The sequence below is a fragment of the Shewanella cutis genome (assembly GCF_022410515.1).
In the GTDB taxonomy this organism is placed as follows: Bacteria; Pseudomonadota; Gammaproteobacteria; order Enterobacterales; family Shewanellaceae; genus Shewanella; species Shewanella cutis.
Genome location: NZ_JACSDI010000002.1, coordinates 230,685 through 346,027, shown reverse-complemented (window position 1 = coordinate 346,027; position 115,343 = coordinate 230,685). Strand labels below are relative to the sequence as shown.

Genomic DNA, 115,343 nt, shown 5'->3' with positions numbered 1-115,343 from the left:
AATACAATGTGTTAAGCCGTATTTTGTTACTAAGGTTTATGATGCTAAGTATAAACGTTGCGACAAATTATCCACTTTTAACAAAAAAGGGGCGTTGCAAGAGAAAATCCGGACTTTAGTCCTAAAAAGTTTTCGTGTTTGAGCACTACTATCTGCATATTACCACATGAGGATAGAACTATGACGGCTCATATTAATGCACAACCCACTGATTTTGCTGAAACTGTTATTATGCCAGGCGATCCACTGCGGGCGAAATATATCGCTGAAACCTATCTTACAGATGCCGTAGAAGTGACTAACGTTCGCAATATGCTGGGTTACACAGGCTATTACCAAGGGCAACGCATTTCGGTGATGGGCCATGGCATGGGTATTTCATCGATGGTGCTTTATGGCCATGAGTTAATTAATTTTTTTGGCGTGAAACGCATTATTCGTATCGGTAGTTTAGGGGCGACCCAACAGCATGTCGAAATGCGCGATGTGATTTTAGCTCAAGCCGCAGGCACCGATTCCCCGACGAATGCTAAACGCAGCAGTGGCTACCATATGGCGACCTCAGCCACCTTTTCCTTACTGCATAAAGCCTACACCAAAGCCAATGAAAAAGGCATTAGCGTGAAAGTTGGCAACGTATTTAGTGGCGATCTTTATTATGATCCTGACGAAGATATGATCCCAGCGCTTGAGCGTTTCGGGGTATTAGGTATTGATATGGAAGTAGCTGGACTTTATGGCTTAGCACACCAACAGGGAATTGAATCGTTAGCCATTCTGACGGTATCAGACCACTGTTTAACGGGTGAAGAAACCACGGCGCAAGAGCGGCAGCTATCTTTCAATAATATGATTGAACTCGCCTTAGAAACCGCACTTAATTAGGGTTAAGGCTATCCTTTGTACCCTTAGCATTTCACTGATGGAATGACAATATGAATAATAAAATCACCTTAACCGCGATTAGTTTTCTCGCTAACTTTATTATGGCGGGTTTTGCAACTCAATTTGGGATGCTGATTGAACCCATAGCGGATAAATTTGCAGCAAACGTGAATGACGTTGCCTCCATATTCTCCTTGCTTAATGGTGGCGCATTGGCGGGAACAATTGCCGCATTTTTCTTTATTGAAAAATTGGGTATCAAAAGAATTACGCTGATAAGTTACAGTCTAGTGGCATTGTGTGCTCTGGCGTTACATCTCACCCTTTCTCTACAAGTCGTGATGGTCGCCATGACGTTAATTGGTTTTTGTGGCGGTGTAGGCTTATGTATTGCGGGTACGATAGTGGTATCTGTGTGGCAAGAGAAATTACAAAGCACCATGCTCGTCGTGCAAGATGCCACATTTAATATTGCGGGAGTTATTTTCCCTTTAATCACTACTTACGCACTCACAAGTTCATTGTCTTGGAGTTACAGTTACTTAGCCGTAGGTTTAGTCGCGTTAGGAACCGTGATTATTACCTTGTTCACTAATTTTTCGCTATGTGAGCAATCATCGAATACGGAAGATAAGCAACAATCTGAATGGAATTTCGGCATTATTAGCGGTGGCATTGGGTTATTTTTAGGCATGCTAGCGCTCTACACGTTTTTAACCTGGGCCCCTTTATTTGTTAAGCAAAAATTTGATATTCCATTTGAAGAAGCGGGTAATATTATTACTCAATATTGGTCTGCTGCACTGATTGGTGCGTTAATTTCGACGCTGATTGTGACTCGGGTAAAAATTCACCATTTCTTAGTTGGGATTATCGGCCTTGCTATGGTCATCACCTTTATGATTGTGACGACCGATAAGCTTAATTGGATCGGTTATTTAACCTATGGTTATGGCTTTGTGTGCGCAGCTCTTTACAACGCATTTATTGCTTATGGCGTGTCTTTTGTGAAAAAAGCCAGCAGTAAAAATGTGTCCTATATTCTGATCAGTGGTAGCACGGGCGCGATGTTTAGTCCCGCCATTAGCTCATTCTTTGAACGCATTATTGGATTGCAGACGGTGATGTATGTTATTCCGCTACTTTATGTAGCGATATTTATCATGTTGATTGTTTCAGGTCGAATAAAACCCGCTGCGGCCTAAAGTTCATTTGCGACGTTAATTGATTTGGCCCACTCTTGCGAATAAATAACCTCGCGAGTGGGCTTTTTTAATTCGGTTATATCGCAGCTTCAACAAATTGTTTAAGTGCATCGAGATCTTTAATCCTAATCCCTTCTTTGTTTCGTTCAATCAGGCCACGTTCTTCAAGCAGTTGTAGTGCTCTTCGGTAGACGCGATCGGTTGTACCGAATCGCTCCGCCTCTAAATAGCGTTTACTAAAGCCATCGACGGGTAAATCATTTAAATATTCGTGGTAAATATCGTATGCCACGTTATAGCTGATGGGATACAGCAGGCGCCGGGTAAAAATATCGACGGTGTCTTGGTAGTCAATGGCAATGGCACTGGCGAAAAATAACGCTAGCTGTGGATGTTGCCCAAGGGAGTGCTGCAGTTTTTCGGCACTAATGACCATAATTTCTAATGGCTCATTGGCAATAATATCCAACTGACAGTGATACTGAGTAAAAAACTCCATTTCACCAAAAAGTTGCGAATCACAATCGATAGTCCCTAATTGAAAGCATCGGCCATTTCTGGCGGTATGGCCAAGTGATACGCGCCCTTGTTTTACCAACACCAATGAGGTTATGGCTTCACCTTGTGTCATGAGGTGAGCGCCTTTTTTAAGCATTTTAACTTCGCTGATACAGCTGAGTATCACCGCTTCAATAAGGGGATAGTCTTGCTCCCATCGCTGGCTATAACGTCCTTTAGCTAACGGTTTTAGCTGCATTGAGTATTATCCTCTTATCCTATGTGCAATGGCGGCCTTCTATAACATTATCGTGATAAGCGGTCAAATGGGCCAAAGGAGTTGACTGGCGATTTTAGGCATTTGGGCTGCGGCGTTTTGCATAAGACTTTTAACATTCTTTAGAAAGACAAGGTTTTAGTGACATTTAAGGGTATCGCCAGCACAAGTGTGTCTACTTTATTATTTTCGTCATGTATACTAAGCGCCGCCAAGGGGTGTTTGCCAAAATTCGGCAGACTGAGATGTCATCAGACGAACCCTTAGAACCTGATCCGGCTAATACCGGCGTAGGAATGGGCCAATCAACAGCACACTTCTGAATCGCTTATTCGTTGCCGGATCTCAAACATGTATTTGAGGTCCTATGTCTAACAAAAAGTCTAACAACCAATCTTCAATCTTCACGATATCGTTAACTCGTGCACCATTAGCGCTGGCCGTCTCTGCGGCGTTAAGTGCGTCGGCATGGGCGCAAACCGATGCTATCGACAAGCCTGATCCCAATAATGATATGGAAATCATGGTGGTTACGGCGGATTTTCGCAGTGCCAGTTTAGAAAAAATGCCTTCAAGCATTACCGTTATTGATGCCCAGCAAATTCAAGATGAAAACGCCCAGCACTTTGAAGATGTGATGAACTCCATCGCCAACTTTAACTGGTCAGGTGGTAGTTCACGCCCCAAGTATTTCCAGATCCGTGGCGTGGGTGAGCAAGAGCAATATCAAGGCGCGCCTAACTCATCGGTAGGCTATATTGTTGATGATATTGATTTATCCGGTATCGGCATGGTGTCGAGCATGTACGATCTGCAGCAGGTTGAAGTGTTACGCGGTCCGCAAGGGACGCGTTATGGCGCCAATGCATTAGCGGGCTTAATTTACCTTAAGAGTAATGACCCAACCGATGTGTTTGAACATGGCGCCGAGGTTTCTTTAGGAAATGACGATTTGCAAACCTTCAGTGGCTTTAGCTCTGGCCCCTTGAGCGATTCGGGCAAATTGTTGTACCGCGTGGCACTGCAGCAACATCAGCAAAACGGTTATCGCGATAATCTGTATTTAAATAAAGAAGATACTAATGGCCGTGATGAATTTACCGGCCGCGCGAAATTGCGTTGGTATGCCACCGATGATCTGCAACTCGATTTAACCCTGCTGCATGCCGATTTTGATAACGGTTATGATGTGTGGAGTTTAACCAACGACCCTACAAACACCCTATCTGATCAACCGGGTGTCGATAGCCAGCGCACCACGGGCGCAGGTTTTAAAGCGACTTATTCGGGGGCTGAGCAGTTTGAGTTGACCTCGCTAACATCATTTGCCAATACCGATCATCATTATAGTTACGATGGTGATTGGGCCAATTCTGAGTATTGGGCATCGAAGCAATGTGATATTTATGATGCGGATTGGAATTCAATCGGAAAGTTACCTTGTGTTTATGATGCAACATGGTCAAAAGTGGGGCAGAGAAAAACCTTTACACAAGAATTACGTCTTACTTCAAGTGATGCTGGAAGAATATTTAACGAGTCTACAGATTGGTTAATTGGCGTTTATTTTTCGAGTTTGCAGGAAGATAACAGTCTGATCGACTATGCCAAATATAGTAATGGTGGTTTGAACCCCAGTTTTAATGAAAGAACTAAATATTTAGACTCAACATATGATGCGCAAAATTACGCAATATTTGGTCAACTCGATATTGATATGAGTAATGATTATTTATTGTCACTTGGACTGAGGTTAGAGAATCGCTCGAGTGATTATAGCGATACAAATCTGGATAATTTTTCACCATCAGAAACAATGTGGGGTGGTCATCTTGCTTTAAGTAAAGCACTTAATGAACAGCATAATGCTTACATTCGAGTTGCTAGAGGATATAAAGCGGGTGGTTTTAATATGACACTTCCTGCTGATTTCAGTGATAAAAAGGAGTTTAATACTGAAACTTTATATAACTATGAATTAGGTCTTAAATCCGCATGGTTATCAGGAGCGTTAAGTACAAATGTTGCTCTTTTTTATATGGATAGACAAGACCAACAAGTATCTGCATCTAAACAAAATCCTGAAGATTTAAGTGAGTTTATTCTTTTTATCGATAATGCCGGAAGTTCAAAAAACTATGGCTTAGAGATTGATGCTAATTGGTATATCGACAGTAATTGGCATTTATATTCTAGCGTTGGTTATTTAAATACCGCCTATGGTGATTATCAATACGAGGTGGCTGAAGACCAGTTTGTAGATTTAACGGGGCGCGATCTGGCCCATTCACCGCACTTAACCTATAGCCTAGGCGGTACCTACCGTGCGAACTCGGGTTGGTTTGCCAACGTCAATATGAGTGGTAAGAGTGAGTTTTACTACTCAGACAGCAACGACTCGCGCTCCGAGCCATATACTGTTGTGAATGCGCGTTTAGGTTATGAGGCAAGTGCGTGGTCGGCGTATTTATGGGGCCGCAACCTATTTGATGAAGAATATGGCGTTCGTGGCTTCTATTTTGGTAATGAGCCCGATAATGGCTGGGCGGAAAAACAATATATCCGTTACGGCGACCCACGCCAAATTGGGGTAACACTGAACGTTAAGTTTATGTAGTACCCAAGCTAGCCGCGCTGTGGAGAGAGACTTGAGGCTTCATGCTATACCGTTTCACGGTGCGGTTATTTTTATGATAAGTATTTGAAATAAGGATTGAAGATGAAACTGTCCGCCGAAATTAGCATGTATCCTTTTAATGAAAACTACCTCGATCCAATTAAATGGTTTATTCATCGTTTGGACAGTTATCCAACGATTGAGCGCGTGACTAATGCAATGGCAACCCAAGTGTGCGGCGACTATTCGGATGTGATGTCGATGCTGGCCACCGAAATGCAAGCCGCCCATGAGAAGTGGGGCAAAGCCGTGTTTGTATGTAAGTTTATTGGTGGTGAGCTAAATTTAGCCCACAGCGAGTAACGCCCTGAGTCAACTTGAGCCCAATGATGTTTTTAGTAAAGCGCGATGTTTTTAGCTAAAGCATGTTTTTTTTCGCTAAAGCGAAGTGGTTCAAGCAAGCGATATAGAATGGGAGTAAGGCAATGACAGATTTATGGTTAACGCTAGTCAATAGTGTTAATGCGGCCCTAGGGGAAGTCCATGTGATGACCGCATGGGAAGCCTTAGCCGTTGTATTGGCTATGGCCTATTTGCTATTGGCCATGAAGGCAAGCGTATGGTGCTGGGCAGCGGCATTTACCAGTACGGCTATTTACACTGTGTTGTTTTGGAAAGTGGCATTGCTGATGGAGTCGATGCTGAATATCTATTATATGGGCATGGCACTTTATGGCTATTGGCTTTGGACTCAAGGTGGCGATAAACATCAAGGCGTTAAGGTGACCACTTGGCCGCTGAAAACCCATTTAAAGTTGATTGCAGCTACGGCGCTAGTTTCCCTTGGTATTGGTCATGGTATGGCGACCTTTACTCAAGCTTCTTTTCCCTATCTCGATGCTGCGACCACCTGCTTTGCGGTGATGACCACCTATTTAGTCGCTAAAAAGGTGTTGGAGAACTGGCTATATTGGGTGGTTATCGATCTGGTGTCGATTTATCTTTACTTGAGTAAAGGCCTCATGCTGACATCATTATTATTTGTGCTTTATGTGGGGTTAGCCGTTGTGGGCTATTTCCTATGGCGCACCGCACTGGCCGAGAGTCGTCTCAATCTTAATGGCGAACGTGCCGCTAAGTTACTTGGTTAAGTGATGACAAATACCGATATGGGCCAACTGCCAACACCTAAGATCTTAACTGCAACATCAGTGGTAAGCCGTTAATGCAGCCGTTATCTGCTGAGGTGTTTGCAAGGCTGGTTCCGATATTACGCCAAGCAGGGCTTAGCCATATCACGCAAATCCACGAGTTGGCGGGTGGATTAAGCAATCATAACTATCTTATCGAAACTCCTACAGCGCAATACGTGTTACGCCTTAATGCCGAAGCTGCTGACCGATTTTGTTCTCGAGAGCAGGAGTTGTTTTATTGGCGTAATCTCGCTAAGGCAAAGCTTGCGCCTGAGCTGATATGGACAAGTTGCGATCATCGTTACTATCTAAGTGTGTTTATTGAATCACAGGACATCGCCAGTCGAGTTAACGTTTCACTGATGCCGGGTGTGTTAGGTGATGGAGCTGATTTTTATCATGCAGTTAACTGGAATGACTTGGAATATCAATGCAGTGCGGCCGAATTCACCGATGGAGAACTGTGGGTGCAAAGGTGGTTGCAAGCGCATGTACTGGAGCTTGAGTGTGCATTACACCAATCTTCCACGCCTCAGTCTTTTGCCGCACAGTTAACGCCGCTCGCCTTACTTGAATCTCAGTGCCCAAATCGCGTGCATTCCTTATTACTGCAATTATTACAACGGTTACGTTTACAATCGGTTGGGCCTTATCACATCAGTGTGACCGAGCAGTGGCAGCAATATCATCAACAGTTATTAGCCTTTGCTGCAACCGATAAAGGCAACGCTTGGCTGACGCGGCTGGATTCATTACAGGGCTTACAACCGCAAATTCACCGCTGGACAAAAGCGTTAGCGGATTGTTTGGTGGCGGCGCAATTTTGCCATCGAGACTTAAATCCACATAATCTGCTGCTAAATGATAACCAGTTGTATTGTATCGACTTTGAATACGCCACAGCCTCACATCCTTTATGTGAGCTGGCAGTTGTGCTGGCGACCCATAGGTTAACGCCAGCACAGCGGCATATTTTAGTGCGGCAATATCTTGTCGATCATCCTGGCCTCACATCCTCGGCGATAACGGCAGTTCCTGCCGCGATTGACATGTATTGGGTGTTTGCACTTTACTGGGCGCTACTGATGGCGGCGCAAACCGATGCTGACTGTCAGCAGGAGTATCTTGTTTGGTTTGATAGCTTTTGGGCGCTGGTAAGCCAAGACGCTTAAACACAGTCTTTAAACCACTAAACTTAACCAAAGATGCTTAAACCAACAAACCTTAGGAAGATACTTTAGCGACAAACATCAGAACTTGAATGGTGTTCAGAACTATGTTGCTGGCGCAACTTTTTGTTAACTTGGGTGTCGTAGGATGACAAAGAGTGAAAGGATGCGAATTGATGAAAAAAACCATGTTGCTGTTGGTATTGCTGTTAGGATTATCCGCCTGTTCGACTAAGTTCAGTTATCATTTTCTGGACTGGGCCATCGGCTGGGAATTAGATGACTATGTCACTTTAGATAAAACCCAGCAAAAGAGTATGGATAGGCTTATCGAAAAGTTTGTGCTTTGGCATCAATCTGAAGAGCTTACTCACTATGTTGCACAGTTAACGGAAGTTGAACATCTTATTCAAACCAATACCTTAACTCCAGAGCTGTGGGTTGAGCATGTGACTATCGCCAAACGGCATTGGTTTAGATTATTTGAGTTCGCCCTGCCCGAAATGTTGCCCATCATTGCCTCATTAACGGATGTTCAGGTAAAGCAAATTCTGGCTCAGTTACGCAAAGACGAGCAGGCGTTAATTAAGGAGTTTGCAGGTAAAACCCCTGAGCAGCTTCAGCAGGATGCTGATGATAATCTGATAGAGCAATTCGATGAATGGCTTGGTAGTGTCAGTGATGAGCAAAAACAGCTTATCCATCAATATAATCAACAGCGGCTATCTACCTTGGATATGTGGCTCGACTATCGCCATGAATGGCTCCGCCAGTTTGAGATTGCCCTTGGCCAGCGTGCCGATACTCCGTTGTTGACCGAGCGTTTAACCTTACTGATGATCCAGCCAGATGAGCTTAAATCTGAAAAACATCGTGCTTTTTTAAGACAAAATACTGAAGGATTTGGCGCATTATTGCTGACCATCAATGCCAGTTTGTCACCTAAACAGTCCAAACATTTTTATAAAAAGCTGAATAAGCTTATCCAAGATCTAAGGGAGTTAAATCAAGAGGGCGTCGAAAAGGCGGCTATGGCTGTGAAAGATTAATCCAGGTTATAAGGTCTATTGGGCAACGTCATTTTGTTGAAGAGATTTCCCCATGTCTTTCGTTACTTTTTACCAAAAATCACTCAATGTTAGCCGTCTGTTTGATGGACTAGCGCCCTTAGCCCTTAGACTTTATCTTGCGCCCGTACTGATGCAGGCGGGGTATAACAAACTTGCCCACTTTGACGACACGGTTGCTTGGTTTGCTAACCCCGATTGGGGGCTAGGAATGCCAATGCCCACATTAATGGCGGCGCTGGCGGCGGGCACTGAGTTTTTTGGGGCGATTTTGTTATTACTCGGATTAGCCACGCGACTGATTTCTATCCCGCTGATGATCACTATGCTGGTGGCCGCTATTACCGTGCATTGGCCGAATGGTTGGCTGGCGATTGCCGATGGCAGTTCATGGCTTGCTAATGATCGCGTACTGGAAGCGGGTGAAAAACTCGCTCAAGCCAAATCTCTGCTGCAGGAGTATGGCAATTACGATTGGCTAACCAGTTCAGGTAACTTGGTTGTATTGAATAACGGAATTGAGTTTGCAGTGACTTATTTTATTATGCTCTTGGCGTTATTGAGTCTAGGGGGAGGGCGTTACACTAGCCTTGATTATATTATCGCTCAACGTTACGGTGTAAAGTAGACTTAAACTGCGGTACTGACTTCAGTATTCAATCCCACCTTAACGTGGGATTTGTTATTTCCCTTTACGTACAATTTGTTATGCTTTAGTCAATTTAAACGCACTCATTGATAAGAACAGGGATAATCACTTGGACGCTATCGAACTTTTACTCACTCGCCAATCCACCCCAAGATTAACTTCTCCTGCGCCTAACGAGCGCGAACTAAAAATCATCTTAGATGCGGCGATACGGGTACCGGATCATGGCGCGTTAGCACCCTGGGAGTTCATTATTGCGACTGGCCAAGGGTTAGAAAGCTTAGCGGATATTTATGTTAATGCCGCCAAAGCCAGTGGTGCTGATGAAGATTTTATCAACAAAGCCAAAGGGATGCCGATGCGAGCTCCTATGGTGATTACGGTTGTGGCTAAAACGCAGCAACATCCTAAAGTGCCAGTGCTCGAGCAGCAAATTGCTGCGGGTTGTGCCACTATGGCCATGCAGCAGGCCGCATTTGCTTTAGGATTAGGCGCGGTATGGCGCACGGGGGATTTTGCCTTTGATGCCAATGTGAATGCGGCATTAGGCTTAGCTCCTGAGGATCAAATTGTGGGCTTTTTATATGTAGGCACCCCTGCAGTTGCTGCCCCAATTAAACCTCAAAAAGACGGCAGCCAGTACGCGCGTTATTTATAACGACCGTATATCATCCTTTTAATGGGAGCGCTTAGTATGCAAGTTGCCCAAACCCTAAGATTAATCCTTCGGCAGTTAACCCCTGAGGATGCTTCATTTATTTTGGTGTTACTTAATACCCAAGGTTTTATCGATAATATTGGCGATAAGGGGGTGCGCACGCTGCAGGATGCCAAGGATTATATCGCCAATGGTCCAGCCATCAGCTATCGCGAGCATGGTTTTGGGTTATTTGCCGTAGTACTGGCCGAAAATGGTTTTCCGATTGGGATCTGCGGGTTAATTAAGAGGCCAACACTGGCGGATGTGGATTTAGGCTATGCCTTTTTGCCCCAGTATTGGGGTAAGGGTTACGCCTTTGAGGCTGCTGCAGCATCCCTTGAGCTTGGTAAAACCCTTGGCATTGAGCGCATTGTGGCCATTGTGAGCCCGCATAACCAAGCCTCGAAAGCTTTACTGAGTAAATTAGGAATGAAGTTTGAGACCCAGTTGCAGCTCACGCCTAATGATGCTTCAGTTGAATTATTTGGCCAATAAACGCCTATTTATCAAATAAATAAGCCCCAAATTTGGGGCTTATTGTTACTGCACAAAACCTGTTTGTCTGTTAATTCATGAGCGATTTCAGTTTATCGTTGGAAGGGATAAACGCTGCCTAACTTCATGATTTGGGTCAGTTCATCTAATGCAGTGCGCGATTCGATAACTAATTGTGGATCTGCTAAATCTTCAGTCGACAATCGGTCGCGGTAGTGCTTTTCAACCCAAGTATTCAAGCGAGTAAATAAGGCATCGGTGAGCAGCGTGTGTTGGTTTACTGCAGCAACTTCGCGTTCATTCATTGCGACTCGTAAACGTAAGCAAGCAGGTCCTCCGCCATTTTGCATGCTTTGTTTAACATCGAAATACAGCACTTGTTTGATGGGGGTACTTAAGCTGAGTAGTTCATTTAAATAGGCGTAAACTGCTGGATTTTCTTGGCAGTCTGTCGGCGCAATAATCGCCATTTCCCCTGAGGGAAGGGTGATGATTTGGGTATTAAACAGGTAACTCTTTACCGCATCGTTTATCGAGACTTTTGCCGTTGGGACTTCAATAAAATACAACTCGGTATCCAGTTTGCGTTTTATTTCATCTAATTTTGCCTGCGTATTTAAAAACGCTTGCTCGTGGTAAAACAGCACGTTTTGGTTACCTACGGCAATGACATCATTATGGAATACGCCTTGATCAATCACATCAGGATTTTGCTGAATAAAGACGCAGTTTTCCGCTTCTAGCTGATGTAATCTGGCAATTGCCATTGAGGCTTCGAGGGTTTGTCTTGCTGGAAATTTCAGTGGCTTAGGTGCATGAGGATTTGTTGCCTCTTGCCCATAAACGAAGAGCTCTACTCCAGCATGGCCGTATTCTTGGCATAGACGTGTATGGTTGGCAGCGCCCTCATCTCCGAAGCTATTATGCTCAGGTAAATGATTATGGTGATGAAAATAGTGGGGATCATTGAAAGTTGCTGTTAAGATGCGCCCCGTTGTGATGGGCTCGATGCTGCGATGCAATTTATCGACCAGATTGGCGGGCGTAAAATGCAGTTTACCGTCACGGGTGTCAGCACTGGGCGATACGGTTGCCGCATTGGCCGTCCACATGCTAGAAGCACTGCAACAGGCATTGAGTAGTGCAGGTGCGGTTTTGGCGGCTTGTCGTAAGACCTCGGCATCGCTCCCTGAAAAACCAATTCGGCGCAGTGTGTTAAGATCGGGGCGTTCTTGCGGCGCTAATATGCCTTGGATCATCCCTAAATCAGCGAGTGCTTTGGCTTTTTGCAAACCTTGTTTGGCGGCGGCTTTAGGGTTGGAAACTAAAGCGGCGTTGTTGAGAGAGGCCACATTGCCAAAAGACAAACCGGCATAATTGTGGGTTGGCCCAACGAGTCCGTCGAAATTCGCTTCAAAGTGCTTCATTGCTTATCCTTGTGATAGGGAAGGTTATTATTTGTTCACATGGTCCCTGAGGGAACCCAGTATACTGAAGGTTTTTGTGGGCACAAGCGCACGCTTTTGTGCTCAAAGCGACTTTTTCGCGATAAATGCATAACTATTTCTTGCTTGCTGGCAAATAATGAAATATTAGTTTTTAATTACGCAATATTATTTTTTTACATTTTTTCAACTTTGATTAAAAAGTGACTCGCTGGTACATATAAAAGAGGGATTAGCTTGAAACTCTCAGTGCAACCCTCTATATATGGAGCCAATTTCCACCTTCTTGAGATTTTTTGGCGCAAATCAAACTATGGGTAAATCGCTAGTTATTGTCGAATCACCGGCCAAAGCTAAGACCATTAATAAATATCTTGGCAAAGAATTCATCGTTAAATCGAGCGTGGGTCATATCCGTGATCTACCTACATCTTCCATATCTGACGGCACTGAAAAAGTGAAATCCGCTGCCGAAGTGAAGAAGATGTCGCCAGAAGAAAAAGCGCGATACAAAAAGGTGAAAGACCATCAAGCGCTGGTATCGCGTATGGGCGTTAACCCTGAAAAGGGCTGGGCGGCTAAATATCAAATCCTACCGGGTAAAGAGAAAGTCGTTAAAGAGCTACAAGCTTTAGCCGATTCTGCTGACCAAATTTATCTCGCAACGGACTTAGACCGTGAAGGGGAAGCAATCGCCTGGCATTTACAAGAGGTGATTGGCGGCGATCCTTCACGGTATCAGCGCGTGGTGTTTAACGAGATCACCAAATCAGCGATTCAAGAAGCCTTTAGCAAGCCTGCGTCCCTCGACACCAATATGGTCAATGCTCAGCAAGCACGGCGCTTTTTAGACCGTGTGGTGGGCTTTATGGTGTCGCCTTTGTTGTGGAAAAAGGTCGCCCGCGGTTTATCAGCTGGCCGAGTGCAATCAGTTGCGGTGCGCTTAGTGGTTGAACGCGAAAGTGAAATCAAAGCCTTTGTGCCAGAAGAGTTTTGGGATGTGCATGCCCAGCTTAATACCCCTAGCAGCGAAGCGCTGCGCATGGAGGTGGTTAAGTATTTAGACTCAGCCTTTGAGCCCACAAATGAGCAGCAGGCGTTAGCCGCGGTGCAAGCTTTATCTTCGGCAAGCTTTAAAGTGATTGCCCGTGAAGATAAAGCGACTCAAAGTAAACCTTCGGCTCCTTTTATTACCTCAACTTTGCAGCAAGCGGCCAGTACCCGTTTAGGCTTTGGGGTGAAGAAAACCATGATGATGGCTCAGCGTTTATACGAAGCAGGTCACATCACGTATATGCGTACTGATTCGACTAACCTAAGCCAAGAAGCCTTAGACAGCGTACGTGAGATGATCGGCAAAGAATACGGCGCCAAGTATTTACCTGCCGAGCCAATCCGCTACGGCTCTAAGGAAGGCGCTCAAGAGGCGCACGAAGCGATCCGCCCATCGAACGTAAAAGTAGAAGCCGCGGCATTAACCGATATGGAACGCGATGCCCAGCGCCTATACGAACTGATTTGGCGTCAATTTGTCTCATGCCAGATGACTCCCGCCCTATACGATGCCACTAAATTGACCGTAAAAGCAGCTGACTACGAGCTTAAAGCAACGGGTCGAATTTTGCGTTTTGACGGTTGGACGCGCGTTCAGACCGCAATCAAAAAGAAAAACGAAGAAGATAATACGCTACCCGCGGTGAATGAAGGCGACGTATTATCCCTCGTTGAACTCGAGCCGAAACAGCATTTTACCAAGCCGCCAGCGCGATACAGTGAAGCGTCATTGGTTAAAGAATTAGAAAAACGCGGTATTGGTCGTCCATCAACTTACGCCACCATTATTTCGACGATCCAAGAACGTGGCTACGTGAAAGTGGAAAATCGCCGCTTTTATGCCGAAAAAATGGGTGAAATTGTCAGTGAACGCTTAGTCAATAGTTTTGCCGAGTTGATGAGTTATGACTTCACCGCCAGTATGGAGCAGACCCTTGACGATGTCGCCAAAGGTGAGCTTGATTGGAAAAACGTCCTTGATGGTTTCTATGCGGATTTCACTAAACAGTTAGAGAAAGCGGAACTTGCACCAGAAGAAGGCGGTATGCGCCTTAATCAAATGGTGATGACCAATATTAAATGTCCGTCTTGTGGGCGTCCAATGGGGATCCGTACTGGCACGACAGGGGTATTCCTTGGTTGTTCTGGCTATGAGCTACCGCCAAAAGAGCGCTGCAAAACCACCATGAACTTAACGCCAGGCATTGAAGCGATAAGCGACAGCGAAGATGCTGAAACCGATGCGTTACGTGCGAAGCACCGCTGTGGCATATGTGGCACTGCGATGGACAGTTACCTTCTTGACGAGAAACGCAAACTGCATGTTTGTGGTAATAATCCAGTTTGTGAAGGTTATGAGGTCGAGGAAGGACAATTTAAGATTAAAGGTTATGAAGGACCGTTAATCGAATGTGACCGTTGTGGCCATGATATGGAACTCAAAAACGGTCGTTTCGGCAAGTATTTCGGTTGTACAAACGAAGAATGTAAGAATACCCGTAAATTACTGAAAAACGGTGAAGCTGCGCCACCAAAAGAAGATCCTATTTATCTGCCAGAGCTGAAATGCAGTAAATCGGATGCGCATTTTGTGCTGCGTGATGGTGCCGCAGGGATTTTCTTAGCGGCGAGTACGTTCCCTAAATCAAGGGAAACCCGTGCGCCATTGGTTGAAGAGTTAGTGAAATATCGTGAACTCTTATGGCCTAAGTATCAGTATCTTGCCGATGCGCCTATCGCCGATGATGATGGTAATAAGGCGGCGGTGAAGTTTAGCCGTAAGACCAAAGAGCAATATGTGGCGACCGAGGTTGACGGTAAAGCCACGGGTTGGTCGGCCCATTATGTCAATGGTAAGTGGGTAAGCGAATCGTCAGCTAAAAAAGCGAAGAAATAAGCTTGCTCTAAAGGCATGTTTGCAAGATGAAATATGCCCTAAGCCGTTTCGATCAGATTGACGAACAATAAAAAAAGCCAAGTCACAGACTTGGCTTTTGTGTTTATTAAAGATTGATCACCATTTCTTTTTCGGTTGAAACAGCATATCGATATCATCTTCTTCATTCTTGGGTTTGGGCGCACTGGGTGCAGTGAGTTTTTGCGCACCCATAATTTCATCTAACAGCATTTTGGCTTCATCAACTTTACGGGCAATGAAAGGGTCATTAGGCGTCTGTGCTTTAATTGCATGCAAAGTAGCTAATGCCTTAGTTACCATTTGTTTTGAGGAGCCATATTGCTTCATAAAGCTTGCAGCACGGGCGCGTGACAACATAGAGTCAACGTTAATTCTAAGTTGTAAACTATCGATACGGTTCTCTTCTTGACCAAATATGGCCGGGTCGACTCTACCCTTATTATGCTCAGCGCGCAAAATGGCTTTTAATTTTTTTAACGTTTGAACCAACACTAAAATTTGTTTGTCATTATCAGGCAACCTAAAATTCTCAATAGGAGGCACTTGGGGTGGGTTAGCTTGCAATGTATCAATTTGATTTTTGATATCGGCAAGCCGGCGTTGAAAATCCGCTTGTTGTTGACTCGTACTCAATGTCGTTGCCATTTCTAAAGCATCGAGTACGCGACGGTAGAGCACTAACATGATATGTGTGCTACACGGTATCATCCCCGTATTAGATAAAACAGTTTCAGTTTCATCAAGAATTGCACGTTGACGGGCAAATTCGACCCGACGCTCTGCCTCTGCACGTTCTTTTTGTTGTTGTATTACGTTAATTCCGATAACAAGCAGTAATAGTGCACCGATGAGGATCAGAACCAAGGTGAAAGTCATAGCTGTTCCATTATTTATCCAATTGAGCTAATGCTACAATAAATCAATAAACTAGCATAGTTATCTTAGCCTAGGTTATCATTTCTGTCGTATGAAACTTAAGACTTGTGCGCTATATTCCTATTTGCTTTAATTTTCACTATATACTATAACGATTGCTTATAGCTGATACTGAGTGGTGCTATTTTCACCAATCTATTTCAGCCTGTTTGAGACAAGGAAAGAAGATGAAACTGCAACAGCTCAGGTATATTGCTGAGGTCGTAAAGCATAACCTTAACGTATCGGCCACAGCGGAAAATTTATACACATCGCAACCTGGGATCAGTAAGCAAGTTCGCATGTTGGAAGATGAATTAGGCATTCAAATTTTTGGTCGCAGCGGTAAACACCTAACCCATGTGACGCCTGCAGGACAACAGGTGATTAATATCGCCAACGACATCTTAGGTAAAGTTGAAAGCATTAAAAAAGTGTCCGAGGAATATACAAAACCTGATCAAGGTGAATTGAATATTGCGACAACGGATACCCAAGCTCGCTATGCTTTACCTAACATTATTCGCCAATTTATCGACCGTTATCCAAAAGTTAACCTACACATGCACCAAGGCACGCCATCGCAGATCAGTGAGCAGGCGGCCCGTGGTGATGCTGATTTTGCCATCGCTACTGAAGCGATGCATTTGTATTCAGATTTAATTATGTTGCCTTGTTATCATTGGAATCGCTCAGTCGTTGTGCCTAAAGATCACCCCTTAGCGACACGAACTCATATTAGCATTGAAGATTTAGCTCGTTTCCCATTAGTGACTTATGTGTTTGGGTTTGATCGCGCCTCAGAAATTGAAAAAGCGTTTAATCGCGCAAACCTAGAGCCGAGAGTCGTGTTTAGTGCCACCAGTGCCGATGTGCTAAAAACCTATGTACGTTTAGGTTTAGGGGTAGGGGTGATTGCTTCTATGGCGATTGACCCTAACATTGATAAAGACTTAGTCGCCATCGATGCTGGTCATTTGTTTGCCCATAGTACAACCAAAATTGGTTTTAGAAAAGGCAGCTTTTTACGTAGTTATATGTATGATTTTATTCAGCATTTTGCACCGCATTTAACTCGGGATGTGGTCGAAAAGGCCGTCGCATTGCGTGATCAACAATTAATTGATGAAATGTTTGCTGATAAGAACCTACCAATGCGCTGATTAAGGTCATTATCTTGTTGAAATCAATAAAAATGCCGCAATCTATGCGGCATTTTTATTGTGTTGAGATTTGAAATGAAACTAGGGCGTGTTGACGTTTCAGGGGTATTTTTGCAGCCAAATGCTGCCCGAAGGGTTCTTCTGGCAAGCCCTTGCTCTTACTTTCTGTCATAAGAGTCGCTCGTCATTTGAGTAGAATAACGACACATCATTCCTCGTTTCGCGAGCACGTGCTTACCAGAACGAACAAAATCCAATCTCGAAACGTCAACACGCCCTAATGACTACAACAAATCCACCTTATCCATTTCAAGCTGCCCTAAAGCGATAACAGCTTGAGTGCGATTGCGAACACCTAGCTTTCTAAAAATGGCTGTTGCATGGGCTTTAATGGTCGCTTCGGAGACGCCCAAGTCATAAGCGATTTGTTTATTGAGCAAGCCCTCGGCAAACATTTGTAGCACTTTATATTGCTGCGGCGTCAAATCTGAGAGCTTACTGGCCATCTTATCAGTGCTGTCATCTTCGATAGGTATAATATCAGCGCCTTTGGGTAGCCAAATATCCCCGTATAATACGGCGGTTAGGGCTTCTTTTAAGGTTTCCATCGACGCCGATTTAGGAATAAAACCGCTACCGCCATAGTGAATCGCACGGCTAATAGTGTTGATATCCTCGTGGGCAGAAATCACGATAACAGGCAGATCTGGGTAATGGGAGCGCAGGTGGATGAGCGTTGAATAGCCGTGTGAGCCGGGCATTTGCAGATCCAAGAGCACTAAGTCGTAACTCACTGTTGGTGAGTCTAATACCGATTGCAACGCATCTGCACTGTCGGCTTCGAACCACTGAGTGTACTCAAAGGCACTATTAAGGGCTTGACGTAGTGCATTTCGAAACAATGGATGGTCGTCGGCAATAATAATATTTAAGTTTTCTAGCTTCATGGCTTTTTTGATTATGTTCGTGGCACGTGAAGATTAAACTCAATGTAACAGAAAAGTAATCGATGTTCCTATCGCTTTATGCAAGAAGAAGGACAAAATTTTTATATGTTTCTGGTTGTTATACTTTTGCCTAGCTAAAATCAGCCAACAAAGTAGCCCTAAAACCTTGCTGTTAAAGGGCTGGAGTGCGTTATCTTGGTTGGCTAAATCTTATTCACCAGTCCATACCTGTGTGGGATGGCGTTGTTCGTCAACCGCAACAAAGGTGAACACACCACGAATGGCATGTTCTCGGTGATCTTGATACATGTCTTCGACAAAAATATTCACTTCGACTTTTAACGATGTATTACCGACGTGGATAACGCGGGCGATGAGTTCGGCCAACGTCCCGGCTGGGATCGGTTTTTTAAAGTCGATTCTATCTGAGCTGACAGTGACTAAGGTTTTACGGCAAAAACGAGTAGCTGCAATAAAGGCCGTTTCATCCATCCACGCTAAGGCTTCACCACCAAATAAGGTATTGTGGTGATTGGTAATGGAAGGAAATACGGCTTTAATCACCCGCGCTTCGGACTGATTTATCCGCTGTTCGATGGCATCTGAAAAAGTTGGGCGAGTAGAGTCAAGCGAATGTGGCATACGGCAACCTGAGGTTATGCATTTTTAAAGAGGCGCAATTATAGTGAGTTTTCAATTTGAATGATAGAAAACGCCTATACCATCACGTTTTAAGGCTAAACGAATAGTAAAAAGGCTTCCTTTGGAAGCCTTTACAAATCTAAATCTATTTTGGACTTATTTGCCAAGGAGTTCGCGTCTATCGCGTGAGGCGCTGGCAAGATCTCGCAGTAATTTTTCTGAGTCGTCCCAATGTAAGCAGGCATCCGTGATGCTTTGGCCGTAACATAGGGGTTGACCTTCAATCACCTTTTGGTTGCCTTCTTGTAAGAAACTTTCGGCCATGATGCCGGCAATGGCCGTACTACCAGCACGCATTTGTGCCATGATATTTTCAGCAACGACCAGTTGTTTTAGATGATTTTTTTCACTGTTACCGTGGCTAAAATCAACCACCACTCGCGGTGTAACGTTGACAGACTCAAGTTTTAATCTTGCTTGTTCAATATCTTGCTCAAAGTAATTGGGTTTTTTACCGCCACGTAAAATGATGTGCCCGTAAGGATTACCATGGGTGCGATAGACAGACATGGCGCCGTCTTTATCCGGTGAGTAGAAGATATGCGGCACTTTTGCGGCACGTACCGCATCAACGGCAATATTAATATTACCATCGGTTCCGTTTTTAAAGCCCACGGGGCAGGAAAGTGCAGAGGCCATTTCACGGTGCACTTGGCTTTCGGTGGTGCGAGCACCAATCGCGCCCCAGGTGATTAAATCGGCAATATATTGCCCGTTCACCATATCTAAAAATTCAGTAGCTATGGGCAGTTTAAGCTCAGTGATTTGCTGTAGAAGTTGACGTGCAATACGTAATCCTTTGTTAGGCTCAAAACTACCATCCAGATCGGGATCGGAAATTAACCCTTTCCAACCCACAATCGTGCGCGGCTTTTCAAAATACACTCGCATTAAAATACAGAGGTCGTCCTTTAACTCTTGATGTAGCACTGCTAAGCGGCGGGCGTAATCGAGGGCGGCTTGCGTATCGTGGATAGAGCAAGGGCCAATGATCACCAACAGGCGTTGGTCTTCGCCCATAATGATGGCTTCAACTTCACGACGTTGCTGAACGAGGTAGTCGGCTGCATCTTGGGTTAACGGGTACTCAGATGCCAGTTGTGCAGGTGAGATGACTTTAGCTAATAAGGAAGTGCGTAATTCGTCTGTTTTAATGGTCATTCAAAATACCGAGCTTGCATGCGGCGCTTTTCGCCAGATTGCCTCGGATTATAACGAATCGAGCAGCGTTGCACAGTGCCAATTGTGTTAATTGTCGGCAACTGTGCGATGAATTTGATTTAAGTTAGACTCATTTAACCTAAATATACAGTCAATCGATTGCGCTGTTCGAAATCGTCCTTCTTCAGAACATATGACGTTCTAACCCTGTCATATCCAAAATCTTCGTGGCGATTTCTTCCACCGAGTGATTGGTGGTATCGATATAGGGGATACGCTCACGCTTGAACATCATCTCGACTTCTTTTACCTCTAAACGGCATTGTTTTAATGAAGAATAGCGGCTGTTTTCCATCCGGCTTTGACGGATCTCATGCAGTCGTACGGGATCGATGGTTAACCCAAACAACTTCTTCTTATTACGTTTTAAGGCTTCAGGCAGTTTGAGGTTATCCATATCATCTTCGGTGAAGGGATAGTTTGCTGCTTTAATTCCAAACTGCATGGATAAATAAAGGCTAGAGGGGGTTTTGCCGCAACGAGATACACCCAGCAGGATTAAATCCGCCTGATCCATATGTTTCATGGTCTGGCCGTCATCGTTATCCATTGCAAAATTAATGGCATCAATACGTGCTTCATAGCCTTGATTGGCTTTTCCGTGGGTGCGGTGTAACACAGGCGATGCACTTACGCCTAAATGTTGTTCAAGTGGAGCGACGAAAGTATTTAAAAAATCGTAATCGAGACCTTCACTCGAATAAATAATGTCGCGAATTTCAGGTTTTACGATGGAATGGAACACTAACGGCCGTTCGCCTGTTGTAATAAAACAATCATTAATTTGGCGTTTCACATTCTCAGCTTTTGCCAATGTTTCAACAAATGGAATGGTAAGTGACTCAAATTCTAATGGAAATTGCGAGAGAACTGCATGCCCAAAAACCTCAGCAGTGATTGCTGTCCCGTCGGAGATGTAAAATACCTTTGGTGCCATACTGACCTCTTGTAGTAATAAAATTACAAATAAAATTATAGATTTACGCGTCTTCTGCAGGAGTGTAAAATGCCGCTGCCCTCGTGTGAAGGGGCCACTGAAATAAACTTGCGGAGATAGAACTGTGCAGCAATACGTACTCTGGTATCAGGAATTAGGCATGGGTGACGTCAACTTAGTTGGCGGTAAAAATGCTTCTCTTGGCGAGATGATCAGCAATCTGGCCAATGCCGGTGTTCAAGTACCTGGCGGATTTGCGACGACTTCTTATGCGTTCAATGAGTTCCTTGAACAAAGTGGAGTAAACCAGAAGATTTATGACATTTTAGCCACACTGGATGTAGATGATGTCAATGCACTGGCAAAAGTAGGTGCACAGATCAGACAATGGGTGATTGACACTCCATTCCAACCAGCATTAGAGCAGGCCATTCGTGAAGCTTACGATAAACTTGCCGCTGAAACGAGTGATGCATCATTTGCGGTGCGTTCTTCTGCTACCGCTGAAGATATGCCTGATGCGTCTTTTGCTGGCCAGCAAGAAACCTTCCTAAACGTGAAAGGATTTGACTCAGTACTCGTGGCGATTAAACACGTGTTTGCGTCACTCTTCAACGACCGTGCAATTTCATACCGTGTTCACCAAGGTTATGAGCACCACGGTGTTGCCCTGTCTGCCGGCGTACAACGCATGGTTCGCTCAGACAAAGCAGCATCAGGTGTGATGTTCACCATGGATACTGAATCAGGCAACAACGATGTGGTGTTTATTACTTCATCTTTTGGTCTGGGTGAAATGGTCGTACAAGGTGCAGTAAACCCTGACGAATTCTATGTTCACAAACCTATTTTATCTCAAGGCCACAAAGCCGTTGTTCGCCGTAATATCGGTAGCAAGCTCATCCAGATGGTGTATTCCGATGATGCTGCTCACGGCAAACAAGTTAAAATTGAAGACGTTGCTGCTGACAAACGTCGTCAATTTTCCATCAATGATGCGGAAGTGATGGAACTGGCTAAACAAGCTATGGTTATCGAAAAACACTACGGTCGTCCAATGGATATCGAGTGGGCAAAAGACGGTAACGATGGCAAACTTTATATCGTTCAAGCGCGTCCTGAAACGGTTCGTAGCCGTGAAGACGTACAATTAATTGAACGTTATCACTTAAAGAGCCGTGGCGCAGTGATCTCTGAAGGTCGTGCAATCGGTCATAAAGTTGGCTCAGGTGTGGCTAAGGTATTAACTTCAATCGCTGACATGGATCAAATCCAACCAGGTGATGTGTTAGTGACCGACATGACTGACCCAGATTGGGAACCTATCATGAAGCGCGCCAGCGCCATCGTGACTAACCGTGGCGGTCGTACCTGTCACGCGGCGATTATTGCCCGTGAATTAGGTGTACCAGCGGTAGTTGGTTGTGGCGACGTGACTGATCGTATCAAAAATGGTCAGTTAGTGACTGTTTCTTGCGCCGAAGGTGACACTGGTTACATCTACGAAGGTAAGCAAGAGTTCGAAGTAGTGTCTAACCGCGTTGACGCATTGCCTGCATTACCGATGAAAATCATGATGAACGTGGGTAACCCAGATCGCGCCTTCGACTTTGCTCGTTTACCAAACGAAGGTGTGGGTCTAGCGCGTTTAGAGTTCATCATCAACCGCATGATCGGTATTCACCCGAAAGCGTTGCTTGAATTCAACCAACAGGACGCTGCCTTGCAGGAAGAAATCAACGAGATGATCGCAGGTTACGACTCTCCAGTTGAGTTCTATATTGCCCGCTTAGTAGAAGGTATCGCCTCAATTGGTTCAGCTTTCTATCCGAAGAAAGTGATCGTACGTATGTCAGACTTCAAGTCTAACGAATACGCAAACTTAGTCGGTGGTGACCGTTACGAGCCAGAAGAAGAAAACCCAATGCTCGGCTTCCGTGGTGCAAGCCGTTACATCTCTGAATCATTCCGCGATTGTTTCGCGTTAGAATGTGAAGCGATTAAGCGTGTGCGTAACGAAATGGGTCTGAAAAACGTTGAAGTGATGATCCCATTCGTTCGTACCGTGAAAGAAGCCGAGCAAGTGATTGAACTGCTGAAAGAGCAGGGCTTAGAGCGTGGTAAAGATGGTCTGCGCGTCATCATGATGTGTGAAGTACCGTCAAACGCGCTGTTAGCCGATCAATTCCTTGAGCACTTCGATGGTTTCTCTATCGGCTCAAACGACTTAACTCAGCTCTCACTCGGTCTTGACCGTGACTCAGGCATCATCAGCCACCTGTTCGATGAGCGTAATGAAGCCGTTAAGATCCTGCTGTCTATGGCCATTAAAGCGGCTAAGGCGAAGGGCGCTTACATCGGTATCTGTGGTCAAGGACCTTCAGATCACGCCGATTTTGCCGCCTGGTTAGTTGAACAAGGCATCGATACCGTATCGTTAAACCCTGATACAGTGATTGATACTTGGTTATATTTAGCCGAAGCGCACGCTTGATCTCGGTTGTAATTTTATAAAGGTGTTAAAAAAGCCGCTTTTTAGCGGCTTTTTTTTGTTTATAATGGGCCGCATAACAATAATTGACTGAAGCCGCTCATGTTACCTCTGTTATCACACCAACAAACCCTAGAACCTGTGTATCTGGCTTATCTTGATGCTTTAGAACAAAGCGCCTACGCCGGTGATATCGATAAACGCTACAGTGCGCGCTTAGTGCAAGCCACGGATAACTCCGTCTATCAATTTTTACCCCAAGCGGTACTTTATCCCAAGCATCAAAAGGATATTGAGATAGCGCTTAAGCTTGCTGCGAAAGCAGAGTTTGCTGGTGTCACTTTTAGTGCCAGAGGCGGCGGTACGGGCACCAATGGCCAATCGCTGACTCACGGCCTGATCCTCGATGTGTCTCGCTACATGAATCGCGTATTGGAAGTGAACCCTGAGCAGGGGTGGGTACGCGTCGAGGCGGGTGTGGTTAAAGATGCGCTAAACGATGCGCTGCGTCCCCACGGTTATTTTTTCAGCCCAGATTTATCAACCTCAAACCGCGCCACCATTGGCGGCATGATTAATACCGATGCCTCGGGCGCGGGATCCTTAGTTTACGGTAAAACCTCTGATCACGTGTTGGCGCTACGCAGTGTCTTGATTGATGGCAGTGTGTTAGATACTCACCCCCTCGATGCGGGTCTGTTATGTAACCCCGATAACGTGAGCGATAATCCGCTCGGGCAAAAACTGATTTCGGCGATTGCCGAAGTGTGCCGCGAGAAGCGTGCGCTGATCGAACAACAATTCCCGAAGCTCAATCGTTTTTTAACCGGATATGACTTAAAGAATGTCTGGAATACGGGCTTAACCCAGTTCGATCTCTCGCGGATTTTGACAGGTTCCGAGGGGACGCTTGCCGTCGTTACCGAGGCCAAACTTAATATCACTCCCTTGCCGACTGAACGGGCGATGGTGAACATAAAGTACGATTCGTTTCAATCGGCACTGCGTCATGCGCCATCGTTAGTGGCGGCGCGGGCCACTGTGGTCGAAACCGTGGACTCAAAAGTGCTTAACCTTGCCCGCGAGGACATTGTTTGGCATTCGGTTTCTGACCTTATTCAAGAAGTGCCGGGTAAAGTGATCGATGGCCTCAATATGGTCGAGTTTGCTGGCGATGCCGGTGAGGTGAGCGAAAAGCTTGCGGCACTCGAAGCCGTGCTGACCGAACAAATCAGTCGTGGTGAGTGTGGTGTGCTCGGTTATCAAGTTACTCAAGATAAGGCTAGCATTGAGAAAATCTACGGCATGCGTAAAAAAGCCGTGGGCCTACTCGGTGCCACCAAGGGACGTCGCAAACCCATTGCATTTGCCGAAGATACCGCAGTGCCGCCCGAAATGCTCGCCGATTATATTATGGAGTTCCGTGCGCTACTCGATAGCCACAATTTGCAATACGGCATGTTTGGCCATGTGGATGCGGGCGTGTTGCACGTAAGGCCTGCGCTGGATATGTGCGATGTCGAAGATGAAAAACTGCTAAGAGTGATTTCTGATCAAGTCGCGGCGCTGACACTCAAATATGGCGGCCTGATGTGGGGCGAGCACGGTAAGGGGGTGCGCGGCGAATATGGTCCATCGGTATTTGGTGACGAGCTTTATGGTGTACTGCAAGACATTAAAGGCCTATTTGACCCTGATAATAGGCTCAACCCCGGCAAGTTAGTGGCGCCCAAGCAAGCGGGTGGCCTGTGTTTTGATGTGGACAGTACCAAGCGCGGCAAGTTTGACCGGCAAATTCCGGTTGAAGTGCGCGATGCCTATCCCGATGTGATGAACTGTAACGGTAACGGTCTGTGCTTTAACTACAGCAGTTTCTCTCCAATGTGTCCGTCATTTAAAGTGACGGGGGACAGAGTTCAGTCGCCCAAAGGTCGCGCCGGCTTAATGCGTGAGTGGCTGCGTTTGCTCGAATCCGAAGGCGTCGATGTTAATGTGCTGGCCAAAGCTAAACCCTTAGGTATTTTGCAGCGCATGCAAAATACCATCAATGCGAAGCGCGATTACGACTATTCCCACGAAGTGATGGAATCACTGAAGGGATGTTTGGCCTGTAAAGCTTGCTCGAGCCAATGTCCGGTGAAAGTGGATGTGCCTAAATTTAGGGCGCAATTCTTTAATATTTACTATCAACGCTATCTGCGTCCCGCCAAAGATTATCTGGTTGCGGGTATTGAAGACAGTTTGCCTATCATGGCAGCTGCGCCAAAACTCACTAATTTTGCCTCGCAAAATCCGCTCAGTCAGTGGGTAATCAAACAGGCTATTGGTTATGTAGATGCGCCAGCGTTATCTGTGCCGACCTTAAAACAACGACTCGATGGCCACGCGAGCCGTGGCTATGATTTGGCGGCATTGCAAGCAATACCGGTGGCTGAGCGTTCAAAATTTGTGTTAGTAGTACAAGATCCCTTTAACAGTTTCTACGATGCGGGATTGGTATATTGCTTTATCCAATTGATTGAAACCTTAGGTCTAAAACCCGTGTTATTGCCCTTTAAGCCCAACGGTAAACCTACTCATATCAAAGGCTTTTTGGATAAATTTGCCAAAACGGCGCAGTCGAGTGCGGATTTCTTAAATCAAGTGCATAAGTTAGACATGCCGATGGTTGGGATCGATCCCGCTTTAGTGCTCTGCTATCGCGATGAGTATAAAGAGGTTTTAGGTGCTAACCGTGGTTCATTTGAGGTGAAATTAGCCAACGAATGGTTACTTGGCATCTTGCACAATATTCCGGCAAAGGTCATGCAAGATAAGCAATTTACTTGGTTTAGTCATTGTACTGAATCTACTGCTAAACCAAATACGGCCAATGAGTGGACCAAAATCTTCACTCACTTTGGCGCTAAATTGACGGCGGTGAATTTAGGCTGCTGTGGTATGGCGGGTACTTACGGCCATGAAGCCGAAAACCTTGAACGGTCTAAGGCTTTGTTTGATATGTCGTGGAAAGACACTTTAAGCAAGATAGATGCGTCGCAAGTGTTAGTTTCGGGCTACTCATGCCGCAGCCAAGTAAAGCGGTTTGCTGGTTATAAGCCAAAACATCCATTAGAGGCTTTATTGGAGCTCGTTAATTCTTAACGCAATTTTGTATTAGGGATTGGATAATCCCTAAGGCAATGCCACACTAAACCAGTCGTCAGACTGGTTTTTAATTTGAAGAGGCTCTATGGAAAAGCTTACTGAGAATGTCATCGATGTGTTACAGCAATACACCGGCAAGCCAAAGCCGGATGACGTCGTCTCACGGCCAACGGAGCTGTGTAGTGAAGTTGCGCTATTTCGTATCCAGCTTTCTGGTGAATGGTTATATCAGGACAATCCATTACCGACTAAGTTTGCCAAGTTGTTTGCCAGTATTTTACATTGTATCGATGGCGAGCATTTTCTGATCACACCTGTTGAAAAAGTACGTATTGAGGTAGTTGATATGCCACTGGTGATTGTCGGTTATCTAAAGCATGCACAAGCGCCAATGTTAACCTTGAAAACCAGTATTGGCACCGAACATCACCTTACCGATTTCAATCTGCTCAAACTAACCGACTTTGGCATTTATCTGCCTTTAGAGCGCGGATTATGGGGAAAATTAAACCGTGCTTGCTACTACCATTTTGTGAATGAATTCAATCTAACCGATGATAATGGCCTCAATGCTTAGCGATTTTGATTGCAATTAGTTAGGGGCTGAAGGGTGTGTTGACGTTTCAGGGTTATTTTTGCAGCTATTTGGCTAGCGTTTATGCAAGGCAAAGTCCGTACTGTGTCGTTATTCTACATAAACGGACGATAACGCCGCAGAAACGTCAACCAAACGCTGCCCGAAGGGTTCGTTTGGCAAGCATTTGCTCTTTGTCACTCGTCATTTGAGTAGAATAACGACACATCATTCCTCGTTTCGCGAGCACGAGCTTGCCAGAACGAACAAAATTTAATCTCGAAACATCAACACGCCCTAGTTTATTACAGGTTAAGTGATAGTATTGAAACAGACCTTAACCAATATTTCTCTGGCAGTGGTCAGTGTTGATGGGGCTAAATGTTGTTTTCGGAGGTGTTGTTTGAACCGCTATGAAAGCTTAGGCTATCTTGTTTCCCATTTAAATATTGAGCTACAAAATGAGCTCGATTTGCATTTGAAACGCTATGAGCTTGACATTAAGTTGTGGCCAGTGTTATTTGCGCTTTGGCAGGAAGAGGGGATTACTCAGACCGAGCTGTCTAAACGCTGTGATGTGGCTAACTATACTATGACGCGACTGCTGGATCAGTTGCAGGTGCAGGGGTTGATTACTCGTCATCAGGAACTCGATAACCGCCGTGCATTTCAGATTTTTCTGACCGATGAGGCCAAAGCGTTGGAGCAGGACCTCATCCGAGAGGCCGAGCGAGTCAATGAAAAGTTTCTTGCTAATCTGAGTGAGGAAGAACGAATAAATTTCATTAAGCTTTTGAATAAAATAAATAAGCTTTCAGATTAGTCGATAATACCTTCGGCTAGTTTTGCTATTTACAAAGGGAGTAGCATAAAAATTAACACTAAGCTTGACCCCAGCAACAACCCTTGCTGAAGTAATCGCTGCCGCTGCATTAAGCTATTTTTTCCCTGCTTTAGACTCGTTAATAACTGATCGCGTCTGTAGATACGGCAGGTTAACTCATTGGTGAATGGATCAATAAACAGCTTAAAGAGACACTGTCCACCATCTTTCAATTTGATCAGATGTTCACTTTGATGGCCAAAATTGAGTTTACGCGAAACCATTTCACCATTGATATAGACTCTCTCTAAACCAGACCAATCACTTGCTTGTAATTCAAGTGAGTCTTTCCCCAGCTCATATTTGAAACTGACCATAGTGGCACCTTCTCTGTGACTGACGAGTTGTTAATTCAAGCAGAGGGATATCGACTTTTCCACTACAGAAACGTGAATTTTACGTGGCGTTTTATTATCTGGTTGGTATTGAGAGGAATTTATTTTTTACAGTATGCAAGAAGTGGAACTCATAGAGTAAGCGGACAACAAACCGTTGTCCGCCACAAATGCCGTGTTAGGCTTTGGCCGCTTGGTAAATGGCACGGGCCATTTCGTCAGCTACTGCACCTGTAGTGCGGTTTTCAGCATCAGCCTTAGCAAAAATCTTCAGCAGCGTGTTGTAGATTTCTCTGACCTTAGCTTCTGATTTTGCTGCGTCATAATCTTTTTCAAATGACACGTTGATAATGCCGCCTGCGTTAATCACATAATCTGGCGCATACAGAATGCCCATTTCTTTTAACTGCTCGCCATGGCGAACTTCGGCTAATTGGTTGTTGGCGCAACCCGCAACAACCTTAGCTTTAAGCTGTGGCAGCGTGACATCATTTAAGGTCGCACCTAGTGCGCATGGGGCGTACACATCAACGTCTTGGGAGTAGATATCCTGTGGTGCAACAACGGTAGCACCAAAGTCGGTAGCCACTCTATCAAGTGATGCCTGATGAATATCGGTAACAATCAGCTGTGCACCTTCTTCATGCAAATGTTTACACAGATAGTAACCCACATGACCAACCCCTTGAACGGCGATTTTAAGGCCCTTTAAGCTGTCTAAATCGAGTTTATGCTTAACAGCAGCCTTGATCCCTAAATAGGTGCCTAGTGCTGTAAATGGCGATGGATCGCCACTCTTGCCTTCAAGCCCTGCCATGTAAGGCGTTTCTTGATGGGCAATCATGATATCAGCTGTCGTGGTGCCGACGTCTTCTGCGGAATAGTAACGTCCACCTAGACTATTGATAAAACGGCCAAAGGCACGAAAGAGGGCTTCGCGGTCTGGACGCTTAGGATCGGCAATAATCACTGACTTACCACCACCCATGGTTAAACCTGCGAGCGCGTTTTTGTAAGTCATACCGCGGGAGAGGCGTAATACGTCTGTCAGGGCTTCGTCATCGGATTGGTAGTTCCACATCCGGCATCCACCCACAGCAGGGCCTAAATTGGTATTATGGATGGCAATAATGGCTTTTAAGCCACTTTCTTTATCATGACAGAATACGACCTGTTCATGCTCATCAAAGGATACATGATTAAATACAGCCACGTGAAATTCTCCGCTATACACAATAAAACGTCGATAGAATGACTTCCCATCGACCGCTCGTTATATTTATTGCAGAACCATAGCATTTAGCGATACTCTCAACCATGCATAAAGACCGAATAAATTGATTATTTGTGGCAATCTAGCTTTCCACTTTACGTAAACGTAAGGTTTTGAGTGTGAAACCAGTTTCAACTGGTGAAGTTTTCAGACATTAGTATGATTCGCGTGCTGTCCCAAGAATGAGAGCCGCGCTATAACAATAAGATAGGACGGAAGTATGACTGAACAAGCTGTCGATCAAGCTCAACCAACAATCACTCCTGAAGAAATGGAGAAATTGCGCCAAGAGTGGGTCAGAACACAATTCCAAAAAGCAAACCGTTTTTTAGCGGAAAAAGGGGTGATCCCAAGTAAGGTCTTAGCCGATGAAAGCCGTTACCTCGCACCTTATTTAGCGATTTGGAAAATGGAATCTAAACGTCCTACGACCAAAACCTATTGGGTGATGTCAGGCGATTTACCATCGGATCTTGTGGATGTCAAAGTGGCGAAAACGGCGCGTGATGCGGTTCGTCATTTCTCGATGATGTGGCAAATGCAGGCTGAAAATTTGATCCGTTCAGGCGCCACCAGACGCGATGCAACCCAGGCAAAATTTGCCCAGTTATTAGTCTCCCGTGCAGAGAGCTTATATCGTATGCACAATGATGAAAAACTGTGGAATAGCTAGACTTAGCCTTGTGTTAAGTCATAAAACCAAAGGCACTCAATCGAGTGCCTTTGTTGTTAAGTCAGTCTAAATCGTCGTGTTTTACGCTGAGCTTACCGTCGATTTCATTCAATATCGACTTAAGGATTACGCTTCTTCATCACTTAAATAGTATAAACCTTGATTAATCAGTTCCAGCAATAGCTGTTGTACTTCATCATGTTCGCATAACGCCAAAGCTGTTTCGCAATCAAAGCTGACATGATCACTTAACTGTGCAAGCACGGTTTCTGGCGTATTAGGGAGATTATAGATTTCGCCATTGATGAATAAGCGCGAGTGAGCGTCATTCTCTAAACGTAGTACTTTTAAACCGCCAATGCGATTCACGCCAGCGCCTTGTTCAAAGGCATCTTGCAGATCGTCAATACTATAGGCTTCTTCACCCTCACAAATATCTAATTCGAATCGGTTTTGGCTTAGCAGTTTACCTAACACTACCTGATAACTCGCAGGATCTTGGGCTAGTTGACTTAATAGCGACATAATGCCGAGTTGATGATCTTGGCTGATAATGCCTGGATTTGCTGGCTCGGATGCGGAGGTAAAACGCTGTTGACCCAAATTTTTGTCGAGTAAATAGTCGGCCACTTCGCTGACTAATTCTTGCTGACTGGGTGCGCGGTAACCAATTGAATAGCTCAAGGCTAAGGTTAAGGTTTCACCGCAGTGTGGGAATCCTGGCGGAATATAAAGCATATCGCCTTTCTCTAACACCATATCAATGATGGGGTCAAAGTCTTCAACCAGAGGTGAATTAGGATTACCACCACGACGTTGTTGTGGGGTGTTGTCACCTACGGTCCAGCGGCGCTGACCTTCGCCTTGAATAATAAACACATCGTAGTTGTCGATATGGGGACCGACACCGCCACTTGGAGTGGCAAATGACACCATCAAATCATCGAATCGCCAATCGGGGAGAAAACGAAAGGCCTCAACGAGGGGTTGTGAGTCGGGATACCAATGGTTAACCGCTTGCACCAATAATTGCCAGTGGGTTTCACCGTAATTGTCGTAATCCTCAAAGGGGCCTTGGATCACTTCCCAGTTATCTTTTTGGGTAACGACGATGCGCGAAGTGATTTCTTCTTCGCAGGCAAGGCCGGCCAGCTCATCGGCACTGATTGGATCTTCAAAGTGAGGAAAAGCGCCTTTGATGACCACAGGTTTTTGTTGCCAGTAATCCTTGAGGAACTGGGCAATATCGAGATTGAGTTTATACATAGTGTCAAAAAAGGCGACTACATCGAATGTAACCGCCTTAATCCTTATTTGTGGCTAGATAATAAGCTAAGCATGTCAGCTTAGCGTTAAACGAAGCGTTAGCCGTAAACTGAACTTTAGTTAAGTTCGTCAACGAATGCTTTTGCACGGCCAATATAGTTGGCTGGCGTCATCTTCTTCAGCTCAGCCTTCACGTCTTCTGGCAGGGCTAAACCGTCGATAAATACCGCTAATTGCTGGGCATCGATGCGCTTACCGCGAGTTAATTCTTTTAACTTCTCGTATGGCTTTTCAATGCCATAGCGGCGCATAACGGTTTGTACTGGCTCGGCTAAGACTTCCCAGTTTTGGTCGAGTTCGGCACGTAAATGTTCTTCATTCACCTGTAACTTGCTAATACCTTTCAAGGTGGCTTGGTAGGCGATCAACGAGTGGGCAATACCCACGCCTAAGTTACGCAGTACAGTAGAATCGGTTAAGTCGCGTTGCCATCTTGAAACGGGCAGTTTAGCGGCTAAATGTTGCATCAGCGCATTGGCAATACCTAAGTTGCCCTCTGAGTTTTCAAAGTCGATAGGGTTCACTTTGTGTGGCATGGTTGATGAGCCAATTTCACCGGCAATGGTACGTTGCTTAAAGTGGCCTAAGGCAATATAACCCCAAACATCACGGTCGAAATCGAGCAGAATAGTGTTGAAACGCGCAATCGCATCGAAGAGCTCAGCAATGTAATCATGCGGTTCGATTTGAGTAGTATATGCGTTCCAGTGCAGGCCTAAGCTCGTCACAAAACGTTCAGACAGTGCATGCCAGTTCACTTCTGGGTATGCTGATATGTGCGCGTTGTAGTTACCCACGGCGCCGTTAATTTTCCCCATGATTTCAACGGCTGCGATTTGCTTGATTTGGCGCTCCAAACGCACTGCTACGTTAGCCATCTCTTTACCTAAGGTAGAAGGCGAGGCTGGCTGACCGTGGGTACGTGACATCAAAGGTACTGAGCGGTATTCAACGGCTAGTTTTTTGATGGCGCTAAGCAGTTCATTGCAATAAGGCAGTACCACTTGCTCGCGGGCTTCAGTTAACATTAAGCCATGGCTTAGGTTGTTGATATCTTCAGAAGTACAGGCGAAGTGAACAAATTCACCGACAGCGGCGAGTTCCGCGTTGTCTGCGATTTTTTCTTTGATGAAGTATTCAACCGCTTTTACGTCGTGGTTGGTGGTGCTTTCAATGGCTTTCACGCGTAGTGCATCTTGCTCACTGAAATTGTCTTTAATGGCATCGAGAAGCGCGATCGCTGACTCGCTTAATGGCGGCACTTCAGTGATTTCAGGGCAATCGGCGAGTAACTTTAACCAGTTGATTTCAACTTGAACACGGTACTTAGTAAGACCGAACTCGCTGAAAATCCCTCGCAATGACGCTGTTTTACTACCGTAACGGCCGTCTACCGGAGAGATAGCAGTTAGTGCGGAAAGATCCATGTGAAGCTCCTTGATGAAAACTTATTTTATTATAGGGTAAGACTTTTCTTCGCTGTGTCTAAGATGGCTTTGCGGGCAAAGACTAAGTGTCGACGTTTGCCGCCCAGTTGTCGCCATAACACTGCGCTGCGCATGGCTGCGAGCAGCAAGGCGCGAATTTTTTGTTGCACTATTGGACGTTGTAAGCACAGCGGATTGCCTGAGATCTGAATCTTAGGTCCAAGATTACTGATAATATCGCTATAAATACTGGCCAGATTGGCAATCACTTGTTCGTCAGTGATCGCAAAATGATGTAACTGACGATTCACCTGATTAATGCGCTCGGCAAGCATGGATAAGCCACTGTTTGAACGCGCAAGTTTACGTTCAAGGGCTAAAATGCCCACCAAATAACGGGTAATTTCCACATCTTTTTGACTGCTATCCCCCAGTTGGTTTAAAACCAACTGATAGCCCTTGTACAGGGCAACCTTATCTTGGTAGACATCGGCGGGGGTTTCAGGATCGGTCACTAAAATGGTGTGTAAACTGGCTGCCAGCTCATCGGTGTCACTTTCACCGTGACGGGCTAAATACTGAACTTGCGTAATGGCCTGCAGTATTCCTGCAAAGGCCATTGTGCGATTATGGAGCTGTTCGTTCACGGTTTATCCTCGGATCAGTTGATCGATAATCCCGCCACCGAGGCATACTTCGCCATCGTAAAAGACGGCTGACTGCCCGGGCGTTACAGCAGCAACGGGCTCATCAAACACGACTTTGAGCGTATTCTCATCAAGATAGGTGAGGGTGCAGGGGATATCCTGCTGACGATAACGGGTTTTCACCACAATCTGGCTGCCATTGATAGGGCCTTTACGATCGACCCAGTGCAGTTGATTGACTAACATGCCATTGGACATCAAGCGCGGGTGGTGGCCACCTTGGCCAACAACAAGCACGTTACGTTTGAGATCTTTATCCACCACGTACCATGGGTCGTCGTTGCTATTTTTCATGCCGCCAATCCCCAGACCTTTACGTTGGCCTAAGGTGTGGTACATCAAACCTTGGTGCGTGCCAATCACTTCACCTTCGGCGGTTTCAATATTGCCGGGCTGTGCGGGTAGGTAATTACCTAAAAATTCAGTAAATTTTCGCTCACCGATAAAGCAAATACCGGTGCTGTCTTTCTTATCATGGGTAATTAATCCCATTTGTTTGGCGATCTCACGCACTTCGTGTTTTTCGAGTTCACCCACCGGAAACAGACTGCGCGCCACTTGTTCATGGCTTAAGGTGTATAGGAAGTAGCTTTGATCTTTATTGTTGTCGACACCGCGCAGCATTTGCGTCGTGCCATCGGCATTATCGCGGCGGCGCACATAGTGACCCATGGCGATGTAGTCGGCATCGAGAATATCGTCGGCAAACTCTAAAAAAGCCTTAAATTTGATTTCTTTGTTGCACATGATATCGGGATTTGGGGTACGCCCCGCTTTGTATTCGGCAAGGAAATACTCAAATACATTGTCCCAATATTCGGCGGCAAAGTTGACCGTGTGCAGTTTGATCCCAAGCTTATCGCACACGGCTTGAGCATCCTTTAAATCTTCAGCGGCCGCGCAATACTCGTCGTTGTCATCTTCTTCCCAGTTCTTCATGAAAAGGCCTTCAACCTGATAGCCTTGCTGCATAAGCAAATAGGCTGAAACGGATGAATCAACACCGCCGGACATGCCGACAATGACTTTTTTTCCTGTATGAGTGGGTTCGATTGATGTCATAGATCCTAAAAACCATTGAGTATATGTGTTAGCGAGTCGTGGCTTGAACCATCGTCATTCGCGCATGACTCACTTTTAAATCTGCGTTTATTTAGCTGCGTAGTTAGGGCAGGCTTATCGGTGATTCGTTTAGCATCTGAGTTACATCAGCCCAACATCATTAAGTACCAGATGTATGATGCAAAAATACCCCAAATTTTTAACCCAAAAGCGCAGTTAAATGCCTTATCGAATCGCGCATTTACGCGGGGGCGTATTCTATCACGCCTTGTTGCTTGGGGCTATCTTTGACATCCCTACAGACGCTGACTATTGAGTAATTCGAGCGAATGAATTTGCCCTTGTTGCAACTGTTTGCGGTAATCGTTGAGGCAATCGAGCACTAATGGACTGCGCAGTTGATGAGCTTTAGCTGCGATCTGCTCAAAGCTCAACCAATGGGCGGCATAAATATCCGCATCCTGTGGCTTAGGTGTGAGTAGCGTATCTACTTGCACCAAAAAGGTAAAACGCACAAATGCGAGGTCCTGATTGGCGCTAAATTGATAAATCCCGACCAATCCCTGTGGCTTGAGTTGAAGGCCTGTTTCCTCAAGGACTTCGCGCTCACAGGCTTGGATAAGACTTTCATTCGCTTCCAAATGTCCTGCTGGTTGATTAAAACGCTGCTCACCATCAATCCACTCTTCCAATAATAGATACTTATCCTCGGTAGGGGCATGGATAATACAAGCAACTGTTACATTGGGTTTATATCTTGCTTTTACTGTCACAGTGATTACCTTTGAGTGACTTGATTAGGATATTGGATTGCTTGTTGGCGCAAGACTATTCGGTCTTTTGAGCCACCAGTATGCATTTATGCTCACCTGTCGCTAAATCATCTAGACTCCATTGGCCTATTTTATAGCGAATAAGTCTTAAGGTCGGAAAACCAATATGGGCCGTCATCCGCCGAACTTGGCGATTGCGTCCTTCGTGGATTTGAATTTCCAGCCAAGTGGTTGGGATGTTTTTTCGCTCACGGATTGGTGGATTACGCGGCCACACATTCGGCGTCGCCATGATGCTGACCTTAGCGGGGAGTGTCATACCATCTTTTAATTCAACCCCTTGGCGCAATTTTGCTAAATCCGCATCCGTAGGTTCTCCCTCGACTTGCACCCAATAGGTTTTAAAGGTTTTCTTTTTCGGCTCAGTCAGTTTGGCCTGAAGTTGACCATCGTTGGTGAGGAGTAGCAAGCCTTCACTGTCGCGATCCAATCGTCCTGCGGCGTACACTCCCGGAATAGGGATGTAATCCTTTAAGGTTTTACGGCCTTGCTCATCGGTAAATTGACACAGAACATCGAAGGGCTTGTTAAATAAGACGATGATAGGCGCAGCTTGAGGCTTGACGCGTGAGGCCGATGAGTATTTTTGAAGTCGTGTTTTGGCACTATTCTGTTGTGACCCTGTATCGCGCAGCGAACTTACCTTGGCAGATTTGGCGAAGGAGCTTGGTTTATTTCCTTTACTGCGGTTATCTGCCCTATGCTGCGGGTGCGTGGTGGATGCGTTCTGGCCGCGAGTGCGAGGCGTTGCTTGAGATGTTAGCGGGTTATTTTTGTTCATGCTGTAACTAATTGTTGTTCATACCGTGGCGAATAGTCGCTTAAGACAGTCTAGTCATTTTACGTCGTCGCCGATGATATGCGACTGAACCTATCCGTTAGCAGACGTCAGAAAGAAGACGTGTTATTTATCTGCACACAGTGTACTTGGCATTCGCCGTTAGTGGAATTTGAATATTATTGTGAATGCTCTATGATGTCGGCCTGAAAATGTGATCTACGCCTAAATGTTTGTTAGGTATTAATGAGTCGATTTACCCACGTTGGCGAACGCAAAGAGGATGTTGCAGCGGGTTTATAGGTTTATAGGGGCGTTTACGATTGCCTCGATAGAGAATTCCTTCGTGCCAATGTTTGTTCGTCATGATATAAAATTATTATAAAAATACTAAATTTTACAATAATGTAGGATGTAACATGAAAGATAACTCACCAACAATTATTTATACCGAAACCGATGAAGCGCCAGCACTGGCAACGCTTTCTCTGTTACCTATCATCAAGACCTTTACCAATGTGGCGGGTGTGGCGGTTGAAACCCGTGACATTTCTTTATCAGGCCGTGTGATTGCTAACTTCCCAGAAAAACTGACTGACGCGCAAAAGATTGGCGATCACTTAGCTGAGCTTGGCGATCTAGCGAATCAACCAGAAGCTAATATCATCAAGCTGCCTAATATCAGTGCGTCAATCCCACAGTTAAAAGCTTGTATTTTAGAGCTGCAACAGAAAGGTTATGACATTCCAAACTATCCTGACGAGCCAAAAACTGACGAAGAAAAGTCAATTAAAGCGCGTTACGACAAGATCAAGGGCAGTGCGGTAAACCCAGTCCTGCGTGAAGGTAACTCTGATCGCCGCGCGCCGCTATCAGTGAAAAACTTCGCGAAAAAGAACCCACACTCTATGGGTAAATGGGTGAAAGACTCTAAGTCACACGTTGCTCATATGAGCGAAGGTGATTTTTACGGTAGCGAGCAGTCAGTGACTTTGGCTAACGCAGACACGGTTAACATCGTTCTGGCACAAAAAGACGGTCAAGAAGTCGTCCTTAAATCAGGTCTGAAACTGCTCGCGGGTGAAATCATCGATGCGTCAGTGATGAGCAAAAAAGCCTTAGTCAGCTTCTTTGAGCGTGAAATTGCCAATGCCAAGGCTGAAAACGTGTTGTTATCGCTGCACCTTAAAGCCACCATGATGAAAGTATCCGATCCCATCATGTTTGGCCATGCCGTGAAAGTGTTCTTCAAACCGGTATTTGATAAACATGCAGCATTATTTGCTGAATTAGGCGTTGATGTGAACAACGGTTTTGGCGATGTATATGCGAAAATCGCCAGCTTACCTGCCGATGTACGTAGCCAAATTGAAGCCGATATCGCGGCGGTCTACGCTGAGCGTCCTGCGCTGGCGATGGTGGATTCTGACAAAGGCATCACCAACTTACACGTCCCAAGCGACATTATTATCGATGCTTCTATGCCAGCGGCTATTCGTTCATCTGGCCAAATGTGGGGTCCAGATGGCAAGTTGCACGATACTAAAGCGCTGATCCCAGACCGTTGCTACGCAGGTGTGTATCAAGAAACCATCGCGTTCTGTAAAGAGCACGGTGCCTTTGATCCAAGCACTATGGGCAGTGTGCCAAACGTAGGTCTGATGGCGCAAAAAGCCGAAGAATACGGTAGCCACGATAAAACCTTCGAAATTCCAGCCGATGGCGTAGTTAACGTGATTGATGCCAGTGGCAAAGTGTTAATGAGCCACAACGTTGAAGCGGGCGATATTTGGAGAATGTGCCAAGTTAAAGACGCGCCTATCCGTGACTGGGTCAAACTTGCCGTTCGCCGCGCACGTTTAAGCAATACTCCAGCAGTATTCTGGTTAGATGCAAATCGTGCCCACGATGCGCAATTGATTGTTAAAGTGAAGCAATATCTGCCTGAGCATGATACCAGCGGTTTAGACATCAGCATTATGTCGCCAGAAGAAGCAACACGTTTCTCTTTAGCGCGCATCAAAGAAGGTAAAGACACCATTTCAGTTACTGGTAACGTACTGCGTGACTATTTGACTGACTTGTTCCCAATCCTTGAGCTGGGTACCAGTGCCAAAATGTTATCTATTGTGCCATTAATGAATGGTGGCGGTCTGTTCGAAACGGGTGCGGGTGGCAGTGCGCCTAAACACGTACAACAGGTTGAAAAAGAAGGTCACTTACGTTGGGATTCACTCGGTGAATTCTTGGCATTAGCCGCCTCTTTAGAGCATTTAAGCCAAACAGTGGGTAACCCTAAAGCGCAAGTACTGGCAGATACCTTAGATCAAGCTATTGGTCAGTTCTTAGATAGCAACAAGTCGCCATCAAGAAGAGTCGGTGAATTGGATAATCGTGGTAGCCATTTCTATCTGGCGATGTACTGGGCACAAGCATTAGCCGCTCAAACCAAAGACGAGCAGTTACAAGCTCACTTTATTCCATTAGCGCACGCTTTAAGCGCCAATGAGCAAGTGATTGTGGCTGAACTCAACAATGCGCAAGGTGCACCAGTGGATTTAGGCGGTTACTATCGTTTAGACGCCGCAAAAGCTGAAAAAGCCATGCGCCCAAGCGAGACACTGAACAAGCTATTACTTGCTTAAGCAGCATTGATACTTGTAAAGGCCTGCATTGCAGGCCTTTTTACTGCACTAAATTTAGGAGTAAGTTGTAAATTAACCAGAGCGAGTTAACGTTTCGAGATGAAAATGTATTCGCTCCGGTACACCTATGCTCACAAAATGAGACATGACGTGTAGTTATTCTACTCAAATTAAAAAGGCAGGGATTAATCCCTGCCTTTTAGATCATTGGCCTCACCATACATTATTTTGTTGGTGAAATGGCTGAAGCATGCATTCCTTTTGGACCTTGTTCTACTTCAAATTGAACCGGTTGGCCTGCTTTTAGAGTTCTATAGCCTTCCATTTCAATGGTAGAATAGTGTGCAAAAACGTCCTCGCCACCTTGATCAGGGCAAATAAACCCGAATCCTTTGGCGTTGTTGAACCATTTAACAGTTCCGCTTGCCATACTTCCACTTCCTTCTGTTGTCTACTTACCAGTAAGATAGTAAAACCTGTATAGACGGGAGTGTTTCACCGTCTGAGCTACAGAATGTAAGGAGTAAAAGCGGAAGTCAAGCTAAAATTAACAAAGAGGTAACAACTGATTAATTTGAAGATAGCAATTGGAAGAGGACAACACGAGAGGCTAGTATTAAAAAATGGGTAAGACAGGAAACATAGAGCACGTTGAAGAACGTGTGGAATCAGAGTTAATGCCACCTTCGATGTATAAGGTGATCCTCAATAATGACGATTACACGCCAATGGATTTTGTGATTGAAGTACTGCAAATCTTCTTTCGCAAGAATGAGCAGGAAGCCACCGATATCATGTTGACGATTCATCACCAAGGAAAGGGGATCTGCGGTATTTTTCCATTCGGCATCGCAGAAACTAAGGTGATACAAGTAAATCAATTTGCAAGACAAAACCAACATCCGTTACTGTGTTCGTTAGAGAAGGCTTAACCGCGCTTACTCTGTTGTCAGTTGTTAATTTTGGGGGTGCTTATGCTGAACAAAGATCTGGAAGTCACCTTAAATCTGGCGTTTCAGCAAGCCAGAGAGGCACGTCACGAGTATATGACGGTTGAACATCTGTTATTGGCTCTGATAGACAACCCTGCGGCTCAAGACGCGCTAATCGCCTGTGGAGCGAATTTAGATAAACTGAGAGATGAAGTAGCAAGCTTTATCCAACAAACCACCCCAATCATTGCGGATATGGATGATGATAAAGAAACCCAACCAACGCTCGGGTTTCAGCGGGTACTGCAACGCGCCGTTTTCCATGTGCAGTCCTCGGGCCGCAATGAAGTCACTGGTGCTAATGTGCTGGTGGCCATTTTTAGTGAGCAGGAATCCCAAGCTGTTTATCTGCTGCGTCGCAGCGATATCAGCCGTTTAGATGTGGTGAATTATATTTCCCATGGTTTTTCAAAAAATGAGGACAGCGACGCCCATCAAGACCAAGAACGCATCGAAGATCAAACCGAAGCGAACGAAGAACGCAGCATGTTGTCGCAGTTTGCCAGTAATTTAAACCAACTTGCAAAACAAGGGGTGATAGATCCGCTGATTGGTCGTGATCAAGAAATCGAACGCGCCATCCAAACTTTATGTCGTCGCCGTAAAAATAATCCATTGTTGGTGGGTGAAGCGGGCGTGGGTAAAACTGCGATTGCTGAAGGTTTGGCCTATCGAATCGTTAATCATCAAGTGCCAGAAGTGATGGCGCAGGCGACAGTGTATTCCCTCGATTTAGGCTCCTTGCTCGCAGGCACCAAATACCGTGGCGATTTTGAAAAACGTTTCAAGAGTCTGCTTAAGGAACTCAGCGCCGATAAACACGCCATTTTATTTATCGATGAAATTCATACCATTATTGGTGCAGGCGCCGCATCGGGTGGGGTGATGGATGCCTCTAACCTGCTAAAGCCGTTATTATCAAGCGGTAATTTGCGTTGCATGGGCTCAACCACGTTCCAAGAATATCAGAGTATTTTTGAGAAAGATCGTGCACTGGCGCGCCGTTTCCAAAAGGTCGATATTAATGAACCTTCAGTGGCTGAAACCACTAAAATTCTGATGGGTTTAAAGTCTAAATACGAAGAATATCATGGCGTGCGTTACACCCAAGCGGCGATTAACAGCGCGGCAGAGTTGTCGGCAAAACACATTAATGACCGGCATTTACCCGATAAAGCCATCGATGTGATCGATGAGGCGGGTGCGCGCATGGCTATGTTGCCACAGAGCAAGCGCAAAAAGACCATAGGTCAGGCCGAGATTGAAACCATAGTAGCGAAGATTGCTCGGATCCCTGAAAAATCAGTCTCCGCCAGCGACAAAGATTTACTGCGTAACCTTGAGCGCAATCTGAAGATGGTGGTCTTTGGTCAAGACAAGGCGATTGAATCCTTAAGCTCGGCGATTCGATTATCGCGCAGTGGTTTAGGTACAGATAAAAAACCTGTTGGTAGTTTTTTGTTTGCAGGCCCAACTGGGGTAGGTAAGACAGAAGTGACCAATCAGTTAGCTAGTTGCCTAGGAATGAAGCTGGTGCGTTTCGATATGTCGGAGTACATGGAAAGTCATACGGTTTCTCGTTTGATTGGGGCTCCTCCTGGATACGTAGGATACGACCAAGGTGGTTTACTCACCGATGCTGTAATTAAAAATCCCCATTGCGTGGTGTTGCTCGATGAAATCGAAAAGGCTCACCCCGATGTCTACAACCTGTTACTGCAAGTCATGGATCATGGCACCTTAACCGATAACAACGGTCGCAAGGCGGATTTTAGGCATGTCACCTTAGTGATGACAACAAACGCAGGGGTTCAGGAAACGATCCGTAAGTCTATTGGCTTTACTCAGCAGGATCATACCCAAGATGCCTTATCGGAAATCAATCGGGTATTCTCGCCAGAGTTTCGCAACCGCTTAGATTCCATCATTTGGTTCAACCATTTAGATATGACCATCATTGCCAAAGTGGTGGATAAATTCTTGGTGGAATTACAAGCACAACTTGATGCGAAACATGTGTTACTTGAAGTCAGTGATGAGGCCAGAACCCTACTCGCCGAGAAAGGCTATGATAAGAGCATGGGCGCACGGCCAATGGCCCGCGTGGTGACAGAGCTTATTAAACGTCCATTAGCGGATGCTATTCTCTTCGGTGAACTGGAACATGGCGGTGTTGCTCATGTTGATGCCAAAGACGGTGAAATCGTGATCCACACCGAACGCCACGAGAAAAGTACCACTAAGGCTTAATCTCTCGCGAAAACCCAATAAAAATGGCCGCAATTGCAGCCATTTTTTCTCTTTCGCCAACAAAAAAACCCGGCCTTGCCGGGTTTTTCAACTAAAGGGGAATATTAGCGTGCGCGGAAGACAATACGACCTTTGGTCAGATCATAAGGGGTCAGCTGAACTGTGACTTTGTCACCAGTTAGGATCCGGATGTAGTTTTTGCGCATTTTGCCAGAAATGTGGGCTATCACCACATGACCATTTTCAAGCTCTACGCGAAACATTGTGTTTGGCAAGGTTTCAAGGATAGTGCCTTGCATTTCAATGTTATCTTCTTTCGCCATTAATTGTTTATCCCATTAGCTTTCGAATATAAAAAACCGGCGTATCATGCCGCAAATTCATCTTGCTGTAAAGGGGAACTACCTAGCAAACTTGGGAATAATCCCAGCCTTGAGGAGTTAAAATCTGGTAAGGGCGGTATAAGCGCTTGTAAGACATTTTGCGATTGGCATCTATTTGATATCCGAGATAAAGGAATGCTTTACCCTGTAATTTCGCCAATCTGCACTGGAGTAAGATCAACAAAACACCTAGGGAACGTCGTTCTTCATCGGGGTCAAAATAACTGTAAATGGCCGAAAGGCTATTTGGCAGAGTGTCGGTAACAGCAACAGCTACAAGTCGATTACCATCATAGACTTCAATAAACGTGGGTGGCAGCCAATGGCAGAATAAAAATTGCTCATATTGGGCTTTGCTCGGCGGATACATGGGGCCATCAAAGTGCCGCTCGCGAATGTATTTATCATATAAAGCATATTGTGTTTCGGTATGTTCAGTGGTGATACGCCAAGTTAAATCGCGGTTATGGGCTAAGGTGCGTTTTTGCCGTTTCGAAGGCATAAATTCTTGGATGGGGACTCTAATTGGTTGACAGGCGCTGCAACGAGGGCAGCGGGGTTTATAAATGGCACTTCCACTGCGCCGAAAGCCGATGGCTAATAGGCGTTCAAATAAAATGGGGTCGAGTGTATCTTCTTGGATCACTAATAATTGTTCTTGCTGTCCATCGAGGTAACTGCAGGGGAACACTTGGCTGATCCCGATAGCGATCGGGGTGTTATTGGCGTTAGAGTTCAAGGGAGACCTCGCTCGGTATCCAAGCCGCTGGGATGACTACTTCATCCCTAAATTGGGTTAAAAGCTGAATAAAATCAACACGCTTAAGCGCCTTGGCACCTAGGCTTTCGAGGTGGGGATTCATTACTTGTGCATCGATAAGTTTAAAGTTCATCTTGATTAAATGTTGTTGTAAAACAGCCATAGCGGCTTTAGAAGCATTGGTTTTGCGGTGGAACATGGATTCGCCACAAAATACTTGGCCGATGGCAATGCCATAAAGACCGCCAATTAAACGCTCGCCGTGCCAGACTTCGACGGAATGGGCATGACCATTATGGTGCAGCTCGCGGTAAGCCATTTGTATTTCATGGGTTATCCAAGTTCCTGCTTGTTTAGGCCTTGGCTGTGCACAACCCACCATCACGTCGGTAAAGGCATGATTAATCGTAAAGCGCCAAGGCTGTTTTTTTATATATTTACGTAGGCTGGTACTGATATTAACTTGCCCAGGAATGAAAATGGCGCGGGGATCGGGTGACCACCACAAAATAGGATCTTCTGCGTTAAACCAAGGAAAAATCCCATGATAATAAGCGGTCAATAAACGCTCTGGGCGTAGGTCACCTCCTATCGCCAGTAAGCCGTTAGGATCGGTTAAGGCGAGTTCGGGTGAAGGAAAAGCTTCAAACTCGTGATTCAGAAAAGACAGTGACTTCACAATTGCGTATGATTCAGTAATAAACCCTTCTATTAAGTTAGCGGAAATTCGGATATGTGGAAACCTACACTAGCAAGCTTTATGTTGATTTGTGCTTTTGTGATATCTCCAGTACAGGCGGGGTACGATCGCAATCAGGCCGTACCAGTTGAGAAAGTGCTTTATGGAGATATTAATTCAGTGCGAAATATCACCGAAACACAATTGATTGAAGACCGAAATCAAGGCTGGAAAACTTTTGGTGGTGCCTTGGCTGGTGGTGTTATCGGCCATCAGTTCGGTGGTGGCTCAGGCCAAGATATCGCGACAGTATTGGGCGCCTTAATTGGTGCGGGCGTTGGCAATCGTTACGGTAGTGGTACGACGGTTCAAACACTCAAACTGGTGGAGTTGATGATCACGCAGGAAGATGGCAGTCAAGTCATGGTGATCCAAGATTATGATCCCGGCATGATATTTAATGCGGGAGATAGGGTACGGGTAGTGTACTTGCAAGGTGGTGTGCGCATTGATTTAGCGATGTAATCAAACCTAACTGCCAAAAGAATCAACAAAGTAAGACGTTAAACGGTGATGGAATGACACGGACAGAACTAACCCAATATTTAGCCGATTTTTTGCGAGTATCGGCTTTCAAAGATTACGCCCCCAATGGGTTGCAGGTTGAAGGCAAGGCTGAGATCCGCACCATAGTGACAGGGGTCACCGCCTGCCAAGCATTAATTGATGAAGCGATTCGCCTGAAAGCGGATGCAATTTTGGTGCACCATGGGTTCTTTTGGAAGAGTGAGCCTGAAGTGATCACCGGCATGAAGCAGCGGCGGATCAAAGCGCTGCTCGCCCACGATATCAATCTTTTTGGTTATCACTTACCTTTAGATGCCCACCCAATGTTAGGCAACAATGCGACCTTAGGCCGTAAACTGGGCATTTTAGATGCCGAAGCAGTAGAAGATGTGGCGCAAGGATTAGTGTGGCGAGGAAAGCTTGATTTGCCGATGAGTGCCAGCGAGTTTGCAGCGATGTTAGCTGATGTGCTTGGCAGAGACCCATTGCATATTGGTGAAAGTTCAGATGAAATCCAATACTTAGCTTGGTGTACTGGCGGTGCGCAGGATTATATCGATGTTGCAGCAAGCCTTGGTGTGGATGCGTTTATCAGCGGTGAAGTGTCAGAGCGTACCTTCCACAGCGCGGTGGAGCAGGGGATACATTATTACGGCGCGGGTCACCATGCCACTGAGCGTTTTGGTATTGAGGCGCTAGGACGACATCTCGCTCGCGAATTTAATTTAGTGCACCATTTTGTGGATATCACTAACCCTGTGTGACACGCCTTGTTTAGTACATAGAGTTCGACTCAAACGGTGCGTTATCCTCAATAAAACTCATCAGTAAAGGCGAGCTAAGCTCGCCTTTATGTTTTGATGTAATCCTAGCCCTGTTATTTTCAGGTTGCATGACCACAGGGTCTTGCTGGATCAGGCAAGGTTTTTTAACAAGTCAATTCTTTCGAGAACAACGAGGCTCAAGGTGGGCTCAGTCCTCCTCATTTTTACCCGCCTTAGATTAATCCATAAATTGTCAGGATAAAAATACCTAAGGTGCAAGTGAACAGTGAGCAAACGGTGGTCAAGGCGATAATATTGGCTGCAAGCGTGGCGTTTCCTCCCATGGTCCGCGCCATCACGTAACTGGCAGCCGCTGTAGGCGCCGCACTCATTAAAAAGACTAAGGCGAGTTCGACCCCACGATAGCCAAGTATCAAGGCGCCTAAGGTGATAAACAGTGGAGCAAAGATAAGTTTTAAGGCGGTCGAAAACCAAGTTGAATACTTTTCATGCTTAAGCGAGCCAATATCGAGTGAGCCGCCGGTGCAGAGCAGTGCTAATGGGAGCGTCATATTGGCAAAGTATTGTCCGGCATCGAGGACCATTTTAGGTACGGGGATCGCCAGCAGATAAAACAGCATGCCAAGGATAATGGCAATGATCAGCGGATTTTTTGTGATGGTTTTTATGATCACCGTAAAAGCGTGGCGGCTTGATTCCTCACCCTTAGAACTTAAGCAAATCACGGCTTGAATATTATAGAGCAGCGTCATAGACGCCACATAAACTGCGGCTAAGGCAACGCCCGATTCGCCATAGGCATTAGACACATAGGCTAAGCCGATAATGGCTGTATTGGCCCTAAATCCCCCTTGGATAATAACGCCTTGATCCCTTGGCGCAGGGAACAGTCGTTTTGTCGCGTAGGTGTAAAGCATAAAAAACAGCAGATTAGCCAATAGACCATAGCCTATTAACGGTGCACTGGCGGCAAGATCATGGTGGGAATTAATAATGCTTAAAAACAACAACGCAGGCAGTGTGACATTAAAAACCAGTTTGGAGGCGACATCAATAAAGTGCTCGTCAATTACTTGAGTGCGTTTAAGCAAGACGCCTAGGGCTAACATTAAACAGATGGGGCCGGTTATCGAGGCAGAAAACAACAACTGCTCAATGATATTGCCCATAACGTCTCCTTGATGATTTCACCGTGTGTTATTGCTTAGCCATAGCCGCGATAGTGTCGCACTGTCAGTCACTTGTCGAGGCTACCTCAGGTTACGCTCCCTGATTAAGCGCAAAGGGATGTGTATACCAATAAATAAGGCCGCATCAATGCGGCCTTATTTAGATTTTGCGGTGATTACTTCACCCGCATACCAGGTTGTGCACCTTCATGGGGTTCTAAAATCCACAAATCGCTACCACCAGGGCCTGCGGCTAGTACCATGCCTTCTGACATGCCAAAACGCATTTTGCGCGGTGCAAGGTTGGCGACCATTACGGTTAGCTTGCCTTCGAGATCTTCAGGCGAGTAGGCCGATTTGATCCCCGCAAATACCTGACGGGTTTCGCCGCCGATATCGAGTTGCAGTTTTAACAGTTTGTCGGCTTCGGCCACATGCTCAGCTTTGACGATACGCGCAATTCGCAGATCGATTTTAGCGAAATCTTCATAGTTGATCGTGTCGCTAATCGGATCGGTCGCTAATGGGCCTTTAGGTGCTTCCGGCTCAGTTGTGGCTTGCAGGTTTTCCTTAGAGTCGGCCACCATAGCTTCAACTTTGTCTAACTCAACACGTTGCATCATGGCTTTGAATGGCGCAATTTCGTGGCCGGCCATATCTTGGCTCAAGGCATCCCAAGTTAGGGTTTGCTGGAAGAAGGCTTCAACGTCTTGTGCTAAGCGTGGCAATACAGGCTTTAAGTAAGTCACCAAAATGCGGAACAGGTTCAAGGCGATTGAACATACTTGGTGGGCCGCTTCCTGCTGATCATCTTGCTTAACTAACTGCCAAGGCGCAGCATCGGCGACAAAACCATTGGCGATGTCCGCTAGTGCCATGATTTCACGCATCGCTTTACCGTATTCACGGGTCTCATAAAACTCAGCGATTTGCTCTTGCTTGGCTAAAAACGCCTCAGTTAGCGTGGTATCAGCAATCTTCGCGAGCTTGCCATCGAAGCGCTTAGTGATAAAACCTGCGGTGCGCGAGGCTAAGTTTACTAGCTTACCGACCAGATCTGAGTTTACGCGCTGGGCGAAGTCTTCAAGATTGAGGTCTAAATCGTCGATACGGCTACTGAGTTTAGCCGCGTAGTAGTAACGTAAGTATTCAGGATCTAAGTGATCTAAGTAAGTGCGAGCCTTAATAAAGGTGCCCTTAGATTTAGACATCTTAGCGCCATTGACTGTCACATAGCCGTGGGCGTAAACGCTGTTTGGCTGGCGATAACCCGATCCATAAAGCATTGCTGGCCAGAACAGGCTGTGGAAGTAGACAATGTCCTTACCGATAAAGTGGTAAACCTCGGCTTTAGAATCCTTCGCCCAAAATTCATCGAAGCTTAGCTCAGGGCGTTTGTCACAAAGATTTTTGAATGAACCCATGTAACCGATAGGCGCATCTAACCACACGTAGAAGTATTTGCCCGGTGCATCAGGGATTTCAAAGCCAAAGTAAGGTGCGTCACGGGTGATATCCCACTGCTGCAGGCCTTGCTCAAACCATTCGTCGAGTTTGTTGGCCATTTCGGTTTGCAGTGCACCGGAGCGAGTCCACTCTTTTAGCATGTCTTCGAAGGCGGGGAGATCGAAGAAGAAGTGCTCAGTGTCTTTCATCACAGGCGTCGCGCCAGAGACGGCCGATTTTGGGTTAATCAGCTCAGTTGGGCTGTAGGTCGCGCCGCAGGCATCACAGTTATCGCCATATTGATCGGGCGATTTACACTTAGGGCAGGTGCCTTTTACGAAGCGGTCCGGCAAGAACATCGACTTTTCAGGGTCAAATAGCTGAGAAATGCTCTTGCTTTTGATATAGCCGTTTGCGCGCAGTTTTAAGTAAATATCACTTGCCAGCACGCGGTTTTCGTCACTGTGGGTGCTGTGATAATTATCGAAGGCGATATTAAAATCGGCGAAATCCTGCTGATGCTCTTTGTTGACTTGAGCAATCATCTCTTCTGGCGCCATGCCTAATTGCTGTGCTTTAAGCATGATCGGTGTGCCGTGGGCGTCATCGGCACAAATATAGTGGCACTCATGTCCACGAAGCTTTTGATAACGCGACCAGATATCCGTCTGGATGTATTCCAGCATATGACCTAAATGAATCGGTCCGTTCGCATAGGGAAGTGCGCTGGTCACGAGAATTTTACGTTGTGAAGTTGCCATCTTGTCTCAAATATCGTGGTGGGCCAAAAATAATGGTTGAGATACTAACCGATTACAGGATGATTTTCATCAAAACCTGAGTCAATTGGGTTAAAACTGCGCTAATGTTTTTGTCATTATCTGGTACACTTGGGCAAATTTATTGGTGGGGGTAATGCTTTTGTCTTCAACTCAAACTGATTATCGTCTGAGTGACGATCTTCTCGGGCCAGTTCTGGCCATTCTCGATGCATATATCGACCCGTATTTAGCTAAAGGGTTAGTGAGCGCAGGATGCGTGAATAAATTAGCGATAGAAGGTAAGCGGTTACAGCTTGGCTTAGTCTATCCATATCCTTGTATGACCCAGTATCGCGATACTGTAATGGCGCTGACCAACAAGTTAGCTGTACTCGATGCTATCGATGAAGTCGAATGTGAAATCGATTTCCAACCTAAGGTGTATTCGGCTATTGCCTCTATCGCACCGATTGCCAATGTGAAGCAAGTGATTGCGGTCGCATCCGGTAAAGGCGGTGTGGGTAAATCGACCACTGCGGTTAACCTTGCTTTAGCACTGGCCGCTGAGGGCGCGCAGGTCGGGATTTTAGATGCCGATATTTATGGCCCGTCTGTTCCCTTAATGTTGGGTATCCCCAATTTCAGACCCGTTTCCCCCGATGGCAAACATATGACCGCAGCCAGTGCCCATGGCATTGCTGCCCAATCGATAGGGTTTATGTTAAGTGGTGATGAAGCGGCTGTGTGGCGTGGTCCGATGGCGGCGGGCGCGCTTGCGCAGCTCTTGAATGAAACCCAATGGCCAGAGCTAGATTATTTAGTCGTCGATATGCCACCGGGCACTGGGGATATTCAATTAACCCTGTCGCAAAAAGTGCCAGTGAGCGGCGCGGTGATTGTCACCACTCCGCAGGATATCGCGCTGGCCGATGCCAAAAAAGGCATCACTATGTTCCAGAAAGTGAACATTCCAGTGCTGGGGATCGTTGAGAATATGAGTTTCCATTTATGCCCAGAATGTGGTCATAAAGAGCACCCCTTTGGTACGCACGGTGGCAGTAAAATGGCTGAGCGTTACCAAGTACCACTATTAGGCGCCTTGCCGCTGCATATCAATATCCGTGAAGCCATGGATGTCGGTGCACCGACAGTGGTAGCCGACCCCGACAGTGAGGTCGCGGCGCTTTACCGGGAAATCGCCCGTAAAGTGGGCGCCGAATTGGCCCTCAAACAGAGCCAAAAAACAGTTTCTATTAGCGTATCAGATGACGAGTAAGGTTTAAGGGTATGAATTCTCAGCAGTGTGTCATTATTGCAATTGCTGGCGCGTCAGCATCGGGCAAGAGTTTAATTGCCAAGACGATTTTTGACGAACTTCGCCGCGATTTAGGCACAGATCAGATTGGGGTAATTAACGAAGACGCGTACTATCGCGATCAGAGTCATTTATCCATGGATGAGCGGGTGTTAACAAACTACGACCATCCCAAAGCGTTAGACCATCAGCTGCTATGCACGCACTTGCAGTTGCTAAAGTCTGGCGAAGCTGTTGATATCCCTTGCTATAGCTATACCGAACATACGCGTATGGCCGAAACCGTGAAAATGACCCCTAAAAAAGTGATCATTTTAGAGGGCATCCTGCTGTTAACTGATCCTAAATTACGTGAATTGATGGACGCCAGCGTGTTTATGGATACACCGTTGGACATTTGTTTCCTGCGCCGTTTAACCCGCGACGTGGCAGAACGTGGCCGTACGATGGAATCGGTGATTTCACAGTACAAGAAAACTGTCCGTCCTATGTTCCTGCAATTTATTGAACCTTCAAAACAATACGCTGATATTATCGTGCCCCGCGGCGGCAAAAACCGTATCGCGACCGATATTTTGAAGACTCGTATCCAACATCTACTGGCAAAATAACGACCAATACTTAGGGAGTAAAAGGCAAGATGCGCTTAACCGATATCGAAATTGAACAGGCCCTTGATAACGGCACAATTGTGATTGAACCTCGCCCAAACAACGATGCAATATCAGGTGTGAGTGTTGATGTGCGATTAGGGGGGCAATTTCGCGTCTTTAAAGATCATACCGCGCCTTTTATCGATCTCAGTGGTCCAAGTGGCGAAGTCCAGGCTGCACTGGATCGGGTGATGAGTGAAATCATCGAAATTCCCGACGGCGAAGCCTTCTTCCTGCATCCTGGAGAGCTGGCCTTAGCCGTGACCTATGAGAGCGTGACGCTGCCTGCTGATATTGTCGGTTGGCTCGATGGCCGCTCCTCTCTGGCGCGTTTAGGCTTGATGGTACACGTGACCGCGCATCGTATTGATCCGGGCTGGCAGGGTAAAATTGTGCTCGAGTTTTATAACAGTGGTAAGTTGCCCTTAGCACTGCGCCCACGGATGACAATTGGTGCGTTAAACTTTGAACGTTTAAGTGGCCCAGTTGCGCGTCCGTACAACAAGCGCAAAAATGCCAAGTATAAAGATCAGCAGGATGCGGTTGCCAGCCGTATCAGCCAGGACTAATACCCTTGATTTGGGTTAATGGGGTATTACACGCAAGCATTGCCCCAACGGATAGGGGGCTTGCCTATGGTGATGGCCTCTTTGCCACGATGCGAAGTAGTAAGCGTGGCATTTTATTTTTTCAGCAGCACCAAGCACGTTTAGAGGCTGGTGCAGCAAGGCTTGGGTTTGACTGGCAAATGAGTTCAGCCCTTGCCGAGCAGCTCGATACACTCGCCGCGCAGTATCCACAGCACTGTATTAAATTGATGGTTACACGTGGGGTTGGGGGCCGAGGCTATGCGCCTCCTGAGCAGGCTAATGTCACGGAAGTCGTTTCTGTTCATCCCATTCCTGTCCATTATGCTGCGTGGCAGCACCAGGGTATTCGTCTTAAAACCTCTGCCGTACAATTGGGGCATCAACCCTTATTGGCGGGGATAAAACACCTTAATCGCCTTGAGCAAGTGCTGATTAAATCAGCCCCTTTACCGCAGGGGTATGATGATTGGCTTGTACTCGATTGTATGGGTAAGGTGATTGAGTCCTCTATGGCAAATATCTTTTTTTTCAAAGGCAATCAAGTGATTACCCCATCGTTGGAACGCTGTGGCGTTGCTGGTGTGATGCGCGAGCAAGTTATGTTAGCCTTACTTGCACGGCAGATGAATATCGATTGTTTGCCGTTTGGCGCCGAGCGTTTAGTGGAGTTTGACTCGGCATTTATCACTAACAGTGTCTTAGGCGTAGTAGATGTACTCGCGATCGATTCGCACAGCTTCAAGCCTTCTCCTTTGACCGAAGATCTTAGACAAACACTTTCACTCTCACTATGAAAAAACTCATTCTGATCGCAAGCTCTACCTTATTGGCCTTGCTGACCTTAGCTTGCTTAGTTGGTTATTGGGGTTACCGTACGATTATTGATTACAGTCAAACGCCTCTAGTCTTAACCGAAGCCAAAGAATTAACCATTGCCCGTGGTACGAGTGTGCACCAGTTGGCACAGCAGCTAGAAACCGATGGCGTGATCCAAGATAAATGGAAACTCAAATGGCTGCTCAAATTACGCCCTGAGCTGGCTAAGATCCGCACTGGTCTTTATGAGATGACCCCTTCGCAGACGCTTGCCGATCTACTCAATGACTTAGTCAATGGTAAGGTGAAAATCTTTAGCGTGACCCTCGTTGAAGGCAAAACCATTGCGGAGTGGGAACAACAACTCGCAAACGCGCCCCATTTACAATTAACCCCAGAGGTTTTCAGTGCCGTATTGATGGATCAGGGGGATGATTCGGCGTTACCGGAAGGCAAGTTTTTCCCTGATACTTATCACTACACCGCAGACAGTGATGCCAGGGAATTGCTTACCCAAAGTTACAAAATGATGGAGCAGGAGCTCGCCAAAGCGTGGGCGGAGCGAGTGCCTGGTTTACCACTAAAATCGCGTTATCAGATGCTGATCTTGGCTTCGATTGTTGAAAAGGAAACCGGCCAAGCTTTTGAGCGCGATCAAATCGCTGGCGTCTTTATCAATAGACTGAATCTTGGGATGAAGTTGCAAACCGATCCCACGGTGATTTACGGTATGGGAGATAGATTTAAAGGCAATATCACTCGTAAGGATTTAGTCGAAGATACGCCGTTTAATACCTACCGAATTTTCGGTTTACCACCCACGCCGATTGCGGCTCCGAGCAAGGCCTCATTGCAGGCGGTGTCTAAACCTGCCAAGGTCAGTTATTTGTATTTTGTGTCGCGTAACGACGGCACCCATGTGTTTTCAACCACCTTGGAAGAGCATAACCGCGCCGTGGATATTTATCAGAGAAAGAAAAAATGACCCAAGCATCCGCCAAATTCATCGTAGTTGAAGGACTGGAAGGCGCTGGCAAATCGAGTGCGATTGCCCTTATTCGTGATTTTATTGAAAAACACACAGGGCTCGCACCCGTATGCACCCGCGAGCCGGGCGGGACGCCGCTGGCCGAGCGCATTCGTGATTTAGTGAAAATTGCCGACCCAAGCGATCCCTTATGTGACGAGTCCGAATGTTTACTTATCTATGCCGCCAGAGCGCAACTGGTTGCTAATGTGATCAAACCTGCTTTAGCCCAAGGAAACTGGGTACTTGGAGATAGGCACAATCTATCATCCCTTGCATATCAAGGCGGTGGACGCGGCTTAATGCCTTTAGTGGAGGCCGTAAGTAACGCAACACTAAAAGGGTTTAAACCCGATTTAACACTCTATCTTGACCTTGACCCTAAACTTGGGCTGCAACGTGCGGCAAAGCGGGGTGAACTTGATAGAATTGAGCAACAAGCCATTGATTTTTTTGAGCGGGCACGCGCAACTTACCTCAAACTTGCCAGTGAAGATGAGTGTATCGTAGTGATTGATGCCAGCCAAACGATGGCCGAAGTGCATAAAGATATTCTGGCCGTGTTACAGGCGATGGCATGGTAGAGCACAGTGGATTTGATGTGTTAAGCCTGCCTTGGCTCGATGTGCCAAGACAGGCGTTTTTAACCCAGCTACAAACCCAAAAAGTCCCCCATGCGCAGTTAGTGGGTATCGATTCCGCCTATGGTGGGGAACTCTTGAGTGTGTTCATGGCGCGCGCTGCCATGTGTTCACAACCCACTCATACGGGAGGATGCGGTTTTTGTAAGTCCTGCCAGTTATTTGATGCGGGTAATCATCCCGATTTTTATCAAATCGAGGCCGATGGTCATCAAATCAAAGTCGATCAAATTCGTGAGCTTTGTAGCCGCTTAAGTGCGACCGCCCAGCAAAGTGGCCGCCGTGTAGCCATTATCCACCATAGCGAGCGCTTAAACTCAGCATCTGCTAATGCGCTACTTAAGACACTCGAAGAGCCGGGTAAAGACACCTTATTGTTGTTACATTCCGATACGCCTGCACGTTTAATGGCCACGATCAGCAGCCGTTGTCAAAGACTTCCCTTTGTGGTTCCGTCTAAGACCTTGATCAAAAATTGGCTAATTCAGCAATGCCAGATCCAAGAGGATGTGACTTGGTGCTTGAGTGTGGTCGGCGGCCCATTAAAGTTGGCAGAGAGTTTGCAGTCAGATGGCACGCACCCTAGTCGTTATCAAACCTTATTAGGTTTTCGCAAAGATTGGGCGCAAAGTTTGTCGTCAGGCCATCTGTGTGCTAGCTTGTTAATAATAAGTGAACAGCAAATTATTGATGCTCTTAAGGTTTTATACTTACTTCTGAGACAAATTTTATTGAAGAATGGCAACCAAGATGCGTATGTTCAGGCGCAAATAGGGAACTTGGCGGCGAAAGTCATGGGAATGTGTCATAGCTTAAGTGCCATGCCAAGTGTCAATTATTTGGGCTTGTGTCAAAGTTATGTTTTAGAATATAGAAAAATAACAAATAAGTAACGTACCATGGTCGATCTTGTCGTTAATTTTGATACCTTACATCAGCTTTATCGAGCCTATATGCCGTTCATTAAGCCGGCAGGGCTGTTTGTTGCCACGGGTGAGACACATTATCTCGGTGAGACCTTAACCATTGCTTACCGGTTACCTGGAGCGACAACATCAAACGAGTTTCGAGGCGTCGTGGTGTGGATTAACCCTTTGGGCGCGTCAGGTGGTCGCCCTGTAGGGATTGGTATCAAGATAGTTTCAGAGCCAGACAGCCACAAACATCATATTGAAAAGCTGTTATCCCGTGAACTTTCCTCAGGCGATTTAACCTGTACTATGTAACTGTAACGCATAGCACTGCTATCTCAGGCTACACTTAGCGATTTAACCTCAACTTGGGTTAAGAGATGGATAAATGCAATCAACACCACAAAAATTTCAATTACTTAATTTCAAACTTGCGCTTTGTGCTAGGGCGTGTTGACGTTTAGATATTAAATTTTGTTCGTTCTGGCAAGCTTGTGCTAGCGAAACGAGGAATGATGTGTCGTTATTCGACTCACATGACGAGCGGCTCTTATGACAGAAAGTAAGCGCAATGGCTTGCCAGACGAACCCTTCGGGCAGCATTTGGCTGACGTTTCTGCTGCGTTATCGTCCGTTTATGTAGAATAACTACACAGCACGGTTTGCCTTGCATAAACGGTGAGCCAAATTGCGGCAAAAATAACCCTGAAACGTCACACGCCCTAATAACAAGGCGAATTTACGCGTTAATAGCGCGCCTTTTCAAGTCAAATATTCCTGTAAGCATTTCACAATGCAGTTTGATGTGTTTTATCTAGATCTTAGGTTATTTTGTACCAAGTGAAACCTTAGCGATATTTGACCTCGATCCCATCGCTGAGTATCCTTGTACACCTTTTGTTTCACTGCTTGGAAATTGCTGTGCTTATCGATTCACATTGCCATCTCGATCGCCTTAAAGCGGCGCCTGATCAACAAACCTTAGAACTTATCCTCGCTAACGCTAAGGCGCGCGGTGTCGACTATATGCTCTGTGTGAATGTGCGCCAGCAAGGGTTTGAATCGATGCGCGACAAGGTTGCTGCTTTCGGGCAGGTGTTTTTGTCTTCGGGCGTGCATCCGCTGGATGTGAAAGACGGCCTCGATGTTGAGCAAATTCGCCGCTTTGCGCTGGAGCCTAAAGTGATCGCGATTGGTGAAACAGGCCTAGATTATTTTTATGCCGATGAAACCAAAGCCCTGCAACAACAGTGTTTTGAGCAGCAAATTGCTTTAGCCCTTGAAGTTAATAAGCCGCTTATTGTACATACCCGTGACGCCCGTGAAGATACCATCAATATGCTAAAAGCGGGTCAGGCAGATAAGGTTGGTGGCGTATTACACTGCTTTACTGAAAACTGGGAAATGGCCAAGGCGGCGATTGACTTAGGTTTTTATATTTCCGTTTCAGGCATTGTGACCTTTAAGAATGCTGGTGAGTTAAGAACCGTGATCCGCAAAGTGCCGAAAGAGCGCTTACTGGTGGAAACCGATTCGCCTTATCTTGCGCCTATTCCACATCGCGGGCAGGAAAATCAACCCGCCTATGTGCGTGATGTGGCGGAGTTTGTGGCAGAGCTTAGGGGAGAGCGTTACGAAGAGCTTGCACAGTATACGAGTGAAAACTTCTTTAACTTGTTTAAGGATGCGGCGCGTCTTATCGGACGTTGATACCTTATCCACCCGCTAAATCTATAAAAAGCCCATAAAAAAAGGCCCAAAACGAGTCTAGCTGTTTGGGCCTAGGGGAATGGCTCGTTAAAGAGCCGTGCGCTACAGCTGAAAGCGCCATATGGCGCGCTTTACAATAGAATCAGTGTAGTTGAGTTTAGTGCGAGTGACACTTTCTCCTTTCCCTTTTTTAGGCTATTTAAAGCTAAAAAATCGCTGAACTATAACTATTATGCCTGCGGTGGTAACAATAAGACCTTATCTTTCACTAAGTCTCTGGGCAGGTTGTTTTTTAATTTGTTGCCTAAATGTTTGGCCATACCTAAGGGAGCGCCACCATAACAGACAATGATTTCGCCTTGGGCTTTTGTGGTGGTATCGAGGGCAATATCTCGTCCCATCAAGTATTCTTTGGCCTGTTCATCATTAATCTCGATAATGTTGGCTTGGGTATCTGCCAATGCAATTACGGCCTCATGGCGGACCTTGAAGCCATGTTTACTGTGATCAGCAAGTTTAAGCCCTATCCTCTGAAAGCGCATTTTGCCAATAAAGTCAGTAAATTCACGCGGGAAGAGCCAAAACTCGTCGTCGCGAACCATGATAAGCTCATCGGGCAGTTCGATACCCAGATCATCGGCAAAATACGCTTGAATGGCTTTTGCTTGTTTAGGACTCGCCTCGGTAAAAGGGAAGTTTTTTTGTAGCTTAGGTTCAGGCTGAATACGAGGCACCGAGCGGGTTTTAGTTAGCTTCGCGACAAAAAAGCCTTCGCTGTCGTAAATCTGCGGCCAAACGTGTAAAAAGCCTTCAGGTGTGGTGGCTTTGTCTGCACCATCAAACAGTTGGCTTAAGGATTCAAATTGCACTGCATCGCCATAAGTCTGCTGCAAATATTCACATACGCCTTGGTTTTCGTGCCGATTGAGTGTGCAAGTCGAGTAAACTAGGCTGCCACCGGGTTTTAAGGCCAAAAATGCTGATTCGATAAGTGCTTTTTGGGTTTCGCTAATGGCGATAACCTCATCCAGCGACCAAGATTTTAAGGCGTCAGCATCTTTACGGACTGTGCCTTCACCGCCACAGGGCGCATCAATTAATACCGCGTCAAAATTTTCATACAGATATTCACCAAATACCCTGCCATCGAAGTGGGTTAGGGCGCAGTGGCTCGCTCCCATGCGCAGCACATTGGCATGTAACACTTTAACGCGACTTGCGGAATATTCATTGGCAACCAATAAGCCCTGATTGTTCATTAAGGCGGCAATTTGCGTGGTTTTAGAACCGGGTGCTGCAGCTAAGTCCAACACACATTGCCAATCTGCATTGGGAGTAAATAGCGCGGTCGGTGGTAGCATGGAGCTGGCTTCTTGGATATAGAATAAGCCCTGAATATGTTCGAGGGCGTTACCTAGCTGTTCTTCTTCATCGTAACTTATCCAAAAACCGTCCTTACACCAAGGAATGGGTTCAAAGGTCCATCCTTTAGGCTGCATTAAGCGCTTAAAATCCTCGCTGGTGATCTTTAAGGTATTGACGCGAATAGAACGCCTAAGTGGTCTCGCACAGGCGGCAATAAAGTCGTCCATTGAGAGATGAGCAGGTAATTCTTGGGAAATTGTATTGATAAAATTTTGATTTAATTGAACCATAACGGGATTAGGCTGTGTATCAACTGTTGCAAGTATATCATAATCCCTTACTGGGGCAGGGATTTTATCCTGCGTTTTATGCCGCGCTGTTGGGGGATTTAGCGGCTGGCGTGACCGCTTTGCATTAAGTCAGAAATGTGCAAAACGAAGACAAAATAATAAAAAATAAGGTAGGGGCAGAGTGTTGAATCGGGTGTGGTTAGTGTTTTTCCTCACATCGCTGTTGGCGATAGGGGTACAACTCGCGAATGGGCATATTGACGTGCTCGCTAATGCTGTTGAGGCGCTATTTGCCAGCGCAAAACTGTCAGCCGAAATTGCCTTAGGCTTAGTCGGGGTTTTATCCCTGTGGATGGGCTTGATGCGCATTGGTGAAAAAGCGGGGGTGGTTGGAGCCATTGCATTTATATTTGAGCCATTGCTACGCCGCTTAATGCCCGAAGTGCCTAAGGGGCATCCTGCTTTTGGCAGTATGACCATGAACTTAACAGCTAATGTGTTTGGGCTGGATAATGCCGCAACCCCCTTAGGTTTAAAGGCTATGCAGGATTTGCAGAGTCTTAATCCGGTGAAAACCGTTGCTACCAACGCACAAATTCTATTCTTAGTGCTCAATACCTCCTCGGTGACTTTAGTGCCTGTCACGGTGTTTTTGTACCGTGCCCAGCAGGGGGCTGCTGCACCTGCGGATATTTTTTTGCCGATACTCCTAGCTACCTCTGCATCAACATTAGCGGGATTGCTGACCGTTGCATTTGTTCAGCGACTATCACTGCTTAATGCTGTGGTACTAGGATATGGCGCGGTGATCCTCTCGGCATTAGTCGCCAGCGGCTTTTATCTGATGACGTTAACCGCCGAAGCGATTGGTACTGTCTCGACCGCGATGGGTAACGGGATATTATTGCTACTGGTATTTAGTTTTGTGCTGGTGGCTGGCGTGCGAAAAGTGGCTATTTATGATGAGTTTATTGAAGGGGCGAAGGCGGGGTTTAATCAATCTATTCAACTCATTCCGTACTTGCTGGCTATGTTACTGGCCATTGGTTTACTGAGGGCTTCGGGGGCATTGGATTACCTACTGCAACTCATCGCTGGCGGAGTGAGCCTGTTCGGGTTTGATACTCGCTTTGTCGATGCCATGCCAACGGCGCTAATGAAACCCTTTAGTGGCTCAGGCGCGCGGGCGATGATGCTCGAAACCATGTCACACCACGGAGTGGACTCCTTTGCTGGTCGATTGGCGGCGATTTTCCAAGGCAGCACTGAAACGACTTTCTATGTGCTTGCGGTTTACTTTGGTTCAGTGGGTATTCGTCACGGGCGCCATGCACTCGCCTGTGGTTTAACGGCCGATTTTGCAGGGATCAGTGCCGCCATTGTGGTTTGTTACTGGTTTTATGGATAAGTAGTATAAGACTGTAAGATGATAAAAAATCAGGCGCATTAGGATTTACCTAGTGCGCCTGATTTTAAAGAGTTAACTATCGCGTTTAGAGACTTTAGATACTTTAGCGTGTTAGCTTAAATCGATAGCACAATTATTTATTACACAGGAGCTATTGCGCGGGTGCCCATTCCAGCCATTCACTCTGGGCTTTATGCTGCAGTGTAATCACAGCACCTTGGCTTAAGCGATTGTTTGCTTGTGTCGTTTCCTTGGTAGCGACATAAATGCCGCCCGCCAGTAGGGTTTCAAGTGAACCCGCTTCTATCTGCGCGCCTGAGAAAATCCCTACATCCACTTTGATACCAGAAGCATCCCAGAACTGACTGCTCTGATTCACTAAGTGACTGTACTGCGGCTCAATGTGTGCTTGCATTAATACACTGTTACCTTGAGACGACAGGCTGTAGCCATCGATTTGGCCAACTTTAATACCACGGAAGAAAATAGGCGTGCCGACTTTCATCGAGCCTAGGTTGCTATCCTCTAGGGTAAACTTGAGTGCATCTTCGGCCACATTGGCATAGCTGCTCTCAACGAGTTTAGCTTGGAATTGCGTGACCTTTTGTTTGCTCTTACCTGGTAACACGCCAATATAAGGCCCTGTGATTAAGGTTTCTGGGGCTTTAATGCCCGCTAAAGAAATTTGTGCTTCAACCATATGATACTCGGCGTCACTGCGGCTGAAATGATCCGCATATTCGCCATAAAGATAGGCGGTGGCCGAGAGCGTATTGAGGTCAGCATTAAGCTTAACCTGAGTTACTTCACCCACTTGGTGCCCTTGATAACGAATGGCGGCTTTTGCAGCCAATTTAGCCGAGGCGGGTAGGGTGAGCCTAATAGCTTGCGCTTGGGCTAAGGCTAACTGTTTATTTTCATAAAGTTTGAGCGAAGCAGTCGCATCTGCTTGGGGACTTTCCAATAAGCCTAGGCTGATACTGCCTTTTAGTGCGCCCTGAAGCGGTGCAACGGCGACGTCAATACCAGCGAGGCTGGCGCTGACATCCAATGCATTATTACGCCAAAATACTTTCGGTTTTTGCACTAAGGGCTGGAACTGCTTATCTATGGCGATCTTAATCGCAAAGTCTTCCGTTTTACTTTGCCAATTCACCGACTCAACGCGACCGATTTGCATTTTTTTATAGTAAATCGGTGAGCCTTGGCTGACATCTGCGCCATCTACGCTGGTGAGGGTAAAGTACAGACGTTGCTGGCGCTCGAAAAACTGTTTCGCTTCCTCAACAGAGCTAAAGAGTGACAAGCGCGCATCGGCTGTAACAGGCGAGTTGCTGCTGCCGGGAATAAGACTCACTGCGCCTTTGGTTAATGTCGCCAGATCGCGAGCTTTGACAGATACCCCCTCAATGGATGCATCGACACTCAGCGCCGACTCAGGAATAAAATAACTATCACTACGGATCAAGCTGGCAAATTCAGGTTGTAGCTCAAGGTGATATTCTACCGCCGAAAGATCTTTAGTTAACTTCACCGCAAGAACTTGGCCTATAGGCAACTGTTTGTAGCGCACTTCTGCCCCAGCGGTTAATCCCATATTTTCTGCTGAGGTGATAGTCAACAGACGTTTTTTGGCTTGCAGTAAATCAGGTGCAGAGGATTGCAGAGCGAAGCTACTTGGTAGCGCCGTATTGGCATTTGTGCCAGGTAAAAAGTTTATCACGCTACCAGTCAGTAAACGTTCAGGATTTTTGATACCAGACAGTGAAATATCCGCACCTTCTAACCAAAAACGTCCGTCGCTGGTTAATAAATTGGCGTACTCAGGCTCAAACTTGGCAATTGCTGTGACACCCGTGGTGGTGAGGTTTTTACTCTGAATCGAGCCAACGCTGATACCCCGGTATACAATGCGGGTGCCTTTATCAATCCCATTGCCATCGTTCATGGTTAAGCTCACCTCAACTCCGCCTAAAGCACTGGTTTCGGAATCATAGAGGGCAAAACTGTCGCCATTTTGTGCAGGTGCTGCTTGGTCATCGGAACTGAAACTCACGCCACCCGCAAGGATAGAAGCAAGGCTCTCAGTGTTGACCTTAATGCCCGCTAAACTGGCGTCGACTTTTACACCTGAGACATTCCAAAAATGGGAATTTTTCTTCACTAAACGTGCGTATTGTTCTTGAATAAATGCACTGATAATGACTCTGGCGTTACCATCTAAGCGGTAGCTGACGACACTGCCTACAGGGATCTGGCGAAAGAAAACGGGCGAGCCAACGTCCAATGAACCCAGCTTATCGGCGGTGAGTTCAATCATCACCCCTTCGGAGCCGATTTGCATCGGTGGTGGTTGACGCTCAGCCTCAAAAAACGTTGCGGCATTACCTTTACCCGGTTGAATGGCAATATAGTTGCCGGAAAACAGCGCATCTAAACCTTCAACGCCTGTAATACTCGCCTTTGGGGTGACTAACCAGAAGAGAGTCTCTTTATTTAAGAAAGGTTTGGCGCGATAGTCCATCATCACTTTCACGTTAACGCCTTTAAGATCATCGTCAATGCCAATGTCTTTCACCTTACCGACGGTTAAACCTTGATATTTGACTAAGGTTTTACCCACATCGATTCCCGTTGCACTGGGAAAGTGGATCTGAATTTCAACGCCCGATTCTTTGATGCTTTTAATACCCAGCCAAGCGCCGAGTGCGAGCGCAACAATAGGGAGCAGCCAAATCGGCGAAAAGAGTTTTTTCTTCACAACTTTTGGCGATTCAATTTGTGTCATCTTGATTTTCCAATCGATCCCAGAGTAAACGAGTGTCTAAAACTTTTGCGGCAAGTTGAGTGAGTAAAATCACTAATGCAAACGCCGTGGCCGCAGGCGCCGGCTTCGCATCGAGTAATTGCCCCATATTAACAAGGGCAACCGTTAGTGAGATCACAAACAAATCGAGCATCGACCAGCGGCCGATCCACTCGATAATATGAAATCCTACCATGAGTTTCTTTTTTGAAATGGGCAAATTAAAACTGATTGCACACAGATAAGTGGCAAGACCGATAATTTTTACCCAAGGCACTAAAATACTGGCGATAAAGACAATAATGGCGATGGGTAACATATCCGATTGGACTAAATGAACAATTCCGGAAAATATCGTGTCATGGCGTACCTTTCCCTGATTGGTGAGCACAGTTATAGGGTAGAGATTCGCTGGGACCAATAAAATGGCAGCAGTGATCAGCAGCGCCCAGCTTTTTTGTAAGCTGCTATAGTCGCGAACATGTAGTTCTGATCCACAACGACCACAGTGGCTATCATCACTGCCATTGAGTTGCCTGCATACTGAACATAAACAGAGACCTAAATCTTTTCCTTGTTGCTTCATCTCAGTGACGCTCCTGCATAAGAAGACCCCACATATGTTCAATATCGTATTCACGCTGTAAAAATAGGGTGACTAAAAAAAGCATGGTGAAGCAAAAGGTCCCCATTCCAAAGTAAATGTCTGAAAAGTCAGATAACTGAAACGAGGAAACGAGGAAACTAATCACATAAATCTCGAGCATAGTCAGTTGCGACAGGAGTCCCTGAAATTTTAATAATTGTTTGAGACTATGGCGCCCCAACGGGCTATCAAGTCCCCATTTAACAATTAAGAGTTGGGTGAGAATCGATAGGATCAATAAACCTGGGCCTACCACCGCCGCAGCAAGCACGGCTATACCTACAACCCAATACCCTTGATCGAATACGGCAAAAGCGCCTTGAAACACCGTCGTAGTGCGAATACTGCCTAGGAAATGAATTTCCAACACAGGGAAAAAATTAGCAGGAAAATAAAATACCAACGCGGTAATGCACAACGCCAACATGCCATTCACTGAGCAGTATGGCGTGTCATAAAGAGCAGTGTTACAGCGCGGGCACAACGCTCTTACACCCGTCGGTAGGGCGCGCTTCCGAATGGCCAAGTCGCAGGAACGACAGAGGATTACAGAGTTTTCTGCTGTATTTTCATGCATATAAAAATATTATATTAGCCCCAAAGCCATTGAGATAGTGCAAATAATCCGAATTAAACAAATTATAAGGTGAGATACCCAATTTCTTGACTCATCTCGGCAACGCAAAACGTTCACATAATATCAGAATAATCAGAACACTTGCATCACTAGTTCACTTTATGTCATTCTGGTTACTGTATATAAAAACAGTGCGAGGGCAGTCATGGCAGTTATTACACAGTTTGTCGTGGTAAGAGAAGGGGTAGAAAAGATGACATTCACATCGAAAAAGGAGGCTGATGCCTACGATAAGATGCTCGATATCGCTGACAACCTCATTCCATTTATTCAAAACGCGCAGCTCGGAATTGATGAAAGTCTGACCGAACAGCTCGCATTCTATTTTGCTAACAATAAAGATGAGCTGACAAACTTGCTTAAAGGCGTCGTTCAAGTTAATAGTACGCCAACAAAACAAAGTGCAGCGAAAAAAGCGTCTAAGAAGGACGACGCTGTCGAATAATTCTTAGGATGCATATGAAACCGCAATTTTACGAATCATTGAATCGTCAAGTGCAGGCGTTACTTGAAGGTGAAGACGATTTAGTGGCTGCCATGGCTAACTTTTCGGCCCTGCTCAACGATAACTTAACTGAGCTAAATTGGGTTGGTTTTTACGTGATGCGTGGCGAACAGTTAGTGTTAGGTCCTTTCCAAGGAAAAGTGGCTTGTACCCGCATTCCTATGGGAAAGGGCGTGTGTGGCACCGCAGCACTGGCTAACCAAACCCAACGTGTTGCTGATGTACATCAATTTGATGGGCATATTGCCTGCGATGCGGCCAGTAATTCAGAAATTGTTATCCCTCTGCGGGCTGATGGAAAAGTGATCGCTGTGCTGGATATCGATAGTCCTATTTTTGATCGCTTCGACGAAGAAGACCAAAAGGGCTTGGAATTATTGGTAAAAAGCTTCGAAAAATGCCTATTTGCTTAATTTGCGTACAATAACGCATAATTCATGGTCGCAATCGGTGGCGTGCGCCTTATAATAGCGCATGCCCTGATAAGGCTTATTTAGGTATGGTCTGAATAAGCCTGATAGGTTTAGCCGTAAAAAATTGTTAACTTATATTTTTTAACTTTAGTTAACTCGGCGAGAATGCTAATTTGTACTTTGGCTCAATTGTGGGCTTAACCAAGATGAACGACACGTAAGAAGCTGATTTATATCACCTCGAATTCGATGTCCCTTTTTAACTGTGGAAGTAATGATGGAATCAACAGATAAGTTGACCGACACCAACGCAATTTTGGCGTATTTGTATGAAACATTTCCTTTGTGCTTTATTGCTGAAGGTGAAACTAAGCCATTAAAAATCGGATTGTTTCAAGATTTGGCTGAAAGGTTGGCTGATGATTCTAAAGTCAGTAAAACGCAACTGCGAGTGGCGTTAAGACGCTATACCAGCAGCTGGCGCTACCTAAAATCGGTAAAAGCCGGTGCACAGCGTGTCGATCTTGATGGTCAGCCTTGTGGTGAGTTAGAGCAAGAGCATATTGATCATGCTCAAGCCATGTTGAAAGAAAGCCAAGAAAAAGCCAAAGCTAAGCGTGCTGCTCAAGCACCGAAAGCGGCTCCAGCGGGTAAAGCTCCTGCGAAAAAAGCCCCTAAGAAAGTAGCTGTTCCTGCCCGTAAGACTGAGCGTCCAGCAAAAGCGGCGCCTAAGGCAGAGCCTGCTGTGAACTTAGTGCAAGCGCAATTGACCGATTTAGCGAAAAAACAGCGTGTCAATGTTAAATTAGGTATGACGCCAGTAGCCGGCGTGATCACTGACATTAACAAAGAAGACATTCATGTTCAGCTTGATAGCGGCTTAACGATAAAAGTGAAAGCAGAACATATTCTGCTGTAATCATTTAATCTAACGGAGTAACTTGTTGATGCGAAAACTCATTTTGGCTACATCCATCGCCACTGTTTTTGTCGGATTCTCGGCTTGGGCTGTGCCTCCTACGATTCAAATCAGCGAGTTACCCACTCTCAAGCAGGAAGCGCAGCATAAAGTGGCCAGTAAGCGAGTGACAGATTTGTATACTCGTTCGCATTACCACAGATTTGCGCTTGATGATGCGTTTTCTGCGCAGATATTTGACCGCTACCTACAGCAACTTGATTACCGTCGCAATGTGCTCACTCAAGCTGATGTCGACAGTTTTAAACCATATATCAATCAGTTTGACGACATGCTGAGTTCAGGTGAACTCGATCCTGCCTACAAAATGTTTGATTTGGTTCAAAAACGTCGCTACGAAGGTTTTGTGTATGCACTTTCTCTGCTCGATAAAGAAATGGACTTTACCGCCCCAGGTGATGTCTACGAGTATGATAGGGAAGATGTTGCTTGGCCGAAAGATCAAGCTGAAATCAATGAACTTTGGCGTCAGCGTGTTAAGTACGATGCCTTGAATCTCAAACTTACCGGCAAAAAATGGCCTGAGATCGTTGATATTCTGCAAAAGCGTTATAACAACGCCATCAAACGTTTGACTCAGACTAATAGCGAAGATGTGTTTCAAGCGGTGATGAATGCGTTTTCGCGCAGCATCGAGCCGCACACTAGCTATTTATCTCCCCGTAATGCAGAGCGTTTCCAAATGGAAATGAACTTGAGCCTTGAGGGTATCGGCGCGCAGTTACAGCTCGAAGATGATTACACTGTGATTAAGAGTTTGATCGCAGGAGGTCCTGCTGCTGGTAGTGAGAAACTGTCACCAGAAGACAAGATTGTCGGTGTCGGCCAAGAAGGCGGCGAGATTGTGGATGTTATCGGCTGGCGTTTAGACGATGTGGTCGAACTCATCAAAGGACCTAAGGGCAGTAAAGTCGTTTTGCAGATTTTACCGAAGAAAGGCGGCTCAAATGCTAAGCCGTTTAACGTGACCTTAGTACGTGACAAAATTCGCTTAGAAGACCGTGCTGCCACTTCAAAGATCATCGAACCTAAAGACGGTGTATACGCTAACCGTAAAGTCGGCGTGATCCAGATCCCTGGTTTCTATATGAATTTATCCCAGGATGTGGAAAAGGAACTACTTAAGCTGAATGAAGCAAAAGTCGAAGGTGTGGTTATCGATTTACGTGGCAACGGTGGCGGCGCATTAACCGAAGCGGTATTACTCACCGGACTCTTTATCGATATGGGGCCCGTCGTACAAGTCCGTGATGCTGATGGTCGTGTGTCTGCCCACCGCGATAATGATGGTAAGACGACTTACGCAGGTCCGTTGACCGTGATGGTTGATCGTTACAGTGCTTCTGCTTCTGAGATTTTTGCCGCAGCCTTGCAGGACTATGATCGTGCACTGATTGTCGGTGAATCCAGTTTCGGTAAAGGCACAGTGCAACAGCACAAGAGCCTCGGTCGGATCTACGATATGTACGAGAAGCCAATCGGCCATGTGCAATACACCATCCAGAAGTTTTATCGCATTAACGGTGGTAGCACTCAACTGAAAGGTGTGACACCGAATATTGCTTATCCAAGTGCATTAGAGCCTGGTGAATATGGTGAAGCTGAAGAGAAAAATGCTTTGCCTTGGGATAAAGTGCCTATGGCACAATACGGCACGCTAAATGATATCACTCCTGAATTGGTGGCCAGTTTAGAGAAAAAGCACGTAGCCCGTATTCAAAACAGTGTTGAGTTTAACTATATCAATCAAGATATTGCTGACTTTAAAAAGCATCACAAAGAGAAAACGGTCTCCTTAGTTGAAAGTGAGCGTATTGCATCACGCGAAGCTGATGAGAAAAAAGTACTCGATAGAACCAATGAGCGTCGTGTAGCCAATGGTTTAGCCGCAGTTAAATCGATGGAAGACATTAAAGACGATGTCGTAGCGCCAGATGCCTTTTTAGATGAAACAGCTTATATCACCTTAGATATGGTGGATGCGAAAAAGCTAGCTAACGCTGGCACTAAATAGGCGGTATTTACGCCTGTTTACCTTATCTTAAAACGCGCTTATGGCGCGTTTTTCTTATTTAAATCAGTGTTAAAGGGAACTAAATGACCCAAGCTCAAGCAAAATACCTTAAAGATTATCAAGCTCCCCCGTTCACGATTGAAACCATTGACTTAGATGTTAATCTTGATGGTAAAAACACCCTGGTTAAAGCCGTTAGCAAAGTCAAACGCACTTCTTCTCACGCTAATCCTTTAGTGCTTGATGGTGAAAGTTTGACCTTGGTGAGTGTGGCCATTGATGGACAAGCAGCGCCGTATCGTGCGAGTGAAGGGCAGTTGTCTATCGAGACGACACTGAATGAATTTGAGCTGACGATCGTTACTCAACTGGATCCTGCAGCCAACTCAAGCCTCGAAGGGCTTTATATGTCCGACGGTGCCTACTGTACTCAGTGCGAAGCCGAAGGCTTTAGACGTATCACTTATTTTCTCGACCGACCCGATGTGTTAGCCAAATACACAGTGCGAATCGAAGCCGATAAGCTGGCGTTCCCATTTCTGCTGAGTAACGGTAACTTGATTGAAAAAGGCGAGGTCGATGGAGGACGCCATTATGTGCGCTGGCAAGATCCCTTCCCAAAACCTGCCTATCTGTTTGCCTTAGTCGCCGGTGATTTCGATCTATTACAGGATGAGTTTGTCACCCGTAGTCATCGCAAAGTGGTACTGCAGGTGTTTGTTGATAAAGGTAATTTGCACAAAGCGCACCATGCGATGGTGTCGCTGAAAAAGTCCATGGCCTGGGATGAGTCCCGTTTTGACCTCGAGTACGACTTAGATATCTACATGATAGTCGCTGTCGACTTTTTCAATATGGGTGCAATGGAAAATAAAGGCTTAAACATCTTCAATACCAAGTATGTGTTGGCCGATACCTTGACCGCAACAGACGAGGATTACCACGGAATTGAATCTGTGGTCGGCCATGAGTACTTCCACAACTGGACGGGTAACCGCGTGACTTGCCGTGACTGGTTCCAATTAAGCCTCAAGGAAGGCTTAACCGTGTTTCGCGATCAGGAATTTAGTTCGGATTTAGGTTCGCGCGCTGTGAACCGAATTCACGCAATTAAAGTGATCAAGAATCAGCAATTTGCTGAAGATTCTGGCCCTATGTCCCATCCTATCCGTCCAGAGTCCGTGATTGAGATGAATAACTTTTATACGGTGACAGTGTATAACAAGGGCGCCGAAGTTATTCGCATGATGCACACACTGTTGGGTGAAGCCCATTTCCAAGCGGGGATGAAGTTATACTTCAAGCGTCACGATGGTCAAGCCGTGACCTGCGATGATTTTGTGGCGGCGATGGAAGATGCCAGCGGTATCGATTTAACTCAATTTCGCCTCTGGTATAGCCAAGCAGGTACGCCGGTAGTAACAGCAAACGACAGTTTTAATGCTGACACAGGAACTTATCAGTTAACACTCAAGCAAACCTTAGCTGGCTGTGCTTCACCCTTGCATATTCCCTTTAGCTTAGAGCTGTTAGATGAGAAAGGGCAATCGCTGGTAAACCAAGTGCTCGATTTTACTCAAGCAGAGCAAGTGTTTAGCTTTGAAGGACTAAGCCATAAACCCGTAGCCTCCTTACTACAGGATTTCTCTGCACCGGTTAAATTGCACTATCCCTTTGAAATCGATCAACTCGTGCATCTGATGCGCTTTGCTTCGAGTGAAGTGGCGCGCTGGGAAGCGTCGGTCGCGCTCGTGAGCCAAGCGATTTGGCTAAATGTGGCGCATTTACAACAACATCACACCATGACATTAGATGAGCGAGTGAAGGATAGCTTTAAAGGAGCCTTGCTTGATGAGCAGTTAGATCAAGCGCTGATGGCTGAGATTTTAGCGATTCCATCGGCTTCCGCGTTGATTGAACAAACGGAAACTGTCGATTTAGATGCATTGGCCTTAGCGCGTGAATTTGTGCTCACCGAGCTTGCCGCTTACTGCGAAGATGAATTAACGGCACTTTATCGCTCATTAGTTAATTTGGATTGCACTAAAGCTCGGGCCCTTAAAAATCAATGTCTAAATTGGCTTAGCCGAGTTAGCAGTGATGCCGAAACCTTTGTGGTTGAGCAGTTTGAAAAAGCTAACAACATGACAGACTCTCTTGGTGCTTTGAGTGCAGCCAATACAGGTTCTTTAACTTGCCGTGACCATTTAATGGCTCAGTTTGAGACGCGCTGGCGTGATACGCCGTTAGTCATGGACAAATGGTTTATGTTACAGGCGACCTATGATAGTGATGATGTAATTGATAAGTTACGGCAATTACAACAACATTCGAGTTTTAGTATGAGCAATCCCAATCGCGTTCGTTCGCTTATTGGTAGTTTTGCCGCAGGGAATATTTATCAATTTCACCGTATCGATGGTCAAGGTTATGAGTTTTTAACTGAGTGCCTTATTAACTTGAACCAGCTTAACCCACAGGTTGCTGCGCGAATGGTGACACCGCTAATCCAATTCAGTAAATTCGATGAAACACGTCAATCTAAGATTAAAGCCTGTTTAACGCGTTTATTAGACTTGCCTGGACTCTCGAAGGATTTATTCGAGAAAGTATCTAAAGCGTTAGCGCAGTAGTAATTAACCTGAGCTCGAGATAAGCAGAGCCGCAGAATATGCATCTTTTCGGGCCTCTCTGCGTTGCTCTGTCTAACCATAGCTCGCTATGGCATACGACAGAGCGCCTTGATATGCGCAAAAATCTGCGCATTCAGCCAGATAATAGATTTTTCTTTTCAAAATAATCATTTATAGCATTGATTTAGTTTATTAAATTTAGGTTTTCGACACTCGTTACCCCGAGTTGAGGTTAATTAGAGGAGGAGGGCCGCACTTTGCTGCCCTTATCAGTATGGAATTGTATTTTAAGTTAACCCTTAGTTACCAAGATTTTTTACCTTACTATCAGGGGCTTGCTGATAAAGTTGAAGTTCGTGAACGTCAAGGGCGGATACTGTGGATTAATGGGCGGCATTTTAGACGTTTTTTAACTGAAAACGGGATCCATGGGCAATTTAAACTGGTGCTTGATGATAAAGGGCAATTTGTGTCGTTAGAGCGATTGTAGAAACAAATTGTTGATTTTAACTTAGAGCAATTACTTTAAACGGTCGACTAATTACGAACCAGAAAATATGTTATTTTATTTGTAATTATGTTTATGAAAAATATGATTTTTTATCTTGTTTTTTTCATTTATTCCTATCTTCTGCTTTTCTAATTTAAATCCTATCTTTGTACTAGATGATATAAATGTATCTACGTGCTTAATTCTTCGGAAAATTTTCTCTAACTGTGCCTTGCTCATAGGGATTAATTGCTGTAACAATGATGTTACCTGTGAGCTAACAAGATGTTGGTTGTAATTCCAAGAACAAAGAATCCAGCAGGGTACGGAGAGCTAAAATGAAAATTGTTAAAAAAAGTTTTAACAAGTCGGCGCTTGCTTTGGGGGTGGCGTCGGCATTGAGTTTATTGATGGTGTCGAATGTTAATGCGGTTGCGTTCGATTGGGGGGAGGTGCAAGGTTCTTTTGACTCAACTTGGACCGCGGGTGCCAGTTGGCGTGTGGGTGAGCGCGATTGGGATGGACAAATCGGTAAGGTTAACCAGCCACAATTTGATTGGTCAAATTATACTGCTTTTGGCAATACTAAATACACTTCTGCTGAGATTTGGGCGCAACCTGGCTCCTATTCAAGCAACAACGACTTAAGTAATTTACTTTATTCTCAAGGTGATACTACTTCTGAGATCGTTAAAGGATTACATGAGCTGTCTCTGAAGTATGAAAACTATGGTTTATTTGCCCGTGGCATGTATTTCTACGATCGTAAATTAAACGATGGAAACTTTGACTACAATGACCCGTTAACAGGGAAAGAGTACGATCCTTGCCAAGATAACCGTGCTTCAGAAGTGCAATGTAAGGACATCCGTCTGCTGGATGCCTTCATCTATGCGAATTTTGATTTGAATGACGGTGCAAATCCTCTGTCTATCCGTGTGGGTAACCAAGTCGTCTCTTGGGGTGAAAGTACCCTTATCGCCCACGGTATCGGTGAGATTAACCCCGTTGATTTGAACATTCTTAATGCTCCTGGCGCTGAACTGAAAGAAGCCTTTAGACCTCAGGGTATGGTTTGGGCCTCTTTAGGGATCACGGAGAATTTATCGGTAGAAGCTTTCTATCAATATGATTGGGAACCAATTTGGGTTCCAACACCCGGTTCAATTTTTGCGACTAACGATTTTGCGGGGTTTGGTGGTTACAACCAAAACGCACAGTTAGGTTTTAACGCTAACCCTGATATTAATTTAGACTTTGTGATGCAGGAATATCAACGTCTTGCAGGAATGATCGCCAGCGGTCAGACAATTCCAACATCGCAGCTCGTTGCGATGGCGTTGGCGTATCCAACTAAAGTGACCTTAGTGCAGGATGAGCAAGAGCCGAGTAATGATGGCCAATATGGTATCAAGCTAGGTTATTATGCGCCTGAATTGGGCGATACCGAGTTTGGTTTCTACTTTATGAACTACCATAGCCGCCGTCCGCTGATCAGCGGTACTGCAGCTGATTTTAGCACAGGTGCGTTGTTATCCGATTTAGCGGTACTTGGGCAAAATGCTGGTGATATTAATCGCGACTTGCTGCTGAGCTTAAAAAGCTTCTCTAAGGCGCAAATTGTTTATCCTGAAGATATTAAACTCTACGGCTTTAGTTTTAACACTTCACTGGGGGATACCTCAGTCGGTGCTGAAATTGCCCACCGTCAAGATGAACCGTTGCAAATCGATGACGTAGAACTGCTGTTTGCGGGTATGCCACAACAATTAGCTAACGCGGGTATTCGCCCAGATTTCAACGGTATTTCACAAATTGATGGGGTAAAACCTGGTGAAACCGTTGATGGTTTTATCCGCCGCGACACTACTCAGGCTCAAGCCACGTTCACTCACTTATTTGGTCCAACACTGGGACTGGATAACTTGACAATGTTGGCTGAAGTCGGTGGGGTGTGGATCCATGATATGCCTGGCTTTGATGAACTGCGTCTCAATGGTCCTGGTACTGCACGTTCTGGCGGTAATCCCGATATGCCAGGGATTATTCAAGCGCTGCATAATGGCCCTGAAACTAACCCATTCCCAACAGATTTCGCGTGGGGATACCGTTTAGTGGCCAAAGGCGAGTTCAATAACTTGTTTGCTGGTGTAAACATGTCTCCACGAATGATCTTCTCACACGACGTTGATGGTATTACCCCTGATCCTATGTTCCTCTTTACCGAAGGACGTAAGTCAGTGGCTTTAGGTGTTAATTTCGAATACCAAAACCGTTGGGGTGCAGACTTATCCTACAACAACTTCTTTGGCGGTGTAGGAACAACCAACGCGATGTCAGATCGTGATTATATTTCATTCAATATCAAGTATTCGATCTAAAGGACTATAACAATGAAGAAACTGTCGATATTGGCAAGTGCGGTGATTATGGCACTTGTAGCACCAGCAACGATGGCGAAAGTCTCTGAAGCAGAAGCCGCAAAACTGGGTAACGAATTAACCCCATTAGGTGCAGAAAAAGCAGGTAATGCTGATGGTTCAATTCCGGCATGGGATGGTGGTATTACTAAGCCTGTAGCGGGTTACACAAAGGGAATGCATCATCCTGATCCTTTCCCCGAGGATAAAATTGAATTCACTATTACCAATGCAAATAAAGCCCAATATAAAGATTATTTGACACCAGGTCAGATGAAATTGTTTGAGCTTTATCCTGATACTTACAAGATGAATGTGTACAAAACGCGCCGCAGCGCGTCAGTGCCGCAATTTGTCTACGATGCGACTAAAGCCAATGCAACCCGTGCTGAACTGGTGGCACAAGGTAATGGGATTTCAGGGGCATCAATTGGTATTCCATTCCCGATCCCTGCTAATGGCCTAGAAGCGATTTGGAACCATATTCTACGCTTCCGTGGTGTGGATGTGGAAACCTCGCGTAGCCAAGCGGCACCAACGGCCGATGGTAGCTACACCTTAGTTGAAACGGCAGAGGAAATTCGCTTCGAGTATTCTCGTCCAGAGATCACCCTCGATCAGTTAAAAGCCAGTAACACCTTATTCTACTTCAAACAGGTCGTCACTCAACCCGCGCGCCTTGCAGGAACAGCACTACTAGTGAAAGAAACCATGGACCAAGAAGCGTTACCGCGCCAAGCATGGACCTATAACACTGGCCAGCGTCGTGTTCGTAAGGCACCAAACGTTGCGTTTGATACACCGGGCACTGTATCCGATGGTCTGCGCACTACGGACGATTTCGACATGTTTAACGGTTCACCCGTGCGTTATAACTGGGAGCTTGTGGGCAAGAAAGAAATCTATATTCCTTACAACGATTACAAATTGCATTCAGATAAGCTGAAATATGATCAGATTTTAAAACCCGGTCATATTAATCCTGAGTTTGTCCGTTGGGAAAAACACCGCGTATGGGAAGTAAAGGCGACACTGAAAGACGGTATGCGCCATATCTACAAAACTCGCGTGATGTATCTTGACGAAGACTCATGGCAAGTATCGATCGCCGATCTGTACGACAACCGTGATGAACTTTACCGTGTGGCGGTTGCCCATGGTTTGAACTATTACGAAGTTCCCGCGCAGTGGGATACCTTAGAAGTGTTCCACGATCTGCAGTCACGTCGTTACTTGGCCATGGGGTTAGACAACCAGAGCGGCATGTATAACTTTGATGCCAAACTGAGTGAAGCAAACTTTACCCCAGATGCGCTGCGTCGCGAAGGTATCCGTTAATCAGCCACGGTAAAAGGGGCGCTAAGCGCCCCTCATTAGTTTAAGGAAGTTTGTATGTCGTTTCGCATCCTTCAATGTGTCGCTGCGATAAGTGTTGGTTGTTTATTTTCTTCCCCTTCGTTTTCTGCACAGTCAGAGCGTTTCCCGCAAATTCAGCCTCTGGCAGCATCTTCTTTAGTGTTAGATATTGCCCATGCTGGCAAGCAGTTAGTTGCTGTTGGTGAGCGAGGCCATGTGTTAGTGCTAAATGACAAATGGCAACAAGTCCCTACACCGACTTCCGTTCAGTTAACAAAGGTTTTCTTTTTAAATGAAAAACTCGGTTGGGCTGTTGGGCACGATGCCACTATTTTGCATACCCAAGATGGCGGCCAGACTTGGTCGTTACAAATGCAGTCTACTGAAATCGAAAAGCCTTTCCTTGATGTGTTGTTTTTAAATGAGCAAGAAGGTATGGCGATAGGCGCCTACGGACTCTTTTATCGCACCCGCGATGGCGGCGCAAATTGGACAGAGGAATTCCATGAAGAGCTGCTTGCCGAAGAGGACGTCTCCTACCTCGCTGAATTAAAAAACAGCGATCAAGCGGCCTACCTCACTGAGCGAGCATCTTTATTGCCACATTTTAATCGGATGATAGCGCTTAAGGATGGACGCCTATTATTGGTGGGAGAGCTTGGTTTAGTGGCTATGTCGGCAGACAAAGGCCAAAACTTTACCCGCACGGGGTTCGATTATGATGGCTCTATGTTTAATGCCATTCAGCTGCAGGACGCGGTTTACGTGATGGGACTAAGAGGGCACGTCTTTAAGGCAGATTTGAGCCTTGCCCAATGGGATGAGATTGATATGCCCGTTAAATCATCTATCAACGGGGTCATGGCAGCCTCAGAGACTAGCCTATATCTTGTAGGTAATGCCGGCATTGTTATCCAGTTAAATCAGGATGATAGTTCGAGTATTGTGACTCGTCGCCAAGGGGAAAACTTAGTTTCAATTGCAAAAGATAACCAAGGGAATGTGTGGTTATCGGGTAGCCAAGGGCTACTCACACTTAAGCCATAAATTATAAAACAACAATAACAGGGCCGATAAGATGTTAGAAAAACTGGTCAACGGATTTGAGTCATTTTTGTTCCGCAACCGTGCTTGGGTGGTAAGCATTTTCATTTTGGTCACGTTTTTTTTGGGATACCAAGCCAGCCAATTAAAAATGGATGCGGCATTTATTAAAAATATTCCACTCAATCATAGCTATATGCAAACTTACCTCAAACACCAAAAGGATTTTGGGGGCGCAAATAGCATTATGGTGGCGGTTGAAGACACCAGCGGTAATATTTTTAATCCTAATTATTTTGATACCCTTAAAAACGTCCATGATCAGCTGTTTTTTATTCCCGGTGTTGATCGTTCTCAGGTGAAATCGCTGTTTTCTCCTTCGACCCGTTTTACCGAGGTTGTAGAGGATGGTTTTGCTGGCGGTCCTGTGATCCCCGCTGATTTTGCTACCACAGAAACGGGCTTAAATACGGTTCGAGATAACATTGAAAAAGCAGGGATTGTTGGCCGATTAATCGCTAACGACTACAGTGCTGCTATGGTATCTGCCCAGTTAATGGATTTTGATCCACAAACGGGTAAACCCTTAGATACCATTGCCTTTGCTGCCCAACTTGAAAAAGAACTGCGTGGCAAATATGAAACCGATAAAGTGAAAATTCATATTATCGGCTTTGCCAAGATGGCAGGTGATGTAGCCGATGGTGCCAAAGGTGTATTACTGTTTTTCGTGATAGCCATTTTAGTTACGGCGGCGATGGTTTATCTGTTCTCTAAATCGATTATTCTGACGCTATTACCCTTAATCTGTAGCTTAACTGCGGTGATCTGGCAGCTCGGTTTATTGACGGTAATTGGTTTCGGTCTCGATCCAATGTCGATTTTGGTGCCTTTCCTCGTATTTGCGATTGGGGTGAGTCACGGCGTGCAGATCATTAATGCCGTAAAGCGCCGGGTGATGGACGGGCAATCCACTAAAGCTGCATCAGCTTCAGCGTTTCGTAGCTTACTTGTGCCAGGTGGTGTGGCATTACTCTCTGATACTGTTGGTTTTATTACGCTATTATTCATTGATATTGGGATTATTCGTGAGCTGGCGATTTCGGCATCCTTGGGTGTAGGTGTGATTATTCTCACCAACCTTATCCTCTTACCGTTAGTGATTTCCTTTACCGAGATTAACGTTCCACCACAAGGTCAACCAACATCGGATGAAGTGCGTGCCGAGGCGATTTGGCGCTATCTGGCAAAATTTGCCACCCCTAAATACGCGATCGTGGTGATTATAGCGACTATTGCCTCGTATTTTGCTGGGTTAGAAAAGGCAAACCAGATGAAAATTGGCGATTTGCAAGCTGGGGCGCCTGCTTTACATCAGGATTCTCGCTACAACTTGGACACTTTCTTTATTACAGATCATTTCTCTATCACCACGGATGTGATGACTGTGATTGTTGAAGCCAGCCCTGAAGCCTGTACTTATCACGATGTGTTGACTCAAATTGATGAGTTTGAATGGCTAGTGCGTAATACTCCTGGTGTTGAATCAACTGTCAGTTTGGCTTCGGTGGCAAAAAAAGTGAACGCTGGCTTTAACGAAGGCAATCCAAGGTGGGAAGTGCTACCGCGTACAACGGCGAGTTTAGTACAGGCTATTGGTCAAATTCCCACGACTTCAGGTTTATTAAATGGCGATTGTTCAGTGATGCCAGTGTATCTGTTTATGAAAGATCACAAGGCCGAAACCATAGAAACAGTGGTCGCTAAGGTCAAAGCTGTCGCTGCAAAAATGGATAATGATAAGCTGCAATTTAAACTGGCATCGGGTCCTGTTGGTGTGATGGCGGCAACGAATGAAGCCGTAGCCGAAGCGCAATTACCTATGATGATCTATGTGTATGGCGCGGTATTTGTGCTGTGTTTAATCAGCTTCAAATCTTTCAAGGCCACGGTTGCGGTTATCATTCCACTCTATGTGGTATCGACACTGGCACAGGCCTTGATGACAATGCTTAATATTGGCTTAGCTGTCAGTACTTTACCCGTTATTGCTCTGGGTGTGGGCATTGGGGTTGACTATGGTATTTATATCCTGTCGACCATGTCGTCTAAGTTATCAAATGGTATGCCAGTACAGCAGGCTTACTACGAAGCGTTGGTTGAGCGGGGAAGTGCGGTGATTTTTACCGGTTTGACGCTGGCAATCGGGGTAAGCACTTGGTTTTTCTCGGCGCTTAAATTCCAAATGGATATGGGGATCCTGCTCACCTTCATGTTTTTGGTAAATATGTTGGGTGCCATAATTATCCTGCCAGCATTGGCGGCGGTATTCTGGCGACAACCTAAGTAATACCTTGAAATGGGGAGTTTAACTCCCCATTTTTTTTTTGCATAGTTAGTCTGTTTTTACGATTGTTTGGTCATTGTTTGCGCTTTAATCCCGCGGCGACTGGATTTCAAGAGGATGTACCACTAAAATTTTCCTCGAAATACAGAGGATTTAGTAATAAACTTCGCGCGACGATCTAGATCACACTCGCTTTTCTCAGATTGTTAAGCCGAAGCATCCAAATAATGAAAAAAAGCGCTGCCATAGACGCTTAAGGAAACAGCAACATGGCCTTGAAAGATGCAATGCCTTCAGTACTACTTGAAAATGTAGTCAGTTTAATTCACGCTAAAGTCCCTAATTCACAAGCCAAGCAAGTTGAACAGTTCGCGACCTGCCTTTATGCCCACATGTCGAAAGACGACCTCAATGCGCGTAATGACAGCGATCTGTACGGTGCCGTTCTCAGTTTATGGAATGCACTGAACAAAACCCCGAAAGGGGAGACTCACCTTAGAGTATTCAATCCAAGTCAGTCAAAACATGGCTGGCAATCAACCCATTCGATCATTGAAGTAATCCAACCTGACATGCCATTCTTGGTAGATTCTGTTGGTATGGCCTTGAATCGTATGGGTATTACGGCTCATGTGATGTTACATACTCCGCTGGCGATTGAGCGTTCAGCGCAAGAAGTGACTAAAGTAACTTATCTGAACCAAAGCCCTGACAGCACTGAACATGTTGCGGTTTTCTTGATTGAAATCGATCGCCAAAGCAGCACTGCGGACATCAAAACCCTTGAGCGCGAAATCCAATCTGTGCTTGCTGATGTTGCCGCATCAGTCAACGATTGGGGGGCGATGTCAGCTAAGTTGAGCGAGACCATTAAAGAGTTACCTAAACGTCCATTTCCCGGTGAGAAGCAAGAGTTAGAAGAAGCGATTAGCTTCCTCACTTATCTTAATAATCATCATTTTACTTTACTGGGTTACCGTCAATACGATTTAAAACGTGTTGAAGGCGATGTTGAGCTCGTACCGAATATCGCCTCTAGCTTAGGTTTAATGAACAAACACCATAAGACTCAACCGGAGCAAGGTTTGTTATTATCAAGCTTCTCTGACAGTGCCCGTAAAGAAGCCTTAGACCACAGTTTATTGATCCTGACGAAGAGCAGTGCCAAGAGCCGCGTGCACCGTCCAGCCTATGTCGACTATATCGGTATTAAACGTTTTGACAAGAAAGGCAATGTGATCGGTGAAGACAGATTTATCGGTTTATACGCCTCAACTGTGTATAACCGTAGCCCGCGTGAAATTCCGCTGTTGAACGAAAAAGTCCAGCGTGTATTAGACCGCTCAGGTTTAACACCTCGATCTCACGACTATAAAGCCCTACTGAACATTCTCGAAAACTTACCGCGCGACGAGCTAATCCAAGCTAATGTGGATGATTTAGCACACACAGCGCACGGTGTGCTCGAGATGCAAGACAGGGATAAACTGAAGCTCTTTGTTCGCAAAGACGGTTTCGGTCGTTTCTTATCCTGTTTAGTGTATGTATCTAAAGATCGTTACAACACTAAGCTTCGCCAAGATACCCAACGTATTCTGGCTCAACATTTCAACAGTAAAGAAGATGTAGAGTTTACGACATATTTCTCCGAGTCGACCCTTGCCCGTACTCACTACATTGTCAAAGTTGATAACAATAATATGGATGTAGATGTGGCTGCCATAGAGAACAACTTAATAGAAGCGGCACGTTCTTGGGAAGATAAGTTAAATACTGCGCTAAACAACGCCTTAGGTGAAGAAGCCGGTACTCATCTGATGAAGCGTTACGCTAACGCCTTCGAACAAAGTTATAAAGAAGATGTGCTGCCAAGCTCCGCCGTTGTGGATATGCAACAGCTCGAAGCCTTAGACGACGAACACAAACTGGGTATGTTGTTCTATCAACCGCAGGAAGCTGCGCTGAATGACAATAAAGTACGTTTAAAACTGTTCCACAAAGATGAGCCAATACATCTTTCTGACGTGCTGCCAATGCTCGAAAACTTTGGTTTGCGCGTGATCAACGAACGCCCTTATGAAGTCACCACCGCAGACGGCTCAACCTTCTGGATTTTAGACTTCTTAATGACAGTGAAAGTTGTCAACACCGACAATATCGCTGATAGCCAAGACAGATTCCAAACTGCACTGTCACAAGTGTGGCAAAAGAAGTTAGAAGATGATGGTTTTAACCGCATTATTCTGGCCTCTGGTTTAACGGGCCGTGAAGTCTCTGTATTGCGTGCTTACGCTAAGTACATGCGTCAAATCGATGCGACCTTTAGCCAAGCTTATATTGAAGAAACCTTCGGCCGTTACCCTCAAATCGCTGATTTGTTGGTGAAAATGTTTATTCGTAAGTTCAATCCTAAACTGAAGACCCGTACACTGGGCAAGTTTATGGAGCAAATTAACCTACGTTTAGACGAAGTATCAAGCCTTGATGATGACCGGATCATTCGTCGCTATTTAGACTTGATTAACGCCACACTGCGTACCAACTTCTATCAACTGGATGCCAAAGGCGAATCTAAGAGTTATATCTCGTTTAAATTCATGCCTTCGTTGATCCCTGAAATGCCACGTCCACTGCCGAAATTCGAAATTTTCGTCTATTCTCCACGGGTTGAAGGTGTGCATTTACGTTACGGCAAAGTGGCGCGTGGTGGCCTGCGTTGGTCTGATCGCCGTGAAGACTTCCGTACAGAAGTGCTTGGCTTAGTGAAAGCGCAACAAGTGAAAAACACCGTTATTGTGCCTGTGGGTGCGAAAGGCGGTTTCGTTTGTAAACAACTGCCAACTGAAGGTGGTCGTGAGGCGTTCTTCACCGAAGGCCAAGAATGCTACCGCATCTTCATTCGCGCCTTGCTTGATATTACCGATAACATTTTGAACGGTGAAATCGTACATCCAGTGGATGTGGTTCGTCACGATGAGGATGATCCTTATTTAGTTGTGGCTGCCGATAAAGGTACTGCCACCTTCTCTGATATCGCGAACTCGATTTCGCTTGAATACCATTTCTGGTTAGGTGATGCGTTCGCTTCTGGTGGTAGTAACGGTTACGATCACAAGAAAATGGGTATCACAGCCAAAGGTGGCTGGGAATCTGTTAAGCGCCACTTCCGCGAAGTGGGTATCGATTGCCAAACCACGGACTTTACCTGTTTAGGTATTGGTGACATGGCGGGTGACGTATTCGGTAACGGTATGTTGTTGTCTAAGCACACAAAACTTGTTGCTGCATTCAACCACATGCATATCTTTATCGATCCAAATCCTGATGCTGCTGCCAGTTATGAAGAACGTGCTCGTTTATTCGCACTGCCGCGTTCAAGCTGGGAAGACTACAATAGCAAACTGATTTCTAAGGGCGGCGGTGTTTTCCTGCGTTCATCTAAGTCAATTCCATTATCTGCTGAAATGAAGCAAATGTTGGGCACAGAGAAAACCTCGATGACCCCAACTGAGATGATGAAAGAACTGCTGAAAATGCCTGTTGATCTGATTTGGAATGGTGGTATTGGTACCTACGTTAAGTCTTCACGGGAAACCAATGCTGAGGTCGGTGATCGTGCTAACGATGCTCTGCGCGTCAATGGTCGTGAACTGCGTGCTAAGATCGTCGGTGAGGGTGGTAACTTAGGTTGTACTCAATTAGGTCGTATCGAATATGCTGCTAATGGCGGCCGTATTAACACTGACTTCGTGGATAACGTCGGTGGTGTGGACTGTTCTGACAACGAAGTAAACATCAAGATTTTGCTGAACGCGATGGTGACTGAAGGTGAACTGACGTTGAAACAACGTAACCGTTTACTGGAAGAAATGACTGAAGAAGTCGGTGAAATTGTTCTGCAAGACTGTAAAGACCAAACCCGCACGATTTCTGTTACCCAAGTGCGTGGTGCTGAACAGTTAAAAGAGCAAATCCGCTTCATCCAGTATCTGGAGAAAGAAGGTAAGTTAGACCGCGCGTTAGAATTCTTACCCTCGGAAGAAGAACTGACAGAACGTCTCGCCAATGGCCGTGCATTAACGCGTCCAGAGCTATCAGTCTTGGTTGCTTACGCTAAGATGGTGCTCAAAGAACAGTTACTGACGCCAGAAATCACTGAAGATACGCTACTGAGCCAATTGTTGATTGCTTACTTCCCGAAAAAACTTCAGGAACTGTATAGCGCCAGAATGGCTACGCATCCACTGCGTGGTGAAATCATTGCTACCTCACTGGCCAACGAACTGGTCAATGACATGGGTCTGAACTTTGTTCAACGTATGCAAGATGAGACTGGTGCCTCAGTTGCTGATGCGGCAATTTGCTATACTATGGCTCGCGAAGTCTTTGGTTTAGCTGAATTAACTAAATCGATCACTGACTTAAACGGTATTGTACCTGCTGTGGTTCAGGGTGAAATGTTGCACCAGTTACGTCGTAATATGCGTCGCGCATGTCGCTGGTTCCTGCGTCACCGTAACCGTAGTTGGAGTATTGAGCAAACCGTTGCCTTCTTCAAACCGGTATTTGAACAACTCAAAGCGAATGTTCATTCATACTTAGCTGAAGAAGAAGCAGCAGGCATCCAGGCTGAGATCAATGCTCTGATTAAAGAGAATGTGCCTCAGGATGTTGCCTCTACCGTTGCCAATATGAGCACGCTGTTCTCTACGCTTGATATTGCGCAAATTGCGCAGGCTGAAGAGAAGACAGTCGCGCTTGTTGCCGAGACTTATTTCAAACTCGGCGCTCGCGTTGAGCTGCACTGGTTCCTAGAACAGATCAGTGCGCAACCAGTGACTAACCATTGGCAAGCACTGGCCCGTGCAGCCTTTAGAGAAGAGCTGGATTGGCAGCAACGTGCGTTAACGTCAGTGGTTTTAAGAACGTGCAGTGCAACCTGTAATGCACAGAGTGTTATTTCCCTGTGGATTGAGACTAATCAAGCCCTGTTGGAAAGATGGTTCCACATGCTAGCTGACTTTAAAACGTCGCAAAATCATGAGTTTGCTAAGTTCTCTGTCGCCCTACGTGAACTTAACCTTCTGATCCTTCACTGTGAAGGGCAAAAGTAAACTTTTATAACAATCAGAAGCCCTGGCGATCGCCGGGGCTTTTTTTAGGTCGAGGAAAGTACATGTTTTATAAAATCGCACAGAAAGTCATGTTTCAGATGGATCCTGAGCGAGCGCATAATTTAGCCATTGGCAGCCTGAGAATGACAGGCAATAGTCCACTGAATGCTTTTTATGCTCAGAATATTACGCCAGCGCCCGTCAGCTTTATGGGACTGACTTTTCCAAATCCAGTGGGCTTAGCTGCTGGTATGGATAAAGATGGCGAGTCGATAGATGCCTTTCATGCGATGGGATTTGGTCATGTGGAAGTGGGAACGGTTACCCCAAGACCACAACCTGGTAATGATTTACCCCGTTTATTTAGATTAAAACCCGCCAAGGCGATTATCAATCGCATGGGATTTAATAACAAAGGTGTCGATAACCTAGTCAAAAATTTGATCGCGAAAAAGACTGATATCATGGTTGGCGTCAATATTGGTAAAAATAAAGACACCCCAGTAGAACAAGGTAAAGACGATTATTTAATCTGTATGGATAAAGTTTATCTCCATGCAGCTTATATTGCGGTGAATATTTCATCACCTAATACCCCTGGATTACGATCGCTGCAATATGGCGATCTATTAGACGAATTATTAAGTGCCATTAAAGCCAAGCAACTTGAATTGGCCGACAAACATAAAAAATATGTACCTATTGCGCTTAAAATTGCCCCTGATTTAACGACAGAAGAAATCGAAAATATTGCTCAAGCGTTGATTAAAAATCAGTTTGATGGTGCAATTGCGACCAATACCACCTTGACCCGTGACGGTGTTAGTGGGCTTGCCAATGCGAATGAAAGCGGTGGTTTAAGTGGTAAACCTTTAACTGAACTTTCAACAAAAGTAATTAAACAATTAGCCACTTGTTTACAAGGTCAAATTCCAATTATAGGCGTGGGTGGCATTAATAGTGCTGAAGATGCATTAGCGAAGTTTGATGCGGGCGCAACTATGGTGCAGATTTACTCGGGTTTTATTTATCAAGGTCCGAAGTTAATTAAAGAGATTGTTGAAGCTTACCGTTTAAAATAACGATCTTTAGATCTCACAGAGGATCAAAAAGAAGATCCTCTATGATAACTGCGATCTAAAATGATCATGAGATCGCAGTTATGATCTTAAAACAGATCCACTAAGTAATTGTTAACTAATTTGTATTTTATTATTTTTATTTTGATATTGAATAAAATATCTACTATGATGTGCCAGTGTTCAAATAGTAGGTAAACGTTATGTTATTATTGCCGCAAAAGGATTGGCATTGGAAATATAACGATTCGTATGGTGTATTAAGCGTTTCGTTAGGTTCCGAGATAGAATTTCTGACGGCTTATAAAGCAAAATCATTAATTCCTGATGCCTTATCAAGCATGGAGTTCAATATTTCGCACGCCAAATTCTATATGAGCTTGCTCGATAAGTTACCCAAAACCTTAACTCTAACCGATGCTGCGGTAGTGCAAATAGCACTTAATGCGACAGCGGCGCATTTTATGCTAACACCACAAATGCCAAAATCTTGGTTTTTTGATACCAGTGAAGTGTGTGTTTACAGTGATGTGGGTAAAGTCTTTGAACTTAAATCTCAAAAGCAACGTGCATTAGTATTAGTTGTTGAAAATACACTGCAATCGGCGTTAGTGATGTTGTTATCGCCAGAATGTGTTTTATCTGGAGCTAAAACCTTGGGACAGTTTGAGACGATTAAGGTTATGCATAATCGCTTACATCCTCTTCGTGCGCAGCGACATGTCGTTGCGGCCTAGTTGCTAGCTACGATAATAAGTGTAACTTACGCTTAGATACTCTTTATTGCGCTGGTAATTATGAGTCAGTTAATTGTTCAGCTTTGGGCATTGAACGGCTATTAATACGCTATTTCAGTTAATTTTTCTAAGCCTGTTAGATAAATCTATAATCCTGCTAAGTTACGTTTTCGTATGAAATCCTATATCTGTGTATTCAAAAAACAGTCAAATAAAAAGCCAGCCCTGGTTAGGACTAGCTTAATGGCTAAAATTTGAACCAACGAGAGTCAACCAACAAATTGTGAATTTAGTTCTGCGTATTTATCATCTCGATTAGAACTTGATTTACCTGCATTAATCATTATGGCGTTTACCTGAGCGTTTGAGTTTTTCTGCTTCCAACTTCGCGGCCTTCTCGGCTGCTTTTTCGGCAAGAATACGCTCAACTTCGGCTTTTTCAATCTCTGCCATAGCGGGTGTTTCAAGGGATAATAAGCCGATTTTACCGGAACGATACTCATGCAGCAGTAATTCTGATGCCTTATGTAAATCAATACGGCCACCAGGGCGAAGGGCGCCACGTTTACGGCCAATTTCTTCCAGCAGTGCCATATCATCGTGTGGCAATTCGCTTAAGTTATAGCGCTCGCAAATTTCTTTTGGATAAGCAGTTAAAAAATAGCCCGCAGCAAATAGTGCCACATCCTCATATTCCATGGCGGTATCTTTAATCGCGCCCGTCACGGCAAGGCGATAGCTACTAGCTTCGTTATCAACCTTAGGCCATAAAATCCCTGGCGTGTCCGAGAGCACAATACCGTTGCGCAGGTTAATGCGCTGCTGGGTTTTGGTGACGGCGGGTTCGTTACCGGTTTTGGCGATAACGCGACCGGCTAAGGTGTTGATAATGGTGGACTTACCGACGTTTGGGATCCCCATGATCATAGTGCGAATATCTTTTTCAGTTTTATCTCGACTCGGCACTAACTTACGGCAAAGATCCGGCAGCATTTTCAACATACCCGGTTGCAGTGTGGTAATCGCAGTCGCTTTTACGCCTTGTTCACGTTCAAGATATTCAATCCATTGGGCGGTGATATCAGGATCGGCTAAGTCGGATTTATTCAGCAGCTTGATACAAGGTTTGTCGCCGCGAAGCTTTGACACCATGGGGTTTTCGCTACTGTAGGGAATACGGGCGTCCAGCACCTCAATCACCAGATCGACTTGAGGCATAGCCTCTTCGATCTCTTTGCGTGCCTTGTGCATATGCCCCGGATACCATTGAATTGCCATGATAACGCCTTGTCCTAAATGACTTAAAGACGACTATTCTACCTTGAAGGCGACGAATGTCATAAAAAAAGCGCCCGAAGGCGCTTAATTGCTTAATCTTGATGCGAATTTGAGCATCTATTGCTTGGAGCTGAGTTAAAGTACGCCCAGCTCGCGCAATCTTTCCATTAGATAACTGTCGGCAGTATAACGCTCTGACAGTACAACCGAAGGATGTGGGTGTAAGAATAAGGGCAGAGAAATACGTGACTTAGTCTTATCCGTGCCTTCTGGGTTGATCACGCGGTGCGACGTCGATGGAAAATAACCGTCCGAGGCTTCCTGCAACATATCACCAATGTTGATGATAATATTGCCAAAATCGCTTGGTACATCTAACCATGAGCCATCTTTCGCCTTAACCTGTAATCCCGGTTCGTTGGCCGCAGGCAATACAGTGATCAGATTGATATCCTCATGGGCCGCAGCGCGGATAGCGCCCATTTCTTCATCGCCGGTCATCGGAGGGTAATGCAGAATACGCAGCAGTGTTTTATGGCTGTTGGCAATCATCTCGGGCAGTGGAATGGAGAACTTAGCTTTAACCTCCTCTGGTGAGTAGGTTTCAATCCACTGTAACAGTTCAGATGCCAGCGCATTGGCTTTTTCATAGTAGGCCAGAATATTGGCGCGCAATGAGTCAGGGATCCGGCCCCAAGGGTACACGTGATAATACTCTTTAATATCTTTAACAGTGTGGCCTTTCGCGGTTTCTGAAATCGAAGCCGGAAAGAAACCATCGTGGGTTTCACGGTTAAACATAAACTCGTTTTTGGCTTCGGAGTTAAAAAAGGCTTGCCACTCTGTGTAGATACGCTCAACCAGCTCTTTATCAATAGGGTGGTTAGAGAGTACACCAAAGCCCGTTTCGCGTAGGGATTCGACAAAGCGTTTAGCACTATCGGCAGCGCGATAATCAATGGTTTCTAATTTCATATTGTTTCTACTTGTTATAAATGATTGTTAACCAAACGCTTATCTAAAGATAAAGGTAAGTGGTCATTGCCACTTATCTCATTATCGGTATGGCTTGCTTATTCCTAGTGTTTAAGCAGGCATATAGAAAGGTTTGGGTAGAGAATTGACCCGCAGCAAGTGTAGCTTTGCACTTTGCTTGGTGCAAACACTCAAGACAATGGACTGAGATTTCTGCTGAATTTTCCTCCAGTTATTTAAGCATTGACTCAATCAACAGGATTTTATCGACTAAAGCGGCTACTATGCCAAAAAGCCAATTCAGGTCGAGGCGCAATAAACCTGAGGAATAAACGGTCCTATGCAGGCGAAAACCTTAGGAGCTAAAGGAGACTTTTATGAACAAACTGACTGATTTTGAACGCTATGTCATAGAAGAAAAGGGCACCGAACGCCCCTTTAGTGGCCAGTATTATCAACACGATGCTAAAGGGGTGTATTTGTGCAAAAAATGCCATGCGCCTTTGTATCGTTCAGAAGATAAGTTTAATGCCCATTGCGGTTGGCCTGCCTTTGATGATGAAATTCCTGGCGCAGTGAGTCGTCATGTCGACGCAGATGGTCGCCGTACCGAAATCGTCTGTAGCCACTGTGGCGGGCATTTGGGCCATGTTTTTGAAGGGGAGTTTTTAACGCCGAAGAATATTCGCCACTGCGTTAATTCTGTCTCGATGTTGTTTAAAGCCCTGGATGAAGCCGCAGATATTGCCCCAAAACATGCTTTTGCCACCTTTGGCGCTGGCTGCTTTTGGTGTGTTGAAGCGATTTTCAAGAGCCTTAAGGGCGTGTTGAACGTCAGATCAGGTTACTCGGGCGGCGAGGCGAGCGATGCCGGCTATAAGTCGGTGTGTTCGGGATTAACCGGCCATGCTGAGGTGGTGCACATCGAGTTTGATCCCGCGCAAATTAGCTTTACGACGCTGCTGCAAGTGTTATTTGAGAGTCATGACCCAACCACTCTAAATCGTCAAGGCAATGATAAAGGGCCGCAGTATCGCTCCGTCGTCTTTGCCCACGATGCGGCGCAGATTGAAGAGACCAATGTCATGATTGCCAAATTAACCGAGGCAAAGGTATTTGACGCGCCAATCGTCACCCAAGTGGTCGCTTTTGAGTCATTTTATCCCGCCGAGGCTTATCACAATGACTACTTTGCCCTGCATGGCGAGCAGCCCTATTGCCAAATCGTGGTGCGGCCAAAGGTTGAAAAGATCAGAGCCCTTTTTGCCGAGCTACAAGCATAAGCTTAATGTGCGAGCAGATTAATTGATAAAAAACGCCACCGATTAGGGTGGCGTTTTCGTTAACTGCTTGGTCGATAGGCTGAAGACTTAGCGCATTAGCTGGATTGCGCTAACCACTCGGCATATTGTTTCGCGTAATAACTGACAATTAAATCGGCGCCGGCCCGCTTTAATCCGATAAAGGTTTCAGTAACTACGGCGCGCTCATCGAGGGCGCCAGCCATAGCGGCAAATTTAATACCGGCATATTCGCCACCCACTTGATAGGCCGCTAGGGGGAGGTGGGTTTCTTGTCTTAAGCGACTTAATACATCCAAATAGGGCGTGCCGGGTTTCACCATCAAAATATCTGCGCCTTCTTCCTCATCAAGCAGTGCTTCGAGCAATGCTTGGCGGCCATTGGCGTAATCGAGTTGGTAGCCTTTACGGTTTCCGCTAAGTTCGCAATCCACTGCGGCCCTAAATGGTCCATAAAAGGATGAGGCGAACTTGGCGGCATGGGCCAAAATGGCTATGTGTTCAAAGCCTGCTTCATCCAGCCCTTGGCGAATGGCTTTAATCTGGCCGTCCATCATGGCCGATGGTGCCAGCATATCAGCTCCCGCTTTAGCGGCGGTGACGGATTGTTTGACTAAGTTAGCCACGGTTTGGTCGTTGCAGACTTCGTCATGGTGCAATACGCCGCAGTGTCCATGGTCGGTATATTCACAAAAACAAATATCGGGGATCACCATCATCTCTGGCGCGACGGTTTTGATGGTGCGGATCATTCGTGCCAGTAAACCATTGTCATCCCAAGTGTCGCTGCCCTGTGCATCTTTGGTATGGGAAATCCCAAAGGGCATCACATAGCGGATCCCTAAGGCATAGAGCTTTTGGATCTCATCGGCAAGTGCACTTTCGGGCAGACGGCTGATCCCCGGCAGGGTTGAAATGGGCACAACTTGGTTAATGTGTTCTTCAATAAAGAGTGGGTGGATCAAGTCGGCAAGGGACACATGGGTTTCACGCACTAGCTCACGCATGGCTTCGGTGCGGCGCAGGCGTCTTAAACGGCGCAGGGGTTTAAGGGTATTTTCTCTGGTACTGCTCATTGAATTTCCTTATTAACAGTGTAAAAGCATCACGCGAAGCTTCGCGTCAAAGGGAGAGAGTAAAAACGATGCTTAGTTTGCACTTGTTGATGCTTTAGTGATTTTGATTAAGTGAGATAAAGCGTTAGCTCTATTTCCTCTGACCCAAAATAGGGTAAAAGTTTCCCAGTATTTGGCCAAAGGCCGAAGAGGTTTTTGAGTTGGTGATGGCGATCACAAACCCAGCGCTAAGCCAATCGAGCTATTAGCCACCGTTTTTAAGCCTTTGCTTTCGATTATTTGATGTTATCATTTGCGCCAATTTACACTTGGTATGGTGATTGGCATCACTTGCGATGTTGATCTTTTTGGCTATACCCTCTGCACGGTTTTTATATGACGACACCTCAAGACTCTGTTTGTATCCTCGCCCTCGACACTTGTACCGAAGCCTGTTCAGCAGCCCTATATTATCAAGGGCAGGTTTTTGCTGAGTTAGCTGATGCGCCACGGGAACATAGTCAGCGTTTATTGCCTATGGTGGAAGCCGTATTAAAACAAGCCAATGTCGGCTTAGATAAACTGGATGCCATTGCCTACGGCCGTGGGCCAGGCAGTTTTACGGGTATCCGTATTTGCACCAGCATGACTCAAGGTTTAGCCCTAGGGTTAGACCTACCAGTGATCGGCATTTCAACTCTAGCGGCCATGGCACAAATGGCGATTGCTGAACATGCTGCCGAGCAAGTGCTGTGCTGTATCGATGCACGTATGGGAGAAGTGTATTGGGGCCAATTTGTGGCTGTCGATGGCATTGCGACTCTCGTAGGTCAAGAAGTTGTGAGTGCGCCTGAACAGCTCCAACTTGCTTTAGATATGAATAAACCCATTGTGGGCTGCGGTACAGGTTTTGATGCTTATCCGAATTTGTTTAGTTTAGGCAAAGGTATCACTCCATTAGCTGAGGTGAAGTATCCTGATGCGCGTGCAATGTTAACGCTGGCTGAGGTGGGTATCAAAGCTGGATTAACGACGAGCGTTGATGAGCTTGAGCCTGTATATCTACGCGATACAGTGACATGGAAAAAGTTACCGGGGCGTGAATAAACTGTTCATTTTTACCCGTGATACGTTAGAATCTAAAGTGTCTGCATGGGTTCTCTGTGCAGACATCAATTCTTAGTTAGGCATCCGTCATAACAGCCTAGCAAGGTTAACCTGGGCAAATAGGATATAAACTGGGCATTTCGATGCAGGTAAATTCGCTTCAAACGAGTTTGACACAGGCGGTTGCGAGTAATCGTCCCGCGATTATACAGGGAATGTCGCCTACGGAAGCGCCGCGGCCTGTGATTGAACCCGATGCGGTTACTGCCTTAAGCTTTGATGATACTGCCGATAGGTCATCACAAAACCTACAATTGAGACTCGAAACGCGCCTTGAATATGAGCAAAATACCCGAGGTCACCAAGGAGCAATAGCCCAATATCTGCAAACACAACATGCCGCCAAACGTGAAGAAATTCAGCAAATGGTTGGTGTGGATATTTATGCCTGATAAAGCGTCAGTATCGTCTACATCTCGCTTCGTACCTCGTTTAACAGCGGGTCTTCCGAGTCGCGGTTTATTTATTATTGAGTTAATGCTGGCGTTATTAATTACGCGCATTCCTTATGTCAGCGTGCCTTTTAAATGGCTCGAGAGTTATTTTCATGAGTTATCCCATGGGATTGCGACCGTGCTCAGTGGCGGCATCGTCAGCCATATTCAATTATTCCCCAACGGTGCAGGTTTGTGTTTTAGCCAAGGCGGTTCAACAATTATGATTGGATTTGCAGGTTATTTTGGTGCGGCATGTTGGGGGTATATTATTTATTTGTTGGCCACTTGGCCTAAAGGGATTCGCATTAGTTTTGCTTTTTTTGGGGCATTAGTGGTGCTAAGTGGCCTGCTGTGGGGGCGAGACTTACTGACGTTAGCCATTTTAGTCGTACTGACGATAGTATTGTTATTGCCTTTGAAACTCAGCAAAAACAAAATATTGACTCAGTTTTTACGCATTATTGGCTTGGTGATCATGCTCAATGCGCTTGCAAGTCCAACTGTGCTGCTCGGTTTGGATGGTCAGGGCGATGCGGTGTTACTTGCGCAACATTCTTGGATCCCTGCATGGGTTTGGGTGGGGATTTGGCTATTTTGTAGTGTCTGTGCCTTGTTTTTTGCATGGCGCCGAATTGATTCTGCTCAGTAACCATAGTGTTAAGGCACATTTATTTAAATTGCTTAAAACCCATCACAAATATTTACAGCCTTAAACGTTAACTTGTGCGGCTATTTCTTGGATTTTTTAATATAGGCTGTTAGGTTAAGCCTTCGGTATCCAAGGAGAATTATTATGAAAAAAGTTACATTAGTCGCCAGTCTGCTTATTGCTGGTCTCTGCTCAGGTATGGCCAATGCCGATGAAGCGTTAGATAAAGCCATTAAGAGCGATTTTCGCCAAGCAAAAAATTCGAGCCGTGATATCTATCGTCACCCCGCTGAAACTCTTACATTTTTTGGTATAACCCCTACACAAACCGTGATTGAACTCTGGCCAGGTAATGGCTGGTACACTGAAATCCTTGCCCCTTATCTTGCGCCTAAGGGACAATATATTGCCGCCAGTTTCGAAACTACCCCCAGCACGGACACCCCTGGTAATCGCTACCGCGCCAATGCGGGCGTGAAATTCGATACTTGGATGACGGCCAATAAAGCCTTATTTGGTAATGCGAAAATGGTGGTTCTCGACCCTCCAGCCAAAATGAATTTAGGTGCCGATGGCAGTGCTGACTTGGTATTAACTTTCCGTAACTTACATAATTGGGCTTCAAGCGACCAGCTCGAAAACGTGTTTGCCGCTTCTTACAAAGTGCTTAAAGATGGCGGTGTATTTGGCGTTGTTGAGCACAGGGCGAATAAAGGTATGAGTATGAGCAGCGGCTATATGGATCAAGAAGAGATGATCGCGCTGGCAGAAAAAGTGGGATTTACTTTAGCTGAGAGCTCAGAAATTAATGCAAACCCGAAAGACACTAAGGATTACGCTAAAGGTGTATGGGCACTGCCGCCATCCTTTGCCTTAGGTGATACAGATAAAGAAAAATACCAAGCAATTGGTGAGAGTGATCGCATGACGCTCAAATTTATCAAAAAATCCCGCTAATCACCTGACATTAGAGGCAATATGTGGCAATCTTTCGCCCCCAAAAATCAAGTCCAGTTTGTGTTACCTCATATCAAGCTGAGTGGTAGATTATGGGGGACGAAAGATAAGCCGTTAATACTCGCGTTGCATGGGTGGTTAGACAATGCCAACAGTTTCGAACCGCTCGCGGACTATTTATCTGATTATCAAATACTTGCCATAGATTGGCCTGGGCATGGTTTTTCTGCGCATCGCCCAGGGCATTACCCATTGCATTGGATTGACTATTTATACGATCTTGATGCGTTATTGGCTGTTTTACCACAAAAGCCACAGGTTATTATGGGGCATTCGTTAGGGGGAATTGTCGCCTCCGCGTATACAGCAGCGTTTCCTGAAAAGGTAAACAAACTGATTTTAATTGAAGCTTTAAGCCCCTTGTTTGAGTCAGCGTCCCAAGCAAAATCACGGCTGAGGAAAAGCTTTTATCAACATGAGAAGTTTTTAGCACAAAAGCATAAGCAGATCAGAAGTTACGATAGTATCGATACCGCGGTTAAGGCCAGAGTGCACCTAACTGGATTGGCCGAGCCTTGGTGCCGCTTGTTACTCGAACGCAATATGCAAGCAACTTCTGATGGAGTTGTTTGGCGCAGTGACCCAAGATTACGACTCGATTCGCCAATGCGACTGACCTTTGAGCAAGTCGATGCCCTTATGCAGAATATTCCAGTGTCAACCTTGCTCATCTGTGGCAAACAAGGCTTTAGCCAATTACATGCTGCACTGCCTAAGGCTAGGAAATGGTTCAGCAATTTATCTGAGCATATGCTCGAGGGTGACCATCATGTACATATGGATAACGCACAAGCAGTTGGACAATTAATCCAGCGTTTTGTCGATTAATGCTTTTGATCACATAAAAAAGACGCTAGGTTTTTTGTTTTTTTTATGTGATGATGATCAAAATTAAAACGCCCGTATGATTTATGCGGGTAAATCAATAACAATAAAATGTAAGTCGGTATTTTCACTCGTTATTTGTCGAGTATTGACGGTAGTAAGGATACCGTGTCCGCAGTTGTGGGGATTTAGGAGAAAGTAGTGGATCAGCCTTGGATTAGACATTTACCAAAAGATGTGCCTGCTGAGATTAATGTGGATCAGTATTCATCGCTTATCGATATGTTCGAGACCGCGGTGGCTAAGTATGCGGATCAACCTGCATTTATCAACATGGGGGCCACGCTAACTTACCGCAAACTTGAAGAACGCAGTCGCGCGTTTGCTGCTTATTTACAAAATGAATTGAAGCTGCAAAAGGGCGACCGTGTTGCACTCATGATGCCCAATTTATTGCAGTACCCCATTGCGCTTTTCGGTATTTTACGTGCTGGCATGGTGGTGGTTAACGTTAACCCGCTATACACCCCTCGCGAATTAAAGCACCAGTTAATTGATTCGGGTGCGAAAGCGATTGTGGTGGTGTCGAACTTTGCTCGTACCTTAGAAGAAGTAGTCGATCAGACGCCTGTTAAGAGTGTGATTATCACTGGACTTGGGGATCTCTTAAGTGCGCCTAAACGCACTTTAGTGAACTTTGTCGTTAAATACATCAAAAAACTGGTACCTAAATACGATTTACCCCATGCACTTTCAATGCGCGAGACGCTGTCAAGAGGTCGCCGTATGCAGTACGTCAAACCTGTTATTACAGGGGATGACCTCGCATTTTTACAGTATACCGGCGGTACGACTGGGGTTTCAAAGGGTGCCATGTTGACCCACAGCAATGTCGTGGCGAACGTATTGCAGGCAAATGGTGCTTATTCGCCTGCGCTGCGAGATGGTAGTGAATTTGTGGTAACAGCATTGCCGCTTTACCATATTTTTGCCTTAACAGTGAACTGCTTGCTGTTTTTACACAAGGGCAGTCAAAACCTATTGATCACTAACCCTCGTGATATCCCTGGTTTTGTGGCTGAACTCAAAAAATACCCCTTTACCGCGCTGACAGGTGTCAACACCTTATTCAATGCTTTAGTTAACAGTAGTGATTTTTCTGAGTTAGATTTCTCTCGTCTAAAACTCTCCATCGGTGGCGGCATGGCAGTGCAAAAAGCCGTGGCCGACAAATGGCAGAACATTACCAAAACTCGTTTACTCGAAGGTTATGGCCTAACAGAAGCTTCACCGTTATTAACCTGTTGTCCATATAATTTAGATGGTTACAACGGTTCTATCGGTTTTCCTGCGCCATCAACCTTGATCCAAGTTCGCGATGATGCGGGTAATGTCTTACCGCAAGGTGAGACTGGTGAGCTGTTTGGTAAAGGCCCACAGATCATGAAAGGGTATTGGCAACGTCCAGAAGAAACCGCCAAAGTGATTGATAATGACGGTTGGCTCGCCACGGGTGATATCGGCTATATGGATGAGCAGGGATTCTTCTATATTGTCGATCGTAAGAAGGACATGATTTTAGTGTCTGGTTTTAACGTATTCCCCAATGAAGTCGAAGAGGTGGTTGCCTTACATCCTAAGGTGATTGAAGTGGCGGCAGTGGGGGTTCCCAATGACGCCAGCGGTGAATTAGTGAAGGTATTTGTCGTAGCAAAAGATAAATCTTTAACCGCTGAAGACATAATCAAGCATTGCCGTGTGCATTTAACGGGATATAAAGTACCGAAGCTGGTAGAATTTAGGGATGAGTTACCTAAAACCAACGTGGGTAAGATCTTGCGACGAGAACTTAGAGACGAAGTTAAGCGCGCGTGAGATTGAAGCCGGCAATAAGCCGGCTTTTGTTTTTATGGATTGTGATTACCCACAGGAACTGGAGAATAATTTGTCAGTGTTTCAGTATGTGAGCGACGAAGCGAGCCTCAATGCCATCGTCGCTCAATATCAACAGAGTCCGCTACTTGTGTTAGATACCGAGTTTGTGCGCACTCGTACTTATTACGCTAAGCTTGGCCTTATTCAAGCCTATGATGGTAAAACCTTAGCCTTGATTGACCCTGTTGCTTTGCCCGATCTCAGTGTATTTTGGGCTCTGCTGGATAATCCAAACATTATTAAACTGGTGCATTCCTGTAGTGAGGATTTAGAAGTGTTTGCCCACTATGGCCAGCGCCAACCAACGCCCTTATTTGATAGCCAAATCGCCGCTTCGCTATGCGGCATGGGTCATGGCCTAGGTTATGCCAAGTTAGTTGAAACTTGCTTAGGTGAAGTGATTGATAAGGGCGAATCGCGTACCGACTGGATGCGTCGCCCCTTAACCGATGCTCAGCTCAGCTATGCGGCCAATGATGTGTTGTATCTGTATCAACTCTATCCGCAGCTTGCCAACAAGCTTAATGCTCAACACCGTTTAGACTGGCTTTATGAAGAAGGCAAGCGGATGACTGACGGGCGTTTAGCTCCTCCCGATGTCGAGACTGCGTACCTTAAGGTGAAAAACGCCTTTCAGCTTACTGAGCATCAATTGGCTTACCTTAAAGTGTTAGCCAAATGGCGCTTAGAAAAAGCCTTAGCGCGGGATTTAGCCTTAGGCTTTGTTATTAAAGATCATGGTTTGATTGCGCTAGCGAAAAAACAGCCTAAGAGCATGGGTGATTTGCTCAAACTGAACGATTTGACCGAGCAGGAAAAACGCATCCACGGTAAAGATATTTTACGGGTAATGCAGACTGCTGATTTAAGCAATCCTCCCGAGCTAGTTGATGTATTGGCGCTTAAACCGGGTTATAAATCGGCTTTTAAGATCATTAAAACCTGTTTAACCGAACTCTGTGAACAAAATGCCATTCCGATGGAAATGCTAGGTTCAAAGCGTCATATTCATGAGTATTTACAATGGCGTTGGGATAAACAGCAGGGGGAATTACCGACAGTATTAAGCGGTTGGCGCGGGGAGATTGCGGCTGAGTCATTGGCAAAACTTGAAGTTTAAGCACGCTGCGCCTAGGTGTTGATATTTCACGCTTAACATCTAGGTTTGGGCGCTAAGATTTGCCAGCTAAGGTTTGACTGTTACGTTAGCATCTTCGTTGAGGCCCTGAACCGGCCAGAATTTCATTTGACTTGCAGGGCGAGGGAAAGGCCCAGCAGAAAACGTCATCCTCACGTGAGGATGACGTCCACGCTCGACTTATCTGTCTGGCAATGTCACGTTAAGTTCGAGTACCGACAAGTTATCGTCGTTCTGATCTAATTGCACTGAAACTTGATCGTCAGAAATCTGCACATACTTGCGGATCACGGCGATGATTTCTTGTTTCATCTGTGGAAAATAGTCAGGCGTGTCCCGTTGTCCACGCTGATGGGCCACAATAATTTGTAGTCGCTCTTTTGCCATTACCGCGGTGCTAGGCTTTTTCTTGCTTTTGAAATAGTCGAGTAAAGACATAATTAGCTACCAAATATCCGTTGTAAGAAACCTTTTTTCTCTTCCGTAATAAAGCGTACTGGGACATCTTCACCCAGTAAACGCGCGACTGTGTCACTGTAAGCGGCACCAGCATCACTTTCTTGATCGATAATCACAGGTACACCAGAGTTAGATGCCTTGAGTACGGACTGTGATTCAGGGATTACACCAAGTAAATCAATGGCTAAGATTTCTTTAACATCGTCAACACTTAACATTTCGCCTGATTTTACCCGACTTGGTGAATAACGCGTCAACAGTAAGTATTCTTTTATCGGCTCTAAACTGAGTTCTGCACGACGTGACTTGCTTTGCAGCATACCAAGAATACGGTCAGAGTCACGCACCGAGCTCACTTCTGGGTTGGTCGTCACAATGGCGATATCGGCAAAATACAGTGCCATCATCGCGCCTTGTTCAATGCCTGCAGGCGAGTCACAGATAATAAATTCAAATTCTTTGGCTAAATCGTCAAGCACGCGACCCACGCCTTCTTTGGTTAGGGCATCTTTATCGCGAGTTTGCGATGCGGGCAGCACAAACAGTTTTTCACAACGTTTGTCTTTGATCAGTGCTTGATTCAGGTTGGCTTCGCCATTGATGACATTGACAAAGTCATAGACCACGCGACGCTCACAGCCCATGATCAGATCTAAGTTACGTAAGCCGATATCGAAATCGATAACAACAGTTTTATGCCCTTGTAGTGCAAGTCCAGTTGCAATCGCCGCACTGGATGTGGTTTTACCAACACCACCTTTACCTGAAGTGACAACAATAATTTGTGCCATGTTTCTCTCTATCCTTTTTGATGCCATTTAGAGGGGCAATGATTCAACGATAAGCGACTCGCCATTTAAGCGAATACAGCCGCTTTTATCTGAGCTATGTTGTTGTAGATTTTCAGCGAGCCAATACTGTCCGGCGATTGAAACCAACTCAGCCTCGAGGGAATGGGCGATGATGACAGCAGTTGTGTCGCCTGCTGCGCCAGCCATAGCTTTTCCCCGTAATGCGCCATATATATGAATGCTACCATCGGCAATCACTTCTGCGCCATTACCTACCGCACCAAATATGATTAAATCGCCATTTTTTGCATAGACCTGTTGGCCAGAGCGAATATTTTGTTTCAGCACTTTAGTTTGGCGAGGAGCAGGAGGGGGAGACGCAGTTTGTTTACCCGCTTTCACTATGGCTAACCCTAGGGTCTTGGCTTGATTACTCAGGACGGTTGTCGCCCCAGTGATCCCCACGATCACTAACTGACGGGAAAGTAATAATTCTTTTAAGCCACGTAAATTGAAATTGCTATCTTGGATGGCGCTAAGATTGACGACTAAAGGGGCTCCCAGAAAAAATTGGGGGGCTTGTGCCAATTTGCTATCTAATTCAGCCATGACAGCATTTAAATCGCTGCTATTGATATGAAGCACTGAAAGAGTAAAAGTTGCGCCTTTTAACTCTAAGCTAGGTTTTGACATCCCGGCACTATTCTCCAGAAATCATCAGTCGGTTCGCTGATTTTACAATTAAATTACTAGGCGACCATGTTATAGTGTGCCCCATTGACTGGCAAGTTTGAACTATTGGATATTTATACTCTTATGCTATGTGCCGTTTATAAAAGTAGTCGAAAGGCTGACACTTACTTATTTGTAAACAAAAGGGACTGTTTCGACGACGTCCCGCAGGCGTTGTTAGATATGTTTGGGGTACCTCAGTTAGTGATGGTGTTTCCTATTGTCAAACGTGAATCACTCGGGATAGCCGATATTAACAAGGTCAGAGCCGCACTGGAAGAAAAGGGGTTTTATTTACAAATTCCACCGCCACAAGTGAATTTATTGGCTGAACACAGAGAAAACCTAGGGATTAAGGATTAGCCAAAGCGTTCTTGTATCGCGTAGCAGCATGTACATTGACTCTCTTGCCCTTGATAAGCATTTGTGTGATAGGGCAAGCGATGATTTTCAGCCAAATTCTTCTCAAGCTTAAGCAAGGTTACTTACTCTATGCCGCATTCCCTCAAATGATTGGTTTAAATAAAGCCAATGTTGCAGGTGCTTTGGTTAAATCCTAATCCCCGCGATACCCAATTATGCTGGAGTGTGAATTGAGTTTATCGCAAAGCTGGCGGAGGTGGAGGCAAGATGCCAGTGATCTAGGGCGATTATTTGAGGCTATCTGAGGGCATTTATCGGAGAGAATTAAGTATCCCGAGTGAAATGGTGTAAAATGGCGGCATGGGCGGTTTTTTATTAGAAGATAAGCGTAAACATGGCATTTTGGCAGAGTAAAACCTTAACAGAGATGACATCCCAAGAGTGGGAGTCCCTCTGTGATGGTTGTGGTAAGTGTTGTTTAAACAAATTAATCGATGATGAAACAGAAGAGCTGTATTACACCAATGCGGCTTGTTTACTGCTCGATCACCAAACAACCAGTTGTCAGCACTACAGTGATCGATTTCGCCATGTACCTCAATGCACTGTGATCACGGCTCAAAATGTCCATGAACTGACTTGGCTACCCGATAGCTGCGCCTATCGTCGTTTAGCGGCAGGCAGAGCATTACCGAGCTGGCACCCATTACTGACGGGATCTAAAGATGCGATGCACCTTGCGGGTATGTCGATTCAAGGTAAAGTGGTTGATGAGCGCAGGGTAAAGGATATTGAAGACCATATTGTGCTATGGCCGCTCAAAGATCTGGATTAATGTCGTTTAAGCCGCTTTTGTTTGTAATATCTGATAGTCATGAAAAAAAGGAGCAACTAACCATCTCGGTTTGTTGCTCCTTTTTCTGTCTAGAGTTTAAAACCCAATTATCTATCAAGAATGGCGGCGTTATTGTTGGACCACAACTGAGAAATGCAACACCATACATTGATTAGATAACGTCATTCAATAATCGTCACTTTTTCGATAATGATAGGCTCACGGGGCACATCTTCATGACCAGCTACTCGCGTTGTCTTCACAGCTTCAATTTTTAAAATCACTTCAAGTCCCGCGGTCACCTTACCAAATACCGCATAACCCCAACCATTATTAGTGGTTGCCGTGTGGTCGAGGAATTCATTGTTAGCGGTATTGATAAAAAATTGCGCAGTAGCTGAATGTGGCGCATCCGTGCGCGCCATAGCAATTGTACCAAAGACGTTTGATAACCCTTTGTTAGCTTCGTTAACAATGGGTTCGTGGGTGGGTTTTTCTTTCATTTTAGCGGTAAAGCCACCACCTTGGATCATAAAGCCTTTGATCACGCGGTGAAAAATCGTGTGTTCATAAAAACCTTCTTTGCAGTAACGCATAAAGTTTTTAGCGGTCACAGGGGCGTGCTCAACATCGAGTTCGATACTAATATCACCAAAGTTTGTTGTGAAAATAATCATAGTCTGTGCTTCTGTTCAATGAGGTTATTTGGTTTTGGGTCCACTAAGCCAAGGATTAAAAGGTTGTGAGGTTTCACCTTGTGTGCGCTGCGCTTCTGATCTTTCGTTTACAGGAGGCAGTGTTAACCTTGCAACTGATTTGGATTGCGGCTTAGCTTTGGCACTGCGGTGCTTTTTAGCCTGAGTTGCCTCAAAGGTGCCGGGTTTTCCACTGGAATAGGGCGATGCTTGATCTTTTGCCGCTGCAGTGTTGTGCTTATGCGCTGATCTTGAGGCTGATTTAGGCACAAAATCGAGTATTGAAATAGGCACCGCTTTTTTAGGTTCAAACCCCTCGATGTTCTTGCGCTCGATAATATGGCCTAAACGGCGCTCAATGGCGCATAGATTTCTAAAATCGTCCTTAGAGACAAAGGATATGGCTTCACCTTGATTGCCGGCACGTCCGGTGCGGCCAATGCGATGGATATAATCATCGGCCTCATCGGGTAAATCGTAGTTAATCACCCGCTCGAGCGCATCGATATCGATACCGCGTGACGCAACACCTGTAGCGACTAAAAAGGGCACTTTACCCGCTTTAAAATCGATTAGCAGTTGTTCGCGAATGGCTTGGCTACGACCACTGTGGAAAGCTTCGGCAATAATGCCACGCTTTTCTAATTGACTAACCAGTTTGGCTGCACCATGTTTGGTTTGGATAAAGATTAATGCCTGCGCCCAGTTATTCTCTTTAATTAAATGGCTTAATAGCGCTGATTTTCGATCTTTATCGACAGTCGTTAACCACTGTTCAATTTGCGTTGAGGCCGCGTTTTTACGACTGATTTCAATCTCAATGGCATCCGGAATTGCGGTTTTAGCCAGTGCTTTGACCTGTTTGGATAAAGTTGCTGAAAATAACAGATTTTGCCGCTGCTCAGGCAGCTTTTCAATAATGCTATTAATATCTTCGATAAAACCCATGTCTAGCATGCGGTCGGCTTCATCCAGCACTAATACTGAGACTTCATCGAAGCGAATGGCTCTTTGGGTATACATATCCAGCAAACGTCCTGGCGTTGCTACCAGCAGATCAACCCCTTCAATCAGACGTTTTTTTTGCGGTGCAGCATCAACACCGCCGTACATGGCCATGGCCGTTAATGACAGGTACTTGGCGTATTGATTGATGTTTTGTTCAACCTGCAGCGCAAGTTCCCGTGTGGGGGTCAGAATGATAGTGCGTACCCGTTTAGGTCGAATTTTGGGGGCGTCAGCAAATCGATGCAGCAACGGCAATACAAAACTCGCGGTTTTACCCGTACCAGTTTGGGCCGCGGCGAGCACATTTTTCCCTGCCAGAATGCAAGGAATAGCCTGAGTTTGAATTGGCGTGGGGTTTTGGTAACCCAGTTCTGTCACGGCTTTGACAAGCGCGCTGTGTAATCCAAGTTGGGAGAATGGCATTGAGGATCTCAACTAAATGATTTATTGGCAAACTGTTAGCGTGGCACTAACAGCGAAGCAGAACGCTATTATAGCAGTAGCATTATTGAAATAGGGGATTATCTCAACCTCTGCGTTAGGCTTACTGCAACCCAAACGCGGGCTTACAAATTTGTAACTGGGCATGTATTAGACTGCAACATTGCTGCAATTATACGGCTGATATGATTAACTTAAGTTCTTTTAAATACGCCTGACGAGCTCTATTTCAGGTGTTTATCGTCAAATTAAATAAGCCGCCTAGCATTCATTTGATCAGGTGCTTAGGTAAAGCCTTGCACCAACGCGCTGGTATAAACATAAAAAGGACAATAAAGAATGAAAAAAACCGCCATATCTCTTGCGATCCTGCTATCGCTCACCGGCCTTGCAGGCTGCCAATCTCAATCAAACCAAGCCCCGCCAAGTAAAGTGGTCAGTGGTGAAGTTAACGCGGCTTCTTTTGCTCAGTTTAGTAATGCTTTTATCGACGATTTGTGGCAATTATCGCCTACATGGGCGCTATACAGTGGCAAACATGTTAATGATGGCTATTTAGAAATTCCAGATGAGGCCGGTCGTATAAAGACACTCGCCTTTGTAAAAGCACAGCAGGCCAAACTTAAGCAGTTTGAGCTGAAGTCGTTGACTTCTAATGAGACCATAGATTATCACTTAATTGATAACTTGCTCAGTAGCATGGCTTGGGATATTACCCGTTTTAAATCTTGGCAATGGGATCCCTCCAGCTATAACGTAGCAGGAGGCTTTGCGCAAATCATCAATGAAAACTTTGCACCACTCGATGACAGATTACGCTCTGTATTGGCTAGAATGGAGAATATTCCCGCCTATTACGCTGCAGCAAGAAGTAATATTTCACAGCCGACCCTTGAACATACTGAACTTGCTGTGCTGCAAAACCAAGGCGCGTTTTCGGTTTTCTCTGATGATTTATTAAAGCAAGTTGCAGATTCCGGACTGTCAGATGCTGAAAAAGCCCTGTTCAACACCCGTTTTGATATCGCTAGCAAAGCCATCAATGAGCATATTAGCTGGTTAAATGCACAGGTAAGCCAATTGAAAAAAGAGGGCGCCCGTAGCTTTAGGATCGGTGAAGAATTGTACGAGCAAAAATTTGCCTTTGATATCCAAGCGGGCATGACGGCAAAACAGCTTTATCAAAAGGCCATGGCAGATAAGGACAGAGTCCAAGGCGAAATGGCTAAGATTACTGATAAACTTTGGCCAAAATATTTCACAACGCCAAAACCAAGCGATAATAAAATCGCTATTCGCCAATTAATCGATAAGTTATCTACTAAACACGTTAAACGTGAAGATTTTGTTAGTGAAGTTCGCAAACAAATTCCTGAGTTGATTGAGTTTGTGAATCAAAAAAATATAGTAACGTTAGATCCTAAAAAACCGTTAGTGGTTCGTGAAACGCCAGAGTATATGCGCGGTTATGCGGGCGCTTCGATTAGTGCGCCTGGCCCCTATGACAAATTAGGTAATACCTATTATAACGTTACGCCACTCGATGGTATGAGTGATGAATCCGCCGAGAGCTATTTACGTGAATATAATCATTGGATATTACAGATCTTAAATATTCATGAGGCAATTCCAGGGCATTACACTCAATTGGTATATTCTAATGAATCTCCAAGTCTTGTGAAGAGCTTATTTGGAAACGGTGCGATGGTCGAAGGTTGGGCCGTTTATACTGAACGCATGATGCTAGAAGAAGGCTATGGTAATTTCGAGCCAGAGATGTGGTTAATGTACTACAAATGGAATCTGCGTGTGATTTGTAACACTATCCTAGACTATAGCATTCATGTAAAAGGTATGACGGAAGATCAGGCCATCGCGTTGATGATGGATGAGGCGTTCCAGCAACGTGCTGAAGCGGAAGGTAAATGGCGCCGAGCAACGCTGAGCCAAGTTCAGCTTACCAGCTATTACTCAGGCTATCGTGAAATTTACGATTTCCGTGAAGAATATAAGCAACTTAAGGGTAAGAATTTTGAGCTAAAAGCGTTCCATGAAAAATTCTTAAGCTATGGTAGTGCACCTGTGAAATATATTCGTCAATTAATGCAAGAGAAGTAAAGTTGTATCAATGAAAGGGGACATTAATTGCCCCCTTTATTTAATACGAATTAATTAATAGGTTGTACGGATTAATGTGATGAGATAGATGATGGGCATCTAAATTTTTGCCATACAGAGTGCTCTGTATGGCGTAATTAAAAGTATGCTTTAATGGGGTTAACCCTGTGGTTATTATTTTTTTGCGGGTAACTCTGCCATAACGGCTAATACGTCTTCGTAGGAAATGTTAAATTCTCGAGAAAGGTTAATAATTTTAGTTTTATAGGTTTGAATGTTTTCTTGTTGTGAAAGTTGGTGTTTCTTTTCTTCTACTAATTCGTTGACTGTTTCTTGCAATATCAATAGTCGGCGTAAACTGTAATCAAGGGATTTGATATATTTCCCCATTTGTTGCTTATTACGGGCTTGCTCAAGATCCGTTGAGGCTTTTTTCTCATATCCATATTCATCGAGTGCAGCGATAGCGCTTTGCAAATCTAGATCAGTTGTCATTTGGTGTTCACTTTAATTACGAGAAGTTGAGAAGCTAGAAAATGAATCTTTTACCCGACAAAGGTAAAGGGTGTCATAGGTGCTTAACTATCGCAGATTATAATGTCAATGCCAATGCCGACCAAGTATTAAAGTGCTAAAACTAAGTAAAAAGATGGCTTTCTCATAATACTTGTCGACGTCTACAATAGTGAGTAGTCTAAACTTTTGACTAAGTGGAGCTCCAAATGCTTGATCTATTACCTGATTTGTTTGATCACTATCCATCAAAACTGACCCTGTTGCCGCTAGCATTTCGCGCTTTTGGTGGTAAGCGGTTGTTTTGGGGCGAAGTTGTTACAGTCAAATGTTTTGAAGATAACTCCAAAGTGAAAGAAATATTAGCCCTGCCTGGTCATGGAAAAGTACTTATAGTCGATGGTGGGGGATCATCTCGTCGTGCTCTGCTTGGAGATTTAATCGCACAAAGCGCCATGGATAATGGATGGCAAGGTGTGATTATTAATGGTTATGTTCGTGATGTTGCTAGACTAAGTACCTTTAATTTAGGGGTTTATGCTTTAGGTGCGATGCCAATGAAGACTGAAAAGTTAGGTCAGGGACAAATCAATGTGCCTATTGAGTTTGGCTCCGTGACTGTGAAACCCGGTATGATGGTTTATGTTGACGAGAATGGCATTGCGATCAGTGAGGAGTCTTTAAACTTCGCTTTTCTAAACTAAATTTCAAAAAAATTCAATACGTTATCTATAAGGGTGTTCCCATGACATTCATTAAGTGGCTTTTAGCAATTCTGGTGACCTTCGTTGTTGCTGTCACCTTATATCTCACCGTTTTTTTTGACCCTAATGATTTTAAACCTGAAGTTGTCAACGCCGTTAAAAAACAAACGGGGCGTGAGTTAGTGATAACTGAAGACTTGTCATGGACATTTTTCCCAACGGTAGGGATTAATTTAGGTGGGGTTTCCCTGTCTAATCCTGAGGGATTCACGCCTAAGTCGATGCTTGAAGTCCATAAAGCGGTCGCTGAAGTTGAGCTTATGCCACTCTTTAGTAAGCAAATTGAAATCGCTCAGTTAAGTCTTGATGGTGCAAAAATCAATTTGGTCACACGTAAAAACGGTAGCTCAAGTTTCGATGGGTTAACGGGTAGCGCGGCTGACAAATCATCGACACCATCTGAGTCAAGTCTCTCACAGGCTAAATTGGCCAGTATTGATGTGGGTGGGGTTTCTATTACCAATACGCAAATCAATTTAATTGATGAAGCCAAGGGGCAAACTGAAACTGTTACCTTAAAGCAGTTTACTTTGGGGGCGTTTTCACTCGATAAATTGGCACCAATTGCCTATGAATTGACCGCATCTTTGCCCGATATGACACTGAGCAGTAAAGGTGAAGGTCAAATTAAATTAAGCCGTGATTTTAATCAGTTGGTGATTGAAAAACTAGATATTGTAACGCAAGTAGAAGGTGACGCCATTCCCCATAAAAAATTGACTGCAGAGGTAAGTGTTAATAGTCAAATCGCGTTAGATAAGAAACAGTTATCGGCGGATATTAATAAGTTTGCGCTGGAAGATATCAGTGCAACGGGTAAGCTGGCCGTTCATTATGCTGGTAAAGTGCCACAAATTAATGCGAATCTACAACTGGGCGATATTGATCTTGATGCCTTGTTGCCAAAATCCGATATGGCAGAAAAACAACCCGTGATTGCATCTACTTCATCCCAAGCCATTGAACCCGATTTAACGGCGCTTAATGGTTTGGATGCGAGGTTAACATTGGCGGTTAAATCTATCAAAGTAGCGAATTTGTCTACGCAAAACTGGTTGATAGATTTAGGCATTAAAAACGGTGTGGTCGATCTTAAACAGCTAAGCGCGGATCTTTATCAAGGTAAGTTGATGCTCAATGCTCAGGTAGATGCTCGCTCAAAAGTCGCTAGTTATCAATTTGACAAGCAAATTTCTGCTGTACAAATCCAACCTTTGCTAAAAGATGCTGCTGAGCTTGAAGTGTTGGCGGGGACGGCAAATTTTAGTGTTAAAGGAAAAGGTAAGAGTTTAATTCCTGAACACTTAAAGAAAAATCTCCTCGCCAATGGCCGTTTTGAGATTACCGATGGCGCCCTTTACGGCGTAAATATCCCGCAAATGATCCGTAGTGCTCAGGCTAAATTAAAGGGGGATATGTCAGCTGAAACCCAAGAGGAGCGTAAAACTGACTTCTCAAGTCTGACAGGTAACTTCTCCCTTGAACATGGCGTTGCGGCAAATCCTGATCTCGCCATGTCATCACCTTTGATCAGATTGGCTGGTAAGGGCAGTGCAAATCTATTGACGCAAACCTTGGATTATCGATTAACCACCAGTTTAGTGAATTCCCTTAAAGGGCAGGGGGGCAGTGGCAAAGATGCCCTTGCGGGAATTGACATTCCCCTCGCCATAACCGGCACTTTCCAAAAGCCTGAATATGCCTTGGATACTCAAGCGTTGTTGAACAATCAGTTGAAGGAAGAGACTGATAAGGCGAAGGAAAAATTAAAAGATTCGTTACTCAAAAAGTTGGGCGGCTTTTAGGAATGGCGAACTTACTTGCTCCCACATTTGCCAAGCCAATATCGACACTGTCACGAATGTGGGTGCATGTAAGTTTAGTACTATTGGCTGGGCAGCTACTGGGCTGCTTTGCTATGGAGGCACAACCAAGTAATAACGCTGCCGATATTCGCGCTGACGTAGCGAAACACCCCGAAGTTATTTATTCGGCAAATTTGGCCACTAAACTCAAGGGGATAAAGGAGAAACCAAGCTTGAAGGTTGAAAAAGTCTCAACGAATGATTTGAAGAGTCAATTAAAAGGTGAGCTTACCCTCGAATCGTTTGTGGACTTTAAGCAAGCCGTCAACGCCAAGTTGGTGATCCATAATCCAGCTCCTCATGCGATTTCGCTGCGTTATCACTCGGGGATGACAGCGGATTTAGTGCTTACGACTGAACAAGGTCAGCGTCTTTGGGCTTGGTCTGACGATATGATGTTTACCCAAGCACTGCGGGATACACAATTAGCCTCTGCAGAAAGTCTTGTTGTAGCGTTTGCTATTCCGTCAAAAGCTTTAGCGGGTATTCCAATCGAGGGCGCGTACTTAGAGGCGCATTTTTCTGGAATAGAATTACAAAGCGGATTGCCTGCGATGGCGCCAATCGTACTTTTGTTAAAACTCGAATAACTGACGGCGCTAAAACGTGAGTGGCTAAATGAGTCTACAATAGCTGTGTCATTCATGAGTCTGTTTAGTGATATAGTGGCGCGTGACAATAAATAGCTTAGTCTATGATAATAAAACTATATAAAACAGTTGGTTGTAATTTTCTGTGTTAAGTTGACTTGCAATAGGCTTGTAACTGATGCGTTAATTCATTTCGGTATCAGTGCAGATTTGAGGTTACCTAAAGATAAAACAAAAGCTGAGTTATCAAAAAGGCAGCAACCTTTAGTTGCTGCCTTTTTGTTACTACGGTTATCACTAACGAGATAATAAGATCTATTTATCGCTGTTTGAGCTTCAGCTAATCAAACTTAAGCATTTAGGTTGCTTTCATCCACAACCAACTTTAACACTTGGCCGGGTAGAATGTATTGTGAAGGCGTTAAGCTATTCCATTCTAGGAGTTCAGCTACAGTTACCTTAAATTTGCTAGCAATTTGAGCGAGTGAATCACCAGACTTCACTTTGTAGCTAACGGTACGGATATGCTCGCTATCGAGTTTTTCCTGTGGTGCAACAATGGTCAGTTTTTGACCCGCTTGCAATTTGCTGTCTTTGCTTAAATGGTTCCAAGCAGTTAACTGTTTGACGCTCACATTATGAGCTTGGGCTATTTGCCACAGAGAATCACCGGATTTCACTTGATAGGTCAGCTTATTACCCGAGGTTGCACTTGCAGCTTTTTTAGGTAATTTTTGACTGGTTGACAGAGCATAGAGCTGCTTATCGTCTGCGGAGACTGGGATAATGAGGTGTCTTCCAGCAACGATGTTGTTGTTTTTCATACCATTAGCAGCGCGGATCGCATTCACTGTTGTATGATGTTTTTGGGCAATTGAACCGATACTGTCACCGGATTTTATGGTGTATCTAAGCCAGCTTACTCGAGCTTCGCTTTCGGTTTCTGCAAGTGCCTTTTTAAACTCTTCTGATTTATCAATGGGTAAAACTAATGTGTGCGGTCCCAATGGTGAGGTTGCCCAACGGTTATAACCAGGGTTGAGCTTTGCTAGCTCAGTGGTGGTCATATTGGCGAGACCTGCTGCCATAGCTAAGTCAATTTGACTATCAATATCAACAACTTCGATAGAAGGGCTGTTATTGATCGGTGCCAAAGTGATACCATATTCATCGGCATGTTTGATCACTTCAGCTAGGGCTAATAACTGTGGCACATAGCGTTTCGTTTCTTTAGGGAGATCGAGTGACCAGAAATCAGTTTTAAGGCCTTTATTTTCATTGCGTTTAATCGCATTGAGTACCTTTGACTCACCCGTGTTATAAGCTGCAATCGCATAAAGCCAATTATTATTGGTTTTATTGTACAAATATTCGAGCATATCCAAGGCGGCAGTGGTAGATGCGGGTACATCGCGACGACCGTCGTACCACCAGTTCATTTCTAAACCAAAATGACTCGCCATGGGCGTGGTAAATTGCCAAAGACCAGACGCTGCACTGGCTGATGAGGCGCTCGGATCGAAGGCACTTTCAATAATCGGTAGCAGAGCTATCTCGATCGGTAAATGCCGTTTCTCAAGCTCTTCGACGATCAAATACATGTAAGGCGCCGCACGCTCAGAAATCACTTCGAGGTGTTTAGGGTTGTTAATGTACCAATCGCGATAATAGTTAACGAGTTTTTTGTCAGGAACAGGTAGCTGCATTCCTTGACGAATTCGCTCCCACACATCAGTCACTTGCGCCGATTCAGGTTCGGTTGCGAGATAATATTGTGGGACGGTATTTTCGGTCGTGACGGTTTGTGCTTCAGGTTTGGTCACCTGATGGTTGTCTAACGTCTGGCAACCCGTGAGTAGGGCAAATCCCCCTACTACAACATAAAGTGATACTCTCATGGAAAACGATAGTCCTCTGTTAGTGCATTGCCAAAGCACTTTCGTATAATCTAAATTAGCTAATAAATTGATTATTATGTAAATAGTGGCAACACAGAGCGCAAAGTATTCACGCAAAAACGAGCCATTCTATGGGATCTTTTCGATCTTGTCCCTAAAATATCGTACATCAAGTAGGGGGAATTTTGATTTACGTGATCAACACTGGGAAAAACTGTATAAATTTCAGCCACGAATTGATCGTTTTTTTCTAAAAAATATCTTTCCACTGCCTAAGTAGGGTAAAACAAGTGAGTTCATCTACGTTACTCAGATCTTGATCACAAAACTGCTGTTTTATACTGTCCACTATGGTTGGCGTCACCGCCCGAAGGAAGGGATTAATTGATCGCTCTAATCCTATTGTGGAGGGAATGGTGGCTTTTCCTTGGGCACGAAGGGCTGTTGCTTGTTCATTATAAGCCTTGAGTTTGGCATTGCTTGGGTCGGCCGCTTGGGCAAATTTGAGATTCGCGAGAGTATATTCATGTGCACAGTACACTCTAGTCTCGGCAGGCAGAGCCGCGAGCAAACGTAACGAGTGCCACATTTGTGCAGGTGTTCCCTCAAATAACCGGCCGCATCCTCCACTAAAAAGTGTATCACCACAAAATAGTGCACCATCAACCAGATACGCAATATGCCCCGCCGTATGGCCTGGCACAGACAGTACCTGCACTGGGCTATCGAGCAAGGCTAGGCTGAGTGTTTGTGTGATTTGTGGCTCAATGGCAATATTAACACCTTGAATAGCTTCACTTTGCGGACCATAAACCGCTAAGGTGTCGCCTGTTGTTTGTTCAACATAAGCCACAAGTGCGGCAATACCGCCAGTGTGATCTCTATGGTGGTGGGTGATCAAAATTCCTGCAAGCGTCAATTGATGTGCGTTTAAATAATCGAGTACAACGTTAGCATCACCGGGATCAACCACATAGACGGCTTGCTGAGTGTCTTGTTGCAACACCCAGATATAATTGTCATTAAAGGCATTAATCGCTGTTATAGTGAGCATAGTACCGCCAATCGCTGTATTTTGATTTAAAGATAAGGTTATTATCCACAGGTGGATACCCGTTGGCGACTATTGTGATTTTTAAGACACCTAATGACGAATGCTCAATGAAGATTTTAACTCGGTAAAAGTAATAAGATAACGGGACGGGAGGAGACTTGTGTCGTATAACAGGACTGTGCGCAAACCTGAGCAATGGGAAGATTTGCCCAATGGCTGTGCACTCCAGCAAGCTGTTGCCGATAAACTCGCCGATTGGTGGCCAAGGGTTTTTGGTTATCATTTGTTGAAGCTCGGCCCCCTAAGTGCTGAGATTTCAAGTATGGCGTCACCTGTTGCCCATCATTTTTCTCTATGTTCAGCTCCTAATGCTTCGTTTATGGGGGATTTCTGCCATTTGCCCTTACAAAATGGGGTGATTGATGCTGTGGTGATGAGCCTATTGTTGGAATTTGAGGCCGATCCTTACCGGATACTGCGTGAAATTGACCGGGTGTTGATTGCGGGAGGTTACCTGTTTGTTGTTGGCTTTAATCCCTTGAGCCCCGTGTTCCTTGGGAAATTATGGCCAAAATATCAAGATGATTTGCCCTGGTGTGGGCGTTTTTTTATGCCATCTCGGGTGCGAGATTGGTTAGGGCTACTCGGGTATCAAGTGGTGAGTGATGAACGTTTGATTTACCACCCACTGATAGGCGAATTGAGTTGTGGCCGTTTTTTGCAGCACACCTTAGCCTCATGGCTCCCCAGTGCGGGTAGTTTGTATTTGATTGTGGCACGTAAATTAGAGTCCCCATTAACACCAATCCGCGACAAACGTAAGGTTCGACAACCTAATTGGGCCACAGCGCCAAGTGCTGGACGCTCGGGGCATTTATCTGAACCTACAAAATAACATTACCCATTAATGAGTCCGTTATGCGAATTACCTTAAGGCAACTTGCTGTTTTTGAAGCCGTCGCACGCAGTGGTCAAGTGGCTAAAGCTGCAGAGCAAGTCAATCTATCCCCCCCTGCAACATCAATGGCATTGGCAGAATTAGAAAAGCAGCTCAACGCCCGCCTTTTTGAAAGAATTGGCAATCGTTTGCAGCTTAATTCGCAGGGAAACCTGTTGTTGCCGCTGGCTACGGATCTGTTACATCGCGTCGAACAAATTGAGCAAGCCTTTACCCCCCAAGGCGGTGACTTAGTCGGGCAGTTAAGTGTGAGCGCAAGTTCGACGATTGGTAACTATTTATTGGCAAAGGCCGCGGTGGCATTTTGCCAGCAACATACCCAAACCCATATAGAAGTTGCAATCACCAACACCCAAGATGTTATCCAATCGGTTGCACAATTTCGCGCCGAAATGGGATTTATTGAAGGACATTGTACAGATAACCGTCTTCATATTGAGCCATGGCACAAGGACAAATTATTGGTGTTTTGCCACCCCGCCCATCCATTGGCAGGGCAAACGGTTAAGCCTTTTGCCGTAAAAGGCCAATCTTGGGTGCTGCGGGAAGAAGGGTCGGGTACGCGGGAATATTTTGTCAATGCGGCCAATGAACTTGATATGCAACCCGAGGCTAAGTTCTGTTTTACCACGCCAGATGCAATCAAACTAGCGGTAAAACAAGGTGCTGGTTTGGGGGTGTTATCAGAACTCGCGCTGGATAAAGAGATTAGTCGTAAAGAGTTGGCTCTAGTCACCATCGAAGGGTTAGTGCTAGAGCGACAGTTTTACCGCATCACTCACAAAAGTCGCCAAGCGACCTCATTAGGGCTGGCCTTTGTGCAGTTTTGCAGTAATTTTTTCCATTTATCGCGGGAAGGATGAATGACTCTCAGGCCTGAGTTGAGTGTTAAGACTCCGCCTGATAGCCAGTATCAATTTGCGTTGGATTTGCTTCTGCGGCCGCGCGAGCGAGTTGATCACAGCGTTCGTTTTCAGCGTGTCCGGCATGGCCTTTAACCCAGCGCCAATCAATTTGGTGGAGCTGGGCGGCTTTGTCTAAGCGTTTCCAAAGATCGACATTTTTCACTGGTGTACGATTAGAGGTCATCCAGCCTTTTTTCTTCCAGCCGTGGATCCAAGTCATGATCCCTTGGCGCATGTATTGGCTATCGCTGGTGAGGATGATTTTACAAGGTTCTTTTAGGGCCTCAAGTGCAACGATTGGGGCTAATAACTCCATACGATTATTGGTCGTCAGGGCAAAACCATCGGACATCTCCTTTGTATGGCCCTTATAATTCATTACAATGCCATAACCACCGGGGCCAGGATTGCCTAAGCAAGAGCCATCGGTGAAGATGTGGATTAGTTTTAGTTCAGTCATCAAATGGTTACCAAAGGCGTAAATATCGGCCGAGTATAACCAAAAAATGTCATAAGAAGCGCATAAAAGTATGAATATTATCTCAAACGCAAGCCGTCAGGTTATTTTAGATACTGAAACCACGGGTATGAACCAAGGCAGTGGTGCGGTGTATTTAGGGCACAGAATTATTGAGATAGGTTGTGTTGAGGTCATCAACCGCCGTTTAACGGGCCGTTATTATCATCAGTATATCAATCCTGGCCAAGCGATTGATCCAGAAGCGATCGCGGTTCATGGGATCACCGATGAACGCGTCGCGAATGAGCCAAGATTCCATCAAATAGCCCAAGAGTTTATCGATTTTATCAGCGGCGCCGAAATTGTAGCCCATAACGCAAACTTCGACGTGAGCTTTATGGACCATGAGTTTTCCTTACTGCAACCTTCAGGGCCAAAGACGCGCGACATTTGTGAGATTTTAGACTCCCTTGATATTGCTAAATTTTTGCACCCCGGACAAAAGAACAACTTAGACGCACTCTGTAAACGTTATGGCATCGACAACTCTCGCCGCCATTACCATGGCGCATTACTCGACGCTGAAATTCTTGCCGATGTCTATTTATCGATGACGGGTGGGCAGACTAAGTTTAATCTCTCTAACGAAGAAGTCGGTCAAGAGGGGGGAGGCATTCAACGCTTTGATCCCACATCACTTAATCTTAAAGTGATCCGCGCATCGGCCGATGAACTCGTTATGCATGAAGAGCGTCTTGATTTAGTCGCAAAATCTGGGAAATGCCTCTGGAGAGGATAATTTATAGTCTATGACGATGTCGCTGCGAAAATCCCTACTGAATACCACATTAGTGCTCAGCAGCCTTTGGCTGAGCATGCCACTGACTGCGGCCGATACTGAACCTGCAGTAGTTAAGCCCGCAGAGCCGCCCACCAATCTAGCGACTAAGGCTAAAGAGGTGCCACCGAGTGACGGGAAACCAAGTGCGGCCCAACCCATTGCTGCTGATAACCAAGGTGACGCGAAACCGAGCGTAGATGCTCAGGTAAAATCTCCCAAACCTTCGGCGGGTAAAGTGGTGCCCGTTGATACTGCCTCTGAACTTAAGAATCGTTTTCGAGTGGATCATATGGTCAGCAGCATGACGCTACTGATCCAACGGGAATACGGTTCAGCGCCTGTGGTCATCGTCTTGCCCGATGGCAGTAAGTGGTACGCCAATCGCCATCCTGAAACCGTCAAATGGGTCGATGGTATGACCGGGGATATTATTTATATTGAGTCACCTCAGCCTGGGCCTTGGCAATTGGTGGGTAAAGTGGTTCCGGGCTCGAAAATAAAACGCATCTCCAAGCTTGAGATTGAAGTTCAGCACCTACCACAACCGTTATTTCAAGGCGAAGAAATTAAAGTAGTCGCCCAACTAATGGGGGATGCAGAGCGGGTTCGTATGCCCGGAATGGACTATTTAGTTGAGTGGACTACACATTTTGTGAGTAAGCATCGTGCGGGTGATGAAAACTTTGCCGCAGGTGACATTATCGTTGGATCCTACAAAGATAATGGCGAAAAGTTTGATGAAAGACCCGATGATGGCATGTTTACCAGCGATATCAATCTTAAGCAGCCATGGGGAGAGTATGACTTTGTGGTGCACGCACGTAATAACGTGTTTGAAAGACAAGTTTCATTTCCTTTTACTTTATCCCCACGGCCAGTGAATGCAGAGGTGATAACCCCTGAAGACCCTTTAACGGGTCAATGGAAAATCATGCTTCATGCAGATAGTAGTGTATTACAACTGGCTGAAACCCATTTTTCATTCGAGTTAGTTGGGCCGGCAGGTTTGCAACTGCCTCTTGTTCTTCATGGGATTAGCCAAAGTGATGTTGAATTGGATTTGCCGCCTGTGACTGAATTTGGTAGTTACCGCATTAAGGGGTCTGTCGCAACAACGACAGTATCGGGACGTGAAATTGTGCTCGATTTGCCTGAGCTCTTCTTTAACTTAGTGCAACCACCCGAGCCGCCACCAAGCGAGGAAGAATTAGCGGCAGTAGCGGCGCAAAAGGCTGCAGAAGAAGAGGCGCTCGCAAAACAGGATGCGATTTTCTGGATCATTACCGTCAACGCCGTGTTGCTACTGTTAGGGCTCGTGGGACTGATTG

At 45.4% G+C, this 115,343-nt stretch carries 100 protein-coding genes and 1 riboswitch (1 of these 101 only partly in view); of the genes, 63 read left to right on the top strand and 37 right to left on the bottom strand.

Features of this window, described 5'->3' with window-relative positions; genetic code table 11:
* Positions 1–180: 180 nt before the first annotated feature.
* Together deoD and tsgA are read left to right on the top strand one after the other, a co-directional pair.
* On the top strand, positions 181–885 hold the full coding sequence (gene deoD / locus H9J30_RS06720; RefSeq protein WP_011072663.1) for a purine-nucleoside phosphorylase: 705 nt from the start codon (positions 181–183) through the stop codon (positions 883–885).
* Between the two features lie 50 nt (positions 886–935).
* On the top strand, positions 936–2,090 hold the full coding sequence (gene tsgA, locus H9J30_RS06715; protein WP_240130315.1) for an MFS transporter TsgA: 1,155 nt from the start codon (positions 936–938) through the stop codon (positions 2,088–2,090).
* A 76-nt stretch (positions 2,091–2,166) separates the two neighbouring features.
* On the opposite strand, the gene H9J30_RS06710 is transcribed toward tsgA, so the two are convergent.
* Positions 2,167–2,847: a Crp/Fnr family transcriptional regulator gene (locus tag H9J30_RS06710; RefSeq protein ID WP_240130314.1), complete on the bottom strand. Its 681-nt coding sequence runs from the start codon at positions 2,845–2,847 to the stop codon at positions 2,167–2,169.
* 222 nt (positions 2,848–3,069) lie between these two features.
* Positions 3,070–3,179: riboswitch (TPP riboswitch) on the top strand.
* Between the two features lie 53 nt (positions 3,180–3,232).
* Between H9J30_RS06710 and H9J30_RS06705 the strand changes: the two genes are divergently transcribed.
* The 8 genes from H9J30_RS06705 to H9J30_RS06670 all read left to right on the top strand — a co-directional run bounded on the left by H9J30_RS06705 (position 3,233) and on the right by H9J30_RS06670 (position 10,755).
* A complete protein-coding gene (locus tag H9J30_RS06705; protein WP_240130313.1) occupies positions 3,233–5,482 on the top strand; it encodes a TonB-dependent receptor in 2,250 nt (749 codons plus the stop codon).
* Between the two features lie 102 nt (positions 5,483–5,584).
* The gene (locus H9J30_RS06700; protein ID WP_240130312.1) at positions 5,585–5,845 is read left to right on the top strand and encodes a YkoF family thiamine/hydroxymethylpyrimidine-binding protein; all 261 of its coding nucleotides are present in this window, start codon (positions 5,585–5,587) and stop codon (positions 5,843–5,845) included.
* 122 nt (positions 5,846–5,967) lie between these two features.
* Positions 5,968–6,633: a nicotinamide riboside transporter PnuC gene (pnuC, locus tag H9J30_RS06695; RefSeq protein ID WP_037427459.1), complete on the top strand. Its 666-nt coding sequence runs from the start codon at positions 5,968–5,970 to the stop codon at positions 6,631–6,633.
* 74 nt (positions 6,634–6,707) lie between these two features.
* Entirely contained in the window at positions 6,708–7,847 is a 1,140-nt protein-coding gene (locus tag H9J30_RS06690; protein ID WP_240130311.1) for a phosphotransferase, read from the top strand.
* A gap of 173 nt (positions 7,848–8,020) precedes the next feature.
* A complete protein-coding gene (locus H9J30_RS06685; RefSeq protein ID WP_240130310.1) occupies positions 8,021–8,893 on the top strand; it encodes a DUF6279 family lipoprotein in 873 nt (290 codons plus the stop codon).
* 52 nt (positions 8,894–8,945) lie between these two features.
* Entirely contained in the window at positions 8,946–9,539 is a 594-nt protein-coding gene (locus tag H9J30_RS06680; protein WP_240130309.1) for an HvfX family Cu-binding RiPP maturation protein, read from the top strand.
* 130 nt (positions 9,540–9,669) lie between these two features.
* The gene (locus H9J30_RS06675; RefSeq protein ID WP_240130308.1) at positions 9,670–10,218 is read left to right on the top strand and encodes an NAD(P)H nitroreductase; all 549 of its coding nucleotides are present in this window, start codon (positions 9,670–9,672) and stop codon (positions 10,216–10,218) included.
* A gap of 36 nt (positions 10,219–10,254) precedes the next feature.
* Complete coding sequence (locus H9J30_RS06670) at positions 10,255–10,755, top strand: GNAT family N-acetyltransferase (protein WP_240130307.1); 501 nt, start codon at positions 10,255–10,257, stop codon at positions 10,753–10,755.
* 92 nt (positions 10,756–10,847) lie between these two features.
* Here H9J30_RS06670 and astB read toward each other — a convergent pair whose 3' ends face one another.
* The gene (gene astB, locus H9J30_RS06665; protein ID WP_240130306.1) at positions 10,848–12,182 is read right to left on the bottom strand and encodes an N-succinylarginine dihydrolase; all 1,335 of its coding nucleotides are present in this window, start codon (positions 12,180–12,182) and stop codon (positions 10,848–10,850) included.
* A gap of 331 nt (positions 12,183–12,513) precedes the next feature.
* Between astB and topA the strand changes: the two genes are divergently transcribed.
* Positions 12,514–15,150, top strand: coding sequence for a type I DNA topoisomerase (topA, locus tag H9J30_RS06660; RefSeq protein WP_240130305.1), 2,637 nt, complete (start codon positions 12,514–12,516; stop codon positions 15,148–15,150).
* A gap of 117 nt (positions 15,151–15,267) precedes the next feature.
* Here the strand turns inward: topA and zomB are convergent, their stop codons facing one another.
* Complete coding sequence (gene zomB / locus H9J30_RS06655) at positions 15,268–16,047, bottom strand: flagellar motor control protein ZomB (protein ID WP_240130304.1); 780 nt, start codon at positions 16,045–16,047, stop codon at positions 15,268–15,270.
* Between the two features lie 227 nt (positions 16,048–16,274).
* Here zomB and cysB point away from each other — a divergent pair, with 227 nt between their 5' ends.
* Positions 16,275–17,249, top strand: a complete 975-nt coding sequence (cysB, locus tag H9J30_RS06650) for an HTH-type transcriptional regulator CysB (protein ID WP_240130303.1) — start codon at positions 16,275–16,277, stop codon at positions 17,247–17,249.
* Positions 17,250–17,533: 284 nt separating this feature from the next.
* Here the strand turns inward: cysB and H9J30_RS06645 are convergent, their stop codons facing one another.
* The 4 genes from H9J30_RS06645 to ppsR all read right to left on the bottom strand — a co-directional run bounded on the left by H9J30_RS06645 (position 17,534) and on the right by ppsR (position 21,056).
* The gene (locus H9J30_RS06645; RefSeq protein WP_240130302.1) at positions 17,534–18,196 is read right to left on the bottom strand and encodes a response regulator transcription factor; all 663 of its coding nucleotides are present in this window, start codon (positions 18,194–18,196) and stop codon (positions 17,534–17,536) included.
* Positions 18,197–18,406: 210 nt separating this feature from the next.
* The gene (locus H9J30_RS06640) at positions 18,407–18,838 is read right to left on the bottom strand and encodes an acyl-CoA thioesterase (protein ID WP_240130301.1); all 432 of its coding nucleotides are present in this window, start codon (positions 18,836–18,838) and stop codon (positions 18,407–18,409) included.
* Between the two features lie 156 nt (positions 18,839–18,994).
* The gene (locus H9J30_RS06635) at positions 18,995–20,059 is read right to left on the bottom strand and encodes a 3-deoxy-7-phosphoheptulonate synthase (RefSeq protein WP_240130300.1); all 1,065 of its coding nucleotides are present in this window, start codon (positions 20,057–20,059) and stop codon (positions 18,995–18,997) included.
* Between the two features lie 184 nt (positions 20,060–20,243).
* Positions 20,244–21,056, bottom strand: coding sequence for a posphoenolpyruvate synthetase regulatory kinase/phosphorylase PpsR (ppsR, locus tag H9J30_RS06630; protein WP_240130299.1), 813 nt, complete (start codon positions 21,054–21,056; stop codon positions 20,244–20,246).
* 124 nt (positions 21,057–21,180) lie between these two features.
* Here ppsR and ppsA point away from each other — a divergent pair, with 124 nt between their 5' ends.
* The 4 genes from ppsA (at position 21,181) to H9J30_RS06610 (ending at position 28,091) form a co-directional block, all read left to right on the top strand.
* A complete protein-coding gene (gene ppsA, locus H9J30_RS06625) occupies positions 21,181–23,550 on the top strand; it encodes a phosphoenolpyruvate synthase (protein ID WP_240130298.1) in 2,370 nt (789 codons plus the stop codon).
* Positions 23,551–23,649: 99 nt separating this feature from the next.
* Positions 23,650–26,691, top strand: a complete 3,042-nt coding sequence (gene ydiJ / locus H9J30_RS06620) for a D-2-hydroxyglutarate dehydrogenase YdiJ (RefSeq protein WP_240130297.1) — start codon at positions 23,650–23,652, stop codon at positions 26,689–26,691.
* Between the two features lie 88 nt (positions 26,692–26,779).
* Entirely contained in the window at positions 26,780–27,271 is a 492-nt protein-coding gene (locus H9J30_RS06615; protein ID WP_240130296.1) for a DUF1285 domain-containing protein, read from the top strand.
* Positions 27,272–27,671: 400 nt separating this feature from the next.
* A complete protein-coding gene (locus H9J30_RS06610; protein ID WP_240130295.1) occupies positions 27,672–28,091 on the top strand; it encodes a MarR family winged helix-turn-helix transcriptional regulator in 420 nt (139 codons plus the stop codon).
* Between the two features lie 29 nt (positions 28,092–28,120).
* Here the strand turns inward: H9J30_RS06610 and H9J30_RS06605 are convergent, their stop codons facing one another.
* Positions 28,121–28,468 (bottom strand): hypothetical protein, encoded by a 348-nt coding sequence (locus tag H9J30_RS06605; protein ID WP_240130294.1) that lies wholly within the window; start codon positions 28,466–28,468, stop codon positions 28,121–28,123.
* Positions 28,469–28,664: 196 nt separating this feature from the next.
* The gene (locus tag H9J30_RS06600) at positions 28,665–29,699 is read right to left on the bottom strand and encodes a Glu/Leu/Phe/Val dehydrogenase dimerization domain-containing protein (RefSeq protein ID WP_240130293.1); all 1,035 of its coding nucleotides are present in this window, start codon (positions 29,697–29,699) and stop codon (positions 28,665–28,667) included.
* 280 nt (positions 29,700–29,979) lie between these two features.
* Here H9J30_RS06600 and H9J30_RS06595 point away from each other — a divergent pair, with 280 nt between their 5' ends.
* Complete coding sequence (locus tag H9J30_RS06595; RefSeq protein ID WP_240130292.1) at positions 29,980–30,432, top strand: DUF4826 family protein; 453 nt, start codon at positions 29,980–29,982, stop codon at positions 30,430–30,432.
* A gap of 126 nt (positions 30,433–30,558) precedes the next feature.
* Here H9J30_RS06595 and H9J30_RS06590 read toward each other — a convergent pair whose 3' ends face one another.
* From H9J30_RS06590 to H9J30_RS06565, 6 genes are all read right to left on the bottom strand, one after another.
* On the bottom strand, positions 30,559–31,698 hold the full coding sequence (locus tag H9J30_RS06590) for a ribosomal protein uL16 3-hydroxylase (protein WP_240130291.1): 1,140 nt from the start codon (positions 31,696–31,698) through the stop codon (positions 30,559–30,561).
* A 116-nt stretch (positions 31,699–31,814) separates the two neighbouring features.
* Positions 31,815–33,185, bottom strand: coding sequence for an adenylosuccinate lyase (gene purB, locus H9J30_RS06585; RefSeq protein WP_240130290.1), 1,371 nt, complete (start codon positions 33,183–33,185; stop codon positions 31,815–31,817).
* 29 nt (positions 33,186–33,214) lie between these two features.
* Positions 33,215–33,832, bottom strand: a complete 618-nt coding sequence (hflD, locus tag H9J30_RS06580; protein ID WP_240130289.1) for a high frequency lysogenization protein HflD — start codon at positions 33,830–33,832, stop codon at positions 33,215–33,217.
* Positions 33,833–33,835: 3 nt separating this feature from the next.
* Positions 33,836–34,954 carry a tRNA 2-thiouridine(34) synthase MnmA gene (gene mnmA / locus H9J30_RS06575; RefSeq protein WP_099458247.1) on the bottom strand — a complete coding sequence of 373 codons (1,119 nt, stop codon included), beginning with the start codon at positions 34,952–34,954 and terminating at the stop codon, positions 33,836–33,838.
* A gap of 296 nt (positions 34,955–35,250) precedes the next feature.
* Entirely contained in the window at positions 35,251–35,727 is a 477-nt protein-coding gene (locus H9J30_RS06570) for an NUDIX hydrolase (protein WP_240130288.1), read from the bottom strand.
* A 55-nt stretch (positions 35,728–35,782) separates the two neighbouring features.
* On the bottom strand, positions 35,783–36,568 hold the full coding sequence (locus H9J30_RS06565) for an rRNA large subunit pseudouridine synthase E (RefSeq protein WP_240130287.1): 786 nt from the start codon (positions 36,566–36,568) through the stop codon (positions 35,783–35,785).
* Positions 36,569–36,984: 416 nt separating this feature from the next.
* Here H9J30_RS06565 and H9J30_RS06560 point away from each other — a divergent pair, with 416 nt between their 5' ends.
* A complete protein-coding gene (locus H9J30_RS06560; protein ID WP_240130286.1) occupies positions 36,985–39,210 on the top strand; it encodes an NADP-dependent isocitrate dehydrogenase in 2,226 nt (741 codons plus the stop codon).
* A gap of 223 nt (positions 39,211–39,433) precedes the next feature.
* Here H9J30_RS06560 and cspD read toward each other — a convergent pair whose 3' ends face one another.
* Positions 39,434–39,640, bottom strand: coding sequence for a cold shock domain-containing protein CspD (cspD, locus tag H9J30_RS06555; protein WP_011072576.1), 207 nt, complete (start codon positions 39,638–39,640; stop codon positions 39,434–39,436).
* A gap of 193 nt (positions 39,641–39,833) precedes the next feature.
* On the opposite strand from cspD, the gene clpS reads away from it, so the two are divergent.
* Positions 39,834–40,142, top strand: coding sequence for an ATP-dependent Clp protease adapter ClpS (gene clpS, locus H9J30_RS06550; RefSeq protein ID WP_011072575.1), 309 nt, complete (start codon positions 39,834–39,836; stop codon positions 40,140–40,142).
* Positions 40,143–40,184: 42 nt separating this feature from the next.
* On the top strand, positions 40,185–42,452 hold the full coding sequence (gene clpA / locus H9J30_RS06545) for an ATP-dependent Clp protease ATP-binding subunit ClpA (RefSeq protein ID WP_240130285.1): 2,268 nt from the start codon (positions 40,185–40,187) through the stop codon (positions 42,450–42,452).
* 104 nt (positions 42,453–42,556) lie between these two features.
* Here the strand turns inward: clpA and infA are convergent, their stop codons facing one another.
* From infA to aat, 3 genes are all read right to left on the bottom strand, one after another.
* The gene (infA, locus tag H9J30_RS06540) at positions 42,557–42,775 is read right to left on the bottom strand and encodes a translation initiation factor IF-1 (RefSeq protein ID WP_006081934.1); all 219 of its coding nucleotides are present in this window, start codon (positions 42,773–42,775) and stop codon (positions 42,557–42,559) included.
* Between the two features lie 82 nt (positions 42,776–42,857).
* Positions 42,858–43,574 carry an arginyltransferase gene (locus H9J30_RS06535; RefSeq protein ID WP_240130284.1) on the bottom strand — a complete coding sequence of 239 codons (717 nt, stop codon included), beginning with the start codon at positions 43,572–43,574 and terminating at the stop codon, positions 42,858–42,860.
* Positions 43,564–44,274, bottom strand: a complete 711-nt coding sequence (gene aat, locus H9J30_RS06530; RefSeq protein ID WP_240130283.1) for a leucyl/phenylalanyl-tRNA--protein transferase — start codon at positions 44,272–44,274, stop codon at positions 43,564–43,566. The genes H9J30_RS06535 and aat overlap by 11 nt, the downstream gene beginning before the upstream one ends.
* Positions 44,275–44,328: 54 nt before the next feature.
* On the opposite strand from aat, the gene H9J30_RS06525 reads away from it, so the two are divergent.
* Positions 44,329–44,799, top strand: coding sequence for an outer membrane lipoprotein (locus H9J30_RS06525; protein WP_240130282.1), 471 nt, complete (start codon positions 44,329–44,331; stop codon positions 44,797–44,799).
* Positions 44,800–44,852: 53 nt separating this feature from the next.
* Positions 44,853–45,605 carry a Nif3-like dinuclear metal center hexameric protein gene (locus H9J30_RS06520; protein ID WP_240130281.1) on the top strand — a complete coding sequence of 251 codons (753 nt, stop codon included), beginning with the start codon at positions 44,853–44,855 and terminating at the stop codon, positions 45,603–45,605.
* A 233-nt stretch (positions 45,606–45,838) separates the two neighbouring features.
* Here H9J30_RS06520 and H9J30_RS06515 read toward each other — a convergent pair whose 3' ends face one another.
* Together H9J30_RS06515 and metG are read right to left on the bottom strand one after the other, a co-directional pair.
* Entirely contained in the window at positions 45,839–46,795 is a 957-nt protein-coding gene (locus H9J30_RS06515) for an AEC family transporter (protein WP_240130280.1), read from the bottom strand.
* A gap of 176 nt (positions 46,796–46,971) precedes the next feature.
* On the bottom strand, positions 46,972–49,002 hold the full coding sequence (metG, locus tag H9J30_RS06510; protein ID WP_240130279.1) for a methionine--tRNA ligase: 2,031 nt from the start codon (positions 49,000–49,002) through the stop codon (positions 46,972–46,974).
* Between the two features lie 160 nt (positions 49,003–49,162).
* On the opposite strand from metG, the gene apbC reads away from it, so the two are divergent.
* The 9 genes from apbC to H9J30_RS06465 all read left to right on the top strand — a co-directional run bounded on the left by apbC (position 49,163) and on the right by H9J30_RS06465 (position 56,665).
* Positions 49,163–50,278 (top strand): iron-sulfur cluster carrier protein ApbC, encoded by a 1,116-nt coding sequence (gene apbC / locus H9J30_RS06505; protein WP_240130347.1) that lies wholly within the window; start codon positions 49,163–49,165, stop codon positions 50,276–50,278.
* Between the two features lie 11 nt (positions 50,279–50,289).
* Positions 50,290–50,928: a uridine kinase gene (udk, locus tag H9J30_RS06500; RefSeq protein WP_011072566.1), complete on the top strand. Its 639-nt coding sequence runs from the start codon at positions 50,290–50,292 to the stop codon at positions 50,926–50,928.
* A 29-nt stretch (positions 50,929–50,957) separates the two neighbouring features.
* Positions 50,958–51,539: a dCTP deaminase gene (gene dcd, locus H9J30_RS06495; protein WP_011072565.1), complete on the top strand. Its 582-nt coding sequence runs from the start codon at positions 50,958–50,960 to the stop codon at positions 51,537–51,539.
* Between the two features lie 5 nt (positions 51,540–51,544).
* Entirely contained in the window at positions 51,545–52,354 is an 810-nt protein-coding gene (gene pabC, locus H9J30_RS06490) for an aminodeoxychorismate lyase (protein WP_240130278.1), read from the top strand.
* Positions 52,351–53,361: an endolytic transglycosylase MltG gene (gene mltG, locus H9J30_RS06485; protein ID WP_240130277.1), complete on the top strand. Its 1,011-nt coding sequence runs from the start codon at positions 52,351–52,353 to the stop codon at positions 53,359–53,361. The genes pabC and mltG overlap by 4 nt, the downstream gene beginning before the upstream one ends.
* Positions 53,358–53,987 (top strand): dTMP kinase, encoded by a 630-nt coding sequence (gene tmk / locus H9J30_RS06480; protein ID WP_240130276.1) that lies wholly within the window; start codon positions 53,358–53,360, stop codon positions 53,985–53,987. Before mltG ends, tmk begins: the two co-directional genes overlap by 4 nt.
* Positions 53,981–54,937, top strand: a complete 957-nt coding sequence (gene holB, locus H9J30_RS06475; protein WP_240130275.1) for a DNA polymerase III subunit delta' — start codon at positions 53,981–53,983, stop codon at positions 54,935–54,937. Before tmk ends, holB begins: the two co-directional genes overlap by 7 nt.
* Positions 54,938–54,943: 6 nt before the next feature.
* Entirely contained in the window at positions 54,944–55,270 is a 327-nt protein-coding gene (locus tag H9J30_RS06470; RefSeq protein ID WP_011072560.1) for a PilZ domain-containing protein, read from the top strand.
* 606 nt (positions 55,271–55,876) lie between these two features.
* Complete coding sequence (locus H9J30_RS06465) at positions 55,877–56,665, top strand: TatD family hydrolase (protein WP_240130274.1); 789 nt, start codon at positions 55,877–55,879, stop codon at positions 56,663–56,665.
* A 230-nt stretch (positions 56,666–56,895) separates the two neighbouring features.
* Here the strand turns inward: H9J30_RS06465 and rsmF are convergent, their stop codons facing one another.
* Positions 56,896–58,320: a 16S rRNA (cytosine(1407)-C(5))-methyltransferase RsmF gene (rsmF, locus tag H9J30_RS06460; RefSeq protein WP_240130273.1), complete on the bottom strand. Its 1,425-nt coding sequence runs from the start codon at positions 58,318–58,320 to the stop codon at positions 56,896–56,898.
* A gap of 181 nt (positions 58,321–58,501) precedes the next feature.
* Here rsmF and H9J30_RS06455 point away from each other — a divergent pair, with 181 nt between their 5' ends.
* A complete protein-coding gene (locus H9J30_RS06455) occupies positions 58,502–59,728 on the top strand; it encodes a nucleoside recognition domain-containing protein (protein WP_240130272.1) in 1,227 nt (408 codons plus the stop codon).
* A gap of 151 nt (positions 59,729–59,879) precedes the next feature.
* Here the strand turns inward: H9J30_RS06455 and H9J30_RS06450 are convergent, their stop codons facing one another.
* From H9J30_RS06450 to H9J30_RS06440, 3 genes are read right to left on the bottom strand one after another with little or no spacing between them, the layout of a single operon-like run.
* A complete protein-coding gene (locus H9J30_RS06450; protein ID WP_240130271.1) occupies positions 59,880–62,516 on the bottom strand; it encodes a PqiB family protein in 2,637 nt (878 codons plus the stop codon).
* Positions 62,503–63,120 (bottom strand): paraquat-inducible protein A, encoded by a 618-nt coding sequence (locus H9J30_RS06445; RefSeq protein WP_240130270.1) that lies wholly within the window; start codon positions 63,118–63,120, stop codon positions 62,503–62,505. The genes H9J30_RS06450 and H9J30_RS06445 overlap by 14 nt, the downstream gene beginning before the upstream one ends.
* A 1-nt stretch (position 63,121) precedes the next feature.
* A complete protein-coding gene (locus tag H9J30_RS06440; RefSeq protein ID WP_240130269.1) occupies positions 63,122–63,757 on the bottom strand; it encodes a paraquat-inducible protein A in 636 nt (211 codons plus the stop codon).
* A 205-nt stretch (positions 63,758–63,962) separates the two neighbouring features.
* Between H9J30_RS06440 and H9J30_RS06435 the strand changes: the two genes are divergently transcribed.
* The 13 genes from H9J30_RS06435 (at position 63,963) to H9J30_RS06375 (ending at position 84,948) form a co-directional block, all read left to right on the top strand.
* On the top strand, positions 63,963–64,262 hold the full coding sequence (locus tag H9J30_RS06435; protein ID WP_011072553.1) for a YebG family protein: 300 nt from the start codon (positions 63,963–63,965) through the stop codon (positions 64,260–64,262).
* Between the two features lie 14 nt (positions 64,263–64,276).
* Positions 64,277–64,735 carry a GAF domain-containing protein gene (locus H9J30_RS06430; RefSeq protein WP_240130268.1) on the top strand — a complete coding sequence of 153 codons (459 nt, stop codon included), beginning with the start codon at positions 64,277–64,279 and terminating at the stop codon, positions 64,733–64,735.
* A 277-nt stretch (positions 64,736–65,012) separates the two neighbouring features.
* Entirely contained in the window at positions 65,013–65,654 is a 642-nt protein-coding gene (proQ, locus tag H9J30_RS06425) for an RNA chaperone ProQ (protein WP_240130346.1), read from the top strand.
* A gap of 28 nt (positions 65,655–65,682) precedes the next feature.
* The gene (gene prc / locus H9J30_RS06420) at positions 65,683–67,728 is read left to right on the top strand and encodes a carboxy terminal-processing peptidase (RefSeq protein ID WP_240130267.1); all 2,046 of its coding nucleotides are present in this window, start codon (positions 65,683–65,685) and stop codon (positions 67,726–67,728) included.
* An 83-nt stretch (positions 67,729–67,811) separates the two neighbouring features.
* Positions 67,812–70,361, top strand: a complete 2,550-nt coding sequence (gene pepN / locus H9J30_RS06415) for an aminopeptidase N (protein ID WP_240130266.1) — start codon at positions 67,812–67,814, stop codon at positions 70,359–70,361.
* Positions 70,362–70,635: 274 nt separating this feature from the next.
* The gene (locus H9J30_RS06410; RefSeq protein WP_240130265.1) at positions 70,636–70,851 is read left to right on the top strand and encodes a DUF2835 domain-containing protein; all 216 of its coding nucleotides are present in this window, start codon (positions 70,636–70,638) and stop codon (positions 70,849–70,851) included.
* A 338-nt stretch (positions 70,852–71,189) separates the two neighbouring features.
* Entirely contained in the window at positions 71,190–73,232 is a 2,043-nt protein-coding gene (locus H9J30_RS06405) for a DUF1302 domain-containing protein (RefSeq protein ID WP_240130264.1), read from the top strand.
* A 12-nt stretch (positions 73,233–73,244) separates the two neighbouring features.
* Complete coding sequence (locus H9J30_RS06400; RefSeq protein ID WP_240130263.1) at positions 73,245–74,609, top strand: DUF1329 domain-containing protein; 1,365 nt, start codon at positions 73,245–73,247, stop codon at positions 74,607–74,609.
* Between the two features lie 54 nt (positions 74,610–74,663).
* Entirely contained in the window at positions 74,664–75,674 is a 1,011-nt protein-coding gene (locus H9J30_RS06395; protein WP_240130262.1) for a WD40/YVTN/BNR-like repeat-containing protein, read from the top strand.
* A 31-nt stretch (positions 75,675–75,705) separates the two neighbouring features.
* On the top strand, positions 75,706–78,021 hold the full coding sequence (locus H9J30_RS06390) for an efflux RND transporter permease subunit (protein WP_240130261.1): 2,316 nt from the start codon (positions 75,706–75,708) through the stop codon (positions 78,019–78,021).
* 266 nt (positions 78,022–78,287) lie between these two features.
* Complete coding sequence (locus tag H9J30_RS06385; RefSeq protein ID WP_240130260.1) at positions 78,288–83,132, top strand: NAD-glutamate dehydrogenase; 4,845 nt, start codon at positions 78,288–78,290, stop codon at positions 83,130–83,132.
* Positions 83,133–83,194: 62 nt separating this feature from the next.
* Entirely contained in the window at positions 83,195–84,214 is a 1,020-nt protein-coding gene (gene pyrD, locus H9J30_RS06380) for a quinone-dependent dihydroorotate dehydrogenase (RefSeq protein ID WP_240130259.1), read from the top strand.
* 200 nt (positions 84,215–84,414) lie between these two features.
* Entirely contained in the window at positions 84,415–84,948 is a 534-nt protein-coding gene (locus H9J30_RS06375; protein WP_240130258.1) for a cell division protein ZapC, read from the top strand.
* Between the two features lie 336 nt (positions 84,949–85,284).
* Here H9J30_RS06375 and ylqF read toward each other — a convergent pair whose 3' ends face one another.
* The gene (gene ylqF, locus H9J30_RS06370) at positions 85,285–86,226 is read right to left on the bottom strand and encodes a ribosome biogenesis GTPase YlqF (RefSeq protein WP_240130257.1); all 942 of its coding nucleotides are present in this window, start codon (positions 86,224–86,226) and stop codon (positions 85,285–85,287) included.
* A 135-nt stretch (positions 86,227–86,361) separates the two neighbouring features.
* Positions 86,362–87,201 (bottom strand): isopenicillin N synthase family dioxygenase, encoded by an 840-nt coding sequence (locus tag H9J30_RS06365; RefSeq protein WP_240130256.1) that lies wholly within the window; start codon positions 87,199–87,201, stop codon positions 86,362–86,364.
* A gap of 377 nt (positions 87,202–87,578) precedes the next feature.
* Here H9J30_RS06365 and H9J30_RS06360 point away from each other — a divergent pair, with 377 nt between their 5' ends.
* On the top strand, positions 87,579–88,484 hold the full coding sequence (locus tag H9J30_RS06360; RefSeq protein WP_240130255.1) for a bifunctional methionine sulfoxide reductase B/A protein: 906 nt from the start codon (positions 87,579–87,581) through the stop codon (positions 88,482–88,484).
* Between the two features lie 95 nt (positions 88,485–88,579).
* Here the strand turns inward: H9J30_RS06360 and hemB are convergent, their stop codons facing one another.
* Positions 88,580–89,578: a porphobilinogen synthase gene (gene hemB / locus H9J30_RS06355; RefSeq protein ID WP_240130254.1), complete on the bottom strand. Its 999-nt coding sequence runs from the start codon at positions 89,576–89,578 to the stop codon at positions 88,580–88,582.
* Positions 89,579–89,953: 375 nt separating this feature from the next.
* Between hemB and tsaB the strand changes: the two genes are divergently transcribed.
* The 7 genes from tsaB to rnd all read left to right on the top strand — a co-directional run bounded on the left by tsaB (position 89,954) and on the right by rnd (position 96,707).
* Positions 89,954–90,664, top strand: a complete 711-nt coding sequence (gene tsaB / locus H9J30_RS06350; protein WP_240130253.1) for a tRNA (adenosine(37)-N6)-threonylcarbamoyltransferase complex dimerization subunit type 1 TsaB — start codon at positions 89,954–89,956, stop codon at positions 90,662–90,664.
* A gap of 143 nt (positions 90,665–90,807) precedes the next feature.
* Positions 90,808–91,116, top strand: coding sequence for a hypothetical protein (locus H9J30_RS06345; RefSeq protein WP_240130252.1), 309 nt, complete (start codon positions 90,808–90,810; stop codon positions 91,114–91,116).
* On the top strand, positions 91,109–91,810 hold the full coding sequence (locus H9J30_RS06340; protein ID WP_240130251.1) for a M50 family metallopeptidase: 702 nt from the start codon (positions 91,109–91,111) through the stop codon (positions 91,808–91,810). The genes H9J30_RS06345 and H9J30_RS06340 overlap by 8 nt, the downstream gene beginning before the upstream one ends.
* A gap of 144 nt (positions 91,811–91,954) precedes the next feature.
* On the top strand, positions 91,955–92,767 hold the full coding sequence (locus H9J30_RS06335) for a class I SAM-dependent methyltransferase (protein WP_240130250.1): 813 nt from the start codon (positions 91,955–91,957) through the stop codon (positions 92,765–92,767).
* 21 nt (positions 92,768–92,788) lie between these two features.
* A complete protein-coding gene (locus H9J30_RS06330; protein ID WP_240130249.1) occupies positions 92,789–93,655 on the top strand; it encodes an alpha/beta fold hydrolase in 867 nt (288 codons plus the stop codon).
* Positions 93,656–93,853: 198 nt separating this feature from the next.
* Positions 93,854–95,527 carry a long-chain-fatty-acid--CoA ligase FadD gene (gene fadD, locus H9J30_RS06325; RefSeq protein WP_240130248.1) on the top strand — a complete coding sequence of 558 codons (1,674 nt, stop codon included), beginning with the start codon at positions 93,854–93,856 and terminating at the stop codon, positions 95,525–95,527.
* A 70-nt stretch (positions 95,528–95,597) separates the two neighbouring features.
* Positions 95,598–96,707: a ribonuclease D gene (rnd, locus tag H9J30_RS06320; protein WP_240130247.1), complete on the top strand. Its 1,110-nt coding sequence runs from the start codon at positions 95,598–95,600 to the stop codon at positions 96,705–96,707.
* A 198-nt stretch (positions 96,708–96,905) separates the two neighbouring features.
* Here rnd and minE read toward each other — a convergent pair whose 3' ends face one another.
* The 3 genes from minE to minC are packed head-to-tail and all read right to left on the bottom strand — an operon-like array spanning position 96,906 to position 98,668.
* The gene (minE, locus tag H9J30_RS06315) at positions 96,906–97,163 is read right to left on the bottom strand and encodes a cell division topological specificity factor MinE (RefSeq protein WP_007648439.1); all 258 of its coding nucleotides are present in this window, start codon (positions 97,161–97,163) and stop codon (positions 96,906–96,908) included.
* 2 nt (positions 97,164–97,165) lie between these two features.
* The gene (gene minD / locus H9J30_RS06310) at positions 97,166–97,975 is read right to left on the bottom strand and encodes a septum site-determining protein MinD (protein ID WP_037419172.1); all 810 of its coding nucleotides are present in this window, start codon (positions 97,973–97,975) and stop codon (positions 97,166–97,168) included.
* Positions 97,976–98,002: 27 nt separating this feature from the next.
* Entirely contained in the window at positions 98,003–98,668 is a 666-nt protein-coding gene (minC, locus tag H9J30_RS06305) for a septum site-determining protein MinC (RefSeq protein WP_011072527.1), read from the bottom strand.
* Between the two features lie 123 nt (positions 98,669–98,791).
* Here minC and H9J30_RS06300 point away from each other — a divergent pair, with 123 nt between their 5' ends.
* Both H9J30_RS06300 and H9J30_RS06295 read left to right on the top strand, forming a co-directional pair.
* Entirely contained in the window at positions 98,792–99,070 is a 279-nt protein-coding gene (locus H9J30_RS06300; RefSeq protein ID WP_011072526.1) for a YcgL domain-containing protein, read from the top strand.
* A 394-nt stretch (positions 99,071–99,464) separates the two neighbouring features.
* A complete protein-coding gene (locus tag H9J30_RS06295; protein WP_240130246.1) occupies positions 99,465–99,905 on the top strand; it encodes a YcgN family cysteine cluster protein in 441 nt (146 codons plus the stop codon).
* A 182-nt stretch (positions 99,906–100,087) separates the two neighbouring features.
* On the opposite strand, the gene H9J30_RS06290 is transcribed toward H9J30_RS06295, so the two are convergent.
* On the bottom strand, positions 100,088–100,582 hold the full coding sequence (locus tag H9J30_RS06290) for a peptidylprolyl isomerase (RefSeq protein WP_240130245.1): 495 nt from the start codon (positions 100,580–100,582) through the stop codon (positions 100,088–100,090).
* 24 nt (positions 100,583–100,606) lie between these two features.
* Entirely contained in the window at positions 100,607–102,031 is a 1,425-nt protein-coding gene (locus tag H9J30_RS06285; protein ID WP_240130244.1) for a DEAD/DEAH box helicase, read from the bottom strand.
* A 357-nt stretch (positions 102,032–102,388) separates the two neighbouring features.
* Here H9J30_RS06285 and H9J30_RS06280 point away from each other — a divergent pair, with 357 nt between their 5' ends.
* Positions 102,389–104,167: a DUF885 domain-containing protein gene (locus tag H9J30_RS06280; RefSeq protein WP_240130243.1), complete on the top strand. Its 1,779-nt coding sequence runs from the start codon at positions 102,389–102,391 to the stop codon at positions 104,165–104,167.
* 174 nt (positions 104,168–104,341) lie between these two features.
* Here H9J30_RS06280 and H9J30_RS06275 read toward each other — a convergent pair whose 3' ends face one another.
* Entirely contained in the window at positions 104,342–104,662 is a 321-nt protein-coding gene (locus tag H9J30_RS06275) for a hypothetical protein (RefSeq protein WP_011072521.1), read from the bottom strand.
* Positions 104,663–104,889: 227 nt separating this feature from the next.
* On the opposite strand from H9J30_RS06275, the gene H9J30_RS06270 reads away from it, so the two are divergent.
* Genes H9J30_RS06270 through H9J30_RS06260 form a run of 3 tightly spaced genes read left to right on the top strand, consistent with a single transcriptional unit; the run spans position 104,890 to position 107,899 of the window.
* Positions 104,890–105,384: a putative 4-hydroxy-4-methyl-2-oxoglutarate aldolase gene (locus H9J30_RS06270; RefSeq protein WP_240130242.1), complete on the top strand. Its 495-nt coding sequence runs from the start codon at positions 104,890–104,892 to the stop codon at positions 105,382–105,384.
* Positions 105,385–105,425: 41 nt separating this feature from the next.
* On the top strand, positions 105,426–107,249 hold the full coding sequence (locus tag H9J30_RS06265) for an AsmA family protein (RefSeq protein ID WP_240130241.1): 1,824 nt from the start codon (positions 105,426–105,428) through the stop codon (positions 107,247–107,249).
* Between the two features lie 2 nt (positions 107,250–107,251).
* On the top strand, positions 107,252–107,899 hold the full coding sequence (locus H9J30_RS06260) for a BsuPI-related putative proteinase inhibitor (protein ID WP_240130240.1): 648 nt from the start codon (positions 107,252–107,254) through the stop codon (positions 107,897–107,899).
* A gap of 350 nt (positions 107,900–108,249) precedes the next feature.
* Here the strand turns inward: H9J30_RS06260 and H9J30_RS06255 are convergent, their stop codons facing one another.
* A complete protein-coding gene (locus H9J30_RS06255) occupies positions 108,250–109,797 on the bottom strand; it encodes a LysM peptidoglycan-binding domain-containing protein (protein ID WP_240130239.1) in 1,548 nt (515 codons plus the stop codon).
* 250 nt (positions 109,798–110,047) lie between these two features.
* Positions 110,048–110,851 carry a hydroxyacylglutathione hydrolase gene (gene gloB, locus H9J30_RS06250; RefSeq protein ID WP_240130238.1) on the bottom strand — a complete coding sequence of 268 codons (804 nt, stop codon included), beginning with the start codon at positions 110,849–110,851 and terminating at the stop codon, positions 110,048–110,050.
* Positions 110,852–111,011: 160 nt separating this feature from the next.
* Here gloB and H9J30_RS06245 point away from each other — a divergent pair, with 160 nt between their 5' ends.
* Complete coding sequence (locus tag H9J30_RS06245; RefSeq protein ID WP_240130237.1) at positions 111,012–111,746, top strand: class I SAM-dependent methyltransferase; 735 nt, start codon at positions 111,012–111,014, stop codon at positions 111,744–111,746.
* A gap of 23 nt (positions 111,747–111,769) precedes the next feature.
* Entirely contained in the window at positions 111,770–112,672 is a 903-nt protein-coding gene (locus H9J30_RS06240) for a LysR substrate-binding domain-containing protein (protein ID WP_240130236.1), read from the top strand.
* 25 nt (positions 112,673–112,697) lie between these two features.
* Here the strand turns inward: H9J30_RS06240 and rnhA are convergent, their stop codons facing one another.
* Complete coding sequence (rnhA, locus tag H9J30_RS06235; protein WP_240130235.1) at positions 112,698–113,174, bottom strand: ribonuclease HI; 477 nt, start codon at positions 113,172–113,174, stop codon at positions 112,698–112,700.
* Positions 113,175–113,244: 70 nt separating this feature from the next.
* On the opposite strand from rnhA, the gene dnaQ reads away from it, so the two are divergent.
* Entirely contained in the window at positions 113,245–113,973 is a 729-nt protein-coding gene (dnaQ, locus tag H9J30_RS06230) for a DNA polymerase III subunit epsilon (protein ID WP_240130234.1), read from the top strand.
* A gap of 10 nt (positions 113,974–113,983) precedes the next feature.
* Positions 113,984–115,343, top strand: the 5' portion of a protein-coding gene (locus tag H9J30_RS06225) for a TIGR03503 family protein (protein WP_240130233.1). The gene runs 146 nt beyond the window's last position; the window shows 1,360 of its 1,506 coding nt (coding positions 1–1,360); its start codon is at positions 113,984–113,986; its stop codon lies beyond the right edge, outside the window.

Excerpts from the sequence above, each read along its gene's own strand:
- deoD (WP_011072663.1), top strand. The coding sequence starts at position 181 with ATGACGGCTCATATTAATGCACAACCCACTGATTTTGCTGAAACTGTT.
- tsgA (WP_240130315.1), top strand. The coding sequence starts at position 936 with ATGAATAATAAAATCACCTTAACCGCGATTAGTTTTCTCGCTAACTTT.
- H9J30_RS06710 (WP_240130314.1), bottom strand. The coding sequence starts at position 2,847 with ATGCAGCTAAAACCGTTAGCTAAAGGACGTTATAGCCAGCGATGGGAG.
- H9J30_RS06705 (WP_240130313.1), top strand. The coding sequence starts at position 3,233 with ATGTCTAACAAAAAGTCTAACAACCAATCTTCAATCTTCACGATATCG.
- H9J30_RS06700 (WP_240130312.1), top strand. The coding sequence starts at position 5,585 with ATGAAACTGTCCGCCGAAATTAGCATGTATCCTTTTAATGAAAACTAC.
- pnuC (WP_037427459.1), top strand. The coding sequence starts at position 5,968 with ATGACAGATTTATGGTTAACGCTAGTCAATAGTGTTAATGCGGCCCTA.
- H9J30_RS06690 (WP_240130311.1), top strand. The coding sequence starts at position 6,708 with ATGCAGCCGTTATCTGCTGAGGTGTTTGCAAGGCTGGTTCCGATATTA.
- H9J30_RS06685 (WP_240130310.1), top strand. The coding sequence starts at position 8,021 with ATGAAAAAAACCATGTTGCTGTTGGTATTGCTGTTAGGATTATCCGCC.
- H9J30_RS06680 (WP_240130309.1), top strand. The coding sequence starts at position 8,946 with ATGTCTTTCGTTACTTTTTACCAAAAATCACTCAATGTTAGCCGTCTG.
- H9J30_RS06670 (WP_240130307.1), top strand. The coding sequence starts at position 10,255 with ATGCAAGTTGCCCAAACCCTAAGATTAATCCTTCGGCAGTTAACCCCT.
- astB (WP_240130306.1), bottom strand. The coding sequence starts at position 12,182 with ATGAAGCACTTTGAAGCGAATTTCGACGGACTCGTTGGGCCAACCCAC.
- topA (WP_240130305.1), top strand. The coding sequence starts at position 12,514 with ATGGGTAAATCGCTAGTTATTGTCGAATCACCGGCCAAAGCTAAGACC.
- zomB (WP_240130304.1), bottom strand. The coding sequence starts at position 16,047 with ATGACTTTCACCTTGGTTCTGATCCTCATCGGTGCACTATTACTGCTT.
- cysB (WP_240130303.1), top strand. The coding sequence starts at position 16,275 with ATGAAACTGCAACAGCTCAGGTATATTGCTGAGGTCGTAAAGCATAAC.
- H9J30_RS06645 (WP_240130302.1), bottom strand. The coding sequence starts at position 18,196 with ATGAAGCTAGAAAACTTAAATATTATTATTGCCGACGACCATCCATTG.
- H9J30_RS06640 (WP_240130301.1), bottom strand. The coding sequence starts at position 18,838 with ATGCCACATTCGCTTGACTCTACTCGCCCAACTTTTTCAGATGCCATC.
- H9J30_RS06635 (WP_240130300.1), bottom strand. The coding sequence starts at position 20,059 with ATGACCATTAAAACAGACGAATTACGCACTTCCTTATTAGCTAAAGTC.
- ppsR (WP_240130299.1), bottom strand. The coding sequence starts at position 21,056 with ATGGCACCAAAGGTATTTTACATCTCCGACGGGACAGCAATCACTGCT.
- ydiJ (WP_240130297.1), top strand. The coding sequence starts at position 23,650 with ATGTTACCTCTGTTATCACACCAACAAACCCTAGAACCTGTGTATCTG.
- H9J30_RS06615 (WP_240130296.1), top strand. The coding sequence starts at position 26,780 with ATGGAAAAGCTTACTGAGAATGTCATCGATGTGTTACAGCAATACACC.
- H9J30_RS06605 (WP_240130294.1), bottom strand. The coding sequence starts at position 28,468 with ATGGTCAGTTTCAAATATGAGCTGGGGAAAGACTCACTTGAATTACAA.
- H9J30_RS06595 (WP_240130292.1), top strand. The coding sequence starts at position 29,980 with ATGACTGAACAAGCTGTCGATCAAGCTCAACCAACAATCACTCCTGAA.
- H9J30_RS06590 (WP_240130291.1), bottom strand. The coding sequence starts at position 31,698 with ATGTATAAACTCAATCTCGATATTGCCCAGTTCCTCAAGGATTACTGG.
- purB (WP_240130290.1), bottom strand. The coding sequence starts at position 33,185 with ATGGATCTTTCCGCACTAACTGCTATCTCTCCGGTAGACGGCCGTTAC.
- mnmA (WP_099458247.1), bottom strand. The coding sequence starts at position 34,954 with ATGACATCAATCGAACCCACTCATACAGGAAAAAAAGTCATTGTCGGC.
- H9J30_RS06565 (WP_240130287.1), bottom strand. The coding sequence starts at position 36,568 with ATGAACAAAAATAACCCGCTAACATCTCAAGCAACGCCTCGCACTCGC.
- H9J30_RS06560 (WP_240130286.1), top strand. The coding sequence starts at position 36,985 with ATGAAAGATAACTCACCAACAATTATTTATACCGAAACCGATGAAGCG.
- cspD (WP_011072576.1), bottom strand. The coding sequence starts at position 39,640 with ATGGCAAGCGGAACTGTTAAATGGTTCAACAACGCCAAAGGATTCGGG.
- clpS (WP_011072575.1), top strand. The coding sequence starts at position 39,834 with ATGGGTAAGACAGGAAACATAGAGCACGTTGAAGAACGTGTGGAATCA.
- clpA (WP_240130285.1), top strand. The coding sequence starts at position 40,185 with ATGCTGAACAAAGATCTGGAAGTCACCTTAAATCTGGCGTTTCAGCAA.
- infA (WP_006081934.1), bottom strand. The coding sequence starts at position 42,775 with ATGGCGAAAGAAGATAACATTGAAATGCAAGGCACTATCCTTGAAACC.
- H9J30_RS06525 (WP_240130282.1), top strand. The coding sequence starts at position 44,329 with ATGTGGAAACCTACACTAGCAAGCTTTATGTTGATTTGTGCTTTTGTG.
- H9J30_RS06520 (WP_240130281.1), top strand. The coding sequence starts at position 44,853 with ATGACACGGACAGAACTAACCCAATATTTAGCCGATTTTTTGCGAGTA.
- H9J30_RS06515 (WP_240130280.1), bottom strand. The coding sequence starts at position 46,795 with ATGGGCAATATCATTGAGCAGTTGTTGTTTTCTGCCTCGATAACCGGC.
- metG (WP_240130279.1), bottom strand. The coding sequence starts at position 49,002 with ATGGCAACTTCACAACGTAAAATTCTCGTGACCAGCGCACTTCCCTAT.
- udk (WP_011072566.1), top strand. The coding sequence starts at position 50,290 with ATGAATTCTCAGCAGTGTGTCATTATTGCAATTGCTGGCGCGTCAGCA.
- dcd (WP_011072565.1), top strand. The coding sequence starts at position 50,958 with ATGCGCTTAACCGATATCGAAATTGAACAGGCCCTTGATAACGGCACA.
- mltG (WP_240130277.1), top strand. The coding sequence starts at position 52,351 with ATGAAAAAACTCATTCTGATCGCAAGCTCTACCTTATTGGCCTTGCTG.
- tmk (WP_240130276.1), top strand. The coding sequence starts at position 53,358 with ATGACCCAAGCATCCGCCAAATTCATCGTAGTTGAAGGACTGGAAGGC.
- holB (WP_240130275.1), top strand. The coding sequence starts at position 53,981 with ATGGTAGAGCACAGTGGATTTGATGTGTTAAGCCTGCCTTGGCTCGAT.
- H9J30_RS06470 (WP_011072560.1), top strand. The coding sequence starts at position 54,944 with ATGGTCGATCTTGTCGTTAATTTTGATACCTTACATCAGCTTTATCGA.
- rsmF (WP_240130273.1), bottom strand. The coding sequence starts at position 58,320 with ATGGTTCAATTAAATCAAAATTTTATCAATACAATTTCCCAAGAATTA.
- H9J30_RS06450 (WP_240130271.1), bottom strand. The coding sequence starts at position 62,516 with ATGACACAAATTGAATCGCCAAAAGTTGTGAAGAAAAAACTCTTTTCG.
- H9J30_RS06445 (WP_240130270.1), bottom strand. The coding sequence starts at position 63,120 with ATGAAGCAACAAGGAAAAGATTTAGGTCTCTGTTTATGTTCAGTATGC.
- H9J30_RS06440 (WP_240130269.1), bottom strand. The coding sequence starts at position 63,757 with ATGCATGAAAATACAGCAGAAAACTCTGTAATCCTCTGTCGTTCCTGC.
- H9J30_RS06435 (WP_011072553.1), top strand. The coding sequence starts at position 63,963 with ATGGCAGTTATTACACAGTTTGTCGTGGTAAGAGAAGGGGTAGAAAAG.
- H9J30_RS06430 (WP_240130268.1), top strand. The coding sequence starts at position 64,277 with ATGAAACCGCAATTTTACGAATCATTGAATCGTCAAGTGCAGGCGTTA.
- proQ (WP_240130346.1), top strand. The coding sequence starts at position 65,013 with ATGGAATCAACAGATAAGTTGACCGACACCAACGCAATTTTGGCGTAT.
- prc (WP_240130267.1), top strand. The coding sequence starts at position 65,683 with ATGCGAAAACTCATTTTGGCTACATCCATCGCCACTGTTTTTGTCGGA.
- pepN (WP_240130266.1), top strand. The coding sequence starts at position 67,812 with ATGACCCAAGCTCAAGCAAAATACCTTAAAGATTATCAAGCTCCCCCG.
- H9J30_RS06410 (WP_240130265.1), top strand. The coding sequence starts at position 70,636 with ATGGAATTGTATTTTAAGTTAACCCTTAGTTACCAAGATTTTTTACCT.
- H9J30_RS06405 (WP_240130264.1), top strand. The coding sequence starts at position 71,190 with ATGAAAATTGTTAAAAAAAGTTTTAACAAGTCGGCGCTTGCTTTGGGG.
- H9J30_RS06400 (WP_240130263.1), top strand. The coding sequence starts at position 73,245 with ATGAAGAAACTGTCGATATTGGCAAGTGCGGTGATTATGGCACTTGTA.
- H9J30_RS06395 (WP_240130262.1), top strand. The coding sequence starts at position 74,664 with ATGTCGTTTCGCATCCTTCAATGTGTCGCTGCGATAAGTGTTGGTTGT.
- H9J30_RS06390 (WP_240130261.1), top strand. The coding sequence starts at position 75,706 with ATGTTAGAAAAACTGGTCAACGGATTTGAGTCATTTTTGTTCCGCAAC.
- H9J30_RS06385 (WP_240130260.1), top strand. The coding sequence starts at position 78,288 with ATGGCCTTGAAAGATGCAATGCCTTCAGTACTACTTGAAAATGTAGTC.
- pyrD (WP_240130259.1), top strand. The coding sequence starts at position 83,195 with ATGTTTTATAAAATCGCACAGAAAGTCATGTTTCAGATGGATCCTGAG.
- H9J30_RS06375 (WP_240130258.1), top strand. The coding sequence starts at position 84,415 with ATGTTATTATTGCCGCAAAAGGATTGGCATTGGAAATATAACGATTCG.
- ylqF (WP_240130257.1), bottom strand. The coding sequence starts at position 86,226 with ATGGCAATTCAATGGTATCCGGGGCATATGCACAAGGCACGCAAAGAG.
- H9J30_RS06365 (WP_240130256.1), bottom strand. The coding sequence starts at position 87,201 with ATGAAATTAGAAACCATTGATTATCGCGCTGCCGATAGTGCTAAACGC.
- H9J30_RS06360 (WP_240130255.1), top strand. The coding sequence starts at position 87,579 with ATGAACAAACTGACTGATTTTGAACGCTATGTCATAGAAGAAAAGGGC.
- hemB (WP_240130254.1), bottom strand. The coding sequence starts at position 89,578 with ATGAGCAGTACCAGAGAAAATACCCTTAAACCCCTGCGCCGTTTAAGA.
- tsaB (WP_240130253.1), top strand. The coding sequence starts at position 89,954 with ATGACGACACCTCAAGACTCTGTTTGTATCCTCGCCCTCGACACTTGT.
- H9J30_RS06345 (WP_240130252.1), top strand. The coding sequence starts at position 90,808 with ATGCAGGTAAATTCGCTTCAAACGAGTTTGACACAGGCGGTTGCGAGT.
- H9J30_RS06340 (WP_240130251.1), top strand. The coding sequence starts at position 91,109 with ATGCCTGATAAAGCGTCAGTATCGTCTACATCTCGCTTCGTACCTCGT.
- H9J30_RS06335 (WP_240130250.1), top strand. The coding sequence starts at position 91,955 with ATGAAAAAAGTTACATTAGTCGCCAGTCTGCTTATTGCTGGTCTCTGC.
- H9J30_RS06330 (WP_240130249.1), top strand. The coding sequence starts at position 92,789 with ATGTGGCAATCTTTCGCCCCCAAAAATCAAGTCCAGTTTGTGTTACCT.
- minE (WP_007648439.1), bottom strand. The coding sequence starts at position 97,163 with ATGTCTTTACTCGACTATTTCAAAAGCAAGAAAAAGCCTAGCACCGCG.
- minD (WP_037419172.1), bottom strand. The coding sequence starts at position 97,975 with ATGGCACAAATTATTGTTGTCACTTCAGGTAAAGGTGGTGTTGGTAAA.
- minC (WP_011072527.1), bottom strand. The coding sequence starts at position 98,668 with ATGTCAAAACCTAGCTTAGAGTTAAAAGGCGCAACTTTTACTCTTTCA.
- H9J30_RS06300 (WP_011072526.1), top strand. The coding sequence starts at position 98,792 with ATGCTATGTGCCGTTTATAAAAGTAGTCGAAAGGCTGACACTTACTTA.
- H9J30_RS06295 (WP_240130246.1), top strand. The coding sequence starts at position 99,465 with ATGGCATTTTGGCAGAGTAAAACCTTAACAGAGATGACATCCCAAGAG.
- H9J30_RS06290 (WP_240130245.1), bottom strand. The coding sequence starts at position 100,582 with ATGATTATTTTCACAACAAACTTTGGTGATATTAGTATCGAACTCGAT.
- H9J30_RS06285 (WP_240130244.1), bottom strand. The coding sequence starts at position 102,031 with ATGCCATTCTCCCAACTTGGATTACACAGCGCGCTTGTCAAAGCCGTG.
- H9J30_RS06280 (WP_240130243.1), top strand. The coding sequence starts at position 102,389 with ATGAAAAAAACCGCCATATCTCTTGCGATCCTGCTATCGCTCACCGGC.
- H9J30_RS06275 (WP_011072521.1), bottom strand. The coding sequence starts at position 104,662 with ATGACAACTGATCTAGATTTGCAAAGCGCTATCGCTGCACTCGATGAA.
- H9J30_RS06270 (WP_240130242.1), top strand. The coding sequence starts at position 104,890 with ATGCTTGATCTATTACCTGATTTGTTTGATCACTATCCATCAAAACTG.
- H9J30_RS06265 (WP_240130241.1), top strand. The coding sequence starts at position 105,426 with ATGACATTCATTAAGTGGCTTTTAGCAATTCTGGTGACCTTCGTTGTT.
- H9J30_RS06260 (WP_240130240.1), top strand. The coding sequence starts at position 107,252 with ATGGCGAACTTACTTGCTCCCACATTTGCCAAGCCAATATCGACACTG.
- H9J30_RS06255 (WP_240130239.1), bottom strand. The coding sequence starts at position 109,797 with ATGAGAGTATCACTTTATGTTGTAGTAGGGGGATTTGCCCTACTCACG.
- gloB (WP_240130238.1), bottom strand. The coding sequence starts at position 110,851 with ATGCTCACTATAACAGCGATTAATGCCTTTAATGACAATTATATCTGG.
- H9J30_RS06240 (WP_240130236.1), top strand. The coding sequence starts at position 111,770 with ATGCGAATTACCTTAAGGCAACTTGCTGTTTTTGAAGCCGTCGCACGC.
- rnhA (WP_240130235.1), bottom strand. The coding sequence starts at position 113,174 with ATGACTGAACTAAAACTAATCCACATCTTCACCGATGGCTCTTGCTTA.
- dnaQ (WP_240130234.1), top strand. The coding sequence starts at position 113,245 with ATGAATATTATCTCAAACGCAAGCCGTCAGGTTATTTTAGATACTGAA.